This is a genomic window from Riemerella anatipestifer (assembly GCF_035666175.1).
GTDB lineage: Bacteria > Bacteroidota > Bacteroidia > Flavobacteriales > Weeksellaceae > Riemerella > Riemerella anatipestifer_D.
On the sequence record NZ_CP142016.1, the window covers coordinates 1325367 to 1440709 of the forward strand.

Sequence of the window (115343 nt, forward strand, 5' to 3'; positions counted from 1 at the left end):
TATACTTATTTTCAGTCTAATAAACAACTCTTGTTTTTTTCATTTCATAATGCACAACGGGTTTATTTAATAACTCTGTAACCAATGTATTAGAGAAAAAAGGCATCATCATTCATAAAACAATGGTAGGAAACTATATGACTTCTATTGATATGGCAGGTGCATCAATATCTCTTTTACGACTAGATCAAGAGTTATTAGATTTATTAGACGCTCCTGTATCTACTCCAGCCTTAAACTGGGGCAATCAAATGTCGAATTATGAAAAGTCATGTGTAGATGCTATTGAAGGACTCTCCAAAGTCTTGGGCAACGCACTACCTAAAAACAAAGATACCATTCAAAAAAACGCTCCCTCGTTGGAAGAAGAAAAAAATAAAGAGACACTCTATCAAGTGGAGGGAACACCAGTCATCAATAATATCATTAACACACCTGGTATGGTGAAACTTATAGACAAAATGGCTGATATTATTATCGCTCATGAGGTAGATTTTTGTGAGGCCGATAGAAATGGAGATGGAGATTTTGGTATGAGTATAGCAAAGGGATTTAAACAATTAAAAAAAGATTGGGATACCAGAAAAAAAGGAAATATAGGAGAATTTTTAATGAGCTGCTCTGAAATAATTATGGAGTATTGCGGAGGGGCTTCTGGACCTCTTTGGGGCAATGCTTTTAGATATGCAGGAAAAGCCTCTATTGGCAAACAAGAAATAGGCGTTAGCGAACTGGCTGAATTATTACAAGCGGCAGTCATTGGCATACAAGAAACAGGTGAGAGATCTTTTGGAAGAGGAGCAAAAGTGGGAGATAAGACATTGATAGATGCCTTAGTTCCTGCGGCTGATAGCCTAAAAGATTCTGCAGAAAAAAACATAGATTTAATAACTGCCATGAAACTTTCTGCCGATGCCGCAAAAGAAGGTGCTGAAAAAACAAAAGGTTTTGCAGCAAATCTAGGAAGAGCAGGAACCGTGGGAGATAGAAGTATTGGCTATCCAGATGCAGGGGCTTATGGCATTGGGATTATTTTTTCAGAATTATATGAATTTGCTAAAGATTTTAAGTAAAAACTCCTGCAGGCTACATTTCCCTATTTATGGTGGTAAAGATGCCGTGAGAGATGTTATAAAAAGGTATTGAAAATTCAAAGAAATTCTCAAAAAGACGATACATATTTAATATAAAAAACATTCAGCCCTGCTTATAATGTATATTTCTAAGTAGGGTTGAATTTAGAATTAATTGGCGTTCTGTTTAGCATTTTTCTTCTTATTCCTCCCCCACCAAACTAGAAAACCTGTAATTGGTAAAGAAGCACAAACAAGACTAACAACAAAAGCCAATATCTTACTCCAGATACCAAATATAGCTCCTACATGAATATCATAATTGGCAGCAATGGCTTTCTCTCCCAAGTTTTTATCGTTATGACGATGCACTTTTAGTAGCTCTCCTGAATTTTCATCAAAAATTACTGAGTGATTTTTATGGTAAGAATATGAAAGTTCTTTCACAAAAACCGAAAAATTTTCATGCTCATGGTCGTCCATGTGTTCGTGTCCGAAATCTAAACTATAACCATACGCATTAGGAAATAACATCTCCACTTGCTGTGCTATTTTATCCAAAGTCTTCTCGTTTCTCATTTCTTTAGGGGCTTGAGTAGCATACTGAGAAAAATCTGGTGGCTCTATATCTCCTCCTGAAAAAATGAAATAAACAACGGTTTGCACAATGAAAAATGAGTAAAACACACCCGTAACTGCAATAATGAAAGCCACCAAAGAGGAATAAAATCCTAAAATAGAGTGTAAATCATAGTTTTTTCTTCGCCACGATTTTATGTTTTTCCACTGGAACCAAATGCGTTGCTTTCTTGCTTTTTTATTTTTTGGCCACCAGAGTATAATCCCTGAAATCAACATAAAAATAAATACCAAAATAGGAATCCCCACCACATAAGTTCCCCAATCTGATTTTAAAAGAAAACTCCAATGGATAAATTTAACGATATTAAAGAAACTGTATTTCTCATCGTAAACCTTTAAAACCTCTCCCGTAAACGGATTAACATAAGCCGTTTTATAGACTACCAACTCATCAAAATAATGCCAAGCCTTCGGATTTTTTTCATAATAGTTGAACTTATACGACTTGGTCTTGTCTAATGGTATTTCTGCCCAATGGATAGGGTAAGGTTCTTTGGTTTGTTCGTTTACCCTCTGTTCTAATACAGACAAAGAAAGCGTGGTTTTGTGTTCAATGTCTTTCTCGTTATGATAAATAACTTCTTTTCTTAGCAAGTTCTCTATTTCATCTTTAAATACATAAATAGCCCCAGTGATGGATACAATAAATACAACCATCCCAACCGATAATCCCAGCCACAAATGCAGTTTCCCTATAATTTTTTTGAAGGTGTTTTTAGATGCTTTTTTCATTCTTAAAGTTTAAAAAGGAAAAGCTAACGATAATAACCTCGCTAACCTTTCCCAAAAAGGATATTGATATGAAAAACTATTTTTTAAAATTTATAACTCAGAGATAGCCTATAGTTTCTAGGAGCTTCCGCCTGATAATAATAGTAACCTCCCCAACCATAATAAGCTCCACTATACAAATACTCATCAGATATATTAAAGGCATTGAGTGTAATTTTTACATTTTTATTTCCCCAGAAAATACCTGCGTCCCATTTACGATAATCTCCTAATTGAGCCTCTCCTTGATTATCCGACCAGCTCCAAGTGGTTCTACCTCCCATAAAAGTAAACCCTAACGATGCTCCAAAACCTCGTAAAACACCATCTTGAAATGCATAATTTAACCAAGTATTAAAGGTATGTTTAGCATATCCTGCTACTTTATCTCCTACTTTTAGGCTAGGTACATTAGATTGGGTTACTTCATTATCCGTCCAGGCATAGTTGATAATGGTATTCATTCCCTTAAAGAGCTCCCCTTTAACATCAAACTCTAATCCTTTGGCAACGCCCTGCCCTTTAACGATAGAAAATCTTTCTGAAGGAGTGTTATTAGGGTCTGATACCAACTCATTATTTTTGGTAATCTTGTAAATAGAAAGTGTAGAATTCCACTTACCACCAAACCAATCTTTTTTTATCCCTAATTCTATATTTTCACCTGTTATAGGCTCCACTTTACCACCGTTGCGAAGCACTCCCGATTGTGGTAAGAACGACTGGTCGTACAATCCGTATAAAGTCATATTTTCTAATACCGTAGCACTAATCCCAATTCTTGGCGTAAACCTTTGTGCATTTTGCTCTACCCCGTACTGATTTTGCTTTATATCAGTATATCGTCCTGCAAAAGTCAGCCTCAATTTATCTTCCAATAGTCCCACTTCATCTTGAAAATATAGTGCAGAATAGGTTTCTCCCAATTTACTTCCTATTTGGGCTAAAGATTTAGAATGGTCATATACAGGATTGTTAATATCGAAAGGCTTAGTGGCATCGTCTAAATTTCCACCCTGACTCCAATCTGCCATATATTTTTTATCTGCCATATCCAAACCTGTCAGAATTTTATGCGTTACATTACCTGTTTGAACCGTTCCATTAAGGAATACTTGTGCAAACTTCATCTCATTCAATCCCTTCCAAAAGGTAAGTCTCCTCACCACTTTATCATCATCAGTTACAGCAGAAGACCAAATACTACTCCCCATTTGGTCATCTCTCATATAGGAAACTTGGGAAGTTAATTTCCAATTGTCCGACAGTTGACTTTGGAGATTGATATTCAAATAATGTTCATCTATTCTTGTAGGGTCAATCCCTGGATCTGTTAATGTTTTCTCTCTGTCATACTTAGCAAAACCTTTTTTAGAAAAGACATAAGCAGAACCTACTTCGGACATTTTGCCCTTTTGAAAAATATACTCCGCCGTAAGGGATGTTTTATCAGAAAGCAAATAGGTTATAGAAGGATTGATAACATAACGATTGTTAAACTCATGAGGTCTAAAAGAACCTCTATTCTGTGCCATTGTATTCACTCTCACGGCTAGTTTATCCGAAAGTTTAGCATTTACATCTGCGTTTGCCCTATACAGATTAAAACTCCCAGTAGTCAGCGTAAATTGCCCCTTAGGATTATCCGAGAACATAGGCTTTTTGGTTACTATATTATAAATACCGCTTGGCTCACCGTTAGAAATCATAAATCCCGCAGGACCTTTCATAAATTCTATCCTGTCCACATAACTCATATCCTCCGCTAAAGGTCCTCAATTAGAAGTTACATTAACCCCATTGATAAACGCTGCTGCTCTAGCCCCTCTCATATTAACTCTAGCATACATATCACCCCAATGTTCTAGCCTCATCGCTCCGCTAATATTTCTCAAAACGCCATCACTTATACCCAACACTTGCTGGTCTGCCAAAGCATCTGAAGTAATTACTTGGATATTTTGCGGAATATCTAACAGCGGAGTATCTAATCTTAGCGAACCTGATACATCTTTGGCTGTGTAGTTTTTATAGTATTTGCTTTTAATAACTACGCCCTCTATACCTTTTTCTCTTATAGAATCTTTTTTCTGAACTTGAGCATTAGCAAGAACACCTCCCACTAGTGAAATGCTTATAATAATTTTTTTCATTGCTAAAAATTTCGGCAAATATAATTATTTAGAATAAATAAAAATATATAATTTTTATCACATAAAATTTTCTTTCATAGAAATTTACCTATTATTGCGTGTCGTATCTTAAACTATATCTATGAAATTATATTTAGCCTCACAATCTCCAAGAAGGAAGGAACTTTTAAGTCAACTAGGTTTTAACTTTGAGGTCGTTTCTATAAATTGTGATGAAATCTATCCAAAAGATTTAGAAATAGACAAAGTAACTGGTTACCTTTCGGAACTAAAAGCTAATACATTCCGTCCTCTTTCCGAAGGAGAGGTTTTATTAACCGCAGATACCATCGTTACTTTTGATAATAAAGTTTTAGGGAAACCTAAAAATGAAACCGAAGCAAAAGAAATGCTCAAAAGCCTTTCTGGTAATAGTCATGATGTTTATACTTCGGTTTGCATCAAAACTCCTACAGAGTCTTTAACTCTAACCGATAGAGCTACAGTATACTTTTCTCACCTGACCGATGAAGAAATTTCCTACTATATAGAAAACTATAAACCCTACGACAAAGCTGGAGCTTACGGCATACAAGAGTGGCTAGGTATGGCTAAAATAGAAAGGCTAGAAGGCAGTTTTTATACTATTATGGGGCTACCTACTCACTTGGTTTATCAACAATTAAGTGCTTTAAAACACTCTCCTTCTGTTAAAAAGTAGTATTTTTACACAAATTTTCTCAAAGCCTAACAATAAAAGAGGCTTTATGCAGTTAAAACATCAAATGAAAAAGTACAGCTATTTTTTAATTATATTGGCACTTGCCGTTGCATGTTCTCCTAGAAAGAATACTTTTGTTAATAGGAATTATCAAAACTTTTATGCCTATTACAACACCCTATTTAACAGTAAAGATGCTCTAGAAAATGAGCTAAATGCACGTAAAAACAAACATCAGGAGAATTTCTACCAACCTTACATTAAATTGCTCACTTTTGATAATGACCACGAAGTAGAAATTGAAAAAGGCACATCAGACACTCAAAGCGCCCCATTTGCGGCAGGAGCTTCCTCTATATCTTATGGCTCCCCTAATAGTAAAAAAGGAATGTCTGTTCTTGAAATATCAGAAGCTAAAGCATTAAAAACTATAGAACAACACTCTATGCTTTTCGATGGGAAAGAAAAAAATAAAAGAATATTTGAGGCTCAACTTATGCTTGCAAAGGCAAGAATGTACCAAGAGAAATATCTGGAAGCCTTAGATGCTCTTAATTATATTTTTTCTCATATGAAAGAGGACAAAAGATTGCCTCTCGCTAAAATATACGAAGCCAAGATTTTCTCTTTAATGAAAGACCATTACAAAGCCAACGAAATTTTTATGGCTTTAAAAGAGGAAAAGCTAAGCAAAAGTAATAAGAAATTACTAAGCCTTTTCTATGCAGAAAGTTTGCTTCAATCAGGGCAAAAAGAAGCTGCCGTAGAAGAATTAACCCAAGCCTATACTCTAAATAAAAATAGAAACCTAAGAAGTCGTATCGCCTTTTTAAGAGGACAAATTTTATCTAAATTAGGACGCTACGAAGAAGCTAGAGAAAGCTTTGTAACCGCTTATCAAAAAGCGAATAATTTTGAATTTGAAGTAAAATCTCAAATAGAAATAGCCAAAACTTTCAACAATTCTAAAAAAGAAGACTACGAAGGTTTGAAAACTTATTTAGAAAAGATATCCAAAAAAGGGACTTACGCTTCTAGAAAAAACGAGTTCTACTATGCATTAGGGCTTATGGCAATGAAAGCAGGGGAAGAGGAAGAAGCTAATAAGTTCTTCCAAAAGTCGTTGAAAGAAAAAGTTTCCGATGGACAAATACGAGGGCTTACCTACTATGAAATCGGAAAGAAATATTTAGAAAAAGAAGATTATCTAAGTGCTGGCGTTTATTACGACAGTGCAGTTACCCAAATGACTTATGCTCCTCAAAAAGAAGAATTAAAAACGCTTTCTACTGATATTAAAAAAATATCTAAAAACTACTACCTCATCAAAAAGAACGATAGCATCTTGGCTCTTACCAAAATGAATGAGCAACAGAGACTTGCTTACTTTAACCAACAAATAGAAAAACTAAAGGCTAAGGAAGCTAAAGAGGAAACTGAAAAACTAAAAGCCTCTAAAGAAAAAGAGTTTAAAGTAGCTGATTTTGCTTTGGACAATACCTTTGGTACAAATAGCACGAGAGGATTTGCTGATTTTGGTACTTCGTCTAAGGGATTTTATTTTGATAATAGCACCACTATTTCTAAAGGACAAGCCAACTTTAAACAAGTTTGGGGAGCAAGAGCTCTCGCTGATAATTGGCGTTACTCATCAAAAACCACTTCTATAGAAGACCTCAAAAACGAAGCACTTGGTAAAACCGAAGTTAAAAACCCAAGAAGGTTTGAACCAGATTTTTACATAGAGAAAATTCCTACCAACGCCCAAGACATCGCTCAACTTAAGCAAGATAGAGATACAGCATCGCTAGGATTAGGTATGATGTACGAAAATATTTTTTCTAACACTAAACTTGCCACTAAAACATTATTTGACCTAGTAAACGCTCAGCCAAAAGAAGACATAAAACTTCAGGCATTGTATCAAATATTTTCTATTAACTACGAAAAAAATCCGCAAGAGGCAGAGAAAGCCAAAAACATTATTATTAGTGAGTTCCCTTACACTCATTATGCGGAATTTGTAAAAAATCCTAAGCGTGGAGGTTTAGGTGTAGCTTCGTCGGAAGTAGAGAGCATCTATAAACAAGCCTACCAACTCTACACAGAAGAAAAATATGAGGACAGCAAAGCTCTTATAGAAAAAACAATAGAAGCCTATCCCAAAGATGCTCTAGTACCGAAGTTATCTTTGCTTAATGCATTTAATACAGGGAAAACAGTGGGAAAAGAAATCATGATTTTACAACTACAACAGATTGCTCTAAACTACGAAAAACTCCCCGAAGGCGAAAAAGCAAAACAAATGCTAGCTTATCTTAGTAGTGATTTAAAAACACCAACCGACGAACAAGGCAAGACAGCGCAGCCTAGTGTGAGTGTAGTGGTAACCGACGAAACAGCGGAAGACCAAGGAGAGGAAGCCCCTAACCTCAATCTAGCCCCATCTACCACACCACCCAAAATTAACCTCAACGAACTTAGAAAACAAAAATTACAAAAAGAAACTATCAAAGCTAATCCAAAATAGGGAGTTTACTTTGCTTTTCGTTTTACGCCTTGAAAATCTTTTAAATAAAAAGGTTCAAAGTAGGCAACATCTTCCCATTCTTTGTTCATAGCCTTTTCTAAGGATTTCTTGATAAGGTATTCTGCCGAAGGGTAAACCTCTGCCTTGTAAGAAGCATTGGGTAAGTTTAAAATCGTTTGTGCTTTGGCCGCCCCATCTCCTACGAAAAGAATTTTGTGGTCTTTATAATCTTCAAACGAAAACTCATCTAGGATTTTGGCTTCCGTTTCCGAAACTACTGCCCCTGTTTTGCCATCAAATACCGAAGTATAAACTTCCATTCTTCTAGCATCAACCATAGGGATTATAAAATCAAACCCTTGATCTATAAAAGGTTCTACCATAGTTTCTAAAGAGTTTACAGCAATCAAAGGAATTTTAAGCCCATAGCAAAAACCCTTAGCCGAAGCCGCCCCTATCCTTAGCCCCGTGTAAGACCCCGGTCCCATACCTAACGACACAGCTTGTATGTCTTTTAACGTAAGCTCTGCTCCCTCCAAAGCCCACTCTACAAAAGTGTGCAGACTCTCGCTCTGCTTATAGTTTTCGGATACTTCTTCACATAGGCAAAGCAGCTCTGCTCCTTTAGAGATAGCCACAGAACAATTTTTAGAAGAGGTCTCAAGGTGTAAAATAACCATCTGTAATTTTATTTTCTCCACAAAGGTAAGGAATTACAAGTACATTAATAAAAATCAATCTAAATCTATCCTATATATACTAAGCAATTTTTAAGACTTTCATCTATACATTTATCATTTATTGGTCTTGCATTATTAGCTTTAGCTTTCAACTCTTCTACAAAGAAAGAAGTTTCAAAAAACTGACGATGAATCCCCTTCAGCAAACTCATAAAATAATCTCTCCCCACTTTATTATTATGCAAATCCATTGCTTTTTCTAGTGGCTGGTTAGGGAAGAGTTCTTCGTGCAGATTGGTAAAAGTTTCACAAAATGCCAAAGCCTTCTGTGGAGAAGACACTTTACAACAATACATTAGTACTAAACAGTTCCAAAAGGCGTGGCGAAAGGCATTCCCTTTACCATTAGTACCTGCGGTGGTAGGATATTTCCTTTGGGCAATTCTGTATGCCTTTAAACTCGCATAGACAGCCAAAACAAAAAATAGCGGTTGCCTTATAAATAATCCCAAAACCTGTACTATTTTTGGGAAAGATAATTGCCTAAAAGCACTTAAAAACAACAAAGGAGTTTTCATAATACATTTAAATATTAAAAAATAAACCTCGTTAATTTCTAAAAGTTAACGAGGTTTAACCCGTTGTGCATTATGAAATGAAAAAAACAAGAGTTGTTTATTAGACTGAAAATCAGTATATTGTTTTTGCTATAAAACGATATAAATGAACAACTTAGAGCAAATATATGAAAGAATTTTGGAAGTTTTAGGACTTTTTTCAGAAAATCAACTGATTAGTTATCAGAGAAGAACACCTAAAATGAGCGATTTAGAAGTCATAAGTCTTAATATTACTGCTGAATACTTGAGTATTGATAGCGAATTACAGTTCTTTAGAAAATTGCCAAACTCTCTGATAAACAAAATTGAAAGAAGTGTTTACAATAAGCGAAAACGAAGACTATCCCTACAAACAGAGCAAATTAGACAGCGTATTTCGATGGAGTTCAATGAGTTTGAAGATATTTTTATCGTTGATAGCATGCCAATGAAAGTTTGTGAAAACGCTCGTTCTACTCGTTCAAAAATTTGTAAAGAGCAATCCTATTCTTCACCAACATATGGTTATTGTGCTTCACAGAAATTATATTTCTATGGCTATAAACTACACGCAGTATGTTCTTTAAATGGTGTGATTAAGAATTTTGATATAAGCCCTGCATCCGTTCACGACATCCACTATTTAAAAGATATTGGTGAGCAAATGCGAAACTGTACTTTAATTGGAGATAGAGGCTATTTATCAGCAAAAGTTCAAATAGATTTATTTAACTAACTCGTTGTGCATTTTAAATAATACTGATTTTTAGATGATTTAATTTTCTTTGGAAGATAAATTTATTGATATATTGAATAACCGTTGCGGCGGTTATTTTACTGATTATCCTTGTTTTAAAGCCTTCAAAAGTTTTAGCATTGTTTCTTTTAATCATAAATTGGTCGCAAAGTTGAGAGAAAAATGTCTCAATTCGTTTTCGCTTTTTCTTGTACAATGAAAATTGAGGAATATAATCTTTCTGATTACTTCTCATTGGTGTATCTAATTTAATATTAGCATAGTTAAATAAATCTATTTGAACTTTTGCTGATAAATAGCCTCTATCTCCAATTAAAGTACAGTTTCGCATTTGCTCACCAATATCTTTTAAATAGTGGATGTCGTGAACGGATGCAGGGCTTATATCAAAATTCTTAATCAACACCATTTAAAGAACATACTGCGTGTAGTTTATAGCCATAGAAATATAATTTCTGTGAAGCACAATAACCATATGTTGGTGAAGAATAGGATTGCTCTTTACAAATTTTTGAACGAGTAGAACGAGCGTTTTCACAAACTTTCATTGGCATGCTATCAACGATAAAAATATCTTCAAACTCATTGAACTCCATCGAAATACGTTGTCTAATTTGCTCTGTTTGTAGGGATAGTCTTCGTTTTCGCTTATTGTAAACACTTCTTTCAATTTTGTTTATCAGAGAGTTTGGCAATTTTCTAAATAACTGTAATTCGCTATCAATACTCAAGTATTCAGCAGTAATATTAAGACTTATGACTTCTAAATCGCTCATTTTAGGTGTTCTTCTCTGATAACTAATCAGTTGATTTTCTGAAAAAAGTCCTAAAACTTCCAAAATTCTTTCATATATTTGCTCTATGTTGTTCATTTATATCGTTTTATAGCAAAAACAATATACTGATTTTCAGTCTAATAAACAACTCTTGTTTTTTTCATTTCATAATGCACAACGGGTTTAACTATGCTAATATTAAATTAGATACACCAATGAGAAGTAATCAGAAAGATTATATTCCTCAATTTTCATTGTACAAGAAAAAGCGAAAACGAATTGAGACATTTTTCTCTCAACTTTGCGACCAATTTATGATTAAAAGAAACTATGCTAAAACTTTTGAAGGCTTTAAAACAAGGATAATCAGTAAAATAACCGCCGCAACGGTTATTCAATATATCAATAAATTTATCTTCCAAAGAAAATTAAATCATCTAAAAATCAGTATTATTTAAAATGCACAACGAGTTTAAAGCCGTGTTTCTCTAGAATAGTCTTAGCTTCTTTGGAGCGTCTTCCAGAACGACAGAAAAGTACAATATTCTGCGAAGAATTTAGCTTATCTAAACTCGTTGTGCATTTTAAATAATACTGATTTTTAGATGATTTAATTTTCTTTGGAAGATAAATTTATTGATATATTGAATAACCGTTGCGGCGGTTATTTTACTGATTATCCTTGTTTTAAAGCCTTCAAAAGTTTTAGCATTGTTTCTTTTAATCATAAATTGGTCGCAAAGTTGAGAGAAAAATGTCTCAATTCGTTTTCGCTTTTTCTTGTACAATGAAAATTGAGGAATATAATCTTTCTGATTACTTCTCATTGGTGTATCTAATTTAATATTAGCATAGTTAAATAAATCTATTTGAACTTTTGCTGATAAATAGCCTCTATCTCCAATTAAAGTACAGTTTCGCATTTGCTCACCAATATCTTTTAAATAGTGGATGTCGTGAACGGATGCAGGGCTTATATCAAAATTCTTAATCACACCATTTAAAGAACATACTGCGTGTAGTTTATAGCCATAGAAATATAATTTCTGTGAAGCACAATAACCATATGTTGGTGAAGAATAGGATTGCTCTTTACAAATTTTTGAACGAGTAGAACGAACGTTTTCACAAACTTTCATTGGCATGCTATCAACGATAAAAATATCTTCAAACTCATTGAACTCCATCGAAATACGCTGTCTAATTTGCTCTGTTTGTAGGGATAGTCTTCGTTTTCGCTTATTGTAAACACTTCTTTCAATTTTGTTTATCAGAGAGTTTGGCAATTTTCTAAATAACTGTAATTCGCTATCAATACTCAAGTATTCAGCAGTAATATTAAGACTTATGACTTCTAAATCGCTCATTTTAGGTGTTCTTCTCTGATAACTAATCAGTTGATTTTCTGAAAAAAGTCCTAAAACTTCCAAAATTCTTTCATATATTTGCTCTAAGTTGTTCATTTATACCGTTTTATAGCAAAAACAATATACTGATTTTCAGTCTAATAAACAACTCTTGTTTTTTTCATTTCATAATGCACAACGGGTGAGGTTTATCAAAAATATAAACTCTAATTCTATTTATTCATTAGGAGATTCACGGTTTTAGAAACTAGTACTTTTGCTTCTTTTCTGTTTACTATGAAATCTACAAATCCCTTTTCCTTTAAAAACTCTGAAGTTTGGAATCCTTCTGGCAAATCTCTTCCTATGGTTTCTTTAATAACTCTCGGTCCAGCAAAGCCGATTAGAGCTCCTGGTTCAGCCATGATTACATCTGCCGTCATCGCAAACGAAGCTGTAATTCCACCAAAAGTAGGGTCGGTAAGATAGGCAATGTAAGGCAATCCCGCTTCCGAAAGGTGTACCAGCTTAGCTTGTACCTTCGCCATTTGCATTAGAGAGTGTGCTGCTTCTTGCATTCTTGCACCTCCCGACTGACAAATAAGCACATACGGAAGTTTATTTTTAATAGCGTAATCTATCGCTCTAGTAATTTTCTCCCCCATTACAGAACCTAAAGACCCTCCAATAAAAGCGAAATCCATACAAGAAACCACCATCTCCGTACCGTTTACTTTACCCACTGCATTTCGGATAGAATCGGTAAGTTTAGTCTTAGCTTTAGCTTCCTTAAGACGGTCGGTATAAGGTTTAGTATCTTTAAATTTAAGGATATCCACACTTTCTACCTTAGCGTCTAACTCCTTAAATTTACCCTCATCAAAAAGAATATCATAATACTCTTTACTTCCTATCCTTACATGGAAACCATCCTCTGGAGATACAAACTGATTGGCCTTAAGCTCATCATATTCTATAATTTTCCCTGTAGGTGTTTTGTGCCAAAACCCTTTAGGAATGTCTTTTTTCTCCTCTGTAGAAGTCGTAATATTTTTAGCCTTTCTTCTGAACCAATCAAATGCCATAAGCGTTTTGTTTAAATTAAGTTTGATTTCATAACACCGTGTAGGAGTGTTTAATCATATCATTTACATTCCTACACGGTAAAATTAATGTTGCAAAAATACAAGATTTTTTTATTTCAATGTATTAACATTGTTTAAATCTTCAAATGCTTGTTCTAGACGACTTCTGAAAGTTTCTTCTCCTTTTCTTAGCCAAACTCTAGGATCGTAGAATTTCTTGTTAGGAACATCGTCTCCCTCAGGGTTTCCTATTTGAGTTCTTAGATACTCTACTTTATTTAACATATAATCTCTAATACCTTCGGTGTAAGCGAACTGAAGGTCAGTATCAATATTCATTTTGATAACACCATAGTCTATAGCCTCTCTTATTTCTTCTAAAGAAGACCCAGACCCTCCGTGGAATACAAAGTTAATTGGCTTTTCTACTGTACCAAATTTCTCTTGTACATATTTTTGTGAGTTTAATAAAATCTCTGGGGTTAATTTCACATTACCTGGCTTATACACACCGTGTACGTTACCAAATGCTGCTGCGATAGTGAATTTATCAGAAATTTGCTTTAAGATTTCGTAAGTATAAGCCACATCTTCTGGCTGAGTGTATAGCTTAGAGTTATCTACATCGGTATTATCTACCCCATCTTCTTCTCCTCCTGTAACGCCTATTTCTACCTCTAGCGTCATATCCATTTTAGCCATTCTTTCGAAATACTTAGCTGATATTTCTAAGTTTTCTTCCAATGTTTCTTCAGAAAGGTCTAACATATGAGAAGAGTAAAGCGACTTACCATTGGCTTTATAAAACGCCTCTCCAGCATCTAATAGACCATCTATCCAAGGTAATAATTTCTTAGCACAGTGGTCTGTATGAAGAATAACTGTAGCACCGTAAGCCTCTGCCAAAGTGTGGATATGCTTAGCACCTGCTACCGCTCCTAAGATAGCTGCTTTTTGTCCATCATTACTAAGACCTTTACCTGCGTTATATACTGCACCACCGTTAGAAAACTGAATGATTACGGGTGCATTAAGCTTAGCTGCTGTCTCCATAGTAGCGTTGATGTTACTAGAACCAATAACATTAACCGCTGGTAAAGCAAATTTATTTTCTTTAGCGTACTGAAAAATCTCGCTAACCATTGAACCTGTGGCAACTCCTGCCGGAAAAAGTTTACTCATAGTGTAATGTTTTTACTTTTAATTACTGATTTATTTTTAATTACTTTTCAACTTGTTAGTTTCTTTTATCTTTTCCCCATAATAGCTTCTGGCGAAGCGTTTCATAGAAATTGATGCTTTTCGTCATCATTAGTGATACTTCAAAATTGGCTTTCTTCACTATAATTTCATCATCTATACCTACATTATAAAGCCTAGAATCTAAAGAAAACAAAAACTCTGGCACTCTACTTTCTACCGTGAGTTTTATTTCTACATCATCTTTAAGAATAATAGGTCGCACATTGAGGTTATGCGGTGCAATAGGTGTAAGCACAAAATTATCTGCTCTCGGCGAGATAATAGGTCCACCACAACTCAAATTATAAGCGGTAGAACCTGTAGGTGTAGAAACCACTAAACCATCTCCCCAAAATACAGTAAGAAATTCATCATTGATATGTGTGTCTATCGTAATCATAGAGGTAGTTTCCTTCCTTGTGATACTCAAATCGTTTAGAGCATAAGGGAAATCTATCACGGTATCTTTAGTAGAAACTTCTATCACAGACCTTCTGCTGATTAGCATTTCTCCTTTTAGGATTTTATCTATATTGAGGAAAATCTCCTCTTTTGAGAAACAAGCTAGAAAGCCCAAACGCCCTGTATTTACACCAATCACTGGAATTTCTAAGTCTTGTATGAAGATAAGGGCATTAAGAATGGTACCATCACCACCAAAACTAAAAAACAAATCTACTCCTGCATTCTTCAGACTTTCCTTATCATTAAAAGTTCTAAAGTTTTTAGAAAAAGCCAAATCTATTGATAAACCTTCGTGCAACACAGACTCTACCCCTCGCTTCTCTAACTCCGAAATAAACTTACTCAAATAAAGAAATGTATCTAAATCTTTCTTTTGGGAGTAAATGGCCGCTTTCATAGATGATTTTCTAGATTAAACTAAATTTGACCCTCCAAAAATACAATTATTTTTTTAATGATTCCTATAAAAATAAGGCGTTTTGGTTACAGTTTAAACTTTTTATCTTATACTTGTAACAAAATTTAGATAATTACAACTTATTAGGTTAACAATTTATAAACTATATACCAATGATTAGAGTTCATTCATTATTCTTATTCCTGTTTTTCAGTGCCGTATTTTGGGCTCAAACCAGTATCTCTGGGAAAATCACCAATACAGAAGGGCAGCCCGTTCCTAGTGCAAGTGTTACCGTAGAAGAAATAGGAAAAAATGCCATTCTTACCTATGCCTTATCAGACAGCAAAGGGGTTTACAAAGTAACCATAAATTCCTCCATAGACAAGGTAAAGCTCACCGTAAAGGCGTTTAATCATCAAACCCAAGTTAAAGAAATTGCTAATAAAAGCCAAACGCTTAATTTCAGCCTTTCTCAACAAGCTACGGAAATAAAGGAGGTAAAACTAAAAACAAGAATGATTACCAAAAAAGGCGACACTATTTCTTACGATTTAAAAGCCTTTGAAAGTAAAAATGACCGTACTCTAGCCGATGTTCTAAAGAAAATACCAGGTATAGAAGTTAATAAAGATGGTACCGTACTCTACCAAGGTGAAGCCATCAATAAGTTTTATGTAAACGGTAAAGACCTTATGGAAGGTGGCTATGGAACTATAAACAACGCTCTCCCAAAAGACGCTGTACAAAAGGTAGAAGTAATGGAAAACCATCAACCTGTAAAGATTCTACAAGATAAAATACCTTCGGAGAAAGCCGCCATCAACATCAAACTTAAAAATAAAGTTACCATGACTGGTAGAGGCGAGGTAGGCGTTGGGACTTCCCCTTTATTATGGAATACCAAACTTACACCTATGTTTTTTGGGCAAAAGAACCAATGGGTAGTTAATTACAAAGCCAACAACACAGGCGAGAGTGTAGAAAAAGAAGGAAGAATACTCTCTTTTGGTAACCGTTGGGAAGGCGTAAGACGCAATGTAGACCAAGAAAGCTGGATTGGCGTAGAGACCGCTGCGATCCCTAATGTTCCTGAAAGACGCTACCTCTTTAACAATGTGCATTTCTTCTCCGCTAACCTACTTACCAACCCTTTCAAAAACAAAGAATGGGAGCTAAAGGCTAACGCCAGCTACACGAATAACGCCGTAGAAAGAGAAGATTTACAAGAGGTAACCTATGGCACCGAAACTTTTAGTGCTAGAAGACTTAACCACTTTTATACCAATCAAGCGAAAGGAGAGCTCATCTTCACTAAAAATGCCAAGAAAGGATTTTTTAAGAATGTAACTACTTGGAACAGCTTCTGGAGCGATAACAATGCTGACGTCAGCAAAAATGAAATCACGGGAAGCAGATCTGCTATGCAGAATATTTATGCCCCTACCAACTCATTCCAAAACTCTTTAAGTTCTATTATTCCAGTAGGTGAAAAGTTGGTGAATGTGATGTCTTTCATTAGTGTTAAAAATGATAGACAAACATTAGAATCTAGCCCTAGCAGCTACTCTCAAAAACTTTTCAATAGCCAAAATTATCAAAGGCTACAACAAAACCTAAACATCAAAAGTACCGAAATCAACCACAGTGCTTCCGTAGGATTTAGTGCAGGAAAATGGACTTTAACCCCAGAGGTAGGTTTAGACATCAATTTCAACCAAATGGAGTCGGAGCTTTATGGCATCAATGGCAGTACACTATTCCCTTACAATATCAATTACCAAAACAATATGCAGTGGAACGAGCTAAGACCTTCCACCAAACTTTCGGCAAACTATAAAGGCGAACGCTTAAATATTTACCTTAATGCTCCTGTGAATTTCTATGGCATTTCTTACAAAGATTTCCTAAGAAATGGTAGAAATAGAGAGATTAACAAGACGGTGTTTGAACCTAGCTTCTTTATGAACTATGATTTTGCTTCGTTTTGGAAGATTAGAGGTTACGGAAGCCTTAATTACAGCTTCGGAAATTTTGGGTCTATCTACGAAGGAATTATGATGAACACCCCCGACTTCTTTGTAAACAGAGCTCCACAATCTAATGTAATGCCCGAAAATCTTTCTAAAAGCATCGGTTCTACATTAGAGTATAGAAACCCACTTAACAACTTGTTTTTCAACCTAAGATACAGCTATGGTACTCTTAAAAGAAATCTCATTACTTCTGTAACTAGAAATGCAGCTTCATTTATTTCTGAAGTCAAGGAGTTTGACAATACCGCTACCTCTCAGTCACAAAGTGCAGAGATAGGAAAGTATTTCCCTAAGTTCAAATCTAACCTATCTTTCAGCTTTAGAAATAGTGATTCTGAGAATATTTCAATGCTTAACAGCAACCTCATTTATAACAAAAATAACAGCCAATCTTTAGGAGCTAAGTTTAATAACACATTCTTCTCTTGGCTTAGTGTAGATTACAACATCTCTATGGGCTGGAACAAAAACCAAAATGCACAGACCAATACTACTTATAAGTTTTCTAATTGGTCGCATAATCTAGCTGCCTATATCTATCCTATGGACAACCACACCATAGGTCTAGTTTGGGACGACAACACCTATAAAACATTGGGCGAAAGCGCCTTTAGAAACAGTTTCTACGACCTCTCTTACCAATACACTTGGGCTAAAAAGAAGATAGATTTTGAGCTAAAATGGCTTAACATTACCAACAACAAATTTTACGAAACAGTTACCATAAGTACTCAAGACAACAGTATCCGTAGAAGTTTAGTTTATATAAGACCAAGCCAAGTAATGTTTACTGTAAAGTTTAATTTTAAATAAACATATTTACTCTCTCTTAGACAAAGAATACTACCCTACTTTTGGGGTAGTATTTTTTTATTTTTAACATAAATCATATCCAAAAACTTGCATACTTCTATAAAAGGTAATAAGTTTGCTTTAGTTTTATGACACACGATACCAACCACATACAAACAAATGTAAAAAAACACCCGAATTATTTGGCTGTTCCAAATAATTTCGTAAACACACACAGACACAGACAGACACAGACAGATAGTTTCGTGTATATGCGTCCTATTATCTAGAAAATTCTTTAGACTTTTATCGTTAATTATAAATACAAATCCACCAACTTTCGTTGGCGGATTTTTGCGTTTACACCATTCTAATTTTAGCTTTCATAAATACATGCTAAAAGCACCATTGTTTTGTCTCATAACATGGTCGTTCTTGTTGGGTGCTTTTAGTGTTCAGAAAGGGAGTTTTCACTTTCTTTCTGTTTTAGCCTTTCCTCTCGTTTTGTGTGTGTTTAGAAGGGGGAAGGCGTTTTTTAAGGTTAGAGGTGAGATATGAGGGATTAGAACTTAGTACAGCCTCATCAAAACCTCCAACCTCTAAAACCCAATATCTAACATCTATAATCTTAAGCAATTAAATATCAACTTTTAAAATTAAACATTATGACAACAAAGATTACAAAATTAAGTGTGTTAGCCTTTTTAGGTTTAGGCTTAGTAGCTTACGGACAAAGCGGGAAAGTAGGGGTTAATATCTCCTCACCTAGAGCCACTTTAGATGTTCAGCCTAATGCAACCAACGGTCAAGATAACGCCAAGACCAACGAGGGGATTTTAGCTCCCAAATTAAGTAAAACCCGTGTGGCAAGCATTGAAACACCTGTAGAGGGCACCTTAGTCTATGTAATAGATGATGCTGATAAAACCAACGGTACTATAGGTGCTTATAAAGGTACTGACCCTAGGGTGGCTAAAATTACTGAGAAAGGCTACTATTACTATGATGGTACAGAGTGGGTAAAGAGCACTGCTGGAGCAAAGGAGCAAGAATGGGTGTATAATGGTACCGATGCTATTTATGCAAAAAGAGCGAAGAGCAATAATCATTCTTTTGAAATTTTTGACAATGGTAAAACCTATATTAGCCAAGGGAATGTCAATTGGAATGATATCATAGTCGGTGATGGAACTAATTTGATAAGAAAGGATCCAAGAGGAGAAAAGGCGAATATTATTATTCAAAATAACTCGTTGTGCATTTTAAATAATACTGATTTTTAGATGATTTAATTTTCTTTGGAAGATAAATTTATTGATATATTGAATAACCGTTGCGGCGGTTATTTTACTGATTATCCTTGTTTTAAAGCCTTCAAAAGTTTTAGCATTGTTTCTTTTAATCATAAATTGGTCGCAAAGTTGAGAGAAAAATGTCTCAATTCGTTTTCGCTTTTTCTTGTACAATGAAAATTGAGGAATATAATCTTTCTGATTACTTCTCATTGGTGTATCTAATTTAATATTAGCATAGTTAAATAAATCTATTTGAACTTTTGCTGATAAATAGCCTCTATCTCCAATTAAAGTACAGTTTCGCATTTGCTCACCAATATCTTTTAAATAGTGGATGTCGTGAACGGATGCAGGGCTTATATCAAAATTCTTAATCACACCATTTAAAGAACATACTGCGTGTAGTTTATAGCCATAGAAATATAATTTCTGTGAAGCACAATAACCATATGTTGGTGAAGAATAGGATTGCTCTTTACAAATTTTTGAACGAGTAGAACGAGCGTTTTCACAAACTTTCATTGGCATGCTATCAACGATAAAAATATCTTCAAACTCATTGAACTCCATCGAAATACGCTGTCTAATTTGCTCTGTTTGTAGGGATAGTCTTCGTTTTCGCTTATTGTAAACACTTCTTTCAATTTTGTTTATCAGAGAGTTTGGCAATTTTCTAAATAACTGTAATTCGCTATCAATACTCAAGTATTCAGCAGTAATATTAAGACTTATGACTTCTAAATCGCTCATTTTAGGTGTTCTTCTCTGATAACTAATCAGTTGATTTTCTGAAAAAAGTCCTAAAACTTCCAAAATTCTTTCATATATTTGCTCTATGTTGTTCATTTATATCGTTTTATAGCAAAAACAATATACTTATTTTCAGTCTAATAAACAACTCTTGTTTTTTTCATTTCATAATGCACAACGGGTTATTTAAAATTAATTTACTTATTCATAGACATCAAGAATTCCTCATTACTTTGAGTACCCTTCATTTGTTTCTGAACAAACTCCATTGCTTCTACAGGATTCATATCAGAAAGGTATTTTCTCAAAATCCACATGCGTTGTTGGGTAATTTCATCGTGAAGAAGGTCATCTCTTCTAGTACTAGACGCCGTAATATCTACCGCTGGGAAAATTCTCTTATTTGCTATTTTTCTATCTAGAACCAGTTCCATATTACCTGTCCCTTTAAACTCTTCAAAAATCACCTCATCCATTTTAGACCCCGTATCTATAAGAGCCGTTGCAATAATGGTAAGCGAACCTCCACCTTCTATCTTTCTTGCTGCCCCAAAAAATCTTTTAGGTCTATGTAAAGCGTTGGCATCTACCCCACCAGAAAGTATCTTACCAGAAGCAGGTGTTACTGTGTTGTAAGCCCTAGCTAAACGCGTGATAGAGTCTAACAAAATCACCACATCGTGCCCACATTCTACCATTCTTTGAGCTTTAGAAAGCACTAGATTAGCTACCTTAACATGCTTTTCAGCAGACTCGTCAAAAGTAGAAGCTATTACCTCCGCATTTACACTTCTTTGCATATCGGTAACCTCCTCTGGACGCTCGTCTATCAGCAAAATCATCATATAAGCCTCTGGGTGATTGGCCGATATAGAGTTAGCTATATCCTTAAGAAGCATGGTTTTACCAGTTTTAGGCTGAGCAACAATCATAGCTCTTTGCCCTTTACCTATCGGAGCAAACAAATCTACCACTCTAGTAGAAATAGTAGCATTAGCCCCTGTTAAATTGAATTTCTCTTGAGGAAATAACGGAGTTAAATGTTCAAAAGACACACGGTCCTTAATGAAACTAAGGTCTCTACCATTAACCTCTAATGGCTTTTGTAAAGAGAAATATTTTTCTCCTTCTTTAGGAAGTCTTACTGTGCCTTTCACAGTATCTCCCGTTTTTAGTCCATAATTTCTAATCTGATTAGTAGAAACATAAACATCGTCTGGAGAAGAAATATAATTAAAATCTGCAGAACGCAAGAAACCATAGTTATCAGGCAGAATTTCAAGCACTCCTTCTATAGTGATTAAATTATCAAAATTAAAGGACTTTTCAGTTTCCTGCTCGTTCTTTTCTTTGTGATTGGCGTTAGGCTGTGATTGATTTTTGTGTTTCTTAGATTGTTGTTGTGAGTGAGGTTTATCTTCTTTAGCCTCTATCTCCACTGGAGTATCGGTCTCCTTAGCATTCTCAGATATTGATATTTGCTCCGTTTTTTTCTTCACTCGCTTTCTTTGAGTCTTTCTCTGAGAATTAGCTTCTTGTTGCTCCTCTTTAGTATTCTCTGCAGAAACTTCTTCAACTTGTGAAATTTCAGCGTCTTTCGTTTCTACCTCCTTAACTGCATTATCTGCTTTTGGAGTCCTTTTTCCTCTCCTATTTGTTGTTTTCTCTACCGCTTGAGAATCTTCTTGAGTTTGATGATTCTCTTTCTTTTCATTAACTATCTCTGTAGAGTTATAATAGTCTTTAGTTTGTTGTGGATTAGAGGCTTGAAAATCTAAAATAGCATAGACTTTGTCTTTCATTGTAGCCCCTCTACCTGTTTTAATGCCTAAATCTTTAGCAATCTTCGTAAGTTCAGCCGAAGATTTAGCCTCAAGAGTTTCTATATCAAACATAATTGAATTATATTTCTGTAATATTTAAAAATGTGGATTATTTAATCTAAAAAGTGTAACTCTACCCAAGAGCTGAGTAAAAGTTTATACTGAATCTGTACTGCAAATCTACATTATTTTTGACAAATACAAAAAATTATTCCTATTTTTGCACTACAATTTAAAACTATACAACTAAACCGATGCTTCAAAGAATACAAACTATTTGGATGTTTTTGGCTACTATGGGAGCTGTATTTCTTTTTATGTCATCTCAAGATGTAGAAGTTATAACTATGGGAAATCTGCCTATTCTATTAGGTTGCGGATTATTGGTAATACTTCTATCTCTTAGTATTTTCAGTTTTAAAAATAGAAAAAGACAAATCATGCTGAACCGCATCAGCATTTTTATAAACGCTTTGTTGATAGGTGTATTGATTTACTGGTTACTAAACTTACCTGGAGGAATAGATTTTCCTGAGAAAGGTATTGAGCCGCTGTTTGCGTTTATTTCTATTGTATGTTTGCTAATCGCAAATGTGTATATAGCGAGAGACGAAAGGCTTGTAAAATCTGTAGACAGACTTCGATAAACTTCACAACGATTTTTATTTTGAGTGAAAAAGCTCCCAAATTAATTGGGAGCTTTTTTTATGGAGGATAAACAATCGTAATAAAGCCCCAAAAGTTCATCTATAGTTATGGTATACCCAATATCTATATTGTCAGAGATGTTCTGCTCGTACGAGCAGAACATCTCTGCTAGATAAGGTAGGAGCTCTCTACTCGGTAAAGCAGAGCGTGCGTGATAATAGCACCCCATTGACCTTATTTGTAGAAATGTTTGTTTTTCATTTTATTTGATAGGGGACTACCTTATACCAAACTTAAAATAGTTCACTCGTACGAGTGAAGAGGCTTCCCCTTACCGAGGGAGGAGGCTTCGCATTAGGCAGTGAAGCACCTTCCCCTTATAAAGGGAATAGCCTCCACTATAACTTTTTTAGATGTTCTCTATTTTAAAGGTATTACACATGAATGAACGCCCCCATATACCTCTACTCAAACCCTTGATAAAGACTTTGACAAATGTTTTATCATAAGTTCTATCTTTTTAGAGTTGCATTCTTACTAGAGCAGATAGAGAGCGGGGTTGCGAGTTATTAGCGATACACTATCCCTTAGTATTTTCAGTTTTAAAAATAGAAAAAGACAAATCATGCTGAGCCGCATCAGCATTTTTATAAACGCTTTGTTGATAGGTGTATTGATTTACTGATTACTAAACCTACCCTAGAGAAATAGATTTTCTAGAGAAAGGTATTTGAGACGCTGTTTGTAGTTTATTTCTATTACATGTTTGCTAATCGCAAATGTGTATATAACGAGAGACGAAAGGCTTGTAAAATCTGTAGACAGACTTCGATAAACTCACAACGATTTTTTTATTTTGAGTGAAAAAAGCGCCCAATTAATTGGGCGCTTTTTATTTAACACACATATTTACTAAACTTCCACTTAACCAATAGATTAATTACGTTTTAACGCAAATAAATAATTCTCATTATGTGGTATATTGTTTTGGTCACTTAATGATGCTGATACGGTAGGAATATCTGCAAAAGTACCATTGATTTTTTCAAAAGATATTTGAACATAATAGGTTTTAGCTGTTGTACTCGTATTGTTAACTATCCATATTCCATTTGCCATACTATAATTGGTGTTGGGCAGTATATTAGTAGATATAGATTTTGGTCCTCCCGACATAGCTGCTCCTTGAAAATCTGTCCTTTGGTTCGTTTTTGTTTCTGATATTCTTGCCTTTACCCATACTGTTTGATTAGTAAATACAGCGTTCTTCATTCCCAGTAAATAGCCACAATAAATCATCCATTGCCCTGGAGGTAATGTGATAGAATACCCAGTATACCTAAAGTAATACTGTCCTACAGCAGGATTCTGTTCAATGTAATATAAATTTTTCCCTTCCATTATATCCGTATACTCAAAAGGATTCGCGTAAATAATATCTACACCACTTGGTATGGTAGGGTTAGTTCTGCTTACAACCCCTAAAGTCCCATCAGGTTTTGCTACTACAGCTTTAGTATACTCACTTTCCAGCGATGTAGCATCTGTCATTTGGCTGATTTTAGCATTACCACTTACCTCTAACTTTTGTGATGGGCTTTGAGTCCCTATCCCTATATTTCCTGTTCCTGTAAACATGAGGTTGTTAGTTCCCATATTAACCGTTCTTGCCCCTGTAAGTGTACCATTAGTATTATAAATATTAACTCGTTGTGCATTTTAAATAATACTGATTTTTAGATGATTTAATTTTCTTTGGAAGATAAATTTATTGATATATTGAATAACCGTTGCGGCGGTTATTTTACTGATTATCCTTGTTTTAAAGCCTTCAAAAGTTTTAGCATAGTTTCTTTTAATCATAAATTGGTCGCAAAGTTGAGAGAAAAATGTCTCAATTCGTTTTCGCTTTTTCTTGTACAATGAAAATTGAGGAATATAATCTTTCTGATTACTTCTCATTGGTGTATCTAATTTAATATTAGCATAGTTAAATAAATCTATTTGAACTTTTGCTGATAAATAGCCTCTATCTCCAATTAAAGTACAGTTTCGCATTTGCTCACCAATATCTTTTAAATAGTGGATGTCGTGAACGGATGCAGGGCTTATATCAAAATTCTTAATCACACCATTTAAAGAACATACTGCGTGTAGTTTATAGCCATAGAAATATAATTTCTGTGAAGCACAATAACCATATGTTGGTGAAGAATAGGATTGCTCTTTACAAATTTTTGAACGAGTAGAACGAGCGTTTTCACAAACTTTCATTGGCATGCTATCAACGATAAAAATATCTTCAAACTCATTGAACTCCATCGAAATACGCTGTCTAATTTGCTCTGTTTGTAGGGATAGTCTTCGTTTTCGCTTATTGTAAACACTTCTTTCAATTTTGTTTATCAGAGAGTTTGGCAATTTTCTAAATAACTGTAATTCGCTATCAATACTCAAGTATTCAGCAGTAATATTAAGACTTATGACTTCTAAATCGCTCATTTTAGGTGTTCTTCTCTGATAACTAATCAGTTGATTTTCTGAAAAAAGTCCTAAAACTTCCAAAATTCTTTCATATATTTGCTCTAAGTTGTTCATTTATATCGTTTTATAGCAAAAACAATATACTGATTTTCAGTCTAATAAACAACTCTTGTTTTTTTCATTTCATAATGCACAACGGGTTAAATATTAGTATTCGTATTATCATCCGCCGCTGGAGCCCAAGCCGTACCATTCCATTTTAATACTTGTCCACTAGCAGGAGTTGTATTAGCCACATTACGACCTTGGATACGAGCGACCGTAGTCGTGTTATTATTCACTGCCGCCGTAACATCTCCCGTTAAAGCGGCTCTTTGGAAAGAAGTTCCACTTAAGGTGATAGAGGTAGATCCTGAGTAGGTAGTATTCGTATTATCATCTGCCGCAGGAGCCCATGCTGTACCATTCCATTTTAATACTTGTCCACTAGCAGGAGTTGTATTAGCCACATTACGACCTTGAATACGAGCGACCGTAGTGGTGTTATTATTCACTGCCGCCGTAACATCTCCCGTTAAAGCGGCTCTTTGGAAAGAAGTTCCACTTAAGGTGATAGAGGTAGATCCTGAGTAGGTAGTATTCGTATTATCATCTGCCGCAGGAGCCCATGCTGTACCATTCCATTTTAATACTTGTCCACTAGCAGGAGTTGTATTAGCCACATTACGACCTTGAATACGAGCGACCGTAGTGGTGTTATTATTCGCTGCTGCTGTAACATCTCCCGCTAAAGCCGCTCTTTGGAAAGAAGTCCCACTTAAGGTGATAGAGGTAGATCCTGAGTAGGTAGTATTTGTATTATTATCCGCCGCAGGAGCCCATGCTGTACCGTTCCACTTCAATACTTGACCATTTGTTGCATTCATTTGGTTAAGTTTATCAGCCGTCACAGCTCCTGCGGCTAAATCTACTGTAGATACAGAACCATCTGCTATCTTAGCCGAGTTTACAGCATTGTTTGCTATTGTTAATGATGTTGTACCTGTTACATCTCCTGTATGAGCGGCATGGCTAAATGTAGTCCCACTTAATGACAAACCTGTACCAGCAGTATAAGTGGTATTAGTATTATCATCTGCTGCAGGAGCCCAAGCTGTACCGTTCCATTTTAATACCTGTCCACTAGCAGGAGCTGTATTAGCCACATTACGACCTTGGATACGAGCGACCGTAGTGATGTTATTATTCGCTGCTGCTGTAACATCTCCTGTTAAAGCCGCTCTTTGGAAAGAAGTCCCACTTAAGGTAATAGAGGTAGATCCTGAGTAGGTAGTATTTGTATTATTATCCGCCGCAGGAGCCCATGCTGTACCGTTCCACTTCAATACTTGACCATTTGTTGCATTCATTTGGTTAAGTTTATCAGCCGTCACAGCTCCTGCGGCTAAATCTACTGTAGATACAGAACCATCTGCTATCTTAGCCGAGTTTACAGCATTGTTCGCTATCGTTAATGATGTTGTACCTGTTACATCTCCTGTATGAGCGGCATGACTAAAGGTAGTCCCGCTTAATGACAAACCTGTACCAGCAGTATAGGTGGTATTTGTATTATTATCTGTTCCTGGTGCCCATGCTGTACCATTCCATTTTAATACTTGACCATTTGTTGCTGTAGGTAATGAGACCGTTTGGGTATTAGCAGTATAGATAAGTCCATTAGTAGCAGTGATAACTCCAGAAGGACCTATTGGTCCCTGTAAGCCTTGCGGACCTGTAGCCCCTGCTGGACCCGCTACACCTTGAGGTCCTTTTAATGTTTGACCTGTGCTTGTCCATGTTCCTGAAGTTTTCTTATAAACGGTACCGGTGGCAGCATCTACATAACTATCACCATTCACTCCTAAACTAGAAGCTGGGGTTCCTGTTCCTGATAACATAGAAGAACCTTGAGCTCCAGTTGCTCCTACTGGACCGGCTGGACCCTGCAAACCTTGTGGACCTGTAGCCCCAGCTGGACCCTGAGGTCCTTGAATACCTTGGGCGCCCTGTGGACCAACAAGAGATGTCCCTATTCCCCAACCACTAGCAGTTTTAGGACCATAAATTTGGTTAGTAGCTGTATTGATGTAAAAGTCTCCTTCACTTCCCACAGCAGATTGTGGCGCGGAAGCACCATTAAGCACACTTTTACCATCTGCTCCTGCTAAAGTAGTAGCACTCTACCCATTGGCTTCCAAGTACCGCCATTAAGCGTAGTACTTTTATTTTCATAATAGTAGAAACCTGGGACTACATCTACACCTCCTAGACCAGATCTACCAGTTCCTACATTATAAACCAACATACCATCCATACGAGTAGGATAGTTAGCAGGTCCACCAGAGCCTACACTAGATAAAGCTGTAAGCTGAACTAAATCCACTCTAGGGAATATTAACCCCTTTCCTAGATTGATTGAACTGTTCCAATCTGGAGAGGACGAAGCATCCATAAATGTGGTACTATTAGACAATACCTCTTGATTAACAGTAGAATTTGTTCTAACCTGACCAAATGCAATACTTCCAAGAGCAACCGCAGCTAATAATAGATTTTTTTTCATATTAGATTTTTTTTTCATATTAATTACCTCCCTCTGAACCATACCATTTACCACCATAATATATATAACATAAACCGCTATTCTGGTAAATAGACCCTCCATATAATCCTCTAGGCTGAGGAGATATTGTCAATGTAGATCCTGATGTTCCTGGAGCATCATTAAATATACAAATCTTTCTACCATTAACAACACCCGCTGTATCAAAAGTCCAAGTAACTGCTCCCGAATCTTTTTTTATTAGAAAATAATCATCTGCCGTCAATGTTATAGTTCCACCTCCCTGAACTTCCCTAGTTTTATATATTGTAGCTCCTAACTTATTCCACTTCTGTATACTTTTATCAAAAAAGTAAAACCCTTTACCACTTACTTCCGATGCTACTCCTGTACCAGCTACTCCATCAGAAACATACACCAAAGTAGCCTCTTCGGCTCCTGTCATAGCTTGTACCTTTGCTGTAGTTACCCTAGGGATAAGAATCCCCTCATTGGTACTTCCTGTAGTAGTTTTAGCATCAATGTGTAGAGTAGCTTTAGGATCTGGATTATTAATACCCACTTGTCCATAAGCTGATAATCCTAAGCCAATAAAAGCTAACAGGCTTAATTTAGTCGTTCTTGTTTTCATAAATTTTATTTTTTTGTTTGAATTAATTTTATTTTACTGGCATAAACAATCCCTTAGAAAACTTATTTCTAAAGCAATATAAGATAGAAAGAAGCATTGAGATTTTTGAAGAATTCCCTCTAATATTCCAAAAAAACTAGGAACACCAAACAAAAACAACAACAAATTAAGCTTATGAAATAACGGTGCTCCTAGTGTAGAAATATGAAAATCAAAGTGAAATAAACATAAAACACAAGCACACACAAAAACCCCATAAACTCGTAAAAAGAATACAGGGTATGGCTTACATAACGAAACATTCGTACAAGAAAGCATAATAATTGTGGTTTGCGTGTGTGTTTATGTGTGTGTTTACACAATTATTCTAACTATCAGTGTTTATGTATAATTAGCTGTATTATAGCTATAATACAAAAACTAGTACAAACTTATAACCTTTTAGTAAAGTATACAAGTTTTTTTAATAAAAACTGCTAATAATCATAGTTTTATTTTAAAATCAGAAAATAATATTTTAGTTTTGTACTAAACCTTAATAGATATAGTTTATGTTAAACTTTATAAAAAAACTTTTCGGAGGGAACACCGTAGATTTTCAAGATTTAGCCGCAAAGGGAGCTCAAATAATAGATGTGAGAACGAAAGCCGAATACAATTCAGGGCATATTTTCAACTCCATCAATATCCCATTACAGGAGCTAAACCAAAACCTCAATCGCTTAGATAAAAGCAGACCCGTAATTACCTGTTGTGCCAGTGGTATGCGTAGTGCTTCGGCAAAATCTATCTTATCTAATAATGGCTTTACTGCTTATAATGGTGGAGGCTGGAGCTCTCTTCAAAAGAAAATTCTAAAATAAAAAGGTATGTCTCAAAAATTTAAAGAACTCATAGAATCTCCTAAACCTGTACTCATAGACTTTTTTGCTACATGGTGCCAACCTTGCAAGGTACAGTCTTCGGTACTTAACACCGTGAAAGAAAATGTGGGAGATACGGCTAGAATTGTAAAAATAGATATTGACAATTACCCTTCTATCGCTAACGAATACGGCGTAAGAAGTGTACCCACTCTTATGATTTTTAAAAATAGTGAACTCCTTTGGAAAGGTAGTGGCGTACACGATGTAAATACCCTAACTCAACTTCTTAAAGATTTTGCTTAAGTATAAATTTCTATAAAAAAATTTGCACTCTTTATAGAGAGTGCAAGTTTTTTATTAAACTCGTTTACTTAGTTTTTTTACATTGCAGAAGATACCACCACTTCTGAACTTATCTTTTTGATTAACCCTTGTAATGTTTTACCTGGACCTACTTCCACAAAAGAAGTTGCACCGTCTTTAATCATATTTTGAATAGACTGCGTCCACTTTACAGGCCCTGTAAGCTGTGCGATAAGGTTTTGTTTGATATCCTCCTCATTAGCCACCGCAGTGGTTGTAATATTTTGATAAATAGGAAAACTCGCCTTTCTGAATTTTGTATTTTCTATCGCTGTTGCTAACTGGTCTTGTGCAGGCTTCATTAGTGGTGAATGAAATGCTCCATTAACAGGTAATAGCAATGCTCTCTTAGCTCCCGCTTCTTTAAGTTTAGCACAGGCTTCCTCTACTGCTTTGGTTTCTCCAGATATTACCAATTGCCCAGGGCAGTTATAGTTTGCAGGTACTACTACCCCATCTATTTGAGTACAGATTTCTTCCACTCTCTCATCTTCTAAACCTAAAATAGCCGCCATAGAAGAAGGGTTAGCGTCACACGCTTTTTGCATAGCATCAGCTCTTTGTGCTACTAATTTTAAACCGTCTTCAAAAGATAAAACGCCACTCGCCACCAATGCAGAAAACTCCCCTAAAGAGTGTCCAGCTACCATCTGAACACCTGTGGCATCTATAGCTTTAACTGCGGCTACCGAATGTATAAATATTGCAGGTTGCGTTACTCTGGTTTGTTTTAAATCTTCCTCTGAACCATTAAACATAATTTTCAGGATATTAAAACCTAATATCTCATTGGAAAACTCCATTAAATCTTTAATATCTTTCCTGCTATCGTACAGTTCTTGTCCCATTCCTACAAACTGAGACCCCTGACCTGGGAACACTAATGCTTTCATATTTATTTTTTCAAAGATTATCTCTTTAGTTTCTAATTAAATTTATGGTAAAAGTCTTACTACACGGTAACCTACATTTACATAGGCACCATTTGGTTTTACTCTTTGGAATTCAAATTTTGTAGCTAACTGTGTTTGAGTTTGCCCCATTTGCTTAAATATTTCTCCTTTCTTATTTTCTCTAGAAAGCATATCATTAACGATATCAAAACCTACCACAGCATATTTGGAAGGAGTCTTGCAATATTTGGATTTATAAGCGGCTAGAACTTCTTTTTCAAAATCTCCTTCTGAATCTATTTTTCTATCCATAATATACACCAAACTAGCTTGACTTAGCTCATCTACTTTTTTATCAAAAGCCGACGTATAGAACATACTAAAAGCTTTGATACCTTTAGTTTCTTTAGATAAATTAATCAGCTTGGAAGCAAACGCATTACCAACAGCATCGTCATCACTTGCTAAAATAGCTATTACTGGAGAGCTTTGCCCTGTCATCATATTCTGCTCTAGCTCTATTTTAGATGCATTATCTACTATAACTATATCCGCTTTCTTTAAAGATTTCTCCAACTTTGTTTTTATATAATCAGCGTTTATTGTATCTGCCCCTGATACAATATAAATCTTTTGGTTAGAAAAAACCTCTTTAACCTCTTTTGCAATCCTATCAGCATAGATGGTTTTATCTGTTTCAGCAATAATTAAATTACCAAAATCATACATATCCTCGCTATTAGCAAATGGAGCTACTACAGGAATTTGAGTATCTTTAACATAATCTAAAACCTCTAACACATTGGACTTGAATAACGGCCCTATAATTAAGTCTGTATTAGATGGGTCTATCTGGATTAAATTCTTCTTAAATGCTTTTTCGTTACCTGCATCTATGATATTAAAATCTAACTCTTGCCCCTTCTTGGCATTCATCTGCACTGCCAACTTCGCTCCCATAAGGAAATCCGTCGCAAGCCCTCTGTATTTAGAATCTCCCGTATCAAAGCCAAATGGTAACATCAACACCACTTTAAGTGCATTTGTGTTTTTCTTAACATAGGCTTTATTAAATTTCTTTATTTTAAGAACCATTCCTGGCTTTAGTCCATCTGAAATTTGAGGGTTTAGTTCTAAGAGTTGGTCTAAATCTAAATCATACTTGTTAAGAATACCAAAAACAGTATCACCTGCCTGAACGGTATAAGTAATATAATCTTCTTGAGAAGGAGTTACCTTTTTAGTTTCTGAAAAGTCTGGTTTTGCACTCTCTGTAGAGTTTGTGACAGATGGGTGCTTCACTTTAATGATATCCCCAACTTTCAATCCACTTTCTTCTAAGCCAGGATTAAGTGCGAAAAGATCTTTCTTACTGATTCCAAACTGCTTTGTAATACGAGAATAGTTGTCTCTTGACTGCACTTCATATTCTCCTTCAGATAAAGTCTTCGTTGTTTTTTCTACAGACGAACTTTCCTGTGCTGGAGCTGGAGTAGCAACTTCTTTAGGAGTAGAAGTGGTTACTAGTTCAGACGCCCCATATTTGGTAATTTTATCCAAAGGCAATACCACTTCCTCCCCTATCTTCATTTCTAAATTTGGATTAAGCTTTCTTACCTCTGCTTCTGTAACATGGTACTGGCGTGTTAAACTATACAAAGTTTGTTTTGGCTTCAATATAATTTTACCCAACTGAACCTCCTTAGAAGCAGCCACTACTTTCTGTTTTTGCCCAGTTGATTTTTTACCAATATTAAGGGTTTGTCCTATCTTAATGGCTCCGTCCTTTATTTCAGGATTAAGTTCGTAAAGTTCTTTTAGAGATAAACCATACTTTTTAGAGATAGAATATGGTGTCTCTTTCTCGGCTACAGTGTGCGTTTGTGCCTGTAAAAAGAAACTCATTAAAAATATAGGAGCAATTAATATTTTTTTCATTGTTTATAAACTAGATTGCAAAAATACATTTTTCCAATTAAATAGCTAACACTAACATTACCGACTTATCCACAGGCATTTCTTCTAAACAGATATCCAACCATTTTTTACCCAAACCTCTGTAAAATACGCTAAAATTATATTGTCTTTCCTGCCATTTAGCATTAGGATTTATCTTGTCTGCTAGTAGATTCAATCGTTCTAACAAATCTTGATTTTTTTTCTTTTCTGCTTTTAACAGGCGGACTCTCATTTTTTGATACGATTTTAGCTGACGCTTCTGTTCTGCTTCCACAAGGTTAAAGAAAGTAACTTCTGTCTGTTGAGCTTTTTCTTTCAATTCATCAAAACCTTGCTTTAGCAATTTTTCTTTCTCGTCAATAATAGGTAATAAAACTGAATTTCCCAATAGTTTTTCTCCAAATACTCTCTGATAATCATTGAAAAAATCCTTAACATTAAGCTCTAACTTACCAATTTTAGCAAAAGTTTTTTCATCAATAAAAGTGAATGAATGGCGTGGTATTAAAATTGGAAATTCTAACCCTATACTTTTGAAATAATCTACCAGCTCTAGCCAATACATTATTTCTGCATTTCCGCCTATATAAACGATATTAGGCAACACTGTCTCCTGATACACAGGTCTCATCAAAGCATTAGGGCTAAATCTTTCAGGAAAGTTTTGTAACTCCTCCAACATTTCTTGCTCCGTAAATACCTTTTTGGTCTCTATCACTCTATATAAATCTCCATCTCGATCTATCCTTTGGCGTTTATCTGTAAGGTAAAACAAATTGATTTCTCTAGGGTTTACCTGCACTTTAGAGTATGTTTGTGCTAAATACGCTACCTTTTGTTTAGTTTCGTTATAAAGTTTTTGAGAAAAAAGCTCTTCTTTAAAGATGGAGGACATTTGTGATTTCAAAGCCTTATCATCTCCATCTATGAGTAAAAGTCCATAATCTGAAAATAATTTTTGAGCTAAAATTCTTATAGATTGCGATAAACTCTGCCCTAAACCATAAGCCTTATCAAGCCAATCAGTAAGTTCTTTTCCAAAAGGAAAACTTTCCATTTCCTTTTTAAATTGTTCTAAAAACGTGTTAGACTCAACCTTAATTCTACCTACCGCTCCACCTTGTACACCTTCTATCTCGTAGTAATTTTCATCTGTCCTGAAGTGATTGATTTCAACAAAATCATGGTCTTCCGTAGCCATCCAAAAAATAGGAACAAAATGCTTTTCAGGAAATTGTTCTTTAAGATAAACACTCGTTTTAATCGTCTGTAAAATCTTATAAATAAAAAATACAGGTCCTGTAAACAAATTAAGCTGATGCCCTGTAGTAATAGTAAATGTATTTTCTTTTAGCAAAGCTTCCAAATTTTCCTTTTGTGATGAAGAAAGCTCAATACCTTCATATTGCTCTTGAATGACTTTAACTAAAACCTCCCTTTTCTCGTTAGAAAATGTTTGGGATTTAGCCTCTATCTTTTCAGCTATGTTGGTAATATTAAATGAATACGGTTTAAAATCCTCTATTTTATCATCTAAAAAATCCCTAATTAGCTTAGGGATTGTATCTATCTCCTGAAATGGAATAAGCGTTTTCATACTTCAAATTTAGTAAAAAAGATACCAAACTACACCTAAATTAAGCCTAAAATCAGAAATAGGAAAATATGGTGCTGTATATGACCTATTTTTCATAAATGTAGTATTAAAGTGCTGTGCTTCTGCATAGATAAGCATTCTTTTCACTTTCATATTAAAATAAGCCGAAGCAATAGGCTGCCCTCCTATGCTATGAGCAGAGGCAGACGGCAACACAAATTCGTTAAGTACAGGAGCGTATTCTCTAGAGTTGAACTTTGAGAAATAATACACTTGGATTCCTGTCTGTAACTCTGCTGCTTTTTTAAAGGCTGGTGTTTGATAGTAGAAATTGAGTCTTCCTACAAAATGTGGCAAAGGCAACAAATCTTTATTATTGAGAACCGCCTGAAATAAAAGATTTGGATTAAAGTTAAATTTACCATACTTAAACAAGGCTTCTCCACCAATCTGAGAGATATTAACCGAAGCCGAACCTTGCTTAGGCTGATACAACTCATTAAAATAAGCCATTTGGTCTATCCTAAAATAATTAGCGGATACTTTCGCATCAAACCATTTCAAGCCTAAAGTTCCACCAATTTCTAGAATATTTTGATTTTTGAAATCTTGCCACTGATAATTGAAATTAGGATAAAGCGAAGCATTTACCAAATAGTTAAAACTTGGTACTACCGACTGGAAGTTAGCTTTAGCATCTAAGAAATAACCCTCAATAAGCTCTAACTTTAAGTGATTGGTTGTTTTTAAATAATTTCCAAAAACAGCGCCTCTAGAGATTTCTAAGAAAGACTGTAATTTCAGTTTATCCCAAAGATTGATGTCTAAATTCCCAATCGCTCCTAGCCTATTTTCCTTATAAATATCAAACTGGGCATTACCCGTACCCAAACTGATACTTTGATGCCTAATACCTGCATCTAGTTTAAATTTTTCATTATCCCAAAGTAAACTTAATGTATTACTTAAGTTCTCAGAATATTTTTTATTCACCAAAGGCATCTCTGTTAATACACCGCCACCTCTTTGTTGAAAATAACTTTCTACACTAGATTGTTTAAAATAGTACTTATTACCTTGATGAAAAATACTATGCCTTAACTTAAACGGAAAACGCTCCGAAGAAAACGGACGAAATTCGTGGCTGTAATAATACCTTCTATATGAAAATCTAGAATCAGAACCCGTGAGGTTAACTTCGAGATTATTTCTATTTTTAAATCGGGTATCGTTAAGGAAATTATCCAAGCTTACAATACCTCCATACTCTTCTGCATTAACATTCTGGTGTGTAAAGTGGGCATAAGCTTGATATTTTTGATTTCTAGACTGAAACTGTGCCGAAACTGTAAAATTATTACTAGAGGTTAAACTTCTTCTATAAAACCCTTGAGACCTAAGTCCTGTATAATCCAACGCAAAATTGAAATTCTGCCCAATATTTTGAGTATAGGTAGATTTTAGGGTTCCCCCATTTCCAACACCATTATGGTAAACAAAAGCCGTAGTAGGCGTTTTAACATCATAATAGCGTATATCTTGAATACCTTGTATGAAGTGTGATTTATTGGTTGGCAAAAGAGTTAGGTTCTGCTCTGGATTAACTGAATACACTAAATCTTGAAAACCTGCTCCTACATTAGCAAATGGCACCTTACCAAAAACATCTCTATTATTATACTGAATGAACTGATAGTATTTGTCTATACTAAAAACCGTATCAAATACTTGATACTGCCCAAATTGTTTCTTATATCTATAATCTTGAATAGTAGGAATAAAGACTTTAGCCGAGTCTTTCTCTCCCCTATCTATGACTAATGAATCTTGCTTTATTTTATCTACCGATTTCTCTTGTGCTTTTACCCAAGTAGAAGCCAATAACACTACTATAAAAAAAATGTACCTCATAAAGTTTTATGAGGTACAAAGATATGTAAAATAAGTTTTACAAAATTCTAACAAACTTACTCCAAATATTTAAAATCAAAGTAAGTTTAGAATTTCACAACAAAACCCTAGTTAGAAACCTTTGGGTTGGTATCCAATTCTCTTTGAGGAATCTTAAATCTGAACTTATCACTTCCTGCTTCTATATTGAACTTACCGTGACTAGCATGGTTACTACCAGCATAATCTCTAACCAAGGCTTCGTTCAATCTCTTCATATCAAAAAATGTAACCCCTTCTCCCCATAACTCTATCCTTTTATGAGTTCTTATCTCCTCTAGCAAAGCTTGACCACTATTAGTTGATAATGAATAAGAAGGGTCTCTCTTAGAAATTAGTTCAAATAAAACCTGTTTAGCTTTAGCTTCATCCCCAAATAACGCCAACGCTTCGGCTTCTATAAGATACATTTCTGAAGCCCTCATATAAACATAATCTCCCTCAAACCTTGTAGCATCTACAAATTTAACATTAGCATACTTCGGAAGGTTATGGGCTGTACCATCAAACCACTTCTTTCTAATATCAGTATCTGATATTTTTTCATACAGCCTTTTGTCTATACTCTTATACACCCTCAATAATCCTGCATATCCAGGACTTAAATTTGCTATATGAGAAAAGAACGATGCATAAACTGTAGATGTAGATGTAGAAATATCTGTACCCCACATCCACTCTGGATTATTAATATCACTAAAACCATCCATAAGCTGAGTTGAACTCATAGGTGAATAACCCGTTCTAGCGTATTTTGCATATTTTGCTGCCTCAGAATTATTTCCTGTAGTTAAGTACAACCTGGCTAAAAAACCAGCAGCTACATTTTGATTAATAAACTCCTTTGATGCTCCAGTTGAGTATCCATTTAACAAAGAATAAGCACGTAACAAGTCTTTCTCTATTTCACCATAGACACTAGCAGTAGGATACCTAGACGCAACACTTATTCCTTTCTCTAATGCAATATATGGTATCCCCTCAGATCCTTTTGCATAAAGTCTTATAAGATCCAAATAGCATGCAGCTCTCATAGTTAAAAGTCTCCCTTTAAAATAAAGCCCTTGCTGATCTAAAGTACTTTCTTCTGGTAGATTAGTCAAAAGTTCATTCATATTAAAGATAACTTTATAATAGAACTTCCATATCATTTCCGTTCCAGTGTTATCCACATTAGGTGCTAAATATCTATAATATGATGAAAACCAATGATTCTGAGTTTGAATAAAATCATTTGTCATATGATCTAGCCCCAATTTTATAGACATATACCCAAAATCATCGTGTGCACCAGTACTCGCTTCTCGAGTATTAGAAGAGGCTAAATACCTAGTATTACCTTGCTCCAACCCTCCTAATATAAACATAGCCTTCTCTGGATATTTTTTCAACACATCCTCAAAACGATCTGTTGAAACTAAATCTTGAGTTTCCGTATTTAAAAACTCATCACTACAATTTACGACAGATAATAAAGTCAAGGTCGCTATTATATACTTTTTCATTTTTTTATTTTTTTACTTAATCTTTAATCTAAAAACCAACATTCAATCCTAAAGCGATTGTTCTAAGAGGTGAAAAAGAGCTGCTAGCAGATCCTGTATAAGACATTCTTGGATCATATCCTTTTCTTTTTGACCATACGTGAACATTATCAGACATTATATAAACTCTTAATCTATCTATCCCTGTGCTATTAATAAGATCTCTATCAAATGTATAACCTAAACTTACATTTTGTAAAGACAAATAGTCAGACTTTATTAACCCCATGGTAGACATACCATAATAAAGCTTGTCATTCTCTGGTAAAACAACCGGCAGATTAGCTGATTTATTATCTACTGACCAAGTATTATAAAAATCTGAGTGGAAATTTTGTCCTCTTCCTGCTCCCATGAGTCCCATCCATTCATAGTCATATCCCCATCCTCCTAACTGATAAGCAAAATTAGCCGTAAAATCAAAGTTCTTGTATGAAGTATTTATACCAAATCCACCATAATATTTAGGCACAGAGGTTTTACCTGTATTTATAAGAGTAGCATCTGAGTAAGTTTCAGTAGTTGTTTTTGTACCATCTGCTTTCAAAACGGCAAACAATGCTGCTCCTGTATCAGGGTTTACTCCTACAAACTCCCTCATTCTCCATGTATACATACTTCCCCCTTCTTCAAGAATAAAGTTTCCACTAACAAGAGGTGTATTAGGCAATCTCAGTATTCTATTCTTTAAAGAGGTTCCATTGACATTGAAAGATAAATTAAAATCTTGGGTTTTGATAGCATCTACTGAAACTGTAACTTCTACCCCTTTATTTTCCATATCTCCCAAGTTATCAGGTATCACAGTTAATCCTTGATGTAAAGGAAGAGGTCTTGTATAAAGCATATCAAAAGACTTTCTTCTAAAATACTCCGCATCTATATTTAATCTATTTCCAAATAAGGACAGCTCAAAACCTGCGTTTAAATTAGCATTTTTCTCCCAAGTAATATCTTTATTACCTCTATAAACTGTAGTTGCAGGCAATACTGACATATCAGCAACAGTAGTCATTGTAACTCTTCTATAGTAATCCTTGTACGGCAAGTCATAGAAAGAGTTATTCCCATACTGATCTAAGTTATCATTTCCTTGTTCTCCATACGAGGCCTTAAGCTTAAATTTGTTTAACCAAGATAAATTTGCTAAAAATTTCTCCTTGGAAACTACCCATGCAGCACCAAACCCGTAGAAATTACCCCATCTATTATCTGGGTGAAACCTAGAAGAACCATCTCTCCTTGCATTTGCATTAAGAAAGTACTTGCCTGCATAATTTAAGTTTAACCTAGCTAAATACCCTTCTAAAGCATAAGGTCTACCATATCCACTTGCATCAGCAATTACAGAAAAATGGTTTGCATAAGGGCTATCCAGTAACCCTCCGTTCTTCATATAATTTGACATTGTATCAAACTGTCTCTTCAATGTTTCATGCCCCAACATTGCCTCAACTCCTAAGTTTCCAAATTTCTTATTATAGGTCAACATTTGCTGTTGAGTTAAAGCAACAGTAATATTGTTCCAGTTATAAACTCTACCATTATCATCTACCGCATCTCCATACAGTGGAGTATCAAAGGAATAGCCTCTCAAGTTATTATACTCTCCTGTTACAGTATATGTAAAATCTAAACCATCAAGAATAGAGTAAGTACCGTAACCACTTGCAAAAATTTGGTTAGTTTTTCTTGTCTTTATGTCATATAAAGCAGTTGCATAAGGGTTCTGTAACTGAGCATAAGGCCTAACAAAAGGAGCTATCCTCCCAGTTCCATCATCAAAAGCTCTAATTCCCGACGTAGTATATATTGGTGTCCCATCTGCTGCATAAGCGTAAACTGGATAAATAGGAGCAATATACCTAGAAAACCGAAACGGATTAGAGTAACTTGTTGTCCCATTAAATCCATCAGGAACATTTTGTACCATATTAGAATAAGACAAATTACCTCCAAACTTAAGTTTTTCTCCTAACTTAGAATCTGCCTTAACACGAGCTGTTACCTTATCAAACTTAGCATTAGTCATATAAGTCTCGTTGGATTCATATCCTAAAGAGTAGTAGAAAGAAGTTGCATTAGTAGCACCAGATGCACTAAAGAATGTATTAGTATAAAACCCTTTTTGGAATAAAGTCTTAGCCCAATCTTCTTGGTATAAAACAGAAGCATTAGGGTTAAACTTACCATCAGCTGTGATTATTTGGTCATTAGCTACATTTGTAATATTATATCCTAAACCATTAGCACCACCAATTAAGCCTGCAACAGCAGAATTATGAGCATCAGCTAGTGTAGCTCCTCCGTGAATCTCTTGATTTCTCAAAACATTGTAATAGTACTCATAGTACTGACTTGGGCTTCTAGAAATATTATACTCAGGAACTCCTCTATCTGAAACCCCAGATTTCATATCAAATGAATATCTTGTTTTACCCTGTTTTCCTTTTTTTGTTGTAATGATAACTACCCCATTAGCACCTCTACTTCCGTAAAGTGCTGCTGCAGAAGCATCCTTTAGGAAAGACATTGACTCTATATCCGCATTATTAATAGCTGCTATATTCCCATTAAAAGGAACCCCATCCACCACATACAAGGGTGTTGCAGAACCATTGATAGAACCAACCCCCCTAAATCTAACTGTAGGCTCTTCTCCTGGCAAACCATTGGTTGTAGCAATTTGCACCCCAGCTACTTTACCAGTCATACCTTGAACAACATTAGCAGTTGTGATATCCTTAATATCCTTGGCCTTAACTTCCGACACTGACCCCGTTAAGGATTCTTTAGTCTGCTTACCATAAGCCACCATAACCACCTCTTCAATCTCTTTTACCGTGTCTTTTTTTGCTTTTTGTGCTACTACACTTTGAGCTCCTATAAAGAAAACAGCTCCAGCAGTAAGCACCCTTAATTTCACATTCATATTAACAAAATTTAATATTATACCTGGCAAATATGTTAATAATTCTTAATATTTACAAATAAATCAGCTTTTTTTATTACTTATCACCTAAAAACACTATACATTTTCATCAAAAAACAAGTCTATTTTTAAGGATTATATCACAAACAATTTAATAAAACCTAATAATCAACAATTTAAAATTAAATTATCATTATTATCATAATATTAAAATAATCACAATTTAGATTCATTATAAATTAATAAAAAAGAGGCCCAGTAAATTCAACTGAGCCCCTTTATATTAAATCGTGAAAATAAAAACTTATATTACTTCAATTTTTTCTTAACACTTACTTGTTCATAAACTTCTAAGATATCTCCAACCTCTATATCATTATAGCCTTTAAGGTTAAGCCCACATTCGTAGCCCTTGGCAACCTCTTTAACATCATCTTTAAAGCGTTTTAAACTCTCAAGTTCGCCATCAAACTTCACAATACCATCCCTTAGAAGTCTTATCTTAGAGTTTCTAGTAACTTTACCTGTAAGTACCATACACCCTGCAATAGAGCCTACTTTAGAAATCTTAAACACTTCTCTAATTTCAACATTACCCACCACTTGCTCTTTAATTTCAGGAGAAAGCATTCCTTCCATAGCTTCCTTAACATCGTCTATGGCGTCGTAGATGACAGAGTAAGTTCTTATTTCTATCTCTTCTTTGTCCGCTAAATCTTTTGCGTTTGCTCCCGCTCTTACATTAAAGCCAATAACTACAGCGTCTGAAGCAGTTGCCAATAAGATGTCGCTCTCTGTAATTTGACCAACGCCTTTGTGTAATATATTGATTTGAATTTCCTCAGTAGATAGTTTTTGTAACATATCAGATAGTGCTTCCACAGAACCATCCACATCACCTTTAAGGATAATATTAAGCTCTTTGAAGTCGCCCAAAGCGATACGTCTTCCTATTTCGTCTAATGTTAAATGTTTCTTAGTTCTTATAGACTGCTCTCTATGAAGCTGTTCTCTCTTATTCGCTAAGTTTTTAGCTTCTCTTTCATCTTCATAAACTTTAAACTTATCTCCCGCAGTAGGTGCTCCGTCTAAACCTAAGATAGTTACAGGGATAGAAGGTCCTGCCTCCTCCATATTATTACCTCTTTCATCTAGCATTGCCTTCACCTTACCGTGGTTTTTACCAGCTAAGACATAGTCTCCCACTTTAAGTGTACCTGCCTGAACAAGCATTGTAGCTACATAACCTCTACCTTTATCCAAGGCAGCCTCTATAATAACTCCGTTAGAACGCTTATTAGGATTAGCTTTAAGCTCTAAAAGTTCCGCCTGTATCAATACTTTTTCTAAAAGTAAATCCACATTATTACCAAACTTAGCAGATATTTCTTGAGATTGTACATTACCACCCCATTCTTCTACCAATATATTTAATTGAGATAACTGCTCTCTAATTTTATCTGGATTAGCATTTGGTTTATCCACCTTGTTAATTGCAATAATCATAGGAACTCCCGCTGCCTGAGCGTGAGAGATAGCCTCTTTTGTTTGTGGCATTACATCGTCGTCCGCTGCAATTACAATGATAGCAATATCGGTAACTTGAGCACCTCTCGCTCTCATCGCAGTAAAGGCTTCGTGTCCTGGTGTATCTAAGAATGTAATGCGTTCCCCATTTTCTAACTTAACATTGTAAGCTCCGATGTGCTGAGTGATACCACCAGATTCTCCAGCGATAACATTGGTTTTTCTTATATAGTCAAGTAACGAAGTCTTACCGTGATCCACATGCCCCATTACCGTTACGATAGGCGCTCTGTGAACTAAATCTTCTTCTGTATCTTCTTCCTCTTCCGCATTATCATCTGTAAGTTCCGCATCGGCAAAAACAATATCAAAACCAAACTCTTCCGCCACTAATGTTAGTGTATCTGCCTCTAATCTTTGGTTCATTGTTACCATTACTCCTAAGGCAAAGCAAGCTGATATTACTTCCATTGGCGATACATCCATAAGACTAGCCAGTTCACTCACCGTAATAAACTCAGTTACTTTAAGTGTTCTATCCTTAGCCTCTAACTCTTGTTGTTCTGCATCTTGCTCTCTACGCTGAGTTCTCTTCTCCTTTCTATATTTAGCAGACTTAGATTTACCACCTTTGTTGGTTAGTTTCTCTAAAGTCTCCTTAATTTGATTTTTTACTTGTTCTTCTGTAAGCTCTACAGGCATTGTCTTCTCTCCTCTCTTCTTCTTTCCTCCACGGCTTCCTTTATTGTCAGGGCGAGCTCCTCCAGAATTATTACCTTTAGTCTTATTATCTTGCTCTTTATTTTGTCCTTGAACAGGTTTAGCGTCCGTAGCCTTAGTAATTCTTTTTCTCTTCTTTTTCTTAGGACGAGTTTCAAACTGAGATAAGTCCACAGTTTGTTTTAAAATTTTAGGACCCTCCAGTTTTTGATAGTTGGTTTCAATTTTTTGAGGCTCTTCCGCAACAACTGCCTCTTTAACCTCTGCCTCTTTTTTAGGTTGAACCACTTCTTCCACTTTAACAGCTGACTTCTCCTCTTTCTTAACCTCAGGTTTTTCTTCTTTTTTAGCTACTGTTTTTTCTTTCTTAGCTTCTAATTTTTTGGAAGGCTTCGGTCTAGAAGATTCTATCTGACTCAAGTCTATCTTATCTAAAACTTTCAGTTCAGTCTTTTGAGAATCTGCCTCCAATTTTACAGGCTCTTCTTTCTCTTCTGTCTCTACTATAGGTTCTTCTTTAACCTCAGTCTTTTTTTCTTCTGTCTTATTTTGACCTAAATCTATTTTACCTAAAACTTTAGGTTCAAGTTTTTCAGAAGACTTGGCTCTTATAACCTCAGGGGCTTTTTCCTCTTTTAGTTCAATCTTTTCCTCTGGAACTTTAGAAATTACCACCTCATTAGAAGCCTTTTTTTGCTCTCCATCTTTTTTGAACTCAGCTTCCAATGCAGAATATGCCTCTGGTGCCAATAGAGCATTTGGATTACTATCTATCTCTATATTTTTGGTTCTTAGAAATTCTACCGCTCTAGATACCGAGATATTAAGTTCCTTAATTGCTTTATTTAATCTAATATTTTTTGGCATAATGTATTTGATATTTGCTAATAACCACTGGTGTTATTTCGCTTTTTATTTTATAAATTATTTATTGTTTAAACGAAGCTTAACTTCATTTTAGTTTTCCGTTTCACAAGAGTTACTAATCGTTAAACTCTTCTGCTAAAATTCTTTTAACTTCTTCTATTGTTTCTTCTTCCAAGTCAGTCAAACGAACTAGAGCCTCCGTATCCTTATCTATGATACTCTTAGCTGTATCTAAACCAACTTTTTTGAAAGTCTCTATCACCCAATCCTCAATTTCATCACTAAATTCGTCTAACTCTACATCATCATCTTCATGAGCTTCCCTGTAAACATCTATTTCATAATCAGATAGCCAAGAAGCTAATTTGATATTTTGACCTTGCTTACCTATGATTTTAGCAATCTCCTCCGAAGGCGTGTATACCAATGCTTTTGACTCCTCTGCATTGATGTCTATTTTATTTATAGTAACATTACCCAAAGCTCTCTTAACCAATATTTCTGGATTTTTAGACCATTGGATAACATCTATATTTTCATTTCTAAGTTCTCTTACCACACCGTGTATTCTAGAACCTTTAACCCCCACACACGCTCCCACAGGGTCTATTCTATCATCGTAAGCATCTACAGCAATTTTAGCTTTTTCACCTGGTATTCTCACTACTTTTTTAAGAATAATGGTTCCATCTTGAATTTCTGGAATTTCTAATTCTAATAGTCTCTCTAAGAACTTAGGCGATATTCTAGAAATCGTGATTTGAGGCTTACTTCCTTTAAAATCAACACTTTCTATCACAGCTCTCACATTATCTCCTTTTCTAAAGAAATCTGAAGGTATCTGCTTATCTTTTGGCAAAATATATTCGTTGCCCTCATCATCTAATAATATCACATGCTTGAAACGGATATGATGAACTTCTCCCACCATAATTTCCCCAATTCTATCCTTGAATTGTTCATATAAGTAAGCATTGTGATGCTCCTGTATTTTAGTTGCTAAAATTTGCTTAAGCGTTAAGATATTTCTTCTCCCCAGTTGAGATACTTTAATTTCTTGAGTAAACTCTTCCCCCACTTCAAAAGTAGGATCTGTTTTTCTAGCTTCCGAAATTTCTATTTCCAAATCGTCATCTTCAGACATCTGGTCTTCTACAATAGTCTTGTTAAGAAAAATTTGAAAATCTCCCTTATCTGGATTTACAATCACATCAAAATGATCATCAGAATCATATCTTTTCCTTAGAAGGGTTTTAAGAGAATCTTCTATGATTGCCATCAAATCAATCTTACTGATATTCTTCTCTTCTTTAAAATCCCCAAACGCTTCTATCAAAGCTAAATTATCCATCTATATACTTCTTTATTATTACAATTAAACTGATTACTACACTAAAACTTAATCGCTACTAAAGCCTTTTTTATATCCGAAAGTAAAATTTCTTTCTCCTCCTCTACATCTACCTTACCTTTACCTATTTCCTTAGGTTTACGGTAGCGTAAGATTAAAACTACTTTATCCTCTTCAACCCTAGCCAATTCTCCTTCTATTTTAGAGGAGTCATTCAGCAGAATATCCAAATCTCTACCTATGTTTTTTCTAAACTGTCTTATTTGAGTCAATGGCTCACTTAGTCCTGCTGACATCACCTGAAGGCTAAAGTCATGCTCTTCTCTATCCATATTAAACTCTATAGCTCTACTTGCATCTAGACAATCTTGCAAGGTAACTCCATTATCTCCATCTAAAATAACTACCACATCATCTCCTGCCGACACTTTAAGATCTATTAAAAATAAATCTTCTCTCTCCGAAAGGAAATCGTTAAGTAGCGTTTCTACCTGTGCTTTTATACTCATACTCTTGTTTGTTAAACCTTGAATAGTAGGACTACGAAAAAAGGCTTTCTTTCGAAGCCTTTCCATTATTTCCCGCAAATCCTCTGCAAAGGTACAGTTTTTTTATCACACCACAAAACATAATACACTCAACTTGCTGAAATAAAAGCTCAAATACTTTATTTCAAAATATTTTCAACTGAGTTTTATCTATCCGTTCTATAAATTTTGTTTACCTATTTGCTAAAAATGAGCTTCAATAGGAAAATCTAACTTTCTTGCAATTTCCAAAATCCTCTCTTTTTCTGACTTTTCGCAAATAAAAAGCGAATAACTATCCATCTGTGTATCAATATTTAGCATTGTAAAGTCAGATTCTTTTTCTATTTTCTCTGCAATCTGCCACATTTCTTTATCTTTAATAGTAAATTCTTGCTGTATTTCTTCGGAAATAAACTGACTTAAATCATCATAATCCACTTTCCAATCGGAATTGAAAGTCAACCCGTTGTGCATTATGAAATGAAAAAAACAAGAGTTGTTTATTAGACTGAAAATCAGTATATTGTTTTTGCTATAAAACGATATAAATGAACAACTTAGAGCAAATATATGAAAGAATTTTGGAAGTTTTAGGACTTTTTTCAGAAAATCAACTGATTAGTTATCAGAGAAGAACACCTAAAATGAGCGATTTAGAAGTCATAAGTCTTAATATTACTGCTGAATACTTGAGTATTGATAGCGAATTACAGTTATTTAGAAAATTGCCAAACTCTCTGATAAACAAAATTGAAAGAAGTGTTTACAATAAGCGAAAACGAAGACTATCCCTACAAACAGAGCAAATTAGACAGCGTATTTCGATGGAGTTCAATGAGTTTGAAGATATTTTTATCGTTGATAGCATGCCAATGAAAGTTTGTGAAAACGCTCGTTCTACTCGTTCAAAAATTTGTAAAGAGCAATCCTATTCTTCACCAACATATGGTTATTGTGCTTCACAGAAATTATATTTCTATGGCTATAAACTACACGCAGTATGTTCTTTAAATGGTGTTGATTAAGAATTTTGATATAAGCCCTGCATCCGTTCACGACATCCACTATTTAAAAGATATTGGTGAGCAAATGCGAAACTGTACTTTAATTGGAGATAGAGGCTATTTATCAGCAAAAGTTCAAATAGATTTATTTAACTATGCTAATATTAAATTAGATACACCAATGAGAAGTAATCAGAAAGATTATATTCCTCAATTTTCATTGTACAAGAAAAAGCGAAAACGAATTGAGACATTTTTCTCTCAACTTTGCGACCAATTTATGATTAAAAGAAACTATGCTAAAACTTTTGAAGGCTTTAAAACAAGGATAATCAGTAAAATAACCGCCGCAACGGTTATTCAATATATCAATAAATTTATCTTCCAAAGAAAATTAAATCATCTAAAAATCAGTATTATTTAAAATGCACAACGAGTTGAAAGTCAATAATAACTCGGACAGCAAATGTTGAGTAAAATAAGGTATATCCACCTCAGAATCCTCATCAAAATAACCTTCATCCACAAGTATCTCTTTATATTTCTCAGGGTTTTCTTGAATTAAATGCCAGTTTTGTTTAAACACCTGAATTTCCTCTTCACTCCGAAAGCCCTTCACACCAACAATTTCTATAAATTCTTCCAGCAGTTTTTCTGGAGCTTCTTCTACTGATTTTACAAATTTCCCTTGGTTTTTCTCTGTAACAATCTCAAACTCATTACAAACAATTTCTACAGCTTCAGTAAAAGCTTTTAAATAGTACTTTTCGTACTCATTTTGTGTATTCACATCAAGAACTTTAGCCTCAACAACTGTCTCAAACGGAGGAAGACACGGATTTAAATTATAAAAAACAGCCACATTCATTGTCCCGTCTTCATAATACGACGGAATCAGATAAAACATCAGCCCCAATGTCTTAAAATATTTTTTAAATTCTCCAAATGATGGAACTCCAAAATACATTAAAATCAAGTTATATTCGCCATCATTCTTTTTATCTTCATCTGATAAAAAACCAATATTAAAAGGCTCTAAAAATGTTTTTTCATACGGTTCAAATATATTTTTTGCCTTTATCTTTTTTAGACTAGCTTTATCTTCCTCTGGATTATCACTTTCAAAAGACGAAGGATAATAGGTATATTCTAAAACTATATCAGATTTGAACTGGGGCGTATTAGGCTTTATACTTTGTTGCCAATGACAGTCAGGCTCCTCCATAAATCGCACAATATCAGGAAGAGCTTTAAAACTTTCTAAAGTCATATTATTACTTTTAGGGTTAATCCTAGATTTTTTAAATATTTTAAATAGATTTTTCAAATTTTCTAAAATCATCTTTTACCTTCAGGTCAGTCACAAAAATATAAAATTTATCTATCTTTGAATAAAAATAAATCATGTTCACTACAGAAGAATATCAAAGTGCTTTGGAATGGCTGTTCACACAAATGCCCAACTACCAAATAGATGGACAAAAAGCTTACAAACCAGGACTAGATAACATAAAAAAACTTTGCGATTTTTTCGGAAACCCTCAAAACAAATTAAAAACAATACACATAGGCGGAACTAATGGTAAAGGCTCTACAAGCAATATGTTAGCATCCGTACTTCAAGAACAGGGTTACAAAGTGGGGCTTTACAACTCCCCACACCTCGTAGAGTTTACAGAAAGAATAAAAGTAAACGGCACCAACGCAAACAAAAGCTTTGTTTTTGATTTTATCAATAAACTCAAAAACCTCCCTAAGGATATTAAACCTTCCTTTTTTGAGTTTACCACTATAATGGCATTTCAATATTTTTATGAACAAAAGGTAGATTTTGCCATTATAGAAGTCGGTCTCGGTGGACGATTAGACGCTACTAACATTATCTCTCCTTTAGTGTCCGCCATTACCAATATTGCGCTAGATCACCAAAACCTTTTAGGAGAGACATTGGAAGAAATAGCTACAGAAAAAGCTGGAATAATTAAACCCAAAACCACCATCATCTGCGGCGAAGAACAGCCAGAAATAAAAAAAGTAATACAAGAAAATGCCCAATCCAAGGAAGCTAATTTCATAGACGCCACTTCCATAGCAACCCCATACAAAACTGATTTAAAGGGCGATTGTCAAAAGAAAAACATTCGTGTTGTGATAGAAATTATACAAGAATTAAAAAAATTAGGCTTCCAAATTTCTGAACAATCTATTGAGAATGGACTGCTTAATGTTCATAATAATACCAAATTTATGGGACGCTGGTTTGAGGTTTCTAAAAACCCTCTCGTCGTCTGCGATACAGGACACAACCACGCTGGTTTAACCGAAGTTTTTAAACAACTGAATGCCATACCAAAGAAAAAACATATTGTGATAGGCTTCGTAAATGATAAAAAAATAGAACCTGTATTCGATCTAACCTCACCAAAAGACTGTTATTACTTTGTAAAACCTCAAATAAACAGAGGACTTCCCCCAAAAAACTACGAGAATTTAATCCAAAATAAGGGTTTAAACTACCAAATTTTTGACGATGTAAATGAAGGCTACAATGCTGCGAAACGCTTATGCAAAGCAGATGAGATGATTTTTATTGGTGGAAGTAATTTTGTTGTAGGAGATTTTTTAGAAAAAAATTTGCCAGTTAATAAATAACTCGTATATTTGCACCACTCAAATGAGAAATTTAGGGCGGTTAGCTCAGTTGGTTCAGAGCATCTGGTTTACACCCAGAGGGTCGGGGGTTCGAATCCCTCATCGCCCACCAAAAGGGTTCTTAGCTCAGTTGGTTCAGAGCATCTGGTTTACACCCAGAGGGTCGGGGGTTCGAATCCCTCAGAACCCACTTTAAAATAAAAATCTTACAACAATGTGAGATTTTTATTTATTCATTCCTCTATCAATAATACTTTACTGGATTATGTTCTTCAAAAGGATTAGATTCTAAATATTTCTGAATAACAGCCTGTTTAACTACTTTTTTAAATCTCTGTAAAGACTTATTAATAGTAACCTGCTGATGCTTTAATTCAGTCTTAGAGTAATATTCAAACTCTGTAATAAAGTTAAAATCTAAATCTTTTAGCTTAATATCAGATTTTTTGTAATAAAATTTTATGAACTCTTTTACATCATCTCTGATATAGCTGAATTTATCCCAAGTCTGCTTTTTAATCTCTACATCTATAAGTTTTTTCAGTTTCTCAAGATATATTTCATAATATTCTAACACACCATATTCTCTAGCTAAAGTTTCTCCTTTATATTGTGTATAGATGTCATTTACATCAAATTTTTCTTCCTTAACTTGAAGGAATAAAAAAGCCTGATTAATGTTATTCTTAATCAGGCTTAATTGTGTATTGATAAAGTTGTTTTCTTCATTGGGTGGTTTTGCAAGCTGTTTCTTACTATCCCAATTATTAGGATTGATGAATAATCCTATAGAGAATACTTTTCTCTCTTGTAGATATGTCACCCTGCACCTTAAAGGTGCTATGCCTTTTGAATTTGTATTAACTTTATCCAATACAAATAGTATGTTCAATTTATTATTATTCATGTTGTTATAAGATTTTAGAGGGTATGACTTTTAGAAAATTAGGGTATGCCTTTTTTTGTGCCTTTTTATCTAAAAAAACTAGGATGAAATAATGACTTAAAGACTATGAGAAAGACATTAAGTTATGAGATAACTTGCAGATATAGAGCTACAAAACAAAAAAAAGACCTACATTTCTGTAAGTCTTTTTGCTCCTCCTGCTGGGCTCGAACCAGCGACCCTCTGATTAACAGTCAGATGCTCTAACCAACTGAGCTAAGGAGGAATGGTTTGTTGTTTTTTCGTGGTGCAAATATAGAAACTTTTTCTAATATCTTCCAAATTTATTTTTAAAATTTATTTAAAAATTTTAAAAATGTCGCTTCCAATAATGAGTAGCATCAATCCCATAAGAAAAATTACTCCTATGGTTTGAGCATTTTCAAGCACTTTTTGAGGTACAGGTTTTCCTGTGATAACTTCCCATAGAGTAAACATAACATGCCCACCATCTAAACCTGGTATAGGCAGTAAATTAAGAAATGCCAACCATACCGAAAACATAGCAGTAAACGCCCAAAATGCTTCCCAATTGATAGAGGTTGGCATCATTTTAACGATACCTATTGGTCCAGACACTTTTTTATAACCTTGTGTCTTTTGGTTGAAAATAATTTTGAACTGTTTTACTTGCATTACTAGAGCGTCTATTGTTCTTTCTTGCCCTCTAGGTATAGCTTGTAGTAAACTGTACTCCTTGTTTACTAATGTACTATTAAGTGATTTTAGTCTCTCTTCTTCGTTGGGAGTAAAGCCAATTTTTCCGTCCTTATTTACCGTAATAGTTTGCTTCAATAGATTTCCATTTCTCAGAACTTCAATTTCTGTCGTTTGATTTTTAAGGTTTTTAAGTATAGAGGCAAGATTGTCAAAATACTTTATAGGAGTATTGTTTATACCAACTATTTTGTCTCCTTTTTTAAGTTGAGCCTTTTGTGCAGGACTATTGGGTGAAATACTATCTATAACCACAGGGAATCTAGCAGAGTAGATTGCTCTAACTTCATTAGCTTTCATAACTTCTGCTACACCATCTTCATTAGTAGGAAAAGTAACCTCTTTGCCTTCTCTAAGTACGGTAATTTCATTTGATAATAGTAAGTTTATCATAGAATTTTCCATTCTTTCGGCAGGTTTTCCATCTATGGCAACTATTTTGTCTCCATTTTGCAATCCCATCTTTTGGGCAGCCTCACTTACGGCTATTCCGTCCTCAAACTTGCTATTATCGTGGTAAGTTTCTCCATTAAAAAAGCTAAGACAAGAATAAATAAACCAAGCTAAAAAGAAATTCACAGTAACACCACCTAGCATAATGATAAGCCTTTGCCAAGCAGGTTTAGAACGAAACTCCCAAGGTTGTGCTGATTTTTTAAGTTGTTCGGTATCCATACTTTCGTCTACCATACCTGCTATTTTTACATAGCCTCCGAACGGAAGCCAACCTATACCATATTCTGTTTCTCCAATTTTCTTTTTAACAACAGAAAACCAAGGGTCAAAGAAAAGATAAAACTTCTCGACTTTGGTCTTAAAATATTTAGCTGGAATAAAATGTCCTAACTCATGCAAGGTAACTAAAATTGAAATACTAAGAACAAATTGAAATATTTGGGTTAACAAATCCATGCTGTATTTTTTGTTTTAAATTCGTGCAAAGGTAATAAACTAAAATGATTTAGAATAAAAAAGAGACTACCAAAGGTAATCTCTTTCTAATGATGTTGATGGACTTACTTATAAGTTGATAGAAACTCCTAGTCCTCCGTTATTACCAATTTCGGCAAAAACTCCTAAATTTTTATTGAAGAAATATCTTGCATCAATGTGTGCTCCTAGCCCAAAACCATGTCCTAATACGCCTATATCTAAGCCAGGGTAAATATCTAATTGGTCTGGAAGATTAAGGGCGTCTTGCAAATGATAATTTGCTCTACCGAATAAGAAAAAACCATTGTCTTTTTTGTTGTTGAAATAGAAATGAGCACCAGCTCCTAAAGAGATAGCATTTGTAACTCCGTAGTCATAAGTACCAGATAGCCCTGAGCCATAGCCCCAAGCGGAAAGTCCTATTTGAAGTTTTTGGTCTCCTTTTCCATTCCAAGCCTGTGCAAACGAAAACTGAGCTAGCACAACTGTCATTAAAATTAAAATTGTTTTTTTCATAGGAATCTATTTTTAGTTTAAATTAGCCTCAAAAATAAAGATATATTTCTTTACAGTAACGCCATTTTTTCAATTTAATTATGAATGATTTTAAAATTACAGCTTTAAACTTTGATATTCAGTGGAAATCACCATTAGACAATTTCAGCAAAATAGAAGATAGTCTTAAGGGTGCAAATGCCAACTTATTTCTCCTTCCAGAAATGTTTTCTACAGGATTTTATATGAAACCAGAAGAAATTGCAGATGAGCAAGAAAAAACACTACAGTGGATGAAAGTTTTAGCTAAAAATAAGAATGCTGCCATTGGAGGTAGCATTTCCGTGAAAGAAGGCAATAATTACTATAATAGATTTTATTTTGTGAAACCTTGTGGAGATTATCATTTTTATGATAAAAGGCATCTTTTCTCATACTCTGGGGAGGATAAGGTTTACTCTAAAGGTAATGATAGAGTGATTGTGGAATATGAGGGAATAAAATTTCTACTGCAAATCTGTTACGATTTACGCTTTCCTGTATTTAGTAGGAATAAAGGAGATTACGATGTGGCTTTATATGTGGCTAATTGGCCTATCCAAAGAATAGATGCGTGGAATACTTTGTTAAAAGCTAGGGCAATTGAAAATCAAGCTTATGTATTTGGTGTTAATAGGATAGGTATAGATGGCAATGGCTTAGAATACCCTGAAAGTACCCATTGCTTTTTTCCTGATGGAAGTGAAGTCTCCTGTAAAAAAGGAGATTTAGTAGAAGTTGTTTTAAATATGGAACGTCTGAAGAACTTTAGAAAGAAATTTCCTTTTTTAGGAGATACTGATAACTTTGAAGTCAATCTCTAAAAGGAAAAATCTCTTAAACTATAAAACTAGTTTAAGAGATTTAAAAAAGTTAAAAAATGATATTATCTGCCTTCTGCCAGTCGTATCGCTTCTTTAGCAACTTTCTCTTGTATGCCCATATCTAGGTGGCTTGTAAAGCCTACACACGAACAATTAATTTCACCTAAAACATACTTATCGCTACCGTCTGGATGATAGTCTAGCATAAAATCTGCCGTCCAAATGAGAGGTGTGTTTTTCTCTTCTAATATCTCTTTTACTTTTGGAAGTTGAGAAAGGAAAATATCCATCAGTGGCTTCCAATCTTCGGGGCTATCGTAGCGATATTGTGCCCCAGAAAACAAAGTCGCGGAGAAAGCATCTTCTGTATTGGCTGGTTTTTTGTGTACCACAAAAACAGGTTCTTCGCCTACCATTAGAATCCTAATTTCGCCTTCTTTAATCCTAGGCATAAATCTCATATCTACTAGCATACCGTTTTCCCCAGTAATATACCTCTCACAAAAATCCATAAACTCTTCTAGCGTTTTGTATTCCACGTGATTGTCCACAGCTTCAGTTAATTTGAGTGGCGTATCTAGAGGGAGTTCATCTCCTGCTTGGTAAGAAATATTGCCGTCCACCTGCACTCTCCAAATACCTTCCCCAGTGCTTCCTCGGTTTTGTTTTAGAACTCTTTCACCATGCGAGATACTTCTTGGGAAATGCTTTCTAAATTCTTCTATGGTATAGTAAGCGAAAGTATCTGTAGGTACAAGGCTAGTATTTGCTAATTTTACAAGAGCATCTTTTGCCCCGAATTTTATCATAGATTTAGGCTCGCTCATTCCTACAAGACCATACTCTGAAAGTTTTGATAGAATAGAAAAATATATCTTTTCATTGTCAGGCAACGAGCCTGGATTTACTCTACTAATATAAGCGTCGAAGTTGTCTTTTACATAATTAAAGATTTCTTCAGCTTTATCATTTTCAAACTTTACTACTTCAGCATTCCAGCCTAAATCTTTAATGGAATTTAAGATAGGTAGAGTGTCCTTTCTGTGTCCGTCTGCACCTTTGTCACTACCTCCAACAGATTCAAAAATTACAATTTTCTTATGTTTCATAATCAAATAAAATTAACCTATCAAAGGTAAGGATAAACTACTTTAAAAACTATGATGTTTGTCAATATTTACATTTTTGTAATATGATATTAAATAAGTGTTTTTAGTTATGAATTCATGGTGATATCAGTTCTTAATTATTAGTTATATTTGTGAAATGAAATTTAAACTCCATTCTGAATTTAAACCTACTGGAGACCAGCCACAAGCGATTGATAAGTTGATTTCAGGGATAGAACAAGGTCAACCCTACCAAACTCTACTAGGAGTTACAGGCTCTGGTAAAACTTTTACTATTGCTAATGTGGTAAACCGTATTCAAAGACCTACTATTGTTCTCGCTCATAACAAAACTTTGGCGGCGCAGTTATTTATGGAGTTTAAGGAATTTTTTCCTGAAAATGCGGTAGAGTATTTCGTATCTTATTACGATTATTACCAACCCGAAGCATACATTGCTAGTACAGGAACTTACATAGAAAAAGACCTTAGTATAAATGAAGAGGTAGAGAAATTAAGGCTTTCTGCTACGACAAGCCTTCTTTCAGGGAGGCGAGATGTGCTTATAGTAGCTTCGGTGTCATGCATTTATGGTATTGGTAACCCAACGGAGTTTAATAAATCTCTTATAGAATTGGAGCTTCAATCTAAAATTTCTAGAACAGATTTGCTCCACAAGCTAGTTAGTGCACTTTACTCTAGGGCGGTTAATGAATTTGTGAGAGGGAGTTTTAGGGTTAAAGGAGATGTGGTAGATGTTTTTCCCGCTTATGCTGATAATGCGATTAGGATAAGGTTTTTTGGTAACGAAATTGATAAAATCCAAAGCTTTGACCCTATTTCAGGAAATATAATGGGTGATTTTGATAAAATTAATATTTACCCTGCTAATCTATTCGTTACCTCAAAAGAAACTATGAATAGTGCTATTAGAGAAATCCAAGATGACCTTGTAAAGCAAGTGGATTTTTTTAATGAAATAGGAAAAAACCTAGAAGCTAAGCGTTTGAAAGAGCGAACGGAATTGGATTTGGAAATGATAAAAGAGCTGGGTTATTGTTCTGGTATAGAGAATTATTCTAGGTATATGGATGGTAGAAAACCTGGTTCTCGTCCGTTTTGTTTATTAGACTATTTTCCTAAAGATTACCTAATGGTGATAGACGAGAGCCATGTAACCATACCTCAAGTACACGCAATGTACGGAGGCGACCGTAGCAGAAAAGAGAGCTTGGTAGAATATGGGTTTAGATTGCCCGCTGCAATGGATAACAGACCCTTAAAGTTTGAGGAGTTTGAAAAAATGCAAAACCAAGTTATCTATGTGTCTGCCACTCCAGCGGATTATGAATTGGAAAAGACTCAAGGCGAATATGTGGAGCAGATTATCCGCCCGACAGGTTTACTAGACCCAATTATAGAGGTAAGACCTACGCTTAATCAGATAGATGATTTGATGGAGGAAATCCAAAAAAGAGCGGAGGAAGACGAGAGAGTCTTGGTAACCACCCTCACAAAAAAAATGGCAGAAGAACTCACTAAATATTTCACCAAATTTGGCATACGAACTAGATATATTCATTCTGATGTGGATACGCTAGAACGTATACAGATAATGCAAGATTTGCGTACAGGGCTTTTTGATGTGCTTGTGGGAGTTAATCTACTTAGAGAAGGTTTAGATTTACCAGAGGTATCTTTGGTGGCTATCTTAGATGCAGATAAAGAGGGTATGCTTCGTTCTCGCCGTTCAATGATACAGACGGTAGGACGAGCGGCTAGAAACATCAATGGCAAAGCCATTATGTATGCAGATAAGATGACTAAATCTATGCAAGCCACCATTGATGAAACCAACTATCGTAGAGAAAAACAAATGAGCTACAACGAGGCTAACGGTCTTGTACCGCAGCCTTTAAATAAGAAAATATCCGATGTTTTGGTAGGGCATACACCTGATTTCCCGAAACAAGAATATATCCAAAAAGAAATTGTGAAGCAGGTAGCTGAAACAAAGGTTAGCTATGGTAATGCAGAGGATTTGGAGAAAATAATAGCAGAGAAACAAAAACAAATGGAGGTTGCCGCAAAACAATTAGACTTTATCTTAGCCGCAAAACTAAGAGATGAAATAAAGGCTCTAAAAGGAACACCGTAAATACTCTCAATTAAAACCATAATTGATGCTAACGCCCCAAGACCTCAATAATATCATTAAATTATCGGAGAAAACCATTCGCTTAAAAAGGAATGACTTACTTAAAGCGTCTGCTTCGGTAGATACCAACCTCTATTACATCACTAAAGGAAGCTTTAGAATATATCTGCTGAATGAAAATGGAGAACAAACAATAAGATTAGGTTACACAGGAAATTTTATTGTCGCTCTTGATTCTTTTTTGTCTCAAAAACCATCGGAATTTTTAATTCAAGCGATAAAAACTTCGGAGGTAAAGGTTATTCCTAAATCTAAAATACAAGAGTTTCTACATAAAGAAGAAAACAAAAAATTATGGATAGCCTTGCTTGAAAACCTACTTCTCCAACAGATGGAACGAGAGAAAGATATTTTAACATCATCTCCAAAAGAAAGATATTTGCGTGTTTTAAGACGAAGCTCAAGGCTTTTCCAAGAAATTCCTAACAAATATATAGCGGATTACTTAGGTATAAGTGCCGAAACTTTATCAAGGCTAAAAAAATCTTGACTTCCATCAATTTTTATTAAAGCTACGCTACAGAACTTTGCAGAAAAAAAATGCGTACAGAAGTTTTATTACAGACCTTAGAGTTGCAAATTAAAGAAGCTATAATAACAGCTGAAATTCTTAAAACTAAAGACCCAGATTACCTTACTTGGAAACCACAGGAACACTCGTGGAATATATTAGAATGTGTAGAACACCTTAACCTATATGGCGATTTTTACCTCCCCGAATTTGAATTAAAAATAAAATCCTCTCATACCATACCAGAGGCAGATTTCAAAAGTGGTTGGTTGGGAGGCTATTTTGCAAAAAGGATATTGCCAAACCCCAAAAGCAAAATGAGAACTGCAAAGAGTAAAAACCCAATCAACAAAAACCTAGATAAATCGGTTTTAGAACGATTTATTTATCAGCAAGAGCGGTTTTTAGAGTTGCTAAATTTATCTAAAAGCATCAGCTTAAGCAGAACGAAAATAAATATTTCCATTTCTAAATGGATAAAATTACGACTAGGAGATGGTTTTATGTTCTATGTCAATCATATTTTAAGACATTTATATCAGATAGAAAATATACAATCGGCTTATAATGAAAATTAAACAGTGTTTAATGTTAAACACTGTTTAATTTTTGACTGTATTTTAAGTTTAAAATACTGTTTTTAAGTATATATATACTATATGGAATTATTTTAATTTTTAAACAAATTTTATTTTATAGTTGTTGTTTAAAAAAAAGTTCTATATTTGAAAACTTTAATTAACATAATTTTATGAAAAAAATAATATTAACAACGGCAGTATTGTGCGGTATGTTAGCTCAAGCAGGAGGTTTTAGAGTTTCTTTGCAAGGGGTAAAACAGTTGGCTATGGCGCATACAAGTGCTCACGCAGAAGATGCGAGTGTGGCTTTCTTTAATCCCGCAGGTATATCCTTCATTCCGTCCAAACTAAGTGTTGTAGCAGGAGGCTTTGGTGCATTATCTAGCGTAACTTATCAGAATTTAAACACTTTAAACTCTTACACTACCGATAACCCTTTAGGAACGCCTTTCTATGCGGCGGCAGCTTATAAGGTAACAGATGATGTTTCGTTAGGGCTTAGCGTTACCACACCTTTTGGAAGCACCGTACAGTGGGGCGAAGATTGGGCAGGGAAGGAAATAGTGCAAAAAATGCAACTGAAAAGTATTTTCTTTCAGCCAATGGTTTCTGTAAAGTTAGCCAATTGGGTATCTCTAGGGGCAAGTTATATCTATGCTAAAGGTTCCGTAAACTGGGACAAAGCGGTAACTAGCGTTAATGGAACTATGAACATTAAAGATGAAAAAGCGTCAGGGCAAGGTTTCTCGTTTGGTTTTTACTTTAAACCTGATGAAAAGTGGGACGTTAGTGTAGCTTACCGTTCGCCAGTGGATATGAAAGCTAATAGCGGGAAAGTTTCGTTTAATATGCCGAAAAGTTTATATACTCTAAAGGAACTTGATGCTAATGGACAAGACAATTTTAAAGCAACATTACCTCTAGTAGATGAGTACACCATAGGAGCAACCTATAAGATTACACCTAAATGGTTAGTTTCTGCGGATTTTAATTATACAGGCTGGTCAGAGTACAGCCACCTAGCGTTAGATTTTGAAAACGCTAAACTTGGCAACCAGCCTAATGATGCCACCCTACTTGTTACACCTAAGAATTTCAAAAACACTCAAACTTGGCGTTTCGGAACCCAATATATGGTAACGGATAAAATAGCAGCCAGACTAGGTTATTACTATGATGAATCTCCCTATACAGACAAAGATTTTATCCCAGAAACCCCATCGTTTAACTCTAGTGTTGTTACAGCAGGTTTAGGATTTAAACTAAACAAAGTAGGGATAGATTTAGCAGGTGCAATGGCTTTTCCACAAGCGAGAACAGTAGCTAATGATTATTATAGTTTTTATGGACAGGCTAAGGCTAAAGCAGTATATTTTGGTTTAGGTCTATCTTACAACCCTTTTTAATTTAACAGATTTATGAAAAAAATAATGATATCCTCATTAGCGGTAGTGTCTATGTTATCCGTTATGAGTTGTAAAACAGATTTTGATACAGATGTAGCAGATATTGCTATCACAAAAGGAGAAGCCGACTTCTCAAATTATGTAGCACTAGGAAACTCTCTTACTTCTGGTTATAGAGATAGGGCATTGTATTCTAGTGGGCAATTAGAATCGTATCCAGCAATGATAGCGGCTCAAATGCAAAAAGCAGGCGGTGGAGCGTTTACTCAACCAATGATGCCTAATGATGTAGGTGGGTTTAGTAATTTACCAGATTTCCCAGGTAAATTGGTATTAAGCTTAGAGGAAGGAGCTCTAGCTCCTAAACCTTCAACTCCTACTGAGGCTTTAGATAAACTGACTGGAGCTTTTAACAATATGGGAGTTCCTGGAGCTAAGTCATTTCATTTAGTGGCAGATGGCTATGGTAGCAAGACGGCTCTAGCATTGGGAAAGGCTAACCCTTACTTTGTTAGATTTGCATCAAGTGATAATACGAGTGTACTTAAAGATGCTATGGCTCAAAAACCAACGTTCTTCTCTCTATGGATAGGAAATAACGATGCTCTTTACTATGCTGTTTCTGGTGGGGTTGGTAAAGACCAGACAGGAAACCTCAATCCTGCAACTTATGGAGCTAATGATATTACAGACCCTGATGTATTAGCTGGTTCTATCAAAGCTGTTTTAGATGGAATGAAAGCTGTAGGTGCTACTAAAGGTGTTATAGCAAACATTCCAAACGTAACTTCTATACCGTTCTTTACAACAATACCTTACAATCCTGTTCCATTAACAGCAGCTCAAGCTAGTGAGCTTAACCAAAATTTAGCAGGAGTTAATCAAGTTCTAGATGCTTATAAGCAAGGAAGAAGGTTTGTAACTCTAAAAGAGGGAGCTAATCCGCTACTAATCAAAGATGAGACTCTTAAAGATATGTCTGCTGAAATTACAGCAGCCCTGTCTAAGGCAGGGATACCTGTAGGACAAGCGACAGTAATAGGTAAAGTTTTAGGACAAGCGAGACATACAACAGCAGAAGATTTAATTCCTTTGAGTACAAGACAGGTGATAAATACTAAACCTAGTAACCCATACGCGCTAGCTCCGTTTGACAAATATGGAGTTACCTTTCCGTTGGAAGACCAACATATCTTAATTCCAAGCGAAAAACAGGCGGTTTTAACAGCTACAGCTAAGTATAATGCAAGTATAAAAGCTTTAGCGGATACTTATGGGTTAGCCTTTGTAGATGCTAATGCTAAAATGGTAGATTTAAATGGCACTTCTGGAATTCAGTTTGATGGAGTTAAATATACTACCTCTTTTCTAACAGGTGGAGCATTTTCATTAGACGGGGTACACCTTACGGGTAGAGGCTATGCGGTTATTGCTAACGAATTTATAAAAGCAATTAACGCTAAGTATAAATCCACACTTCCACAAGTGAATCCGAACAGTTATTCAGGAATTAAATTCCCATAAAATTTAAATAATTGAAAGAGTAAAAGCAGTTTAAAAATTTTAAACTGCTTTTATTTTATTTTTTTAAATTTGCAACCTCAATAAAAAAGTAAAAATGGCAAATCAGGCAAGTTATCTATTCAGTACAAGAACCAGTAAAGACTTAGCAGAGAAAATCGCAAAACATTACGGTCAAGAATTAGGGAAAATTAACTTCCAATCCTTTAGTGATGGCGAGTTCGAACCTGTTTTAGACCAATCTGTAAGAGGTGGGAGAGTGTTTTTGATAGGCTCTACTTTTCCTCCAGCAGACAATCTTTTAGAAATGCTTTTAATGATAGATGCGGCTAAAAGAGCATCAGCTAAGAGCATCACTGTGGTTATACCTTACTATGGTCTTGCGAGACAAGACAGAAAGGACAAACCAAGAGCTCCAATAGGAGCAAAGCTGGTAGCCAATTTATTAACTGCAGCGGGAGCAACAAGAATTATGACGATGGATCTTCACGCAGACCAAATACAAGGGTTCTTTGAAATTCCAGTAGATCACCTTTATGCTTCTACTATTTTTGTGGATTATATCAAATCTTTAAATTTAGATAACTTAACCATTGCTTCACCAGATATGGGAGGAGCAAAAAGAGCTAAAAACTATGCAGGGCATTTAGGTGCTGAAGTTGTGATAGCCTATAAGGAAAGAAAAAAAGCCAATGTGGTGGAGGAAATGTTCCTAATCGGTGATGTAACAGATAAGAATGTTATCTTGATAGATGATATGATAGACACAGCTGGGACGCTTTGCAAGGCTGCGGATATCCTTATAGAAAAAGGAGCGAAAAGCGTAAGAGCTATGGCTACTCATGCAGTATTTTCTGGAAAGGCTTATGAGAATATAGAAAACTCTAAAATAACAGAAGTTATTGTAACTGATACAATTCCTATCAAAAATAATTTGTCATCTAAAATAAAAGTGCTATCTTGCGCCCCATTATTTGCCGAAGTAATGCAGATGGTACACGAACATAAATCTATTAGTGATAAATTTGTCATCTAATTGATAATCAGCAAATAAAAACAATTGGAAATAAAACAATCTTAAATTTTTTATAAATGAAATCTATTACAATTCAAGGACAGAAAAGAGAAAGCGTAGGCAAAAAATCTACGAAAGCGTTACGCGATGCTGAATTAGTTCCTTGTGTTGTTTATGGAGGTAAAGAACCTTTACATTTTTCTACTGAAGAAAAATCGTTCAAAAACTTGGTTTACACTCCTGAGGCACACACGGTATCTATTGAAGTAAACGGAGAAACTATTCCAGCAGTATTGCAGGATATTCAGTTTCACCCTATTACAGACAGAATCCTTCATGTGGACTTCTATCAGTTAAGCGATGACAAACCAGTGGTTATGGAGGTGCCAGTAAGAATTACAGGTAGATCTAGAGGGGTTGTTGCAGGTGGTGTACTTAGACAATCTTTCAGAAAGCTTAAAGTAAAAGCTCTTCCTGCTAACTTACCAGACGAAATCGTTATAGATGTAACGAAACTAAGAATTGGTAACAAAACTTATGTAGGTGATATCAAATCTCCAGATTACACATTTATGCACCCAGACAATGCTGTGGTAGTAGCAGTTAAGATGTCTAGAACTGCAATGAAAGGTGGAGCTATTGCTGATGATGACGATGAAGAGGAGGAAGAAGCTGCAGCTGAATAAGATTTAACAAGAATTTATAATCATAAATCCCACTTTTAACAGGTGGGATTTTTATTTTTGTATATAGGAAAGATTATAGAATGTCAAAAGAGAGACTGATAGATTTTCTTCCATTGGGAGCTTTTAGTTATGTGGAAAAATGGTGTAATGGTTATTCTGTATTTATTAAAATAACTAAAGATAGAGTGTCTAAGTTGGGGGATTATAAAAAATTAAAAAATAAAGGTCATCAGATTACAATTAATGGAGGACTTGAGAAACCATTGTTCTTTTTTGTATTAACTCACGAAATAGCGCATCTTGTAGCATTTGAAAAATATAAAAATATAGCTCCTCACGGCAAAGAATGGAAGCAAACTTTTAGGGAACTAATATTAGAAAGCTTGGAAATTTATGATGTTGATTTTCAAAAAATATTATTAAAATTCTCTAAAAACCCTAAGGCAAGTTTTAATGCGAGTCGGGATTTAGAAATGTATTTTAAAAAGGAAAACAGAGACGGAGTTATACTTGTGGAAGATTTGGTTGGAGGACAGGTTTTTATTTTCAGAAACACTAAATTTAGAATGATTGAAAAAAAGAAAAAACGCTATCTTTGTACTCATCTGGATACAGGGAAACAGTATTTGTTCAGTCCTTTCGCAGAGATTTTAATTGATTAAATAAGAGAAATGGAATATAATAAAAATCACTATTGTGTCATTATGGCAGGGGGGATTGGGAGTCGTTTTTGGCCTCTAAGTACCCAAAGCTATCCTAAGCAATTTCAAGATATACTAGGTGTGGGTAGAACTATGATACAACAAACTTATGACCGAGTATCTAAGTTGATTTCTGCCGAAAATATTTTTGTTATTACTAATAAGGAATATGTTAGCCTAACATCGGAACAGTTACCAAATCTACCCCCGCAAAATATTATAGGAGAGCCTATGATGAAAAACACTGCTGCTTGTAATATCTATATGGCTAATATTATTGCAGAGCAAAATCCAGATGCTCAAATAATAGTTACACCTGCAGATCATCTTATTTTAAAAGAAGATAGGTTTTTAGACAAAGCTTTATTGGGGTTAAATGTTGCGGCAGAAAACGACTATCTCATCACATTAGGGATTACACCTACCCGTCCAGATACGGGATATGGCTATATTCAGTTTGTAGAAGGGAAAGGTATACCACTACTAAAAGTAAAAACCTTTACCGAAAAACCTAACCTAGAGATTGCTAAAACATTCTTGGAGGCGGGAGATTTCCTTTGGAATGCAGGGATATTTATTTGGTCTGCTAAAAGTATTATAAAAGCATTTTCTAAGCATTTGCCTGAGATGAAGCATCTTTTTGATGAATGTGATTATGATGCTAATGAAACTGAGCCTAATTGTATAGAAAAAATATATCCAAAGGCAGAGAAAATATCTATTGATAATGGGATTATGGAGAAGGCAGATAATGTCTATGTGATTCCTGCTGACCTTGGTTGGAGCGATTTAGGAACTTGGAACTCTGTCTACGACAATGCAGAAAAAAATGACGAACAAAATTCTACCAATTCCAAATATATTTTAACCTACAACTCTAAAGGCAATGTGATAAGGTTAAAAGAAAGTAATAAATTAGCAATTATAGACGGATTGCAGGATTATATAGTGGTAGATACAGAAAAAGTACTCCTTATTTGTCCTAGAGAAAATGACCAAAAAATAAAAGATTTTGTTTTAGATTTAAAAAACATCAAAAACGGAGAAGATTTTATGTAATCTTTAAAGAAAAACACTTAAATTTAGTCCAAAATCTGTATAGATGTTGGTAAAAGTTTATGGTAGTGCAATACATGGTGTTTCAGCACAAACTATCACAATAGAAGTTAATGTAGATCAAGGAGTCGGTTACAATTTGGTAGGGTTGCCAGACAATGCTATTAAAGAAAGTAGTCATAGAATTTCCGCTGCACTTAAAAATGTAGGCTATAAATTGCCCGGAAAAAAAATCACCATAAATATGGCTCCTGCTGACCTTAGAAAAGAAGGTTCCGCTTACGATTTGAGTATTGCGTTAGGGATTTTAGTTGCATCTGGTCAGATTATAGCTCCAGAGATAGAACGGTATCTTATCATGGGAGAACTCTCATTAGATGGAGGTTTACAACCGATTAAAGGCGTATTACCCATTGCAATAAAAGCAAGAGAAGAAGGTTTTAAAGGAATTATTTTACCGAAACAAAACACAAGAGAGGCTGCTATTGTAAACGATTTGGAAGTTTATGGTGTAGAAAACATCAAAGAAGTAATAGATTTTTTTAATGAGAACTATCCTTTAGAACCAACTAAAATCAATACACGAGAGGAGTTTCATAAAAAAGTAAATCTTTTTCCGTTTGACTTTTCGGAAGTTAAAGGTCAAGAGACCGCTAAAAGAGCAATGGAAGTTGCGGCGGCAGGAGGACATAATATTATTCTCATTGGTCCACCAGGAAGTGGTAAAACAATGCTAGCAAAACGAATTCCAAGTATTCTTCCTCCTTTAACATTGAAAGAAGCGTTGGAAACCACTAAAATACATTCCGTAGCAGGAAAGATGGGAGCTGAAACTTCCCTTATGACTATCAGGCCTTTTAGATCGCCACATCACACTATTTCCGATGTAGCATTAGTAGGTGGTGGCAGTTATCCTCAACCTGGGGAAATTTCTTTGGCTCACAATGGGGTGTTATTTTTAGATGAGATGCCAGAGTTTAAAAGAACCGTTCTAGAAGTTATGAGACAGCCTTTGGAGGATAGAGAAGTTACTATTTCTAGAGCTAAATTTACAGTAAACTATCCTGCTAGTTTTATGCTCGTGGCATCTATGAATCCTAGTCCTAGCGGATTTTTTCCTGATGACCCTAATAATACCTCTTCTTCTTTTGAGATGCAACGCTATCTTAATAAACTTTCAGGACCTCTCTTGGATAGAATAGACATTCATATAGAAGTTCAAAAAGTAGAATTTGACCAACTATCCGACAAAAGAAAAGGAGAATCTAGTGAGATTATTAGAAAAAGAGTTCTAAAGGCAAGAGAAATACAGCAAGAACGCTATCAAGATTTATCTATTAGCTACAATGCACAGATGGGACCTAAAGAAATAGAGCATTTTTGCGAATTAGATGAGGTATCGCTACTTTTAATCAAAAATGCTATGGAAAAACTAAATCTTTCTGCAAGGGCTTATGACCGTATTTTGAAAGTATCTAGAACTATAGCAGATTTGGAAGGAGAAGCCAATATACAAAGCCATCACATTGCGGAAGCTATACAATATAGAAGTTTAGATAGAGATTTTTGGAAAGTTTAAAATAGCTTTCTTTGTTAAAAAATCTTAAATATCATATTTTTTATATACATTTGTCCTCTCAAAATAGACATTTATAGGGATAACTTTACATTTTTTAATCGTTTAACAATTAGTAATAATCAACGGTCTTCCAAGTAAGGAATGGTTTTACTTTGGTTTAAATTAAAGGTAAAGTTATGGAAATAATTACGGATAGTCTGCTCATACAAGAGTATCAAAATGGCAATGAACTAGCCCTGGAAAGGCTTATAGAAAGAAATCAATCTGACCTTTTTAACTTTATTTTTTACAAGGTGCTAGATGAAAATTTAGCAAATGATATTTTCCAAGATACCTTTATGAAAATTATCATCAAGTTGAAAAAAGGAGAGTATAAAGATGAGGGCAAATTTGTACTTTGGGCAAAGCGTATTGCTCACAATCTAATTATAGACCATTACCGATTGTTATCTAAGCACAAAAAAGTTTCAGAAACCTCATATTCAGATGAGGAATTTTCTATTTTTGACCATATTAGCGAACCTACGGAAAATATAGAGGATTATTTAATTTCTCTTCAGATAAATGAAGACCTTATGAAAATGATACAACTCTTACCAGATAACCAAAAGGAAGTGGTAAAACTCCGTTTTTTTGATGGACTTAGTTTTAAGGAAATTGCAGAGCATACGGATTGTAGCATCAATACCACTTTAGGCAGAGTAAGGTACGCTGTGATGAACCTTAGAAAAATAATGGAAGAAAATCAAATAATTTTAACAAGATAAATACTAAAGGTTTGAGCTTTTCGTTCTATGGTAAAATATATGTGCCTATGAAAAAAGTTTATCCTAGTGTAGTAAAGGTAAAATTGCCAAAATCTTCTACGATAAAATTTTTATTAGATTTTTCCAAATCCTTATCGGTGCTTTCTTCCAAGAAAAGAGTTTATGTACTTCCGAAAAATTAACTAATTTTGTGCCTTATGAAAATAAGGCACATTTTTTTTGATTTAGACAACACACTTTGGGATCATCGTAAAAATGCGAGACTCACGCTCCAAAAACTTTTTAATAAATATTTGATTGAGGATAAAATCGGAGTAGATTTTGAAACCTTTCACGAGGTGTATCATACCATTAACGAAGAGCTTTGGGCTAAAATTAGAGACGGAATTATAGATAAAGAAACTTTAAGAAAACATCGTTTTTATGATGTGTTTCTTCATTTTGGATTAGATGATTTTGAACTATCTCAAACCTTTGAAAATCTTTTTCTAGATGAGATTATAGAATACAACGAGCTGGTGGAGGATAGCATTTTTATTTTAGATTATTTAAAAAACAAAGGCTATACTCTTCATATTTTGTCTAATGGTTTTCAAGAGGTTACTCATAGAAAGTTAGATGGAAGTGGCATTGCTCATTACTTTGATACGGTAACAAGCGCAGACGAAATAGGACTAAGAAAACCTCATCCTGAGATTTTTCAACTCGCTTTAGATAAAGCGAAAGCAACGGTGGAGGAGTCTTATTTTATAGGAGATGATTGGATTGCAGACGCTTTGGGTGCTAGAGATTTTGGTTTGAAAGTTTTATTTTTTGATGTCTTCAACGAAGGTTTTGAGGAGCAAGGCGTTATCAATATTAAATCTTTAGTGGAGGTAGAGCGTTATCTTTAGAGAATGCAGAGCCATAAGGAGTGGTAAAAAATCCTTACTTTTGTAAATCCTTTCCTGATAAAGGAAGGGATATTTAATTTAAAAAATTAGAAATACTATGTCAAGAATACTTACGGGAATTCAAGCTACGGGAACGCCTCATTTAGGAAATTTGTTAGGAGCGATAATCCCAGCAATAGAGTTATCTAAAAATCCTGAAAACGAATCGTTTTTATTTATTGCCAATATGCATTCTTTAACCCAAATAAAAGATGCAGAAGTACTAAAACAAAATACTTACGAAATAGCGGCTGCGTGGTTGGCTTTCGGTCTTGACACGGAAAAAACTTATTTCTATAGACAAAGTGATATACCCGAAGTATGTGAATTGTCGTGGTATTTGTCTTGCTTTTTCCCTTATCAAAGGCTTACTTTAGCTCATTCGTTTAAAGATAAAGCAGACCGTTTGGCAGATGTAAACGCTGGACTTTTTACTTATCCCGTTCTTATGGCAGCGGATATACTTCTGTACGATGCAGAGATAGTTCCTGTAGGAAAAGACCAATTACAGCACTTAGAAATGGCAAGAGATATGGGAGCGAGGTTTAACAATCAAATGGGAGAAACTTTTGTATTACCACAAGAAGAACTGCAAGAAAATACCAAGTATGTGCCTGGTACTGATGGTAACAAAATGTCTAAATCTAGAGGAAACATCATCAATATATTTTTACCAGAGAAACAGCTTAAAAAACAGGTGATGTCTATAGAAACGGATTCTAAAACTTTAGAAGAGCCTAAAGACCCTGAAACAGATAAAGTATTCGCTTTATACGAACTAATAGCTACACCAGAACAAACAGAACAGTTAAGACAGAAATATTTAGCAGGAAATTTTGGCTACGGGCACGCTAAAACAGAGCTTCTTAATTTAATTTTAGAAACTTACTCAAAGGAGAGAGAGTTATTTAATTACTATATGACTCACCTTGATGAGCTAGAAGCTAAACTAAAAGAAGGAGCAGAAAAAACTAGAAAAGTAGCAGCAGAAACTTTAGCTAGGGTGAGAAAAAACCTAGGAATGTAGTTGTTAGGTCATTTGCTAGAGATTTTGTAATATTGAAAAAAACTAAATGCTAGAACTTATATTTTCTGCTATCGGCTTAGGGCTAATGTTAAGCTTGGTTTTTATAGGACCTATTTTTTTCCTGCTTATAGAAACTAGCTTTTCGCGTGGAGCAAGGCATGCATTAACCTTAGATATAGGAGTTATAACTGCAGATTTGGTTTGTATTTTGGTGGCCTACTTTGCGAGTGATGATTTAGTAGAAATTATAGACGAATATCCTAGTTTTTATAGAATAACGGCTTTTATTATCTTTATTTATGGGATTTTTATGATAGTCTCCAAAACTAAAATGAGGATAGAAGGCGAAAAAAAAATCATCAGTCAGAACTATTTTAAAACTTTTTTAAATGGCTTTTTACTGAATATTCTTAATATAGGTGTAGTTTTATTTTGGTTGGTTACTGTAATATCGGTGCGAAACCAATATCCTAATCCGTATAAATTTATTTTATACATTGGGATTATGATAGCCACCTACATTGGGATAGATTTAATTAAAATCCTTTTAGCAAAACAATTTCATCATAAATTGACTCAAAATCTTGCTAATAAAATACGAAGTGCTGTTGGAGTGATATTAGTTATCATTAGTGTATTTATATTTATGCAGAGCTTCAAAAAATTTAATAAGCTGGACCAAGAGTTAGAAAGAAGCGGTTATGTGAGGGATTCTCTAAAAATCAGAAAATAATTGTGTATGATAACATTTCCCAAAAAACTAAAAAAAGGAGCTAAAATAGGCATTGTTTCTCCTGCTGGAGCCGTAGAAGCCTCACAGATACAAGCAGGTATAGAACGAATACAGTCTAAAGGATATGAGCCTATTTTAAGTCCGTATTGCTTGGGGATTTTTAAGAATGGATACAATTATTCTGGGACAGAAAAAGAACGCTTATCAGACATCAATTGGGCATTTTCTAACTCGGGGCTTTCTGCAATATGGGCAACTAGAGGAGGCTATGGCTGTCAGCATCTCATTAAAAATATTAAGTTATCTGCTTTCAGAGAGAATCCTAAATGGTATATAGGTTATTCGGACAATACTGTAATCCAAAGCTATCTTCTAAAAAACGGATTTGCTAGCATACACGGGCAAACACTTAAAACCGCTTCGTTTGGGGTCTCGGAGGAAAGTTATGAGTTTATTTTTGATATTCTTGAGGGAGCACTTCCTAAATATGAAATTATACCACACGCATTTAATAAAGAAGGTGTGGCGGAAGGTATTTTAATAGGCGGAAATTTAGCCTTGGTTTATGCCTTGTTGGGAAGTCCATATTCCTTTAATTTTAAAGATAAAGTCCTTTTTATAGAAGATATAGGCGAAAACTTTTACGCTCTTGATAGAATGCTGATGGGGCTAGAACTTGCAGGGGTATTTAGAAAAATAAAAGGGCTTGTCATAGGTGGTATGACGAATATGGGCTCCGAAACCGATAATCCAAACTATGAAGACAGTTTTGATAGCTTTGCTTATGAAATTGTAAAACAAAGATTGGAGAAATATAAAATCCCTGTGATGTATCAGTTTCCTAATGGGCATATCTATCATAATTTGCCGCTTATTTTGGGGGCTTCGGTTCGCCTTGAAATTACCTCTGAAAAAGCAGAACTTTTTTATCTATAAAAAATGGCAGAGCATAATGATTTTGGAAAAGAAGCCGAAAATCAAGCCGTATTTTTCTTGGAGCAAAAGGGCTATAATATCATAGCCAGGAACTTTAGATACCTTAAAGCAGAGCTAGATATTATTGCCGAAAAAGATAATACTCTAGTGGTGCTAGAAGTTAAAGCAAGGCAGCACAATGCTTTAGTAGAGCCTCACGAAGCAGTAAACAAACGGAAAATAAAACTCATTATCTCTGCCACCAACGAATTTCTACAAAGCTATCCGAAAAATGTAGAAGTAAGATTCGATATTATTTCTATTATAAAGACACCTCAAGACGCATTTGAAATTACTCATATAGAAAATGCCTTTGAGAGTATAGATGGTTAGGTTACGAAGGCTATTTTTACCCAAAAAAAATAATTACATCTTCAATCCACCCCAAAAAACATTGGGGCAAAACAAAAATCAACTGGGGGAAACAAAAAATATCTGGGGCGATAGACCAACAAGGTAGGGCGACTTAATAATGACGCGGGGCGATACAAAAATGAGGTAGGGCGAAAGAATAATGATAATGGGCAACAAAAATTGTTGATAAAAAACAGGAAAACAACTTGGGGCGATAGAAGAATAAATGGTTTTTATCCATAAAATTGAATATAATTTAAAAAACAGAACACACATCGTTAAAATTCCTTAAAATGGTTTTGAAATCCCTCACATAGAGCTTAAATAGGTAAGGTTTTACCATTCACTCATTTAAAACTACCGTTCAGTAAGATATTTTTCTTTAGGGCAAAGGTCCGTTTTACATTTGCATCAGAAAGTTTAACAAAAAAATATCTTATTATGAAAAACAAAGTTCTAAACACAAAGAAATGGGTCGCTGTTTTAGCCGTAGTAGTTAGCACAGGTTTTGCACACGCACAAACCGATTATCAATCTCAACTACAAAAGAGCATTGTTCAGATGGAACAATCCAAAAATGCCCAAGAGTTGGCTCCCGTAACTAAAGCGTTTGCGAAAATAGCCGAAGAAAATCCTAACCAGTGGCTGCCTTACTATTATGCGAGTTACAATAGTGTAATGGAAGGGTTCAGAGGTAATTACACCGATAAAACCAAGTTAGAAACCTTAGCCAATCAAGCTGAAGAATGGATGAAAAAGGCAGAAGCCCTTTCACCTGAAAATGCAGAAATTTATATTCTTAAAGCTCGCATCAATGGATTGAGAATGATGATAAATCCACAGAAATATTATGCGACTGATGGCAAATCTTATGGCGAAAATTTAGCGAAGGCTAAAAAACTTAGCCCTGATAATCCGAGAATTACTTTGCTGAAAGCTGAAACGGTGTACTATACGCCAAAAGAACACGGTGGAAGTAAGGAACTTGGTTTAAAACTATTTGAAAAAGCCTTAAAACAGTTTGAAACTCAAGAAGCCGAGCAAAAACTATTGCCTCATTGGGGCAAGAAAGAGGCTCAGTATTTCTTATCTTTGAAATAAATATAAATATTTTGGTGAGGAAGAACTTTCCTCACCATCTTTTTCAAAATTTAGCTTATGAAAACTTTTTCCTTTAAAAATATACGCACTTTGTTTATTGTAAGCGTACTTTCTGCTCTTTTCTTCTTTCTCATTACCTCGTCTGAAAAAACAATTCGTAACTTTTTTATTAGCTGGGCAATATCGCTTGTCTATACTTTTGGCTATGGGTTATGTAATGGATTGATGAATGAACAACTTAATGAAAAGTATAATTGGAATACTCATACTAAACCTCGTCTGATAATTGGACTTATAGCAACAGTTATTCTTAATACTCTAATAACTTATTTGCTAAATTATATTTCTTTTGTTCAGTTAAGAGGAGTTCCTACAGAAGATTTTTTTAGTAAAAAATACGGTTTTATCAATTGGTTTTGGATAAATTTCGCATTGCTAATATCATCATTATATCATGTTTACTATTTTATGAAAGCCTTGCAGCAAAGCACTCAAGAGAAAATAGAAGTGCAGGAGCAATTAGCCAAAGCCTCAGAGGCACAGTTTCAAAGTTTAAAGACTCAGTTAGACCCGCATTTTCTGTTTAATTCTTTAAATGTCTTAACAGCGTTGATTGAGGAAAACCCACCGAAAGCTCAAAAATTTACGGAAGATATGTCTAAAATATACCGTTATGTTTTGGAACAAAGAGACAAAAAAACGGTGAGTGTTGCCGAAGAAATCAGCTTTGCAAAAACCTATGCCGAACTTCTTAAAACCCGTTTTGAAGACAGTGTTAATTTTAGTTTTGATATAAATCCCAACTTTGAAAATCATTTGGTAGTGCCATTATCTTTACAATTACTGCTAGAGAATGTGATTAAACATAACTTTGCTACCATTCAAAAACCGTTGAATATTAAGGTTTATACCACCTCGTATTATTTGATGGTAGAAAATAATTTACAAGCAAGAGAGATGCCTGCAGGTAGTACAGGAGTTGGATTAAAGAACATTCAGCAACGCTACGCCTTACTCACTCATAAGGAAGTGAATATTATTAAAAATGAAAATATTTTTCGTGTAGAAATCCCTTTGATATAATATAAAAAATGAAAGCAATTATTATAGAAGACGAACAACTTGCTGCAAGAAAGCTAAAACGAATGTTAGAGAAGTTTCCAGAGATAGAAGTGGTAGCAACTTTATCTTCGGTAGAGGAAGGCGTTGATTATTTTAAAACACAACCACACCCCGACCTTATTTTTTCGGATATTATGTTAGGTGATGGGCTGTCTTTTGATATTTTTGAACAAGTGCCTACCAAAAGTTTCATTATTTATACTACGGCGTTTGACCAATATACTTTAAAGGCGTTTAAACTTAACTCTATTGATTATTTACTAAAGCCTTTTTCACAAGAGGATTTAGAACAGGCGATAGAGAAGTTTCATTCTTTTCTTCCAAAAGAACAAGGCTACGAACAGCTAAATTTTAAAGAACTTATCCAAAAGGAAACACCTAAACTCACAAGAGTTGTAGCTAAAGTAGGATATAATTTAAAGGTATTGAGTATAGAAAATATTAGTTGTTTTTACAGCGAAAACAAAATCGTTTATGCTCAAACCGAGAACAGAGCTTATCCTACGGAATTTACTTTAGATGAGTTAGAAAAACTGTTAGATTTAAAGAAATTTTTCAGGGTTAGTAGACAATTTATTATCAATTTAGAGCATATTAAAAATATTCACACTTCCCCATATTACAAAGTGGAACTCAATCACCCGTTCGAGCAAGAAATTACAATAAGCAGAGAGCGAGTAAAACACTTTAAATCTTGGCTGGAAGGAGGATTTTAATCGTTTAGTAAAGTTATAATAGATGACTATAAAAAATCCTATTTACTGAATAGAAAATTGAGGAATTAAATCATAAAGCACAAAGTTTAACATTCTATCATCTTCTTCGATAATATTTGCCGCTTTTTCTTTAAACTCAATATTAGGCATTACTCCCCTTCCCTCTTTATCCACTTTATAAGTAGGCTCTATACTAAGCAGCCCAAACCTTATATTTAGTTTTGAATATGGTAATTCAAATCTAGGCATCATACCTGCTACTGTACCATTATGTGCACCACTAGTCTCCTCTCCGATTAAAGTTACATTTGGCAAAGATTTTAGATACGCACTAATGATACTAGAGGCAGAAAAACTTTTACCATTGATTAATACATAAACTTTATTAGTATAATTAAGTGCTTTAGGCTGTGTTTTTCGAGATTGTTGAATCGGAGTACGCCAATACCCATAGGAATCTTTATAAGTAGAAATTGTTTTTCTAAGAAAAAGAGGAACAGTAACTGGAGAAAGCAATATTTTACTCACAATACTTCCACCTCTGAAGTAATTAAGATACACCATTTTATTTACAACCACAGGGTCATCAATCATACGAAACTCCTTTTGAGACAAATACTTTGATAAGTGATGTATTTGAGAAATACTACCTCCCAAATTATTCCTAAGATCTAGTACCAAATGTTTTACTTCTCGCTCTTTTAACATCTTGAAAATTTCATCATAAGCCTTCTTACGACCTGAAGAAAAACTTCTAATTTTAAGAACCGCTATACTAGAATCACCTTTTACAGGAAAAGATAAGTCGTTTATATAAACTTTATCATCAGCATCATAACCGTAAATTCTCTTTTTCTTATTGACCTTCCTTTGTTCTAATCTTTTGGTTATTTTTTCTTCTTTCGTTAAATGTTCAATCTCATTTTTAACTTTAGAAAGAGAGTCTTTAATCTGCCCTTTAGGTTCTAACTTTCTGTGAACAGTCTTCTTAAATTCTCTTTTAGCATTAAAAATCACTAGACTATCTGCACATTTTGCTTTTATCTCTAGACTATCTACAAATCCTAGTTCATTTAGATAAAAACGATTAACCATACTCGCAAAATAGTAAGGAATAAAGGTTTGATTATAACCATCTGAGGTAAGCCCCGCTCTATATTTTCCATATAATTCTTGAGGAGTTATACCATTAACCGAAACGATTTCCATGCCTCTAAGAAGAACATCAGCCTCTTTTTTTGTATTTTTCTTTATAAATAGTCGCCCATTTTCGTAATAATAGCTTAACCCGCTCAAAGGATTTTTGGATTCCTTGTATTTACTTCTTTCTGAACTTGAATAAGTTTTAAGGAGAGGCTTCATCGTGATATGACCTTGTTTTATCTTGGCCACCACAGGTGTTATTTTTAAATAAAATTCCTTTGGAGTTAATGGTTTGTCTATTGTTTTCCTCAAAGAATCAAAAGAATAATGCAATGCTTTTTGCTCTATATACCAATCTATTTTAGGATGATTTTTAAACAAAACCCTTTCCATATAATTAATATCCTTTATCAATTTCTCTTTGGGAATAGGCGTTTCTATATGTCGATTATATCTATCTAGTGAATTACAACTCACTAACACAATCACCAGCAATACAATATAACTTACCTTTGAATGCATACATTTATTTTCTTAAAAAACAAAAGTAAACTTTTTTCATAATGAGAAGTCACAAAACAGAAATATAGTTAGAAAATAAATTCATATAAAACAAAAAACCGTTGAAAATCACAAAGATTAACAACGGTTTAGTACCCCAGGCGGGACTACTATTAAATTTTTTCTGTTTTTAACTCGTTGTGCATTTTAAATAATACTGATTTTTAGATGATTTAATTTTCTTTGGAAGATAAATTTATTGATATATTGAATAACCGTTGCGGCGGTTATTTTACTGATTATCCTTGTTTTAAAGCCTTCAAAAGTTTTAGCATAGTTTCTTTTAATCATAAATTGGTCGCAAAGTTGAGAGAAAAATGTCTCAATTCGTTTTCGCTTTTTCTTGTACAATGAAAATTGAGGAATATAATCTTTCTGATTACTTCTCATTGGTGTATCTAATTTAATATTAGCATAGTTAAATAAATCTATTTGAACTTTTGCTGATAAATAGCCTCTATCTCCAATTAAAGTACAGTTTCGCATTTGCTCACCAATATCTTTTAAATAGTGGATGTCGTGAACGGATGCAGGGCTTATATCAAAATTCTTAATCACACCATTTAAAGAACATACTGCGTGTAGTTTATAGCCATAGAAATATAATTTCTGTGAAGCACAATAACCATATGTTGGTGAAGAATAGGATTGCTCTTTACAAATTTTTGAACGAGTAGAACGAGCGTTTTCACAAACTTTCATTGGCATGCTATCAACGATAAAAATATCTTCAAACTCATTGAACTCCATCGAAATACGCTGTCTAATTTGCTCTGTTTGTAGGGATAGTCTTCGTTTTCGCTTATTGTAAACACTTCTTTCAATTTTGTTTATCAGAGAGTTTGGCAATTTTCTAAATAACTGTAATTCGCTATCAATACTCAAGTATTCAGCAGTAATATTAAGACTTATGACTTCTAAATCGCTCATTTTAGGTGTTCTTCTCTGATAACTAATCAGTTGATTTTCTGAAAAAAGTCCTAAAACTTCCAAAATTCTTTCATATATTTGCTCTATGTTGTTCATTTATATCGTTTTATAGCAAAAACAATATACTTATTTTCAGTCTAATAAACAACTCTTGTTTTTTTCATTTCATAATGCACAACGGGTTGTTTTTAATTGTTTTTAATTCTTTTGTATACTGTATATTTGGGCTATATAAGGTTTTTGAATTTAATTTTTTGGTATTGTTAAATTATTATATTCAATTCATTATTTAGTTTCAAGAACAAAAGTTTTAAAGAATTTTCCAACATTGTTTTTGACTTAGAGTAACACTTTGTTTTTCTTTTAAATCTCGCCAAATAATGCCTTATTCTACTGTTATATCCCTCCACTGTAAAGGTTTCTGCTTTGGAGGTTACGTGTCTTTCACTGGGTATCAGCTCTGAATAACTTTTCCAATAATCACTACAAAAAACATTTATATTTCTGTTTTTCAATTGCTCCCAAAGTTTTAAGAAGGTTTTTGCGTCCCGTTTGTCACAAATAAAACTGATGAACCTTTTTCTAAGTCTATTAACAGCAATCCAGCTCCAACAGTAGTTTTTTTATGCTGTACATAGCTGTGAATCTCATCTAATTCCACTATTTCAATAGGAACTTCATTTTTTGGAAGCTCTACAGATTCTCCCCATTTCTTAACCCATTGATAAACTGTTCCATAGCTAATATTTAATAGCCTCCCAATGGCTCGAAAGCCTAACCCTTCTAGATACATTTCTAAAGCAAGACGCTTTTGTTCTAGTGTTTTTACATCTGATTTTTTCTCAACACTGAAAAAATAGCCACAATCTTTACATTTATATCGCTGTCGCTCTCTGGCAAAGCCTGCTTTAATCTTATTGGATGATTGACATTTGGTACATTTCATTAGGCTAAATTATAAAAAATATATCAGATTAACAATGCCAATTTTTTTTAAATTTTAATGACTTTAAATTCAATTTTAGCCACCCTTTTCTTATTTTAACTAAACTTAATTTTAAAATGAAGATAGCCTTTGAGTTAAGAAAAGAAAAAATGAATCAAAATGGTTTAATACCTATACAGATTAGCGTTAGACATAATGGTAAAAGAATTCGAAAAAACACTGGACACTCGGTACTTGAGCACCATTGGAACGGATATAGAGTTAAGCCTAATCTAAAGAAGGAAAAGGATAATAATTACCAACTTATCAATCAAGATTTACAAGAAATAGAAGAAAAGATAAGCAGGTTATTTCTTTTTCTTAAAGCTAATGATATTCAATTTTCCACTGAAAGATTCAATGAATTTGAAACTAAAAATGAATTATCAGAAAACTCTATCGATTTTTTTTAATGTTTTGATGATTATATCGAAAAAGGGAAGCTTACAAAAACTCCTAATACGATAAAGGGACAAACGACAGTGAAAAATTTTTTAGGATATTTCTGCAAAGAAGAACATATTTCACTTTCCTTTGATAAAGTTAATAATGAATTTTTTGAATCGTTGAGAAATTATTCTTTTGAAGTAAAGAAAATGAAACAAAACTATTTTGCTAAAGTGATAAAAGTTTTAAAATCATTTTTAAATTGGGCTACTGAAAAAGGCTATAATACCAATCGAGATTTTGAAAAATTTAGAGCAGTCGAACATGATATAGATATTGTTTATCTGACCTTTGATGAATTGATGAAATTATATGAAAAAGAATTTGAATCGGATAAACTTTCTCAAGTAAGAGATTTCTATTGTATGGGATGTTTTACAGGATTAAGGTTCTCCGATTTATCGAAACTGCATTTAGCCAATATTTCTGAAGACCACATTATCCTTTCAATACAAAAGACTAAAACCCAGAATCACGCAATTAAACTTAACAAATACGCAAAGACTATATTGGAAAAATATAAAGGGACAATTCATGAACCTTTGCCTGTTATTTCTTCTCAAAAGTTTAATCAGTATATCAAAGATTGTTGTGAGGAAGCAGAAATTACACAACCATTTACTATTCATTGGTTTGTAGGAAATCAGAAAAAAACACTTACTCAGCCAAAATGTAAATTCATTACAAGTCATACAGCACGAAAAACCTTTATTACTAATTCTCTTCTGTTGGGAATGGAACCGAAAGCCATTAAAAAGATTGCCAATATTAAAAAAGATGCAGTATTGGATAAATATATGAAAGTAACGGAAGTATTTACCGACGAACAAATGGACAAAGCTTGGGGATAAATTATCGCATATCGCAATATGAGATATTTTGAATGTGTAGTTCGTATTTTTTTACTAATATTGCATATCGCAATATACAATATATGAAAAATTCAAAACAAAATATGAAACCGCAAGACATTGTTTTGTTGCTGAAAATTGTAAGTTTGAAAAGTGATACGTGGAATCAATCAGAGATTGCCGTGGAATTGGGAATCAGTCAATCAGAAATCAGTGAGTCTGTAGCAAGGTCAAAAAATTCTGGATTATTAGATTCAAAAGGAAAAAAAGTGATGAGATATGCTCTCGCAGAATTTCTTCAATATGGAATAAGATATGTTTTCCCTCAAAAGCCTGGTGCAATTGTCAGAGGAGTTCCAACCGCTCATAGTGCATCACCACTTAATAAAGAAATTCAAAGCAGTGAAATGTATGTTTGGGCGTATGCGAAAGGCACAGCGAGAGGACAAAGCATAGAGCCTTTATATTCCTCTGTTCCTGAAGCATCGCTAAAAGATGAAAAATTATATGAATTACTTGCCATCACAGATGCTATCCGTGTTGGTAGAACAAGAGAAAAAGAAATAGCAGTAGAATACCTTAAAAAATATTTAGAAATTGCATAACAAAACCATCAATGTAGGAGTTGTAGCTGAAGTAGCAGAAGGCTTACAACATTATAGGGAACAAGTAGTATTTGTTGGAGGAGCGGTTATTAGTCTTTACACAGATGACCCCGCAGCTGACGAAATACGCCCAACGAAAGATATAGATTTTACTGTAAATATTGTTGATATTGGAGAATTTCATAAGACAATAGAAGAATTAGGAAAATTAGGTTTTCACCCGGATCCTTTTGGAACATCAATTTGCAGTTATACTTTCAAAAAATATCCTGTTGATATTATTCCTGCTGAAGATAGTGCTTTTGGTTCTACCAACCGTTGGTATAAAATAGGTTTTGAAGATTTATGGAAAGTGAATGTGAAAGGACAGGAGATTTTCATTTTATCAGCACCTTGTTTTCTTGCAACAAAATTTGAAGCTTTCAATAATCGAGGGAAAGATTATAGGACAAGCCACGACATTGAAGATATTATTTACATTATTGATAACAGAACTACAATTGTAGAAGAAATTTCTAAATGCGATTCGAGAATTTTAGAATTTATTAAATCTGAAATTCAAAAAATTATAGATAAAGGTCTTTTAGAGGAACTTCTGCTAACCCATATTCATCCATTAATTATTGATGAAAGAATAGAAATTGTAAAAGAGAAAATCAACAGCATTATGAATTTATAAAATAAATTTATGGGAGAAATTTCTGAAAATATACGCCTGTTTTTGATTGTTGCAATTTTATGTGTTATTGGGTTTGCAATTTTTTATAAAACTTATCTCTATGTCATTGATAAATTTTTGTTTAATGAATTCACTTGGCTTTTGCAAAAAACAATTTACAGGTCTTATCTTGTTTTTAAATCCATAATATATGCAGTATTGTTAGCTTATTTCGTTTTAGCAATTTATAGTTTTTTCACTTCCTATTGGATTTATGGATTGCTTATTTTCGGATGTTTAATTTATTTATTTGTTAAGGTTTGGAAATCAAAAAAAGAAGGAAAATTCAATCTTCGTAAAGATTTCGAGTTTCAAAAATATAATTCAAAAGTCAGTTATTATAATGACCAAACAGAAGAGTACCGAAGAAAAAGTTTTGATTCCATTATTGATAAAATTAAAAGAACGGAATTAAGTGGAATCAGTAACGAGGAATACAAAAATTTCTTGAATGAAAATTTTCTCCCCAAAATAGATAAACTATTAGCATTTGAATATTACGATAGTAAATTATTCAATTCAATTTCCGATAATTATACCACAACTCTTTTCTATCGAAAATACATCAAAAATGTGTTGGAAACTATTAGTAGAATAGATAAGTTAACAAAAAATCTCAGTCTTTTAAATATGGATTATCAAGTAATTATCGATATGTTGCTTGATATTAGATTGATAAAATTTGACGATAATGAAGGTTTGCATTATGATATTTCACTTATTGATATGGAAATTGATAAAATTCTGAATTCAGACAAAGAAAATTCCAATATCGAAAAAAGTTTATTGGTTATAAATCAATCCATAGACAATTTAAAATTAGCTTTTGATAAGGTTGGCTTTGAAGATAAACTTTCGGGGCAAATAAATGCTCTTGATGAACTAAAAGAAAAAATAAATTTAATCCAACCAGAAAAAAATTATCTTATATATGTGTTATCTGGTAATTGCACAGTAAATAGTTTGACAGAGATTCTAACTAGTCAATTAGAAAGTTATGATAACATAAAAATGTCGGCTGAAAATATTTCAGATGTTCAAGAATTTGTAAAAAGAAGATTCAGAAATAAGGCTAATAAACAACCTACTAAAAAGGGTGAAAAATATAAGGATAGGAGTTTCTTTATTAAAAACAGAGAGGAATTTTATAAAGCTGCTTCCTATTCTATTTCTAAGTTTTCTTTAGAAAAAAAGAAGTTTGCAGAAATCATTTTTGAAGAGTTTTCAGACATCGGCCATTCATTAAAAACAATTGAAAATAGATTATAAAATAGAGATTCTATTTTATAAAAATTAAAATTAAGACATTGATTATCAAATATATATCGATTAAATAGAGACTATAAAATAGTTAAGCGGGTAATTTCCAACCTTTGTACTGACAATAAAGTCATAATCGTTTAACTAAAATCAATTAAAATGTCAGTACAACTTTATTCACATTCCAAATCCGATTTGGAAAAGGCGGTTGAAATCATTCTGAAGAAAGCAACCGAATTCACATTACCATCTAAAAAGGTAGAAGAAAGTCCAGAAGATTTGGTATCACAAATCGAGGCTTCTAAATTTTTGCAAATTTCCGTTCCTACCATTATAGATTGGAGGAAAAATAAAAATTTACCTCATTATAATTTTAATGGGAGGTATTATTATTCAATTAAAGAGCTTCTTGAATATGGAAAAGGCAAGAGAAAGTAATATTTCAGATTGTCTAGCACATAATTTTTAACATTAAACTTTAAAAATGAATAATAATATTCCTTACATCCGAGTTGGAACAATTTATTACAAACTGATTGAGCGTCCACAAATTTCAGGACATTCCACGGTAACTCTTGCCAAGTGGTCAAGAGAAATCATTATCCAAGATCATGGAAAGAAATACATTTATAATATTCCAAAATACGATGGATTTTGCTGTATTCCAAATCATTTAGGATACAAGAAAACTATTGGAAACTTCTACAATATGTACAAGGAAATACCGATACAACCAGTACTTGCAAAAGTAAGCATTGAGGAAATTCCCTACTCTATCTCTTTTTTAGAACATATTTTTGGGAAGCAGATTGACTTAGGTTTGGATTACTTGAAAATCCTATTACAAAAACCAGTACAGGTTTTGCCAATTCTCTGCTTAGTAAGTAAAGAACGAGCAACAGGGAAATCCACTTTTCTAAAATGGCTTAAAGAAATCTTTGGACTGAATATGACTTACATTAAAGGTGATTCATTTAATAGCCAGTTCAATTCAGACTGGGCTTCGATGTTACTCATTGCAATCGATGAAGTTTTCTTTGATAAAAAAGAAATTACCGAACGACTGAAATACCTTTCTACGACCAATAAAGATAAATTAGAGAACAAAGGCAAAGATCGGGAGGAAATAGATTTCTTCGGTAAATTCATTCTTTGTTCCAATAATGAAGACAACTTCATTCAGATTGATGAGAACGAAATCCGATTTTGGGTGCTTAAAATTAATCCTATAAAATCTGAAAACACGGAGTTTTTAGAAAATTTGAAAAGGGAGATTCCATTATTCCTAAGATTCTTAATTGACCGACTTTTTTTCTCTCCGAGGAAAACAAGAATGTGGTTTGAATCATCCGACATTAAGACTAAGGCATTGCAAAAGTTAGTTTTCAAAAACGGAAATAAATTGGAAAGCAAAATGGTGGAACTGTTTTATGAATTCTTTGAATCGAATGAAGATCAAGAAATCAATGTTGTCCCACAGGACATTCTGAATATGATTAACCGAATGTTCAAGCAAACTTATTACACAAGAAATGAGGTAAGAAACATTTTGAAGAACAAATGGGAACTAGAGCCACAAAAGAATGGTTTAGCCTATATAAGATACGATATTGATTACACTGGAAACTTCTGCCAAAATAATTCTGTAGGAAGATATTTTAACATTTCCAGAAATTTCATTTTAAAAAAATATGTTGATTTGTTAAGCTAATTGCTTAATAAAAAGAAAATCAAATAATTACTCATTCAACAAAATCCTCAACAAACTTAAAATCTTACTGCTTTGTTGAGCGTTTGTTGAGCATAAAAATCCAATTTTGTTGAATTGTTGAGACTTTGTTGAGTTGATAAATATTTATCAATCAGAATATTATTGATTTCACTCAACAATTCAACAAAAAAATCTAATGATAAACCTATCACAAATCTCCAATTCACATCCAACGAAAATTTAACATTTCAAAAAATCAATCAACAACTAAAAACACAGAAAAATGAATTGCAAACAAGCCAATGAAAATATCAGCATTAGAGAAGTGATGGAAAGCTTTTCTCTTTCACCGAGCAAAGAACATCCGAAAACCGCTTACTATTATGCTGTCAACCGACAAGAACGCACACCAAGTCTTTTGGTTAATTATGTAAAAAATACAGCTTTTGATTTTGGTACAGGAAAACAATACGATGTCGTATCCATTGTTCAAGAACTTAAACAATGTTCGGTATCTGATGCCCTTGAATATCTCAAACGCTTTGACTTTTCTTTTCAAAAGCAAAAAGAACTTTTAATGAAGAATCGTCAAGAAAGAAAAACTTATCAAATTTTAGAAGTAAAAGAAGTTTCGCATCCTGCACTTTTGGATTATTTGAAAGACAGAAATCTTGAAACTCAAAAATCAGAACTAAAAGAAATCCATTATCAAATTGAAGACAAAACCTACTTTGCTGTTGCCTTCAAAAATGATTCTAGAGGATATGAAATTAGGAACAAATATATGAAGATAGCCTTGGGTAAAAAAGATATTACTTCTGTTAAAAACAACTCCAATACAAAAGCTCAAACATTAAAAATATTTGAAGGCTTTAGCGATTATTTGTCCTATCTCACTCTCAAAAATGAAGACCAAAATTTCAAAGACGAGGCTTCCGATTTCGTGATTTTAAATTTCTTTTCAATGGCTTTTTAAAATTGAAAAATCATTGGAAAATTATCAAAAGATTGAATTGTATTTGGATAATGACAGAGCTGGAGATTTACTCGCAGAAAAGTTAAACAAACTTCATTCTAATGTTATCGACCAAAGAAATCAACACAAAGATTTTAAAGATTTGAATGAATATTTAATCTCAAAAAAATCAGAAGAGCAAATTCATATTGAAGAGAAACCAACTTACAAAATGAGACGGTAAATTTTACGCTTAGTCTTAGTGCAAAAAGTACGCAAAGTTTACCATAAGCATACGCAAATGGGAACTTTCCACTTTTTGGTTTCTCCTGTCGTCGAAACGGAATTAATGAAAAAGAGTAAAATAGATGTAATTCAAATTTTCAATCAATGCTCAGAATTAATTACTAAAAAAAATGAAACAGACAAAATTTAAACTTAAAAACAACAAAAAATGAAACAAGATTTTCTAACTGAATTTATAGCCAAAGCCAAAGAAGAGCAAGAGAAGATTCTTGCTTTAGAAAAGAGAAAAAAACACTTTCAAAACATCGGAAGAAAAGGTGGATTAGTGAAGAAGAAATCAGATGATTTTTCAAAAATTATTTCAACAAAAGTAACCGAAAAAGAATATCAGAAAATTCAAGAAAAAGCAGAAGAACTTAACCTTAAACTTTCCCAATATGCACGATTGATTTTAACCGAAAAAGAACTTAAAATCGATGAATTTAAAACCGATGAAATATTACTGCAATATGGTAATCATTTCATCAGAATATCCAATCTGCTACGAAACCGAGAATGGAACGAATTTGAAAACAAGAAAGAAATACTGAATGAAATCCAAACCGTGACCAAATTAATCAGAGAGTATTTATATCAAAAAATCATCGAAAATGAATAATTCAGCAACGACCAGAAGAATCAGTAAGATTGCTATCGAATATAACGGAAATGATAAAGACACAGCCGAAATGGTGTATTCGAATAATCTTTTATCCGATGATGCAGAATTACAGTTTCAGGAAATGAAATCCGTTACCGAAAGAAATTCAAAAATCAAGAATTGGGCATTAACTGGATATATCTCTCCAGAGCAAACCAAAGACAATGAAATTTCCAATGAGCAACTTATTGAACTCGCCTTAAAAGCCTTGAAGAAAGTTGGAGTTACGAGTGATAATCAGATAAGATTGGATATTCATAATTCTACGAAGCATAAACACATTCATTTTGTGGTAAATCGTGTGAACACGAAAGGCATCAATACGATTGAAGCTCACAAGATTGGCGAACGCTTCGGAAAAGCTGTGAGAGAAGTCTGCAAAGAAATGAATTTGAAAACAGATATAGAAATAGGTAAAGAGAAGAAAGAGCAAATGCTACATGATTTGCAGAAAGTTTTAAAAACTGCAAGATCTTTTGAGGAACTAAAAGAGCTAATGAATCAGAGAGATTATCGAGTAACCTTATCAGAAAATCAGAAAGTAGGTGTTTCGGGAATGCGAATTGTGAAGCACTCGGATATTAATGCCGAAACCAAGAAAGAATATCGAGCAGGATATAAACTTTCGGAGATAACGAATAAACTCAAAATCAAGGATATTAAAGAAATGCTGTTGAGTAATCTCCAACAGAGTGAAAATCATCAAATTAACAAAAGCAGATTTAGATAATAAATTTAAAATGACTATTAACATAGAAAAAATTAAAACAATGCAAGAAAATCAGAATAATCAGGAACAAAATTTTAATGAAAATCAACCAATAGACAATGGGATGGAACTTCTAAAAAAAGTGATTCAATCCAACGAAGAGAATATTGAATTAATGGTGAATTTTAGTCATAATGTAGAAGATCTTGCCAATATTGTAGGGCATTTAGAATCTACTGTGAGAACCGCTAACTACAATATCAAAGTGTTAGAGAAAATGAAAGATGAGTTTCTGGAGCGATTCAAACAGCTTATCGGAACAATTCCTAAAAGCATAAATGCTCATTTATCGGAACAGTCTATTTTAAAAATGGATGAACTTTCTGAAAAATTAGAGAAGTTTGAAAAAAAGAAGAAGTTTTATGAAAAGTTTAATCTAACGGCATTATCAATGTTTGTGCTATCTGTATTGGTTATGTTTCTATGTTTTTATTTTTCAAAACAATGGTATAATACCAGCATTCAAACCAAAATGGAAATCAGAGCAGAATTGCTTCAAGAAATCAAGAATGACAAAAAAGTGATTTACAACAAAAGTGAAGTCGAACAACTTCAATACAACACCGATCTCATTAATAAATGGATGAAAAAGAATCCAAAAGATGCCGAAAAATTCTTAAAGTTTAAAGATGGATATGAGGCGAGATGATTAGGGAGACTTTCGGTAGTCTCCCATAAACTGTGTAACTTAAAAAAATAACTTTTCATGTTACACAGTTTGTAAAAGAGTATCAATTAGACTTTCTCTATTTGCAAATTCTCGTTTCTTTTCCCACTCATAGTTCTCTGTCCAAAAAAATTTTTTAGTATTACAATCAAAAGCAATTTGCTTTCCTTTTAAATCAAAATATTTCCAATAATCTACGGATTTTTGAGGTTTGTATAAACTTTCATTTAATGGGGTTTTATTTGATAATTCCTTAAAAAGTGAATAAGAATAACTCGTTGTGCATTTTAAATAATACTGATTTTTAGATGATTTAATTTTCTTTGGAAGATAAATTTATTGATATATTGAATAACCGTTGCGGCGGTTATTTTACTGATTATCCTTGTTTTAAAGCCTTCAAAAGTTTTAGCATTGTTTCTTTTAATCATAAATTGGTCGCAAAGTTGAGAGAAAAATGTCTCAATTCGTTTTCGCTTTTTCTTGTACAATGAAAATTGAGGAATATAATCTTTCTGATTACTTCTCATTGGTGTATCTAATTTAATATTAGCATAGTTAAATAAATCTATTTGAACTTTTGCTGATAAATAGCCTCTATCTCCAATTAAAGTACAGTTTCGCATTTGCTCACCAATATCTTTTAAATAGTGGATGTCGTGAACGGATGCAGGGCTTATATCAAAATTCTTAATCACACCATTTAAAGAACATACTGCGTGTAGTTTATAGCCATAGAAATATAATTTCTGTGAAGCACAATAACCATATGTTGGTGAAGAATAGGATTGCTCTTTACAAATTTTTGAACGAGTAGAACGAGCGTTTTCACAAACTTTCATTGGCATGCTATCAACGATAAAAATATCTTCAAACTCATTGAACTCCATCGAAATACGCTGTCTAATTTGCTCTGTTTGTAGGGATAGTCTTCGTTTTCGCTTATTGTAAACACTTCTTTCAATTTTGTTTATCAGAGAGTTTGGCAATTTTCTAAATAACTGTAATTCGCTATCAATACTCAAGTATTCAGCAGTAATATTAAGACTTATGACTTCTAAATCGCTCATTTTAGGTGTTCTTCTCTGATAACTAATCAGTTGATTTTCTGAAAAAAGTCCTAAAACTTCCAAAATTCTTTCATATATTTGCTCTATGTTGTTCATTTATACCGTTTTATAGCAAAAACAATATACTGATTTTCAGTCTAATAAACAACTCTTGTTTTTTTCATTTCATAATGCACAACGGGTAACATTAAAATTTTACACTTATGAATACCTTAAAAGCATGGTTGCGTCCCAACCTACTCACGAAAGATGACCCTAACGATTTTGTAGCCGTACCACTTCTAGGTGGTAGCCTCGGCATTACAGAAATCATAGAAGCCCTCAAAAAAGAGGGTATGGAGATACAGACCGAAACGGCGGTAGATATTATCACTCGTTTTAACCGCAAAGCCTCGGAGTTGGTACTCAACGGGTATAGTGTAAATACAGGATTAGTATATATGCGTCCTGCCATTAAGGGCGTATTTTACGATAAGACTTGGGACAAAGAGAAGCACTCCGTTTATGTAAATGTGAACCAAGGCACCGACCTAAGAAAAGCCGCCAACGATACCAAAGTAGAAATCCTCGGCGAGCAGTCTAGCCCAATGAGTGTATTCGGTATTACCGACAAAGCTACAGGCAAAGCAGACGGCAACCTTACCAAAGGCAAAAACGCCGAAATCAAAGGTACTTATATTAAAATAGACGGCAACAACCCTAAAAATGGTATCGTCTTTAAAAATCTAGACAACCAAAATGAGGTAAAACTCTCAGCAGAGCATATTGTACTTAATGAGCCGTCAAGGTTACTCATTCTCGTTCCTACGGATTTAGAAGCAGGTAATTATGAGCTAAGCATCACCACGCAGTATAGCAATAGTAAAACGCTATTAAAAGAACCTAGAACAGAAATGCTAAGTACACCTATCGTGATAGTTTAAACTATACTATATTTTCAAAAACCGAACTCAAATTTGAGTTCGGTTTTTTAGCTTGCCAAAACATTTTATACCTAAAGACTTCGCAAGTAAAATATTGGGAAATAAAAAAGAGAACTTTAGAAAGTTCCCTTTAGTTTAATCAGTGGAGCTGGAGGGATTCGAACCCTCGTCCAAACAAGCAATACGCAAGCTTTCTACATGCTTAGTCTGTTTTTAGTTTTCGTCATAAAGCAGACAACAGACCGCCAACTTTATGCTTATCTTTTAAGATTTTCGTCCTTTAGCCAAAGCTTCTAAAGGCTTATTTCCGCATTTCCTATGCCTCATACTCGGACGCCGCAGAACAGAGCTTCCGTGAGACATCTTGTTTCCTTACTATACTTCGGGAAAAGGCTTATCCTACTAATGCTTCGGATTAAGCAGCAAGAGCAAACTCTTCGTTGCCAGTTAAACTTTGTAGCAAGGGATTAAAGAGATCGCGCTACGGTTCTCTGCATGCTTACTTACCTACTGACCTTGCTGTCGAAACCAGTCAGCCCCCGTAAACTTTAGTCCGCAAAGATAGTAATTTTTCTGTTTAGGGAATAAATCTTTAACCCAAGTTTAAATGATAAGCGTTAAATAGTCTTAAAGACTATTAACCTACTGTTAAACCAATAACTCTATATTACTTTTTGGATTACATTTGAAACCTGCATAACCTTACCTTAAAAACTATGATGAAAGCTCTATATATTATTATCCTTCCTTTATTACTAAATCAATCTTTGTTTTCTCAAAAAATAATCACAGGGAAAGTCGTTAGTGAAAATCATATCCCTTTAGGTAATACCCTTGTTATCAATATAACCACCAATCAACAAACCACCACGGATAACAATGGTGCCTTTAATATAACTGCTTCCGAAAACGAAGAACTAAGATTTGTAAAATACGGCTATGAAAGAGTGGCTTACAAAGTATCTTCCAAAAGTTTCAGCAATGAATTAAACATAATGCTACTCCCCTCTTACAAAGAAATCGAAGAGGTACAATTAAATGTAAAAACAACAGGTAATATCAAGGAAGACCTAAAACAATTTAAACCCAATAAAAATTTGGAGCAACTAAAATTGGATTTATTTATTGACTATAAGAAAACACCTTACAGCTATTACCGAAAATCAAAACTAGAAAATCCTATGCTTTTTACCCAACCCAAAGGAGAAGGGTTCTCTTTAGGAGAAGTAAATAATAAATGGACGCTGCTAGATTTACTCCAAATTTTAGATAAAGAATTAGGAGAAGACTATTTCAAGGAACTCAATATAAATTATGACGAAAAAGATGCCTTCATTTATTTTGTACTTAAAGATTTCGACACGAAAGATATTTTAAAATACGGAAGATTAACACCTAACCATCTTGTTCAGTTTATGATTTTAGCAGAACAAAAACGACCTCTTTTTCAAAAAAAATAAGTATTTCTTAGGCAACCTTTTATAATTTCTTGCGTCTTACTCTATAGAAAGCCTAAATAGATTTAATTTTTTAACACAGATAATCAATTAGTTAAAACAATTTACACAAAATATTTACTACTTTGTATTACATAATAGTAATTTATTTATATATCTTTGTATCAGAAAATAAAACTAATAATCTTAACAAAAGAGTCGGGTTTCACATTCATTTAAACTAATAACCACCGCTCGGCTCTTTTTAAAAAAAATGAAAGCTATGAGAAAGACTTATTTTTTACTCGGAATTTTGGTTTCTACAACCGCATTTTCACAAACCAATTCTAAAACCGATTCTACTAAAACTAAAAAGTTAGAAGAAGTTACAATCACCAAGAAATTCATTCAGCAAAAATCTGATAGAATGGTGTATAATGTAGCAGCATCTCCCGCAGCCAAAGGGAATACTGTTTTAGAACTTCTGCAAAAAACACCAACCGTTACTACTACAGATGGGAAAGAGTTTAAAATTTTAGGAAAGTCTAGCACCACCATCTTCATCAACGGAAGAAAAGCGAATATGAATGCTGATGCTTTGTTAGCTCTACTAAAAAGCACGCCTTCTGAAAACATTTCTAAGATAGAAGTTATTAGCGTTCCTGGTAGCGAGTACAATGTAGAAGGCGACACAGGCATCATTAACATCGTTATGAAAAAGAAAAATACCGATGGTTTTAATGGGGTTCTAAGAATGGAAAACGAACAAGCATTTTATAATAATACTTCATCTAACCTCAGCTTAAACTATAGAAAAAATAAACTCGGCATAAGCACAAGTCTAGGATATAGCGAAGACAACTATAAACAAAAGTTTACGATAGAGAACGGAACCTCTACAACCAAAACTCTTAGCCTTGTGGATATTGATATGCCTTCTCAAAGGACTAATTTCAATATTACCGCTGATTATGAACTCACTGAAAAGAGTAACTTAAACTTTAGTTTTAATTCTGGGCTTTCTTTTCAGAAAGAAGGCAAAACCACTTCTAACAACCAAGACTTCATCAATGGAAACTTATTCCAAATACGCCCATCGGAAGGGCTAGAGAAAGAAAACACTCAAAATTTCTCTACCGCTCTTAACTATGATTTAAAAACAGATAAAAATGGGAGCATACTAAAAATCAACCTATCTCACCTCAAATTTAACCGACAAAACAACAGCAATTTACTATTTTATTCTGGCGTAGGCAATAATGCCGCTTCTCTTAATTCGGCTATGAATCAAGAGGCGCCTCAAAACATCAATAATACCTCTGGATTTTTAGATTACATTTGGAAACTCAAAGATAATTCTACTCTATCCGTAGGCGGAAACTTTGGCACTACCAAAACAGATGACAATACTATTTTTGATATTGCTGCTTCGGATTTGGTATTTTATAGAAGTAATGCATTAAGCAACCACTTTATTTATCAAGAAAAGATAGGTGCTTTCTATACCAACTACGAGAGAAATTTTGGCGAAAAACTTTCTACAAAAGTAGGCTTACGATACGAAATGACCGCTACACAAGGTGATGTAGAAGGAAAAAATGACCCTTATTATCATTTCAAAAATAATTACAGTAATTTGCTTCCATTCCTTAATTTGGCTTATCAGGCTAATGATAATCATTCTATCAGCTACTCTTTTTCTAGCCGAGTACGAAGACCTTCGTTTTGGGAACTCAATCCTGTAAGAATGTACACCACAGAAACGAACTTTGGGCAAAACAACCCTTTTATGAAAGCCTCTACCAGCTACAACCAACAGCTAATGTATATGTTTAAAAGTACTTATTTCCTAAGCCTTAGCCAAAACTATACTAAAGATGCAGCCACTCAAATACCTTTACAAAAAACCACTGGCAACATTACGGAGCTGAGATATATAAGAACTAACTATGGTAACAAAAACCAACTATCTGCAAGTATAGGTATGCAAAAAGCCTTCTTTAATGGTAGATGGATGGGAAGTTTTAACGCTACTGGAGTTTATACCCGTTTTAGTGGTAGTGTAAGCAAAGACCCTCTAAATCAAGAAGTTTTCCCTACTTATGTTGTGGATAGAACTACCGAATATATAGTATTAAGTTCTAACAACCAAATTGCTCTTAACAAAGCTAAAAATCTTTGGTTAGATGTAGATTACTTTTGGATTTCTAAACAAAAAATGGAAATAGGAACTATCGGTGCTCTACAAAAGCTAGACCTCTCCATAAAAAAGAATTGGGAAAACTAGACTTTTCGTTTTACAGCGAGTGATGTATTTAATACAATGGGATACATTCGTGTAAAAAACCAACAAGAGAATGGATACATTAGTGATGTTACCCAAAGACAATATAACCAAACTTATGCTCTTTCAGTTACTTACAATTTCGGAAACCAAAAGGTTAAAAAAGTAAAGAAAAACGAAAACTCTAATAACGATATCCAAAATAGAACTGGGAAATAACGGTCAGTTCTACTTTAAAACATATACAAAATCTACAAAGCCTAAGTGTAACGCTTGGGTTTTTCTTTTTTAACAAAACTTAACCTTATGTTAAAACTCTCTTAATATCTTTTAACAGCATAGTTTATAGTTTTGGCCCAAAATCAAGCAGGTATTTATGAAAAAAAATCGTTTATGTATTATTGGGCTCATTTGTATGATAATGGGAAAAATAGATGCCCAACAAAATGAAAAAGAGCATCAAATCAATGAAGTAGTAATTTCTTCTCTAGGAATTAAAAAGGAAAAGAAAAAAACAGCAAACGCTATACAAGCTCTATCTGGTTCGGAACTTACCGAGGTTAAAACGGTAAATCCTTTAGACAATCTTTCTGGAAAAGTATCTGGTGTCCAAATCACCGCAGGAACTTCTGGCGTTGCTAGTTCATCAAGAATTGTCATAAGAGGTGATAACTCTCTTAACATCAACAATAATTCGCCAATGTTTATTATTGATGGAATACCTATCTCTAACCGTATTTTTGGAGTTGGAGGCTCACCAACCAATCAAGGAGACCTTCCATCTGACTATGGAAGTGGCATTATGGACATCAATCCTGAAGATATTGAAAATATGTCCGTATTAAAAGGTGGTGCCGCCGCACTATATGGCTCCAGAGCAGCAAATGGAGTTATTATGATTACCACCAAAAAAGGACAAAAGGGACGCAAATTTGCAGTGAACTACAATTCTTCTTTTATGTTCCAAAATCCTATTCTTCCCGAGTTTCAATCGGTATATGGACAAGGAGGCACCAATAGTGCAGGAGAAAGATTCCAACTATTAAATGGTTTAGGAGAAAATTATGGACCAAAGTTTGACCCTAATTTATACCTTCTTCAAAACGGCTCTCCAGAATATGCCGATGGTGTGAAAATACCTTTTGTTAGAAGATATGATTTAAGAGATATTTTCAAAACAGGGACTCAAATCGTAAACAACATAAGCGTACAAGGAACTACCGACGATATTTCTTATCGTATATCTTATACTAATAATCAAAACGAAGGTTATATCCCAAACACTAATTTACATAAAAATACATTCTCAACCCACAGTACCTTTAAACTAACACCTAAGTTTGACTTATCCACTAGCCTAAATTTTGTGAATACTAAAAGTGATAATGTCCCCGTAACAGGATATGGTTCTCAAGGACTTATGTATGTACTGTATTGGAATCATCTAAATAACGATTTAAAATGGGCAAAAAACTATTGGCTAGAACCTGGAGTAAAACAAAACTACTCTCTAGGGTGGGCAGATAACCCTTATTTAATCGCCAATGAGAACATCAATGCCTTTAATAGAGACCGATTTTTTGGTAGCATTCAGCTAGACTATAAGATTAATCAAAACTTCTCTGCCCTCATAAGAACTGGACTAGATTATCAAAATGAAGATAGAACTTCTAGAAGACCTATGGCATCTCATAGGTATAGAAAGGGAATGCTAAGGCTACAGGACCTCAACTTTAATGAAGTAAATGTGGATATGCTCTTAAAATATCAAAATAAATTTGGTGATTTTGAGCTAGATGTACTAGGCGGCTTGAGTAGAATGGATAGAAAACTTGGTGAAAAGTTTCTGCAATCCAACGCTTTAATGACCCACGGCATCTACTCTCTAAACAATACACAGAATTTTGTATCTAGATACAGCGAATTTACCCAAGAAAGAATTAATTCTGTTTTAGGAAGCATCAATTTGGGATATAAAGATTATGCATTTTTAGAAGTAACCGCCCGTAACGATTGGTTCTCTACTCTACCCACAAACAAAAACACTTATCTCTATCCATCAGCCTCTTTCAGTTGGCTACTCAATAAATCTTTAAATATGGGTAGAGCCATCAATCTGCTCAAAATAAGAACCAACTGGGCGATTATTGCCAATGGAACCTCTCCCGAATTTTTACAAAAAAAATATCTTTCTGGAGGTTTACTAGGTACTGTTACCAATCCTACAGTAGCTCCAAATACAGACATAAAGCCTGAAACTACCACCACAAAAGAAGTCGGACTAGAGTTTATTGGATTTAAAAACAGACTGGAGTTTAATGCTTCTTTCTACCAAAATGCAACCAAAAACCAGATTATCCCTGTAAGAATATCCGACGCCACAGGATATAATGCCAACCTAGTAAACGCTGGTTTGGTGGAAAACCAAGGTATAGAAGCCTTCCTAAGATGGACAGCCGTAAAATCTAAAAACTTTATGTGGAATATGAGTTTCAACTTTACTAGAAACAGAGGCTGGGTTAGAGAACTTTACAAAGATTTGCAATCTTATATTATCGCTGAAGGTCCTGCAGATGTAACCATAGAAGCTAGACCTGGTGGAAGAATGGGCGATATATATGGTTATGTATTTAAAAGAACTAATGACGGTCAAATTATCTTTAATGAAGGACTCCCTGTACTATCAGACACCAAAGAACGCATAGGAAACTACAATCCTGATTTTATGCTAGGCTTTAGAAATCAATTCAATTATAAAAACTTCTCACTCGGAGTGCTATTTGATATTAGAAAAGGAGGCGTTATCTATTCTTATACCAATGCCATAGGCGGAGAGTCTGGGGTACTACCATATACACTAGAAGGGAGAGAAACAGGTATCATAGGAAAAGGAGTTAAACTAGAAAATGGCACATATGTGCCTAACGATGTCAGAGTATATCCAGAAAAATATTATCATTTTGGAGGCTATTACACTAGAAACAACGCCGAGTCTAACTCGTTTGATGCTTCGTTCATTAAATTAAGAGAAGTTAGCCTTGGATACTCATTGCCAAAAGAGTGGATAAAATCTGCTGGAATGGAAGAGTTACATATCTCTTTAGTTGGTAGAAATCTCCTAAGATGGACTAAAACACCTCAACATATAGACCCAGAATCTATGGCTATGTCTGGTGGTACTCTGCTACCAGGTATGGAGGTAATGCAATATCCTGTAGCTATAGGGTACGGCGTAAACTTTAATATTAAATTCTAAATCAAGGAAAAAATGAAAAAAATATTTTTAATCTTAACCAGTACTTTTGTCTTCAATTCCTGCACTAGAGGTTTTGAGGAAATGAACAAAGATAAAGATAATTTTACCGAAGAAACGGTAAGTGTAAATCTATTATTACCCAATATTCTTTATCGCATAGCGGATACCAATGTAGACAATAATTTTAGTCTAGGCAATAAAGTATCACAAATGATTAGCTACATACAATATAACCAAATAGATACTTATACATGGACTGCCAATGATAGTTATTGGAAACTTTATGGACAAATAGAAAACCTCAACGATATAGAAAACATAGGCAAAAAATCTCATAAAGAAGAATACATAGGTGTGGCCAAGGTGTTAAAAGCTTTTATTTTTACTCAAATGTCCGATGCCTATGGTCCTATCCCTATGTCCGAAGCAGGACAGTACAAACAAGGAATACTTACTCCAAAGTATGACTCTCAAGAAGAAGTTTACAAAGGTGCAAACCAAATGCTCAAAGAAGCCAACCAAATACTAAAAAAAGGAGCAACAATAGAGGGTGACAAACTCTACGGAGGCGATATAAGTAAATGGCGAATTTTCGCCAATTCTTTACGTCTAAGGGTTCTAATAAAAATCATGAACAAACAAGATGTAAGTTCAGAAATTAGAGAAATCCTCTCCAATCCTAACGAATATCCAATATTCAAAACCAACCAAGATGCTGCAATCTATTATTATTCAGGCGTTGGAAATGATGTTTCTCCTTACTCCGCTGGTAGAGGCAGAGTTTATGAAATTGAGCAACTTACAGCCTTATCTACCACAATGTTAGACTTAGCAAAAAAATACAACGACCCTAGAATTGACACTTGGTACAACAAACCTCAAAATAGTAGCCATACAGAACACAAAGCCATCAAGCCAGGTTCTTATTCCACTGACTACAGAAACCTCTCTATGCTTAACCTAAATTTCCATTACAATCCTACCCTAATTAAAGGAATTTTAATGACTTACTCCGAGCTAGAGTTCATTTTAGCAGAAATGGCAGAAAAAGGTTGGGTAAACCTTCCTGCAAAGCAACATTACGAAAACGGAGTCAAAGCTAGTTTTGAATTCTGGAATACCGCAATGCCTCAAAACTATCTTACAGAAACTGCTGCTTATACAGGAGACAAACTTGTATTGATAGCAGAACAAAAATGGTTAGCGTTCTTTTGGAATGGCTTTGAGGCGTGGAACGATTTTAAAAGAACAGGATTACCTCAACTGAAACCAAGTGAAGGCAATACTAACGGTAACAAAATACCATCAAGGCTAATATATCCTTCTATTGAACAATCTGTAAATAGAGATAATTATCAAAAAGCCTCTAATCTACTAGGTGGAGATAATATTAATTCTAAAATGTGGTGGCAAAACTAAACTTCTAAATTTTAAACCAAAATAAACAATGACATTACTAAAAAAATTACTTTCAATATCTATATTTTCTGGACTACTCATTGCTAATGCTCAAGAGAAATTTACCATAGGAATAGCCTCTTGTTCTAAACAAGATAAAGACTTATCACTATTAGATAAAGTGGTTGAAAAGAAACCCAACTTATTTATATGGATGGGAGATAACATCTATGGAGACACCTACGATATGAAGGTTCTAGAAGCTAAGTATCAAAAATTAACCAACAATCCTCATTTTAAAAACCTAAAGAAAAATGTTCCGATGCTATCTACTTGGGACGACCACGACTATGGCTGGAATGATGCGGGGAAAGAATACCCTCACAAAGAAGCTTCTAAAGCCTTGTTTTTAAAATATTGGGAGGTTAATAATAAATTCAGACAGACCAACCCTAACGGTATTTATGGAGTAGAATATTTCACTTTTAAAAACAAAAAAATTCAAATCATTATTTTAGACACTAGATTTAATCGTGATGCTCTTTGTAAATTTGAAAGTACAATGCCTTTCGGAAAGAACGACTATGTTCCGTGCCGAGATACTTCTAAAAGTTTTCTAGGAGAAGCTCAATGGAACTGGCTAGAGGAAATTCTAAAAACTCCTGCAGATTTAAGGATTTTGGTTTCTAGTATCCAGTTCTCACACGAATACAATGGTTGGGAATCTTGGACAAACCTTCCTAGCCAACAACAAAAAATGATGGATTTAATTAAAAAAACTAAAGCCGAAAATCTTTTTGTAATATCTGGAGATGTACATTGGGGAGAGTTATCAAAGTACAGCCTACCCAACCAATATCCTATCTATGATTTAACGTCTAGTGGATTAACCGAAAAATGGCCGTCCCTAGAGCCTAATAAATTTAGAATAGGAGAAGCTGTTGTAGAACCCAACTACGGAATAATAGAGTACGATGGAGAGAACCAAATCACATTTAAACTCTATGACCACAAAGATATTCTAAAGCTAAATTATCAACTAGATTTAGAGATTTTAAAATTTAAATAAAATACTATTTTTTTAGACTAAAAGTAGAGGCTCCATTTTTTGAAGCCTCTTTTTTGTTATTCTAAAACTCTATTTCATCTTCTGGATGAAGGTGTTCATAATCCGCTTTCATTAGAGCGTCGTAATCTTTTTTGTCTTCCTTAGCCAGTTTTCTTTCCAGTTTTACTACAATTAAGTATACCACTGGAACAATTACTAATGTAAGGAATAATGATGATAATAACCCTCCGATAATTACAATAGCCAAACCGTTATTCATCTCTGCTGCTGCTCCCGAAGCCATCGCGATAGGAAGCATACCAAACACCATCGCTATCGTAGTCATCAAAATAGGACGAAGTCTAGCGTGGTTGGCTTGTATTAAAGCATCTTCTATGGTTTCACCTTGCTCTAATCTATGGTTAGCAAAATCTACCAAGAGAATGGCATTCTTCGCCACCAAACCAATCAACATAATAATCCCTAAAATGGTAAAGATATTTAAACTCTGATTGGTAAGAGCCAATGCCCACAACGCTCCAATAAAAGAAAGAGGAATGGAAAATAGTACAATAAATGGTTTTACAAAATCGTCATAAAGCACTACCATAATCATATATACTAATAATATTGCCGCTAGTAATGCATACCCTAGATAGCCAAAACCTTCACTTTGGTTTTCCATATTACCACCCCATACCCATTTTACGCTGGCAGGTTTCTTTACATTTTCTAACTTGGCAAGCCATTCGTTAGCCACAGCTCCCATACTTTTACCTATGGTTTGGGCTTGTATAGTAACAGCTGGTGAACGGTCGTATCTCTCCAAAACGGCAGGACCAGAAGAGAAGTCAACCACAGCAAATTGTGATAATTTTATCCTCTGCCCTTGAGCATTGGTAAACTCAATATTTCTCACATCATCTATACTACCTCTTTTAGATTCGTCTAAGATGATATTGATGTCGTATTCACTATTTCCTGTACGGAATTTATTATCGGTATTTCCACTAAAAGCCGTTCTCAATGTCTGCCCTACGGTTGCTACATTAAGACTTAGAGCCGTCATTTTATCTCTGTCTACATTTACCGAAATCTCTGGGTTACCTTCTTCTACACTCAGTTTCACTTCCGTGGCACCTTCTATAGATTTCAATGCTTTTTCTGCTTCTTTAGCATAGCCTAAAGCTTCATCTAATGTAGTCCCCATTACTGTCATCTGTAATGGTGCTTGTTCTGCCCCCATAAGTCCCATAGGTACGGTAGTTACTTTTGCACCAACCAAAATAGGCTCCAGCTCTCGTTTTATTTTTGCAGCAAAAACATTACTTGGCTCACTTCTTTTAGATTTATCTATAAGTTTAACATTAATTTCTGACTTATACGGCGTAGACTGTACTGCTCCCATACCACCACTAGACTGCCCCACTGTGGTAATCATTGTAGCTACATTAGAATTTTTAGCAAGATAGTTTTCTGCCTTTTGAGTCATAAAGTTGGTTTGCTCTATAGAAACATCTTTTGGCATTTCTATTTGAACCAAAAACTCTCCTTTATCTGTTCTAGGGAAAAAGTCTGACCCAATGTAGCCCATTACAAGCAGTGCAATAGAACTTACAAAAAGTAAGAAGGTTACAACAAAGGTTTTAATCTTATTATTAAGACACCATTTAAGTAAATCCGTTACGAAATGAGTGAACTTAGTTAAACCATCTTCAAAAGTGTAAATTACTTTACCAAAGATAGAGTCCTTGCTAATCAGCTCGAGTTTACCAAAACGAGAGAACAACCAAGGTACTACGGTGAACGACACTAATAAAGACAACATTGTAGCTATAACTACCGTTACACAAAACTGTCTGATAATATCAGATACCAAACCGCTACTTAAAGCTATAGGTAAAAATACCACCACAATTACCAAAGTAATAGCAGTAACGGTAAAGCCTATTTCTTTAGCTCCATCATACGCCGCACGAACTTTATTCTTACCCATCTCCATATGACGGTGGATATTCTCTATTACCACAATGGCATCGTCTACCAATATTCCTACTACCAAAGATAACGCGAGTAAACTCATCAAATTGAGCGAGAACCCAAACAACGCTATCCCTATAAATGTTGCAATAAGAGAGGTAGGAATAGCCACCATTACGATAAGAGCATTCCTAAAACTATGCAAGAAAAACAACATCACAAACGCCACCAACGCCACCGCAATAAGTAAATCCTTCAGCACCGAATCCGCCGCCGCAAGTGTGAATACCGAAGTATCATTAGCCAAATTGATTTTAAGCCCTTGGTCTTTATATTGCTCTTCTATAACTTTCATTTTCTTCTGAACCAACTCACTCATTGTAACGGCGTTGGCATCAGTTTGTTTCTGAACTTGAAGTAACAAGATGTTCTGTTGATTGATACGAGCAATTTTTTCTACCTTTTTCTGAGTATCTTGTACTTCGGCAACATCAGAAAGTTTAATGTTAATACCATTCATAGAAGCAATGGTAAGGTTTCTAAGTTCTTCTACCGAAGCTATCTTCCCTGAAAGACGGATAAGTGTAGAGTTATCTCTGGTCTGCAAATTTCCTGTTGGGAAATCTAGGTTAGATGCTGTAATTATCTGAACCACCTGCGGAATGCTAAGCCCATAACCTTGTAATTTACTAGGGTCTAAATTGATACGAATTTCTCGCTCTTGTCCTCCCACAATATTTACCTTAGCAACACCTGAGATTCTAGAAAATTCTGGTTGAATTTTTTGGTCTATCAAATCATAAAGTTCATTTTCAGATAAGTTGGCGGTAACCCCCATACTTACAACAGGTAAGTCTGAAAGTGAAAATTGTGATAACGAAGGCTCTTTAACCCCGTCAGGAAGGTTTGACCTAATGGCATTGATTTTCCTTTGAGTATCATTCATTGCGAAGTCTGTATTAACATCATTATTAAACTGAATGATAACAATGGAAAGACTTTCGTAAGATTTAGTTTGTATTTTCTTTACCCCTTCTAGTGCAGAAACGGCATCTTCTATTTTTTTGGACACTGTATTCTCTACCTCGGTAGGAGATGCCCCTGGATATATGGTAGCCACAGTAACTACCTTTACTTCAAACTTGGGTACTAGCTCATAATTAAGTTGTTTATAACTAAACAATCCTCCTATGAGAAGTAGTGCCAAGATTACAATAACTAAACTGGGTCTTTTTATGGATACTTCTGCTAATTTCATCTTATATTTCTATATGTTAAGTCATTAAAGAATCAAAATAATGTCATCTCTGAGTCTTTAAATCCAAATGATTATTTTAATACTTTAACTTTGGTTCCATCTGCTAAGTTGATTTGCCCACTGGTTACTACCATATCTCCTGCATTAAGCCCTCCTGTAACCTCTACTTTATCACCATAGTTAGCACCACTTTGGATTTTAGTAAGATGAGCTACACCGTTTTTCACCACAAAGACTAAATTATCACTCACTCCTCCCACAAAAGCATTTCTAGGAATACTCAAAATTTCCTTCGCTCCGGTTCTGTCAAATGTTGCTGTTCCATACATTCCTGCTTTAAGCAGATTAGAGGCATTATTGATTGTAATCTCTACAGGGAATTTAAGAGCTCCATTAGATGCAGGTGCAATAAAAGATACTTGCCCATCTATCTCAGCATCTACCACGCTAGGCTTTACTTTTACCGTATTACCAACTGCTAATTGTGTTACTTGAGATTCATCTACCTCTACTTTTAGTTTAAGTGATGAAATATCTACCACCTGTACAATAGGTGTACCTGCTCCCACAACACTACCTAGCTCTACCATTTTTTGATTAACGATACCACTTACTTTGGACACTACATTAGTATCACCAGACATAAGCTGTGCCGACTGCACCTGTGCTCTAGCATTTTTCACCTGCAATCTCGCTTGGTCTAGTTGTAATGCTGTTACTCCACCTGTTTTATAAGCAGCTTCAAAACGGTTAAGTGCCGAAATAGCTTGGTCTAAATTAGCTTGAGCATTGCTTACATTTACATTAATTTTATCTCCTTTGAGCTTAGCTATTACTTGCCCTGCTCTTACATAACTACCCTCCTTTACATAGAGAGCTACCAATTGTCCACCCATTTCTGCAGAAATATTTGCCTGTGTTTTTGGTAAAAAAGTACCATTAACACTAAAAGCACCTCCAATTTCCTCTCTTTTTACAGCTTCTGCTTTTACCGCTATTTCGTTATTTTTTTCTGCTACAATATTTACCTGCTCTTGGTTATTAGCTTTATTTTTTTGAAGAATAAAGAAAAAGCCTACAGCTACGCCTACTACCGCTATAATAGATAATAATGTTTTTTTATTCATGATGATTTATTTTTCTGTTAAAGTTCTTAGTTTACCTTGTGATTTTAGAAGTTCTATTTCTGCCAATTTATAATCTAGTTTAGATTTTGTGAGGTTATTTTTCGCATCAGCTAAATCTCTTTCTGCTCCCAAAATATCATTAAGCGTAGCCAAACCATACTGATAATTAGCTCTTGTATTCGCCATAACCTCTTCTGCTAGCCTTACATTATTCTCTTGGTTTTTAATGGTGATACTGCTATTTTCTAATTGAGTTTTTGCGTTCTTATAAGCCAAATCTAACCCTAACTGAATTTCCCTTAGGTCAGCTTGTGCCTTTTCTATATCTATTTTGTCTTTTTCTATTTTTGATTTAGTAGAAAATCCATTAAAAACAGGAATACTAATATTGAGACCTATTGAGGCTATATCTGACCAATAGACCTTATCTTTTTCCCCATGCCACCAAGGCATTTTAGCTCCTTGACCTAGCCATCCATAGTTAGCAATTAGAGTTGCTGTTGGATAATATTCGGATTCCGAAGCTTTTTTCTTCCAATTAAGTAGTTCTAGCTGTTTCTTCAACACTTTAAGTTCTGTTCTTTCAGAAAAATCTGAATTAGAATTTTCCGAAATAAGTACAGACGGCTCAAAGCTCTGCTCTGGAAGTTCTATCTCTTGTTCCATAGGCATTCCTACCATAAACTTGAGTGCATTTTTACTCAGCTGTACGGCATTGATAAGCTGTTGCTGATTTGCCTTTACATTATTAGACGAAACTAGAGCTCGGTCATAGTCTATTTTCTTTGCTAAACCAGCATCATATAACCCTTTAATAATCTTAACTGTTTGCTCTACTATCTTTAGATTATCTTGCAGATTTTGTAACATTTGCTCTGTCTGATAAACTTGATAATAGGCATTAGCCACCTTTTCTATAATCTGCTCTTCCGTAAGTTGTGCATTGATGAGATAAAACTCCTTAGTAGATTTAGCCGCTTTTAACCCCGTAAAAACCGTTTGGTTAAAAAGTACCTGCTGAAGTTGAGCCATATGAGTAGACTGCCATCTTTGCCCTAGTGTAAGTCTCATAGTTTGAGTAGGGTTTACAAAATTAGGCATAATAACTTCCTGTAACAAAGGGTTATAGGTAGTATTATTATTGATAATTATCTTTGGAAAAGCATTGGCTTTAACCTCCGCTATTTCGGCATCACCTCTTTTTATGTTTAGTCTAGCCTTTTCGGCATCTGCTTTATGCTCCATGGCGTGATTTATAGCTTCAGACAGAGACAACATTCTTGACTCCTGAGCTGAAAAGGCACCCTGAAAAAATAAAGCCACAAGACTTATAATTTTAATGCTATTTTTCATTGTTATATGTTAGTTGATTTAAAAATTCTTTTCCTTTGGGAGTTACTATAGCATTGAGATAAAACCTAACCACCCCTTGACAATAGTTACTCCTACCTATCTTCTGTTCCTCTTCGAAAAGAGGTGAGCTATCAAAGGCAAACATCAGCTCTAAAAAATACTTAGCATAGGTTTCTATATCAAAGTCTTTTTCATAAAGCCCTTGTTCTCTACCTTTAATAACATTATGCTTAAATATCTCGTAAATACCTTTATAGACATTCACAATGTGCATATTGTAGATTTCTGGGTAATATTTGATGAGCTGCCTTACGAAAACAGTCCTGTTATTCTCAGAAATCTGTTCTATCTTAGGCTCTCTCAGAAGCATTTTTTCTATTGGGTTTAGACTTTTCTCCTCCTCTGCTTTAAGTTGTTCCAAAAGCTGTTTCAACAGAAAATCTAACACCTCTTCTAGCAACACTTCCTTGTTCTTATAGTTTTGGTATAGTGTTTTTTTAGATATAGAAAATGCCTTAGCTATATCGTCCATAGTGAGGGACTTAGCTCCGTTCTGAACAAAAAGCTCTGAGACTTTTTTCAAAAAAAAAATTCTGTCTTCCATAATTTTACGCTGCAAATATAGGATAAAAAACTAAAAAACAAAAAAAGTTTCCAAGTTTATTTATTTTTCTTGTTCTACTGCAGCAATTTTTCAGTCCTGAAAAAACATTATCTTTGTGAAAAATATTTTTATGCAAACCACTAATACTGTTTTAATGATAGAGCCTGTGGCATTTGGCTATAATGCACAGACCGCTGAGAATAATTATTTCCAAGTTAATTCCGAAAATGCAGATACTCAATCTAAAGCCTTACAAGAGTTTAAAAATTTTGTGGAGAAACTTCGTTCTAAAGGCATTACTGTTATAAGCATACAAGACACTTTAGAACCACACACACCCGACTCTATTTTCCCAAACAACTGGGTGAGTTTTGGTGCTGACGGAAGAGTTATCCTCTACCCTATGTACGCTCCTAATAGAAGAGACGAACGCCGTATGGATATTTTAGAAAATCTTAAAACCCAAGGATTCAAAATAAATGAAGTTGTAGATTTAACCTCTTCTGAAAAAGACAATGTTTTTCTAGAAGGTACAGGCAGTATTATTTTTGACCATGATAATAAATTGGCTTATGGCTCAGTTTCGTTAAGGTTAGACGAAAAGCTTTTCCGTGAGTTTTGTGAGAAGTTTGGTTATACACCTGTGGTTTTCCACTCTTACCAAACAGCTGGTACAGAAAGATTGCCTATCTACCATACCAATGTGATGATGTGCGTTGCAGACCGCTTTGTGGTCATCTGCCTAGATTGTATTGACGACCTTGAGGAACGCCAAAATGTGGTAGATACAATTAAAAAATCAGGAAAAGAAATTATAGAAATATCCGAAGAGCAAATGCAAAATTTTGCTGGAAACATGCTTCAGGTACACAATGATGAAGGAAAGAAATTTTTGGTAATGAGCCAAAGTGCCTACCAATCTCTTTCTCCTAGCCAAATAGAAAGTATAGAAAAATACTCAGAAATTATTTACTCTGACCTTAGCACTATAGAAACCAACGGCGGCGGTAGTGCAAGATGTATGCTTGCAGAAGTTTTCTTACCCAAATAAAAACAAGAAGGTTATAAAAGTAAATAGGCGAAAATCTGCTCTAGATTTTCGCCTATTTTTATCTATAATCCGTAAGTATCGTAAGATTCTGGACTGAATAAAGTCTTAATTTTTATATTAGACTTAACAGGAAGTCCGTTACAGGTTGCTGGTTTCCAAGCTTTCTTAACACGCTTTATTGCATATCTTACATCTGTTTGAAAATAATCATCATTCTTTAATCTCGGAAGCACTTCTGTTTTACCAACTCTTCCTTTTTCATCTATTTCCAAATTGATAGAGAATAACCCTTTGGCATAATAGGTATCTTTATCCAAATAAGCCACTAAATATTTTGCTAAGTCTTTAGAAAAAAGTGCATCTCCTCCTTCAAATCTAGCATGCTCATAGTTTGAAAAACATTTATTATCAGCTACAAATATCGGCTTACTTATTTTAACAAGAATGTGAGTATTAGTTCCTCCAAAGAAATTATAACCCTCTTGCATATCCTCTATATCCTGCCCAAATGCAGCAGTTGAAATCAAATAAAATAATAATAGAACTAACTTTTTCATACTCCTTCTCTTTTCAAAATTCTTAGTGTAAAGGTACAAAAAATGCCGCTCTAAAAACGGCATTTTACTTATTAAATCACCTCTATTTGATTTCTTAATAAGTCTTCAAACTCATCTCTTTTTCTTATCAAGTGAGCCTTACCATCTAACCAAAATACCTCTGCAGGCTTAAGTCTAGAATTAAAATTAGAACTCATCTCAAAACCATAAGCTCCTGCATTTCTGAATACTAAAATATCACCTTCTCTCACTTCATTTATTTTTCTATCCCAAGCAAATGTATCTGTTTCACAAATATTTCCTACTACAGTATAGATTCTTTCTGGTCCGTTAGGGTTAGATAAGTTTTCTATTTTATGATAAGAATCATAGAACATTGGGCGAATTAAATGGTTAAACCCAGAATTAACACCGACAAACACCGTTGCTGTAGTTTGCTTAATGACATTAGATTTCACTAAAAAATGTCCACTTTTTCCTACTAAAAATTTACCTGGTTCAAACCAAAGTTGAAGTTCTTTACCTTGCTCTTCGTTAAACTTAGCTAAAGCCTTTTCTACTTTTTTACCAAGGCTTTTAACATCAGTCTCCATATCTCCCTCTTGATAAGGAATTTTAAAGCCACTTCCCATATCTATATACTTAAGATTAGGGAAATGCTCCGCCAACTCAAACATAATTTCTAGACCTTGTAAGAATACATCAGGGTCTTTAATCTCGCTTCCTGTATGCATATGGAGCCCCTCCACGTTAAGTCCTGTGGTCTTAGCGACTCTCTCAATATGACGCATCTGGTGAATAGAAATTCCAAATTTGGAATCTATATGCCCTGTAGAAATTTTATAATTCCCTCCTGCAAAAATATGCGGATTTACCCTTACAAAAATAGGGTAAGAGCCGCCAAATTTAGTCCCAAACTGCTCTAGGATAGAAATATTATCAATATTGATGTGTACGCCTAATTCTACCGCCTCTTCTACCTCCGATATATCTACAGAGTTAGGTGTAAACAAAATCCTATCTTTAGAAAAACCTGCCTTCAAGCCTAGTTTAACTTCGTTAATAGACACACAATCTAAAGAAGCGCCTAGCTTTTCTACATATTTAAGTATATTGATATTTGTAAGTGCCTTAGCTGCATAGAAAAATCTCGTTTTCTCCGAAAATGAGGAAGTTAATTTTTCATATTGTTGCTTAATAGACTCTGCATCATATACATACACAGGTGTACCGAATTCTTCTGCTACACTCAGCAAATTCTGATTAGTTATCATAACATTATAATTATTGTAAAGTTATTGTATTGGGTTTACTTCCATTTGTCCCACTTACCATCTATATCTTTGGGAGCAAATACAGACATAAGACTCTTAAGCTCTGTCATATTTACGGAAGCATTGTTACCACTATTGAAAATATTATAGATTTCGTCCTTTTTTGTATCAATAAAAATATTGAAAGGATAATTCATTTGAAACCCATTTTCGTAAGTTCTAAGATTTAACAAAGCATCAGCCACAGCCTTTTTAGAATTACTATTGGCATTTAGGTTGTACATATTATCTAAGCCTTGACGATGATATTGATAAAAAACCTGTCTAAAAGCAGAAAAATCTGATTTTAGGATATTATCTATCAATGCCCCTCGTGTCCTTTGCCCTTCCATCTGCGACCACCCTTTATAATTTTGATTTTGGGAGTTTTGAGCAATTTTTTGTGATTTTTCAAACCAAGGTTCGCCACCTTTATTCTGGAAAGAATCTGCATCATAACCAAAAATAAGGTAAACATAGAAACTTACCACATCTATTAGATTTTTGCCTGAAAATTGTCTTTCATTAAAAATTAAATTCTCATTTTCGGCATATTCAAAACTAAAGTTAGTGTCGTTAATATTGAGAAGAGGACTTTCATATTGTGTATTAAACACAGGACGCGTAGATTGCACCACCAAGCTACCTCTAAACGAATTATTACCCGTTCTTTCTGAGATAATAATGGCAAAGTTGCATTTTATTTTTTCAAAATTTTGAAGTTTTTTTCCTGTCCAGCTGGTATTGTTTATAAACTCTCTTAAGTTTTTTTCTAGCGTTTTAAATACTTGTGTATTGCTCCCTCCTACCTGTGCAAAATTTATCTGCACATTAGCTTGAAGCTCTTGCCCAAAAGCCAAAGCTCCAAAAAGAATTCCAAAAAAAGCGATTATTTTTTTCATATCAAAAACTTATAAACCAAGTATCTTTAACTCTTAAAAAGAGAATATATTTTCTTAGTTAAGGTGAGGTTGCTCGTTATGCCTCAAACACACTTCCGCTTGAGGATATTTTTCTCTGATAAAATCTGCAGTTTTAATCGCTGCATATACAGAACGATGTTGACCTCCCGTACAACCAAAGGAAACTTGTAAACTTTCAAATCCTCTTGTCAAATAATCTTCTATATTTATAGAAATGATTTTTTGTGCCAAATCCAAAAACTGAGGCATTTTAGTTTTTTCTTCTAGATAGAGCTGTACCTCCTGCTCTGCTCCTGTTTTAGTCTTATACTCTTCTTGTCTACCAGGATTTAAGATGCCTCTACAGTCAAACACAAAACCGCCTCCATTATCTGTATCATCTTTAGGAATGCCTCCTTTCTTATAGGAAAAACTATAGACTTTTATCTTTAATTTGTTCTGTTCCATTACCCTATATTTTCTTCCTCACCTTTCATTTTCTCTGCATTTTCTGCCATGATTAAGGCATCTAGCATCTCTTGAATATCACCATTCATAAAATTATCCAGGTTGTAAATAGACTTGTTAATTCTATGGTCTGTAACTCGCCCCTGAGGATAGTTGTATGTTCTAATTTTAGCTGAACGGTCTCCCGTAGAAACCATCGTCTTTCTTTGAGCCGCAATATCTCCTTGTACTTTTTGCAACTCTATATCGTAAAGTTTTGTTCTAAGCATCTCCATTGCTAACTCTCTATTAGCTAACTGAGAACGAGCTTGCTGACACACCACTACAATACCTGTAGGTTTGTGCGTAAGCTGTACCTTAGTTTCTACTTTGTTTACATTCTGCCCTCCAGCACCTCCAGAACGAGAAGTTTGCATTTCTATATCAGCAGGGTTGATTTCCACATCTACCTCTTCAGCTTCAGGCAACACCGCCACCGTAATTGCGGAAGTATGCACTCGCCCTTGAGATTCTGTCTCTGGAACTCTTTGCACACGGTGCACACCAGATTCAAACTTCATAATCCCATAAACGCCATCTCCCTCCACTCGCATAATGAGTTCTTTATATCCTTTTGATGCTTCATTAGAATCGGTTACTTCATGCTTCCAGCCCTTAGATTTAAAATACATGGTGTACATTCTGTAAACATCTTCAACAAAGATAGCTGATTCATCACCTCCTGTTCCCGCACGAAGTTCTACCATTACATTTTTATCATCTGCAGGATCTTTTGGAATGAGTAAATATTTTAACTCTTCCTCTATTGAAGGAATACGGTCTATCGCCTCTTGTTTCTCCATTTTAGCAAGGTCTACCAAGTCTTTATCAGAACCGTCAGCTATAATTTCATCCGCCTCTTTTATGGCATTGAGTGCAGTAGAGTATTCATCAAAAACCTTTACTATTTTCCCCAAATCACTATATTCTTTATTAAGTGAGGAATATCTTTTTTGGTCAGAAATTACATCAGGCTGAATAATCAAATCCGCTACTTCATTATAGCGTTGTTTTATGGCTTCTAATTTTGGTATTAAACTCTTTGACATTGTTCTCTAAACTATTAGTGAGCAAAGATAAGGATTTTTTTATGTAGTAAGAGATACTAAACACTATTACATTTCTAAGAAAAATAATTATCTTTACAAGCATAACTAATCCTTTTGAAAAATGAAAATAACTCTCAACAGAATTAATGACGATTTTTTATTTGAATGTAGCAATAGTGCAGGCAATAGCATTCTTCTAGACAACACTTCTCAACCTAACCCTAAAGGCGTTTCTCCTATGGAAACCATGTTAATGGCAGTGGCAGGCTGTAGTGGAATAGATATGGTTTCTATCCTAAAAAAACAAAGACAAAATTTAACGAGTTTTAAAGCTGAAGTGGAAGGAACAAGAGTACCTATTGATGATGCTAAGCCTTTTAAAGCAATCTCCGTGAAATTTTTATTGGAAGGAGAAATCGACGAAAAGAAAGCTTTGAAAGCTGCTCAGCTTTCTTTTGAAAAGTATTGTTCAGTATCCAAAACTTTAGAGCCCAATGTCAGCATTGATTATGAAGTTTATCTCAATGGCTCACTCCTTTCGTAAACAAGAAATAAAAAAGGCTACCTATATTCTAAGTAGCCTTTTTTTTATTTTATAGCTTCTGCATTAGCTCGTCTGTAATTTCCATATTATGGTATACATTCTGTACATCGTCATCTTCCTCAAACCTTTGTAACATTTTCATATTCGCAATAAATTGCTCTTCTGATACAGATTTGCTAATATTAGGTATCCTCTGTAATTCTGCATTCTTAACTTCTGTCCCCAGTTCATCTAACTTATGAGATAAAGATCCAAAATCCTCAAACGCTGTAGTTACTATAACTTCTGTTTCATCAGAGTCTATATCTTCTGCACCTCCATCTATCATCTCCATTTCAAAATCTTCCCAATCCATCTTTATCAAAGATTTTTCTAGCGTAAATATCCCTTTTCTATCGAATAGGAAAGAAAGCTCTCCATTCTTCCCAAGATTACCATCAAATTTATTAAAGATAGCTCTTACATTAGCCACAGTTCTAGTGGAATTATTAGTAGTACATTCTACAAAAAATGCAACACCTCCTTGTCCGTACCCTTCGTAAGTAATCTCTTCATAATTCTCAGCATCTGCACCACTTGCCTTTTTAATGGCTCTTTCTACATTATCTTTAGGCATATTAGCCCCTTTAGCATTTTGTATGCACCTTCTCAACGCAGGGTTAGAATCTGGATCTGGACCTCCTGCCTTTACAGCTAATGCAATATCTTTTCCTATTTTAGAAAAAGTTTTTGCCATTTTATCCCAACGAGCCATCTTAGAGGCTTTTCTATATTCAAATGCGCGTCCCATAATTATAATAACAATTTAGATGTGCAAAAATACTAATTTTAATACAATAAAAAAACGCCCTCTTACAAGAAGAGGACGCTTTTCTATTTAAGATTAGAAAATACTAATTATTTTCTTTTCTTTTTTACTACTTTTTTCTTCACTACTGGAAGATCAGACTTCTGAAGAGCTTCCCAAGCAGATCCGCTGATTGCTTCTACAACCACTTTTCTGTCTTTCATTCTCTCTTCGTTAGAAGCAGATGCAGGAACTGTAGCTTCAGCAGAACCAACTCCTTTAGATTTTAACTGAGATGGGTTAACACCTCTAGCTTCTAAAGCAGCTACTACAGATGCAGCTCTTTCTCTAGAAAGTTTCAAGTTATAGTTAGCATTACCTTTAACATCTGTATGACCAACTACTAAGAAAGTACCTCCGTTAGAAGACTTAATCACTTCAGCAGCTTGATCTAACTTAGTATTAGATTCAGATCTGATAGATGCTTTATTAAAGTTAAAGAATATACCCTTTAATGCTCCTGTTGCTTCAACTGCATACGCTTCCTGAGGCTTAGGACAACCTTTGTATTCTGGAAGACCTGGAACATTAGGACACTTATCATCTTTATCTAATACTCCATCATTATCTGTATCTGGCCAAGGGCAACCGTTATTTTCAGCTGGTCCTGCTACATCAACACAAGCATCGTCTTTATCCAATACACCATCTTTGTCTGTATCTGGCCAAGGGCAACCATTGTTTTCTACTGGTCCTGCTACTTCTGGACAGTTATCATCTTTATCTGGAACACCGTCACCATCTGTATCTGGACAACCTTGGAATTCAGGTAAACCTGGTGTTTCTGAACATAAATCGTCTTTATCTAACACTCCATCCTTATCCTTATCTCTGTTACCAAATCTAAAGTTCAATGAAGCTGACGCTTGCCAAAAGTTAGCCAATCTAGACTTATCTACTGGAGTAGAAACATAATCCCCTTGGATACCAAGACCAAAGTTCTTAGTTAACCAAATGTTTGTACCTAAACCTGTTGATAAAGCAAAATGATCCGCTCTTCCTTGAGTGTATGGTTTATTTTCGCTATACCCCGCGTAAGTTACATCATTGTAGCTATCAGTCACAGGGAACGTAAGACCTGTATAGTCGTGTCTCAAATAGTTGGCTCCAACTCTTACATAAGGGTCAAACCATGCATCTTCGTTGCCAAAAAGAAGACCTGCAAATTTAAGCTGAAGACCAAGTCCAGTCATCAACATAAATTCTTTACCCATTCCAATTCTCTTATTATCAATATTACCTACTGAAGTTTGCCAGTCAAGAACTAACGCCTTGTTCAAGTTTCTAGCAACTGTAAGCTTAGACAATGGCGGAGTAATTGTAAAATTATTGATATTGTACAAACTCTTGCCTGTAAATGCTGTTTTAAAAACATCTCCAGCACTTCCTCCAGCAGCTACATGATTCACGCCATGAGCACCAACACCTATTAACCAAGGATTGCTAGTAGTCTGAGCAGAAACAGTAGTAGCAACAGTAAGTGCTAATGCTGAAATTCCTAATTTTAGATTTTTCATAGAATTAAATAATTAAATAATTGATAATGCAAATTAAATATATTTTTTTGTTACTGCCAAAATTTTAGCTATTTTTTTAGTTTTTTTTGAATACGCGATTCAATTTAACTTTTGCTTCTCTCTCCTTAATCGCTTCTCTTTTATCGTAAAGTTTTTTACCTCTTGCTAATGCAATCAAAACTTTAGCTTTACCTCTATCATTGATATAAACCTTCAATGGCACTATGGTATTACCCACATCTTTCATCTTCTTACTCCACTTATCCAACTCTCTTTTGTGAAGAAGCAATTTTCGTTCTCGCTTTATTTTATGATTATAGAAAGTCCCTAATTTATATTCATCTATCGTCATATTGATAACATAGAGCTCCCCTTCTATAAATTGACAAAAACTTTCTGTAATGGACGCTTTAGAAGATCTCAAAGCTTTAATTTCTGTCCCTGTTAAAACTATTCCAGCTTCAACTTGTTCTAAAATTTCATACTCAAAACGAGCTCTCTTATTAGAAATACTGACTGTCCTCTGAATATTCATCGTTTAACTGCAAATACAATTACTATACCAATCATTGAAATACAAAAGTTGTATTTTAAAAATTCTTCTTACTTTTGTGCAAATTTACAAAACTATATGTTAACAGTATCAAACTTATCTTTACAATTCGGGAAAAGGGTTCTTTTCGACGAGGTTAATATAAAATTCACTAAGGGAAATTGCTATGGTATCATCGGCGCTAATGGTGCTGGAAAATCTACTTTCCTAAAAATACTTAGTGGTAAACAAGACCCTACTACAGGTAATGTGTCTTTAGAACCGGGCAAAAGAATGTCTGTGCTAGAACAAGATCACTTCGCATACGACCAATATACAGTCTTGGAAACCGTTTTAAGAGGCAATAAAAAACTCTTTGAAATCAAGGAAGAAATGGACGCTCTATATGCTAAACCTGACTTTTCTGACGAAGATGGTATAAAAGCTGGTGAATTAGGCGTTATTTATGATGAAATGGGCGGTTGGAATGCTGAAGCTGACGCTCAAACTATGCTTTCTAACGTTGGTATTAAAGAGGATATGCACTACCAAATGATGAGTGAATTAGAAAACAAAGATAAAGTAAGGGTATTACTTGCTCAAGCTTTATTTGGTAGTCCCGATGTACTCATCTTAGACGAGCCTACTAACGACTTAGATATTGATACTATAGCTTGGCTAGAAGATTTTCTTGCAGATTATGAGAATACAGTAATCGTAGTATCCCACGACAGACACTTCTTGGACGCTGTTTGTACTCACATTGGAGATTTAGACTATTCTAAACTCAATCTTTATACGGGTAATTATTCATTCTGGTATCAAGCCTCTCAACTAGCGACTAAGCAAAGACAACAGGCTAATAAAAAAGCAGAGGAAAAGAAAAAAGAACTTCAGGAGTTTATTGCAAGATTCTCTTCCAATGTGGCTAAAGCAAAACAAGCTACCGCTAGAAAGAAAATGCTAGACAAACTTAATATTGAAGATATAAAACCTACTTCTAGAAGATACCCTGCCATTATTTTTGAACAGGAAAGAGAAGCAGGAGACCAAATTCTAGAAATTAAAGATTTAGAAAAAACCAAAGATGGAGAGTTACTATTCTCAGGGATAGACCTTAACTTAAAAAAAGGAGATAAGGTAGCTGTCTTATCTAAAAACTCTCTAGCTATTACCGAATTTTTCCAAATTATTTCTGGAAACTCTAAAGCGGATAAAGGTTCTTATCAATGGGGCGTAACCACTTCACAGTCTTATATGCCTTTGGATAATACGGAATTCTTCCAAGAGGACATCAACTTAGTGGATTGGCTAAGACAGTTTACCAAAAACGATGAGGAAAGACACGAAGAATATATGAGAGGTTTCTTAGGGAAAATGCTTTTCTCTGGAGACGAGGCACTTAAATCTTGTAGAGTTCTTTCGGGAGGAGAAAAGATGCGTTGTATGTTCAGTAGAATGATGCTTCAAAGAGCTAACATTTTACTATTAGACGAACCTACCAACCACTTAGACCTAGAGAGTATTACTACACTTAACAACTCTTTGGTAGCATTTAAAGGAACTCTACTTTTAGCGTCTCATGACCACGAAATGTTAGAGACTGTTTGTAACCGTATCATAGAATTAACTCCTAAAGGTATTATTGATAGACACATGACTTATGATGAATATCTTCAGGATAAAAAAGTAAAAGAACTAAGACAACAGATGTACTCTTAAGAGTAAAAAGGATAATGACAATAGGAAGAGAGGGCTGTAATTTGATAGATTTCAGTCCTCTTTTTCAATAATAAAGATAGGAATAATGACAAAAAAATTAAAACTAGAAGAACTAGGCAGAATTGATATAGAAACTTTTAAAAAAACTTCTAAAACACCTCTCGTGGTTGTTTTAGACAATATTAGAAGCATGCACAATGTTGGTGCTTTGTTCCGAACTGCCGATGCATTCTTAATAGAGAAAATCGTACTCTGTGGCATTACACCACAACCGCCTCACAGAGAAATACACAAAGCCGCATTGGGGGCTACCGAAAGTGTAGATTGGGTTTATCAAAAAGACATCTCAGAAGCTATAAAAGAACTAAAAACACAAGGTTACAACATTATTGGAGTAGAGCAAACCACAGATAGTATTTCTTTATCCGATTTTGAAATAAATCCTAACCAAAAGTACGCTTTAGTCTTAGGCAACGAGGTTGAAGGTCTATCTGACGAAGCCCTTCCTTTATACGATAACTTTATAGAAATACCACAGCTCGGCACCAAACATTCGCTTAATGTAAGTGTTTGTGGAGGTATCGTAATATGGTCTTTTTTTAAAGCCTTAGTATAAAATTTTTAATTACTTTTGCTCGATATATAATTTATTGAATATGAATACCACAAAGTTTTTTTTAAAGTTTATCATATTATCCTCCGTTATACTAGCCTTATTTTCATGTAAAAAAGGAGATACACCTTTTGTTGTAAATACCACACCTAAGACCAGCTTAGACAGCATAGCAGAGGAATACTATGAAGGTTACCTTCAGTTTCATCCATTAGAAGCTACTGCACAGGGCGACCCAAGGTACAACGATAAATTACCTAGCTTAGAAAAAACTAAAATTACTGAAGAGATTGCTTTCTACAGTGATATGATTAAAAAGCTAGAAACTGTAGATTATGAATCTCTTCCTGATGATAAAAAAACGGTTTTCAATGTACTAGATTATTTATTAAAAGATTTAGTAGAAGGCTATGCCTATCATCCAGAATATATACCGTTTACACAATTTTCGGGATTACCATTAGACTTTCCCCTTTTGGGAAGCGGGAGTGGAAATCAGCCATTCAAAACAGTAGAAGATTATGATAACTGGCTAAAAAGAATGCAAGAATTTCCTAAATGGATGGAAACAGCTCAGGAGAACTTTAAACTAGGTATCAAAAATGATATTGTATTGCCTAAAAGTCTAGTGGTAAAGATGATTCCTCAAATGAGAGCCGAAGAAATCATCTCTAAAGACTCCAACAAAAACATATTTTATAAGCCTCTTAAAAATTTCCCTGTAGGCTTTAGTAACGCCGAAAGAAATCGTATTACTAAAAACTATCAAGAGGTTATTGTATCTAAAGTTATTCCTGCTTACCAA

102 protein-coding genes, 3 tRNA genes, 1 other RNA gene and 5 pseudogenes (1 of these 111 only partly in view) are annotated in these 115343 nt (G+C 34.4%); 60 read left to right on the top strand and 51 right to left on the bottom strand.

Annotation, left to right across the window (positions count from 1 at the left end):
* Window positions 1–122: 122 nt before the first annotated feature.
* Window positions 123–1073 carry a DAK2 domain-containing protein gene (locus VIX88_RS06615; RefSeq protein WP_064971101.1) on the top strand — a complete coding sequence of 317 codons (951 nt, stop codon included), beginning with the start codon at window positions 123–125 and terminating at the stop codon, window positions 1071–1073.
* A 171-nt stretch (window positions 1074–1244) separates the two neighbouring features.
* Here the strand turns inward: VIX88_RS06615 and VIX88_RS06620 are convergent, their stop codons facing one another.
* From VIX88_RS06620 to VIX88_RS06630, 3 genes are all read right to left on the bottom strand, one after another.
* Window positions 1245–2447 (bottom strand): PepSY-associated TM helix domain-containing protein, encoded by a 1203-nt coding sequence (locus VIX88_RS06620; RefSeq protein WP_064971100.1) that lies wholly within the window; start codon window positions 2445–2447, stop codon window positions 1245–1247.
* Window positions 2448–2530: 83 nt separating this feature from the next.
* Window positions 2531–4243, bottom strand: a complete 1713-nt coding sequence (locus VIX88_RS06625) for a TonB-dependent siderophore receptor (protein WP_214193693.1) — start codon at window positions 4241–4243, stop codon at window positions 2531–2533.
* Between the two features lie 18 nt (window positions 4244–4261).
* On the bottom strand, window positions 4262–4639 hold the full coding sequence (locus VIX88_RS06630; protein WP_081276934.1) for a TonB-dependent receptor plug domain-containing protein: 378 nt from the start codon (window positions 4637–4639) through the stop codon (window positions 4262–4264).
* A 121-nt stretch (window positions 4640–4760) separates the two neighbouring features.
* Between VIX88_RS06630 and VIX88_RS06635 the strand changes: the two genes are divergently transcribed.
* Together VIX88_RS06635 and VIX88_RS06640 are read left to right on the top strand one after the other, a co-directional pair.
* A complete protein-coding gene (locus tag VIX88_RS06635) occupies window positions 4761–5339 on the top strand; it encodes a Maf family protein (protein WP_214193695.1) in 579 nt (192 codons plus the stop codon).
* Between the two features lie 64 nt (window positions 5340–5403).
* Window positions 5404–7869: a tetratricopeptide repeat protein gene (locus VIX88_RS06640; protein WP_064971102.1), complete on the top strand. Its 2466-nt coding sequence runs from the start codon at window positions 5404–5406 to the stop codon at window positions 7867–7869.
* 5 nt (window positions 7870–7874) lie between these two features.
* Here VIX88_RS06640 and tsaB read toward each other — a convergent pair whose 3' ends face one another.
* Both tsaB and VIX88_RS06650 read right to left on the bottom strand, forming a co-directional pair.
* Window positions 7875–8549 (bottom strand): tRNA (adenosine(37)-N6)-threonylcarbamoyltransferase complex dimerization subunit type 1 TsaB, encoded by a 675-nt coding sequence (gene tsaB, locus VIX88_RS06645; protein WP_064971098.1) that lies wholly within the window; start codon window positions 8547–8549, stop codon window positions 7875–7877.
* 65 nt (window positions 8550–8614) lie between these two features.
* On the bottom strand, window positions 8615–9127 hold the full coding sequence (locus VIX88_RS06650) for a DUF6973 domain-containing protein (protein ID WP_064971097.1): 513 nt from the start codon (window positions 9125–9127) through the stop codon (window positions 8615–8617).
* 145 nt (window positions 9128–9272) lie between these two features.
* On the opposite strand from VIX88_RS06650, the pseudogene VIX88_RS06655 reads away from it, so the two are divergent.
* A pseudogene (locus tag VIX88_RS06655) lies at window positions 9273–9881 on the top strand (IS982-like element ISRa1 family transposase); the annotation flags it as partial.
* A gap of 16 nt (window positions 9882–9897) precedes the next feature.
* On the opposite strand, the pseudogene VIX88_RS06660 reads toward VIX88_RS06655, so the two are convergent.
* Window positions 9898–10777, bottom strand: a pseudogene (locus VIX88_RS06660) (IS982-like element ISRa1 family transposase).
* A gap of 86 nt (window positions 10778–10863) precedes the next feature.
* Between VIX88_RS06660 and VIX88_RS06665 the strand changes: the two are divergent.
* Window positions 10864–11139: pseudogene (locus VIX88_RS06665) on the top strand (transposase); the annotation flags it as partial.
* Here the strand turns inward: VIX88_RS06665 and VIX88_RS06670 are convergent.
* The 5 genes from VIX88_RS06670 to VIX88_RS06690 form a co-directional block, all read right to left on the bottom strand.
* A complete protein-coding gene (locus VIX88_RS06670; RefSeq protein WP_324711524.1) occupies window positions 11132–11314 on the bottom strand; it encodes a rhodanese-like domain-containing protein in 183 nt (60 codons plus the stop codon). The pseudogene VIX88_RS06665 and the gene VIX88_RS06670 sit on opposite strands and share 8 nt — an antisense overlap.
* On the bottom strand, window positions 11266–12144 hold the full coding sequence (locus VIX88_RS06675) for an IS982-like element ISRa1 family transposase (RefSeq protein ID WP_154212500.1): 879 nt from the start codon (window positions 12142–12144) through the stop codon (window positions 11266–11268). Before VIX88_RS06675 ends, VIX88_RS06670 begins: the two co-directional genes overlap by 49 nt.
* A gap of 116 nt (window positions 12145–12260) precedes the next feature.
* Complete coding sequence (accD, locus tag VIX88_RS06680; RefSeq protein ID WP_064971211.1) at window positions 12261–13112, bottom strand: acetyl-CoA carboxylase, carboxyltransferase subunit beta; 852 nt, start codon at window positions 13110–13112, stop codon at window positions 12261–12263.
* A 111-nt stretch (window positions 13113–13223) separates the two neighbouring features.
* The gene (gene fbaA / locus VIX88_RS06685) at window positions 13224–14294 is read right to left on the bottom strand and encodes a class II fructose-bisphosphate aldolase (RefSeq protein ID WP_064971212.1); all 1071 of its coding nucleotides are present in this window, start codon (window positions 14292–14294) and stop codon (window positions 13224–13226) included.
* 55 nt (window positions 14295–14349) lie between these two features.
* Window positions 14350–15216 (bottom strand): NAD kinase, encoded by an 867-nt coding sequence (locus VIX88_RS06690; RefSeq protein WP_004917271.1) that lies wholly within the window; start codon window positions 15214–15216, stop codon window positions 14350–14352.
* 173 nt (window positions 15217–15389) lie between these two features.
* Here VIX88_RS06690 and VIX88_RS06695 point away from each other — a divergent pair, with 173 nt between their 5' ends.
* Both VIX88_RS06695 and VIX88_RS06700 read left to right on the top strand, forming a co-directional pair.
* A complete protein-coding gene (locus VIX88_RS06695) occupies window positions 15390–18065 on the top strand; it encodes a carboxypeptidase regulatory-like domain-containing protein (RefSeq protein ID WP_064971213.1) in 2676 nt (891 codons plus the stop codon).
* A gap of 644 nt (window positions 18066–18709) precedes the next feature.
* Window positions 18710–19327 carry a hypothetical protein gene (locus VIX88_RS06700; RefSeq protein WP_064971214.1) on the top strand — a complete coding sequence of 206 codons (618 nt, stop codon included), beginning with the start codon at window positions 18710–18712 and terminating at the stop codon, window positions 19325–19327.
* Here VIX88_RS06700 and VIX88_RS06705 read toward each other — a convergent pair.
* Window positions 19307–20185, bottom strand: a complete 879-nt coding sequence (locus tag VIX88_RS06705; RefSeq protein WP_127919812.1) for an IS982-like element ISRa1 family transposase — start codon at window positions 20183–20185, stop codon at window positions 19307–19309. The two genes, VIX88_RS06700 and VIX88_RS06705, sit on opposite strands and share 21 nt — an antisense overlap.
* 101 nt (window positions 20186–20286) lie before the next feature.
* Window positions 20287–21984, bottom strand: a complete 1698-nt coding sequence (rho, locus tag VIX88_RS06710; protein ID WP_064971297.1) for a transcription termination factor Rho — start codon at window positions 21982–21984, stop codon at window positions 20287–20289.
* 182 nt (window positions 21985–22166) lie between these two features.
* Between rho and VIX88_RS06715 the strand changes: the two genes are divergently transcribed.
* Window positions 22167–22559, top strand: coding sequence for a DUF4293 family protein (locus VIX88_RS06715; RefSeq protein ID WP_064971296.1), 393 nt, complete (start codon window positions 22167–22169; stop codon window positions 22557–22559).
* Window positions 22560–23140: 581 nt separating this feature from the next.
* A pseudogene (locus VIX88_RS06720) lies at window positions 23141–23395 on the top strand (DUF4293 family protein); the annotation flags it as partial.
* Window positions 23396–23496: 101 nt separating this feature from the next.
* On the opposite strand, the gene VIX88_RS06725 reads toward VIX88_RS06720, so the two are convergent.
* The 5 genes from VIX88_RS06725 to VIX88_RS06745 form a co-directional block, all read right to left on the bottom strand.
* Window positions 23497–24216 carry a hypothetical protein gene (locus VIX88_RS06725; protein WP_064971295.1) on the bottom strand — a complete coding sequence of 240 codons (720 nt, stop codon included), beginning with the start codon at window positions 24214–24216 and terminating at the stop codon, window positions 23497–23499.
* 63 nt (window positions 24217–24279) lie between these two features.
* Window positions 24280–25158, bottom strand: coding sequence for an IS982-like element ISRa1 family transposase (locus VIX88_RS06730; RefSeq protein ID WP_004918508.1), 879 nt, complete (start codon window positions 25156–25158; stop codon window positions 24280–24282).
* Between the two features lie 86 nt (window positions 25159–25244).
* Window positions 25245–27230 carry a collagen-like protein gene (locus tag VIX88_RS06735; protein ID WP_222535082.1) on the bottom strand — a complete coding sequence of 662 codons (1986 nt, stop codon included), beginning with the start codon at window positions 27228–27230 and terminating at the stop codon, window positions 25245–25247.
* A gap of 20 nt (window positions 27231–27250) precedes the next feature.
* Window positions 27251–27649 (bottom strand): hypothetical protein, encoded by a 399-nt coding sequence (locus tag VIX88_RS06740; protein WP_162616563.1) that lies wholly within the window; start codon window positions 27647–27649, stop codon window positions 27251–27253.
* Between the two features lie 19 nt (window positions 27650–27668).
* Complete coding sequence (locus tag VIX88_RS06745; protein WP_064969806.1) at window positions 27669–28280, bottom strand: hypothetical protein; 612 nt, start codon at window positions 28278–28280, stop codon at window positions 27669–27671.
* A gap of 551 nt (window positions 28281–28831) precedes the next feature.
* Here VIX88_RS06745 and VIX88_RS06750 point away from each other — a divergent pair.
* Both VIX88_RS06750 and VIX88_RS06755 read left to right on the top strand, forming a co-directional pair.
* Complete coding sequence (locus tag VIX88_RS06750; protein WP_004916288.1) at window positions 28832–29143, top strand: rhodanese-like domain-containing protein; 312 nt, start codon at window positions 28832–28834, stop codon at window positions 29141–29143.
* Window positions 29144–29149: 6 nt separating this feature from the next.
* Window positions 29150–29449 carry a thioredoxin family protein gene (locus tag VIX88_RS06755; RefSeq protein WP_064969808.1) on the top strand — a complete coding sequence of 100 codons (300 nt, stop codon included), beginning with the start codon at window positions 29150–29152 and terminating at the stop codon, window positions 29447–29449.
* Between the two features lie 77 nt (window positions 29450–29526).
* On the opposite strand, the gene fabD is transcribed toward VIX88_RS06755, so the two are convergent.
* From fabD to VIX88_RS06805, 10 genes are all read right to left on the bottom strand, one after another.
* Window positions 29527–30402 (bottom strand): ACP S-malonyltransferase, encoded by an 876-nt coding sequence (fabD, locus tag VIX88_RS06760; protein ID WP_109475400.1) that lies wholly within the window; start codon window positions 30400–30402, stop codon window positions 29527–29529.
* A gap of 42 nt (window positions 30403–30444) precedes the next feature.
* Entirely contained in the window at window positions 30445–32340 is a 1896-nt protein-coding gene (locus VIX88_RS06765; RefSeq protein ID WP_109475401.1) for a LysM peptidoglycan-binding domain-containing protein, read from the bottom strand.
* Window positions 32341–32377: 37 nt separating this feature from the next.
* Window positions 32378–33958 carry a bacillithiol biosynthesis cysteine-adding enzyme BshC gene (bshC, locus tag VIX88_RS06770; protein ID WP_004916284.1) on the bottom strand — a complete coding sequence of 527 codons (1581 nt, stop codon included), beginning with the start codon at window positions 33956–33958 and terminating at the stop codon, window positions 32378–32380.
* A 9-nt stretch (window positions 33959–33967) separates the two neighbouring features.
* A complete protein-coding gene (locus tag VIX88_RS06775; protein WP_222535081.1) occupies window positions 33968–35869 on the bottom strand; it encodes a putative porin in 1902 nt (633 codons plus the stop codon).
* Window positions 35870–35976: 107 nt separating this feature from the next.
* Window positions 35977–37413 carry a RagB/SusD family nutrient uptake outer membrane protein gene (locus VIX88_RS06780; protein ID WP_004916282.1) on the bottom strand — a complete coding sequence of 479 codons (1437 nt, stop codon included), beginning with the start codon at window positions 37411–37413 and terminating at the stop codon, window positions 35977–35979.
* 28 nt (window positions 37414–37441) lie between these two features.
* Window positions 37442–40384: a SusC/RagA family TonB-linked outer membrane protein gene (locus VIX88_RS06785; protein WP_064968591.1), complete on the bottom strand. Its 2943-nt coding sequence runs from the start codon at window positions 40382–40384 to the stop codon at window positions 37442–37444.
* Between the two features lie 309 nt (window positions 40385–40693).
* On the bottom strand, window positions 40694–43498 hold the full coding sequence (gene infB / locus VIX88_RS06790; protein WP_222535080.1) for a translation initiation factor IF-2: 2805 nt from the start codon (window positions 43496–43498) through the stop codon (window positions 40694–40696).
* Window positions 43499–43613: 115 nt separating this feature from the next.
* Window positions 43614–44849 carry a transcription termination factor NusA gene (gene nusA, locus VIX88_RS06795; protein WP_004916278.1) on the bottom strand — a complete coding sequence of 412 codons (1236 nt, stop codon included), beginning with the start codon at window positions 44847–44849 and terminating at the stop codon, window positions 43614–43616.
* Between the two features lie 41 nt (window positions 44850–44890).
* Entirely contained in the window at window positions 44891–45358 is a 468-nt protein-coding gene (rimP, locus tag VIX88_RS06800; protein WP_015345354.1) for a ribosome assembly cofactor RimP, read from the bottom strand.
* Window positions 45359–45580: 222 nt separating this feature from the next.
* Window positions 45581–45853 carry a DUF6630 family protein gene (locus tag VIX88_RS06805; RefSeq protein ID WP_237190227.1) on the bottom strand — a complete coding sequence of 91 codons (273 nt, stop codon included), beginning with the start codon at window positions 45851–45853 and terminating at the stop codon, window positions 45581–45583.
* Between the two features lie 74 nt (window positions 45854–45927).
* On the opposite strand from VIX88_RS06805, the pseudogene VIX88_RS06810 reads away from it, so the two are divergent.
* Window positions 45928–46807 (top strand): annotated as a pseudogene (locus tag VIX88_RS06810) (IS982-like element ISRa1 family transposase).
* Here VIX88_RS06810 and VIX88_RS06815 read toward each other — a convergent pair.
* Window positions 46787–47725, bottom strand: a complete 939-nt coding sequence (locus VIX88_RS06815; protein ID WP_324711468.1) for a hypothetical protein — start codon at window positions 47723–47725, stop codon at window positions 46787–46789. The pseudogene VIX88_RS06810 and the gene VIX88_RS06815 sit on opposite strands and share 21 nt — an antisense overlap.
* Window positions 47726–47787: 62 nt before the next feature.
* On the opposite strand from VIX88_RS06815, the gene VIX88_RS06820 reads away from it, so the two are divergent.
* The 3 genes from VIX88_RS06820 (at window position 47788) to VIX88_RS06830 (ending at window position 49225) form a co-directional block, all read left to right on the top strand.
* Window positions 47788–49035, top strand: a complete 1248-nt coding sequence (locus VIX88_RS06820) for a bifunctional folylpolyglutamate synthase/dihydrofolate synthase (protein ID WP_004916273.1) — start codon at window positions 47788–47790, stop codon at window positions 49033–49035.
* Window positions 49036–49069: 34 nt separating this feature from the next.
* Window positions 49070–49147 (top strand) — tRNA-Val (locus VIX88_RS06825).
* 3 nt (window positions 49148–49150) lie between these two features.
* Window positions 49151–49225, top strand: a tRNA-Val gene (locus VIX88_RS06830).
* Between the two features lie 54 nt (window positions 49226–49279).
* Here VIX88_RS06830 and VIX88_RS06835 read toward each other — a convergent pair.
* From VIX88_RS06835 to VIX88_RS06850, 4 genes are all read right to left on the bottom strand, one after another.
* A complete protein-coding gene (locus VIX88_RS06835; RefSeq protein WP_237190229.1) occupies window positions 49280–49858 on the bottom strand; it encodes a phage integrase SAM-like domain-containing protein in 579 nt (192 codons plus the stop codon).
* Window positions 49859–50133: 275 nt separating this feature from the next.
* Window positions 50134–50207, bottom strand: a tRNA-Asn gene (locus tag VIX88_RS06840).
* A gap of 71 nt (window positions 50208–50278) precedes the next feature.
* Window positions 50279–51610 (bottom strand): RIP metalloprotease RseP, encoded by a 1332-nt coding sequence (rseP, locus tag VIX88_RS06845; RefSeq protein ID WP_064969822.1) that lies wholly within the window; start codon window positions 51608–51610, stop codon window positions 50279–50281.
* 108 nt (window positions 51611–51718) lie between these two features.
* Window positions 51719–52147 (bottom strand): DUF6646 family protein, encoded by a 429-nt coding sequence (locus VIX88_RS06850; protein WP_214193699.1) that lies wholly within the window; start codon window positions 52145–52147, stop codon window positions 51719–51721.
* A gap of 80 nt (window positions 52148–52227) precedes the next feature.
* On the opposite strand from VIX88_RS06850, the gene VIX88_RS06855 reads away from it, so the two are divergent.
* Window positions 52228–52989, top strand: a complete 762-nt coding sequence (locus tag VIX88_RS06855) for an amidohydrolase (protein ID WP_064969826.1) — start codon at window positions 52228–52230, stop codon at window positions 52987–52989.
* Window positions 52990–53051: 62 nt separating this feature from the next.
* On the opposite strand, the gene VIX88_RS06860 is transcribed toward VIX88_RS06855, so the two are convergent.
* Complete coding sequence (locus VIX88_RS06860; protein WP_064969828.1) at window positions 53052–54098, bottom strand: Cj0069 family protein; 1047 nt, start codon at window positions 54096–54098, stop codon at window positions 53052–53054.
* Between the two features lie 157 nt (window positions 54099–54255).
* On the opposite strand from VIX88_RS06860, the gene uvrB reads away from it, so the two are divergent.
* The 20 genes from uvrB (at window position 54256) to VIX88_RS06960 (ending at window position 73099) form a co-directional block, all read left to right on the top strand.
* A complete protein-coding gene (gene uvrB / locus VIX88_RS06865; RefSeq protein WP_064969830.1) occupies window positions 54256–56256 on the top strand; it encodes an excinuclease ABC subunit UvrB in 2001 nt (666 codons plus the stop codon).
* A 25-nt stretch (window positions 56257–56281) separates the two neighbouring features.
* Window positions 56282–56806: a Crp/Fnr family transcriptional regulator gene (locus VIX88_RS06870; protein WP_064969832.1), complete on the top strand. Its 525-nt coding sequence runs from the start codon at window positions 56282–56284 to the stop codon at window positions 56804–56806.
* A 50-nt stretch (window positions 56807–56856) separates the two neighbouring features.
* Window positions 56857–57405: a DinB family protein gene (locus VIX88_RS06875; protein ID WP_064969834.1), complete on the top strand. Its 549-nt coding sequence runs from the start codon at window positions 56857–56859 to the stop codon at window positions 57403–57405.
* Window positions 57406–57578: 173 nt separating this feature from the next.
* Window positions 57579–58814: an OmpP1/FadL family transporter gene (locus VIX88_RS06880; RefSeq protein ID WP_064969836.1), complete on the top strand. Its 1236-nt coding sequence runs from the start codon at window positions 57579–57581 to the stop codon at window positions 58812–58814.
* Between the two features lie 12 nt (window positions 58815–58826).
* Complete coding sequence (locus VIX88_RS06885) at window positions 58827–60338, top strand: G-D-S-L family lipolytic protein (protein ID WP_064969839.1); 1512 nt, start codon at window positions 58827–58829, stop codon at window positions 60336–60338.
* 94 nt (window positions 60339–60432) lie between these two features.
* Window positions 60433–61371: a ribose-phosphate pyrophosphokinase gene (locus VIX88_RS06890; protein ID WP_064969841.1), complete on the top strand. Its 939-nt coding sequence runs from the start codon at window positions 60433–60435 to the stop codon at window positions 61369–61371.
* Between the two features lie 56 nt (window positions 61372–61427).
* Entirely contained in the window at window positions 61428–62036 is a 609-nt protein-coding gene (locus tag VIX88_RS06895; protein WP_004916215.1) for a 50S ribosomal protein L25/general stress protein Ctc, read from the top strand.
* Window positions 62037–62116: 80 nt separating this feature from the next.
* The gene (locus tag VIX88_RS06900; protein ID WP_064969843.1) at window positions 62117–62698 is read left to right on the top strand and encodes a SprT-like domain-containing protein; all 582 of its coding nucleotides are present in this window, start codon (window positions 62117–62119) and stop codon (window positions 62696–62698) included.
* 9 nt (window positions 62699–62707) lie between these two features.
* Window positions 62708–63796, top strand: coding sequence for a mannose-1-phosphate guanylyltransferase (locus VIX88_RS06905; protein WP_064969845.1), 1089 nt, complete (start codon window positions 62708–62710; stop codon window positions 63794–63796).
* Between the two features lie 43 nt (window positions 63797–63839).
* Complete coding sequence (locus tag VIX88_RS06910) at window positions 63840–65372, top strand: YifB family Mg chelatase-like AAA ATPase (protein WP_154212670.1); 1533 nt, start codon at window positions 63840–63842, stop codon at window positions 65370–65372.
* A gap of 176 nt (window positions 65373–65548) precedes the next feature.
* Window positions 65549–66139, top strand: coding sequence for an RNA polymerase sigma factor (locus tag VIX88_RS06915; RefSeq protein WP_052911483.1), 591 nt, complete (start codon window positions 65549–65551; stop codon window positions 66137–66139).
* Between the two features lie 47 nt (window positions 66140–66186).
* A complete protein-coding gene (locus tag VIX88_RS06920; protein WP_014937646.1) occupies window positions 66187–66321 on the top strand; it encodes a hypothetical protein in 135 nt (44 codons plus the stop codon).
* A 15-nt stretch (window positions 66322–66336) separates the two neighbouring features.
* Entirely contained in the window at window positions 66337–67032 is a 696-nt protein-coding gene (locus VIX88_RS06925) for an HAD family hydrolase (protein ID WP_079207336.1), read from the top strand.
* A gap of 97 nt (window positions 67033–67129) precedes the next feature.
* On the top strand, window positions 67130–68098 hold the full coding sequence (gene trpS / locus VIX88_RS06930) for a tryptophan--tRNA ligase (protein WP_014937644.1): 969 nt from the start codon (window positions 67130–67132) through the stop codon (window positions 68096–68098).
* 46 nt (window positions 68099–68144) lie between these two features.
* Window positions 68145–68831 carry a LysE family translocator gene (locus VIX88_RS06935; RefSeq protein WP_064971163.1) on the top strand — a complete coding sequence of 229 codons (687 nt, stop codon included), beginning with the start codon at window positions 68145–68147 and terminating at the stop codon, window positions 68829–68831.
* A 6-nt stretch (window positions 68832–68837) separates the two neighbouring features.
* Entirely contained in the window at window positions 68838–69767 is a 930-nt protein-coding gene (locus VIX88_RS06940; RefSeq protein WP_064971162.1) for a S66 peptidase family protein, read from the top strand.
* 3 nt (window positions 69768–69770) lie between these two features.
* The gene (locus VIX88_RS06945; RefSeq protein WP_154469051.1) at window positions 69771–70139 is read left to right on the top strand and encodes a YraN family protein; all 369 of its coding nucleotides are present in this window, start codon (window positions 69771–69773) and stop codon (window positions 70137–70139) included.
* Window positions 70140–70601: 462 nt separating this feature from the next.
* A complete protein-coding gene (locus tag VIX88_RS06950) occupies window positions 70602–71261 on the top strand; it encodes a hypothetical protein (RefSeq protein WP_154469052.1) in 660 nt (219 codons plus the stop codon).
* A 57-nt stretch (window positions 71262–71318) separates the two neighbouring features.
* Window positions 71319–72344 carry a sensor histidine kinase gene (locus VIX88_RS06955; protein WP_154469053.1) on the top strand — a complete coding sequence of 342 codons (1026 nt, stop codon included), beginning with the start codon at window positions 71319–71321 and terminating at the stop codon, window positions 72342–72344.
* A gap of 8 nt (window positions 72345–72352) precedes the next feature.
* Window positions 72353–73099 (top strand): LytR/AlgR family response regulator transcription factor, encoded by a 747-nt coding sequence (locus VIX88_RS06960; protein ID WP_214193702.1) that lies wholly within the window; start codon window positions 72353–72355, stop codon window positions 73097–73099.
* Window positions 73100–73141: 42 nt separating this feature from the next.
* Here the strand turns inward: VIX88_RS06960 and VIX88_RS06965 are convergent, their stop codons facing one another.
* The 3 genes from VIX88_RS06965 to VIX88_RS06975 all read right to left on the bottom strand — a co-directional run bounded on the left by VIX88_RS06965 (window position 73142) and on the right by VIX88_RS06975 (window position 76679).
* Window positions 73142–74764 (bottom strand): S41 family peptidase, encoded by a 1623-nt coding sequence (locus tag VIX88_RS06965; RefSeq protein WP_222535078.1) that lies wholly within the window; start codon window positions 74762–74764, stop codon window positions 73142–73144.
* A 186-nt stretch (window positions 74765–74950) separates the two neighbouring features.
* A complete protein-coding gene (locus tag VIX88_RS06970) occupies window positions 74951–75829 on the bottom strand; it encodes an IS982-like element ISRa1 family transposase (RefSeq protein ID WP_127919822.1) in 879 nt (292 codons plus the stop codon).
* Window positions 75830–75996: 167 nt separating this feature from the next.
* A protein-coding gene (locus VIX88_RS06975; protein WP_127919909.1) for an IS1 family transposase occupies window positions 75997–76679 on the bottom strand; the annotation gives its coding sequence in 2 pieces (ribosomal slippage) (window positions 75997–76352 and window positions 76352–76679; 684 coding nt in all).
* A gap of 116 nt (window positions 76680–76795) precedes the next feature.
* On the opposite strand from VIX88_RS06975, the gene VIX88_RS06980 reads away from it, so the two are divergent.
* From VIX88_RS06980 to VIX88_RS07035, 12 genes are all read left to right on the top strand, one after another.
* Window positions 76796–77131 (top strand): Arm DNA-binding domain-containing protein, encoded by a 336-nt coding sequence (locus tag VIX88_RS06980; RefSeq protein WP_214193705.1) that lies wholly within the window; start codon window positions 76796–76798, stop codon window positions 77129–77131.
* A gap of 15 nt (window positions 77132–77146) precedes the next feature.
* Window positions 77147–78016 (top strand): site-specific integrase, encoded by an 870-nt coding sequence (locus tag VIX88_RS06985; protein ID WP_262897491.1) that lies wholly within the window; start codon window positions 77147–77149, stop codon window positions 78014–78016.
* Between the two features lie 83 nt (window positions 78017–78099).
* Window positions 78100–78621: a hypothetical protein gene (locus VIX88_RS06990; protein ID WP_214193707.1), complete on the top strand. Its 522-nt coding sequence runs from the start codon at window positions 78100–78102 to the stop codon at window positions 78619–78621.
* A complete protein-coding gene (locus VIX88_RS06995; protein ID WP_064971121.1) occupies window positions 78614–79300 on the top strand; it encodes a nucleotidyl transferase AbiEii/AbiGii toxin family protein in 687 nt (228 codons plus the stop codon). The genes VIX88_RS06990 and VIX88_RS06995 overlap by 8 nt, the downstream gene beginning before the upstream one ends.
* Before the next feature lie 9 nt (window positions 79301–79309).
* A complete protein-coding gene (locus tag VIX88_RS07000; protein WP_064971122.1) occupies window positions 79310–80608 on the top strand; it encodes a hypothetical protein in 1299 nt (432 codons plus the stop codon).
* A 150-nt stretch (window positions 80609–80758) separates the two neighbouring features.
* Complete coding sequence (locus VIX88_RS07005) at window positions 80759–81037, top strand: helix-turn-helix domain-containing protein (protein WP_064971123.1); 279 nt, start codon at window positions 80759–80761, stop codon at window positions 81035–81037.
* Window positions 81038–81083: 46 nt separating this feature from the next.
* A complete protein-coding gene (locus tag VIX88_RS07010) occupies window positions 81084–82310 on the top strand; it encodes a primase-helicase family protein (protein WP_064971124.1) in 1227 nt (408 codons plus the stop codon).
* Window positions 82311–82593: 283 nt separating this feature from the next.
* Window positions 82594–83286 (top strand): DNA primase, encoded by a 693-nt coding sequence (locus tag VIX88_RS07015; RefSeq protein WP_225908274.1) that lies wholly within the window; start codon window positions 82594–82596, stop codon window positions 83284–83286.
* A gap of 37 nt (window positions 83287–83323) precedes the next feature.
* The gene (locus tag VIX88_RS07020; RefSeq protein ID WP_237190230.1) at window positions 83324–83509 is read left to right on the top strand and encodes a toprim domain-containing protein; all 186 of its coding nucleotides are present in this window, start codon (window positions 83324–83326) and stop codon (window positions 83507–83509) included.
* Between the two features lie 210 nt (window positions 83510–83719).
* Window positions 83720–84169 (top strand): plasmid mobilization protein, encoded by a 450-nt coding sequence (locus VIX88_RS07025; RefSeq protein WP_064971125.1) that lies wholly within the window; start codon window positions 83720–83722, stop codon window positions 84167–84169.
* Complete coding sequence (locus VIX88_RS07030) at window positions 84162–84941, top strand: relaxase/mobilization nuclease domain-containing protein (protein ID WP_064971126.1); 780 nt, start codon at window positions 84162–84164, stop codon at window positions 84939–84941. Before VIX88_RS07025 ends, VIX88_RS07030 begins: the two co-directional genes overlap by 8 nt.
* Window positions 84904–85629: a hypothetical protein gene (locus tag VIX88_RS07035; RefSeq protein WP_081276936.1), complete on the top strand. Its 726-nt coding sequence runs from the start codon at window positions 84904–84906 to the stop codon at window positions 85627–85629. Before VIX88_RS07030 ends, VIX88_RS07035 begins: the two co-directional genes overlap by 38 nt.
* A 305-nt stretch (window positions 85630–85934) precedes the next feature.
* Here the strand turns inward: VIX88_RS07035 and VIX88_RS07040 are convergent, their stop codons facing one another.
* Window positions 85935–86813, bottom strand: a complete 879-nt coding sequence (locus VIX88_RS07040; RefSeq protein WP_127919812.1) for an IS982-like element ISRa1 family transposase — start codon at window positions 86811–86813, stop codon at window positions 85935–85937.
* A gap of 107 nt (window positions 86814–86920) precedes the next feature.
* On the opposite strand from VIX88_RS07040, the gene VIX88_RS07045 reads away from it, so the two are divergent.
* Window positions 86921–87640 carry a DNA-binding domain-containing protein gene (locus VIX88_RS07045; RefSeq protein ID WP_064969356.1) on the top strand — a complete coding sequence of 240 codons (720 nt, stop codon included), beginning with the start codon at window positions 86921–86923 and terminating at the stop codon, window positions 87638–87640.
* A gap of 140 nt (window positions 87641–87780) precedes the next feature.
* Here VIX88_RS07045 and ssrA read toward each other — a convergent pair.
* Window positions 87781–88180, bottom strand: a transfer-messenger RNA (tmRNA) gene (gene ssrA / locus VIX88_RS07050).
* A gap of 176 nt (window positions 88181–88356) precedes the next feature.
* Between ssrA and VIX88_RS07055 the strand changes: the two genes are divergently transcribed.
* The 6 genes from VIX88_RS07055 (at window position 88357) to VIX88_RS07080 (ending at window position 97083) form a co-directional block, all read left to right on the top strand.
* Window positions 88357–89100: a carboxypeptidase-like regulatory domain-containing protein gene (locus VIX88_RS07055; RefSeq protein ID WP_185126653.1), complete on the top strand. Its 744-nt coding sequence runs from the start codon at window positions 88357–88359 to the stop codon at window positions 89098–89100.
* 259 nt (window positions 89101–89359) lie between these two features.
* Window positions 89360–91363, top strand: coding sequence for an outer membrane beta-barrel family protein (locus VIX88_RS07060; RefSeq protein WP_237190232.1), 2004 nt, complete (start codon window positions 89360–89362; stop codon window positions 91361–91363).
* A gap of 36 nt (window positions 91364–91399) precedes the next feature.
* Window positions 91400–91579 (top strand): hypothetical protein, encoded by a 180-nt coding sequence (locus VIX88_RS07065; protein ID WP_225908196.1) that lies wholly within the window; start codon window positions 91400–91402, stop codon window positions 91577–91579.
* Between the two features lie 157 nt (window positions 91580–91736).
* Window positions 91737–94616 carry a SusC/RagA family TonB-linked outer membrane protein gene (locus VIX88_RS07070; RefSeq protein WP_237190233.1) on the top strand — a complete coding sequence of 960 codons (2880 nt, stop codon included), beginning with the start codon at window positions 91737–91739 and terminating at the stop codon, window positions 94614–94616.
* Between the two features lie 12 nt (window positions 94617–94628).
* Window positions 94629–96035, top strand: coding sequence for a SusD/RagB family nutrient-binding outer membrane lipoprotein (locus tag VIX88_RS07075; RefSeq protein ID WP_064969354.1), 1407 nt, complete (start codon window positions 94629–94631; stop codon window positions 96033–96035).
* Between the two features lie 28 nt (window positions 96036–96063).
* The gene (locus tag VIX88_RS07080) at window positions 96064–97083 is read left to right on the top strand and encodes an alkaline phosphatase D family protein (protein WP_064969353.1); all 1020 of its coding nucleotides are present in this window, start codon (window positions 96064–96066) and stop codon (window positions 97081–97083) included.
* 61 nt (window positions 97084–97144) lie between these two features.
* On the opposite strand, the gene VIX88_RS07085 is transcribed toward VIX88_RS07080, so the two are convergent.
* The 4 genes from VIX88_RS07085 to VIX88_RS07100 form a co-directional block, all read right to left on the bottom strand.
* Window positions 97145–100300 carry an efflux RND transporter permease subunit gene (locus VIX88_RS07085; protein ID WP_310503696.1) on the bottom strand — a complete coding sequence of 1052 codons (3156 nt, stop codon included), beginning with the start codon at window positions 100298–100300 and terminating at the stop codon, window positions 97145–97147.
* A 71-nt stretch (window positions 100301–100371) separates the two neighbouring features.
* A complete protein-coding gene (locus VIX88_RS07090; protein WP_064969351.1) occupies window positions 100372–101427 on the bottom strand; it encodes an efflux RND transporter periplasmic adaptor subunit in 1056 nt (351 codons plus the stop codon).
* Window positions 101428–101433: 6 nt separating this feature from the next.
* Window positions 101434–102780, bottom strand: coding sequence for a TolC family protein (locus VIX88_RS07095; RefSeq protein WP_004917106.1), 1347 nt, complete (start codon window positions 102778–102780; stop codon window positions 101434–101436).
* Complete coding sequence (locus VIX88_RS07100) at window positions 102770–103363, bottom strand: TetR/AcrR family transcriptional regulator (protein WP_080600758.1); 594 nt, start codon at window positions 103361–103363, stop codon at window positions 102770–102772. The genes VIX88_RS07095 and VIX88_RS07100 overlap by 11 nt, the downstream gene beginning before the upstream one ends.
* 151 nt (window positions 103364–103514) lie before the next feature.
* Between VIX88_RS07100 and ctlX the strand changes: the two genes are divergently transcribed.
* Complete coding sequence (gene ctlX, locus VIX88_RS07105) at window positions 103515–104435, top strand: citrulline utilization hydrolase CtlX (RefSeq protein ID WP_013446959.1); 921 nt, start codon at window positions 103515–103517, stop codon at window positions 104433–104435.
* A gap of 62 nt (window positions 104436–104497) precedes the next feature.
* Here the strand turns inward: ctlX and VIX88_RS07110 are convergent, their stop codons facing one another.
* The 5 genes from VIX88_RS07110 to prfA form a co-directional block, all read right to left on the bottom strand.
* Window positions 104498–104992 carry an energy transducer TonB gene (locus tag VIX88_RS07110; RefSeq protein ID WP_017686229.1) on the bottom strand — a complete coding sequence of 165 codons (495 nt, stop codon included), beginning with the start codon at window positions 104990–104992 and terminating at the stop codon, window positions 104498–104500.
* Between the two features lie 71 nt (window positions 104993–105063).
* Window positions 105064–106266, bottom strand: a complete 1203-nt coding sequence (lysA, locus tag VIX88_RS07115; RefSeq protein ID WP_013446961.1) for a diaminopimelate decarboxylase — start codon at window positions 106264–106266, stop codon at window positions 105064–105066.
* A 35-nt stretch (window positions 106267–106301) separates the two neighbouring features.
* The gene (locus VIX88_RS07120; protein WP_064969349.1) at window positions 106302–107207 is read right to left on the bottom strand and encodes a DUF4835 family protein; all 906 of its coding nucleotides are present in this window, start codon (window positions 107205–107207) and stop codon (window positions 106302–106304) included.
* Window positions 107208–107261: 54 nt separating this feature from the next.
* The gene (locus tag VIX88_RS07125) at window positions 107262–107675 is read right to left on the bottom strand and encodes an RNase adapter RapZ (RefSeq protein ID WP_014937858.1); all 414 of its coding nucleotides are present in this window, start codon (window positions 107673–107675) and stop codon (window positions 107262–107264) included.
* Window positions 107675–108763: a peptide chain release factor 1 gene (gene prfA / locus VIX88_RS07130; protein ID WP_013446962.1), complete on the bottom strand. Its 1089-nt coding sequence runs from the start codon at window positions 108761–108763 to the stop codon at window positions 107675–107677. Before prfA ends, VIX88_RS07125 begins: the two co-directional genes overlap by 1 nt.
* Window positions 108764–108884: 121 nt before the next feature.
* Here prfA and VIX88_RS07135 point away from each other — a divergent pair, with 121 nt between their 5' ends.
* Entirely contained in the window at window positions 108885–109307 is a 423-nt protein-coding gene (locus VIX88_RS07135; protein ID WP_013446963.1) for an OsmC family protein, read from the top strand.
* Between the two features lie 49 nt (window positions 109308–109356).
* Here VIX88_RS07135 and VIX88_RS07140 read toward each other — a convergent pair whose 3' ends face one another.
* The 3 genes from VIX88_RS07140 to smpB all read right to left on the bottom strand — a co-directional run bounded on the left by VIX88_RS07140 (window position 109357) and on the right by smpB (window position 112206).
* Window positions 109357–110097 (bottom strand): YebC/PmpR family DNA-binding transcriptional regulator, encoded by a 741-nt coding sequence (locus VIX88_RS07140; protein ID WP_013446964.1) that lies wholly within the window; start codon window positions 110095–110097, stop codon window positions 109357–109359.
* A gap of 107 nt (window positions 110098–110204) precedes the next feature.
* Window positions 110205–111671, bottom strand: coding sequence for an OmpA family protein (locus tag VIX88_RS07145; protein WP_013446965.1), 1467 nt, complete (start codon window positions 111669–111671; stop codon window positions 110205–110207).
* A gap of 76 nt (window positions 111672–111747) precedes the next feature.
* Complete coding sequence (gene smpB, locus VIX88_RS07150; protein WP_004917075.1) at window positions 111748–112206, bottom strand: SsrA-binding protein SmpB; 459 nt, start codon at window positions 112204–112206, stop codon at window positions 111748–111750.
* Between the two features lie 96 nt (window positions 112207–112302).
* Between smpB and VIX88_RS07155 the strand changes: the two genes are divergently transcribed.
* The 3 genes from VIX88_RS07155 to VIX88_RS07165 form a co-directional block, all read left to right on the top strand.
* Window positions 112303–113925, top strand: a complete 1623-nt coding sequence (locus VIX88_RS07155; RefSeq protein ID WP_013446966.1) for an ABC-F family ATP-binding cassette domain-containing protein — start codon at window positions 112303–112305, stop codon at window positions 113923–113925.
* A gap of 85 nt (window positions 113926–114010) precedes the next feature.
* Window positions 114011–114541 carry an RNA methyltransferase gene (locus VIX88_RS07160; RefSeq protein ID WP_004917069.1) on the top strand — a complete coding sequence of 177 codons (531 nt, stop codon included), beginning with the start codon at window positions 114011–114013 and terminating at the stop codon, window positions 114539–114541.
* Between the two features lie 40 nt (window positions 114542–114581).
* Window positions 114582–115343, top strand: the 5' end (the start) of a protein-coding gene (locus VIX88_RS07165) for a DUF885 domain-containing protein (RefSeq protein ID WP_004917066.1). 1044 nt of this gene lie beyond the right edge of the window; the window shows 762 of its 1806 coding nt (coding positions 1–762); its start codon is at window positions 114582–114584; the stop codon falls past the right edge of the window.

Coding starts and splice junctions, on each gene's coding strand:
- VIX88_RS06615 (WP_064971101.1), top strand. CDS start 123: ATGGTAGGAAACTATATGACTTCTATTGATATGGCAGGTGCATCAATA.
- VIX88_RS06620 (WP_064971100.1), bottom strand. CDS start 2,447: ATGAAAAAAGCATCTAAAAACACCTTCAAAAAAATTATAGGGAAACTG.
- VIX88_RS06625 (WP_214193693.1), bottom strand. CDS start 4,243: ATGAGTTATGTGGACAGGATAGAATTTATGAAAGGTCCTGCGGGATTT.
- VIX88_RS06630 (WP_081276934.1), bottom strand. CDS start 4,639: ATGAAAAAAATTATTATAAGCATTTCACTAGTGGGAGGTGTTCTTGCT.
- VIX88_RS06635 (WP_214193695.1), top strand. CDS start 4,761: ATGAAATTATATTTAGCCTCACAATCTCCAAGAAGGAAGGAACTTTTA.
- VIX88_RS06640 (WP_064971102.1), top strand. CDS start 5,404: ATGAAAAAGTACAGCTATTTTTTAATTATATTGGCACTTGCCGTTGCA.
- tsaB (WP_064971098.1), bottom strand. CDS start 8,549: ATGGTTATTTTACACCTTGAGACCTCTTCTAAAAATTGTTCTGTGGCT.
- VIX88_RS06650 (WP_064971097.1), bottom strand. CDS start 9,127: ATGAAAACTCCTTTGTTGTTTTTAAGTGCTTTTAGGCAATTATCTTTC.
- VIX88_RS06675 (WP_154212500.1), bottom strand. CDS start 12,144: ATGAACAACTTAGAGCAAATATATGAAAGAATTTTGGAAGTTTTAGGA.
- accD (WP_064971211.1), bottom strand. CDS start 13,112: ATGGCATTTGATTGGTTCAGAAGAAAGGCTAAAAATATTACGACTTCT.
- fbaA (WP_064971212.1), bottom strand. CDS start 14,294: ATGAGTAAACTTTTTCCGGCAGGAGTTGCCACAGGTTCAATGGTTAGC.
- VIX88_RS06690 (WP_004917271.1), bottom strand. CDS start 15,216: ATGAAAGCGGCCATTTACTCCCAAAAGAAAGATTTAGATACATTTCTT.
- VIX88_RS06695 (WP_064971213.1), top strand. CDS start 15,390: ATGATTAGAGTTCATTCATTATTCTTATTCCTGTTTTTCAGTGCCGTA.
- VIX88_RS06700 (WP_064971214.1), top strand. CDS start 18,710: ATGACAACAAAGATTACAAAATTAAGTGTGTTAGCCTTTTTAGGTTTA.
- VIX88_RS06705 (WP_127919812.1), bottom strand. CDS start 20,185: ATGAACAACATAGAGCAAATATATGAAAGAATTTTGGAAGTTTTAGGA.
- rho (WP_064971297.1), bottom strand. CDS start 21,984: ATGTTTGATATAGAAACTCTTGAGGCTAAATCTTCGGCTGAACTTACG.
- VIX88_RS06715 (WP_064971296.1), top strand. CDS start 22,167: ATGCTTCAAAGAATACAAACTATTTGGATGTTTTTGGCTACTATGGGA.
- VIX88_RS06725 (WP_064971295.1), bottom strand. CDS start 24,216: ATGGGAACTAACAACCTCATGTTTACAGGAACAGGAAATATAGGGATA.
- VIX88_RS06730 (WP_004918508.1), bottom strand. CDS start 25,158: ATGAACAACTTAGAGCAAATATATGAAAGAATTTTGGAAGTTTTAGGA.
- VIX88_RS06740 (WP_162616563.1), bottom strand. CDS start 27,649: ATGAAAAAAAATCTATTATTAGCTGCGGTTGCTCTTGGAAGTATTGCA.
- VIX88_RS06745 (WP_064969806.1), bottom strand. CDS start 28,280: ATGAAAACAAGAACGACTAAATTAAGCCTGTTAGCTTTTATTGGCTTA.
- VIX88_RS06750 (WP_004916288.1), top strand. CDS start 28,832: ATGTTAAACTTTATAAAAAAACTTTTCGGAGGGAACACCGTAGATTTT.
- VIX88_RS06755 (WP_064969808.1), top strand. CDS start 29,150: ATGTCTCAAAAATTTAAAGAACTCATAGAATCTCCTAAACCTGTACTC.
- fabD (WP_109475400.1), bottom strand. CDS start 30,402: ATGAAAGCATTAGTGTTCCCAGGTCAGGGGTCTCAGTTTGTAGGAATG.
- VIX88_RS06765 (WP_109475401.1), bottom strand. CDS start 32,340: ATGAAAAAAATATTAATTGCTCCTATATTTTTAATGAGTTTCTTTTTA.
- bshC (WP_004916284.1), bottom strand. CDS start 33,958: ATGAAAACGCTTATTCCATTTCAGGAGATAGATACAATCCCTAAGCTA.
- VIX88_RS06775 (WP_222535081.1), bottom strand. CDS start 35,869: ATGAGGTACATTTTTTTTATAGTAGTGTTATTGGCTTCTACTTGGGTA.
- VIX88_RS06780 (WP_004916282.1), bottom strand. CDS start 37,413: ATGAAAAAGTATATAATAGCGACCTTGACTTTATTATCTGTCGTAAAT.
- VIX88_RS06785 (WP_064968591.1), bottom strand. CDS start 40,384: ATGAATGTGAAATTAAGGGTGCTTACTGCTGGAGCTGTTTTCTTTATA.
- infB (WP_222535080.1), bottom strand. CDS start 43,498: ATGCCAAAAAATATTAGATTAAATAAAGCAATTAAGGAACTTAATATC.
- nusA (WP_004916278.1), bottom strand. CDS start 44,849: ATGGATAATTTAGCTTTGATAGAAGCGTTTGGGGATTTTAAAGAAGAG.
- rimP (WP_015345354.1), bottom strand. CDS start 45,358: ATGAGTATAAAAGCACAGGTAGAAACGCTACTTAACGATTTCCTTTCG.
- VIX88_RS06805 (WP_237190227.1), bottom strand. CDS start 45,853: ATGCACAACGGGTTGACTTTCAATTCCGATTGGAAAGTGGATTATGAT.
- VIX88_RS06815 (WP_324711468.1), bottom strand. CDS start 47,725: ATGATTTTAGAAAATTTGAAAAATCTATTTAAAATATTTAAAAAATCT.
- VIX88_RS06820 (WP_004916273.1), top strand. CDS start 47,788: ATGTTCACTACAGAAGAATATCAAAGTGCTTTGGAATGGCTGTTCACA.
- rseP (WP_064969822.1), bottom strand. CDS start 51,610: ATGGATTTGTTAACCCAAATATTTCAATTTGTTCTTAGTATTTCAATT.
- VIX88_RS06850 (WP_214193699.1), bottom strand. CDS start 52,147: ATGAAAAAAACAATTTTAATTTTAATGACAGTTGTGCTAGCTCAGTTT.
- VIX88_RS06855 (WP_064969826.1), top strand. CDS start 52,228: ATGAATGATTTTAAAATTACAGCTTTAAACTTTGATATTCAGTGGAAA.
- VIX88_RS06860 (WP_064969828.1), bottom strand. CDS start 54,098: ATGAAACATAAGAAAATTGTAATTTTTGAATCTGTTGGAGGTAGTGAC.
- uvrB (WP_064969830.1), top strand. CDS start 54,256: ATGAAATTTAAACTCCATTCTGAATTTAAACCTACTGGAGACCAGCCA.
- VIX88_RS06870 (WP_064969832.1), top strand. CDS start 56,282: ATGCTAACGCCCCAAGACCTCAATAATATCATTAAATTATCGGAGAAA.
- VIX88_RS06875 (WP_064969834.1), top strand. CDS start 56,857: ATGCGTACAGAAGTTTTATTACAGACCTTAGAGTTGCAAATTAAAGAA.
- VIX88_RS06880 (WP_064969836.1), top strand. CDS start 57,579: ATGAAAAAAATAATATTAACAACGGCAGTATTGTGCGGTATGTTAGCT.
- VIX88_RS06885 (WP_064969839.1), top strand. CDS start 58,827: ATGAAAAAAATAATGATATCCTCATTAGCGGTAGTGTCTATGTTATCC.
- VIX88_RS06890 (WP_064969841.1), top strand. CDS start 60,433: ATGGCAAATCAGGCAAGTTATCTATTCAGTACAAGAACCAGTAAAGAC.
- VIX88_RS06895 (WP_004916215.1), top strand. CDS start 61,428: ATGAAATCTATTACAATTCAAGGACAGAAAAGAGAAAGCGTAGGCAAA.
- VIX88_RS06900 (WP_064969843.1), top strand. CDS start 62,117: ATGTCAAAAGAGAGACTGATAGATTTTCTTCCATTGGGAGCTTTTAGT.
- VIX88_RS06905 (WP_064969845.1), top strand. CDS start 62,708: ATGGAATATAATAAAAATCACTATTGTGTCATTATGGCAGGGGGGATT.
- VIX88_RS06910 (WP_154212670.1), top strand. CDS start 63,840: ATGTTGGTAAAAGTTTATGGTAGTGCAATACATGGTGTTTCAGCACAA.
- VIX88_RS06915 (WP_052911483.1), top strand. CDS start 65,549: ATGGAAATAATTACGGATAGTCTGCTCATACAAGAGTATCAAAATGGC.
- VIX88_RS06920 (WP_014937646.1), top strand. CDS start 66,187: ATGAAAAAAGTTTATCCTAGTGTAGTAAAGGTAAAATTGCCAAAATCT.
- VIX88_RS06925 (WP_079207336.1), top strand. CDS start 66,337: ATGAAAATAAGGCACATTTTTTTTGATTTAGACAACACACTTTGGGAT.
- trpS (WP_014937644.1), top strand. CDS start 67,130: ATGTCAAGAATACTTACGGGAATTCAAGCTACGGGAACGCCTCATTTA.
- VIX88_RS06935 (WP_064971163.1), top strand. CDS start 68,145: ATGCTAGAACTTATATTTTCTGCTATCGGCTTAGGGCTAATGTTAAGC.
- VIX88_RS06940 (WP_064971162.1), top strand. CDS start 68,838: ATGATAACATTTCCCAAAAAACTAAAAAAAGGAGCTAAAATAGGCATT.
- VIX88_RS06945 (WP_154469051.1), top strand. CDS start 69,771: ATGGCAGAGCATAATGATTTTGGAAAAGAAGCCGAAAATCAAGCCGTA.
- VIX88_RS06950 (WP_154469052.1), top strand. CDS start 70,602: ATGAAAAACAAAGTTCTAAACACAAAGAAATGGGTCGCTGTTTTAGCC.
- VIX88_RS06955 (WP_154469053.1), top strand. CDS start 71,319: ATGAAAACTTTTTCCTTTAAAAATATACGCACTTTGTTTATTGTAAGC.
- VIX88_RS06960 (WP_214193702.1), top strand. CDS start 72,353: ATGAAAGCAATTATTATAGAAGACGAACAACTTGCTGCAAGAAAGCTA.
- VIX88_RS06965 (WP_222535078.1), bottom strand. CDS start 74,764: ATGCATTCAAAGGTAAGTTATATTGTATTGCTGGTGATTGTGTTAGTG.
- VIX88_RS06970 (WP_127919822.1), bottom strand. CDS start 75,829: ATGAACAACATAGAGCAAATATATGAAAGAATTTTGGAAGTTTTAGGA.
- VIX88_RS06980 (WP_214193705.1), top strand. CDS start 76,796: ATGAAGATAGCCTTTGAGTTAAGAAAAGAAAAAATGAATCAAAATGGT.
- VIX88_RS06990 (WP_214193707.1), top strand. CDS start 78,100: ATGAAAAATTCAAAACAAAATATGAAACCGCAAGACATTGTTTTGTTG.
- VIX88_RS07000 (WP_064971122.1), top strand. CDS start 79,310: ATGGGAGAAATTTCTGAAAATATACGCCTGTTTTTGATTGTTGCAATT.
- VIX88_RS07005 (WP_064971123.1), top strand. CDS start 80,759: ATGTCAGTACAACTTTATTCACATTCCAAATCCGATTTGGAAAAGGCG.
- VIX88_RS07010 (WP_064971124.1), top strand. CDS start 81,084: ATGAATAATAATATTCCTTACATCCGAGTTGGAACAATTTATTACAAA.
- VIX88_RS07015 (WP_225908274.1), top strand. CDS start 82,594: ATGAATTGCAAACAAGCCAATGAAAATATCAGCATTAGAGAAGTGATG.
- VIX88_RS07025 (WP_064971125.1), top strand. CDS start 83,720: ATGAAACAAGATTTTCTAACTGAATTTATAGCCAAAGCCAAAGAAGAG.
- VIX88_RS07030 (WP_064971126.1), top strand. CDS start 84,162: ATGAATAATTCAGCAACGACCAGAAGAATCAGTAAGATTGCTATCGAA.
- VIX88_RS07040 (WP_127919812.1), bottom strand. CDS start 86,813: ATGAACAACATAGAGCAAATATATGAAAGAATTTTGGAAGTTTTAGGA.
- VIX88_RS07045 (WP_064969356.1), top strand. CDS start 86,921: ATGAATACCTTAAAAGCATGGTTGCGTCCCAACCTACTCACGAAAGAT.
- VIX88_RS07055 (WP_185126653.1), top strand. CDS start 88,357: ATGATGAAAGCTCTATATATTATTATCCTTCCTTTATTACTAAATCAA.
- VIX88_RS07060 (WP_237190232.1), top strand. CDS start 89,360: ATGAGAAAGACTTATTTTTTACTCGGAATTTTGGTTTCTACAACCGCA.
- VIX88_RS07065 (WP_225908196.1), top strand. CDS start 91,400: ATGGGATACATTCGTGTAAAAAACCAACAAGAGAATGGATACATTAGT.
- VIX88_RS07070 (WP_237190233.1), top strand. CDS start 91,737: ATGAAAAAAAATCGTTTATGTATTATTGGGCTCATTTGTATGATAATG.
- VIX88_RS07075 (WP_064969354.1), top strand. CDS start 94,629: ATGAAAAAAATATTTTTAATCTTAACCAGTACTTTTGTCTTCAATTCC.
- VIX88_RS07080 (WP_064969353.1), top strand. CDS start 96,064: ATGACATTACTAAAAAAATTACTTTCAATATCTATATTTTCTGGACTA.
- VIX88_RS07085 (WP_310503696.1), bottom strand. CDS start 100,300: ATGAAATTAGCAGAAGTATCCATAAAAAGACCCAGTTTAGTTATTGTA.
- VIX88_RS07090 (WP_064969351.1), bottom strand. CDS start 101,427: ATGAATAAAAAAACATTATTATCTATTATAGCGGTAGTAGGCGTAGCT.
- VIX88_RS07095 (WP_004917106.1), bottom strand. CDS start 102,780: ATGAAAAATAGCATTAAAATTATAAGTCTTGTGGCTTTATTTTTTCAG.
- ctlX (WP_013446959.1), top strand. CDS start 103,515: ATGCAAACCACTAATACTGTTTTAATGATAGAGCCTGTGGCATTTGGC.
- VIX88_RS07110 (WP_017686229.1), bottom strand. CDS start 104,992: ATGAAAAAGTTAGTTCTATTATTATTTTATTTGATTTCAACTGCTGCA.
- lysA (WP_013446961.1), bottom strand. CDS start 106,266: ATGATAACTAATCAGAATTTGCTGAGTGTAGCAGAAGAATTCGGTACA.
- VIX88_RS07120 (WP_064969349.1), bottom strand. CDS start 107,207: ATGAAAAAAATAATCGCTTTTTTTGGAATTCTTTTTGGAGCTTTGGCT.
- VIX88_RS07125 (WP_014937858.1), bottom strand. CDS start 107,675: ATGGAACAGAACAAATTAAAGATAAAAGTCTATAGTTTTTCCTATAAG.
- prfA (WP_013446962.1), bottom strand. CDS start 108,763: ATGTCAAAGAGTTTAATACCAAAATTAGAAGCCATAAAACAACGCTAT.
- VIX88_RS07135 (WP_013446963.1), top strand. CDS start 108,885: ATGAAAATAACTCTCAACAGAATTAATGACGATTTTTTATTTGAATGT.
- VIX88_RS07140 (WP_013446964.1), bottom strand. CDS start 110,097: ATGGGACGCGCATTTGAATATAGAAAAGCCTCTAAGATGGCTCGTTGG.
- VIX88_RS07145 (WP_013446965.1), bottom strand. CDS start 111,671: ATGAAAAATCTAAAATTAGGAATTTCAGCATTAGCACTTACTGTTGCT.
- smpB (WP_004917075.1), bottom strand. CDS start 112,206: ATGAATATTCAGAGGACAGTCAGTATTTCTAATAAGAGAGCTCGTTTT.
- VIX88_RS07155 (WP_013446966.1), top strand. CDS start 112,303: ATGTTAACAGTATCAAACTTATCTTTACAATTCGGGAAAAGGGTTCTT.
- VIX88_RS07160 (WP_004917069.1), top strand. CDS start 114,011: ATGACAAAAAAATTAAAACTAGAAGAACTAGGCAGAATTGATATAGAA.